The organism is Gemmiger qucibialis, assembly GCF_027689445.1.
GTDB lineage: Bacteria > Bacillota > Clostridia > Oscillospirales > Ruminococcaceae > Gemmiger > Gemmiger qucibialis.
Genome location: NZ_JAQFEN010000007.1, coordinates 1 through 115,343, shown reverse-complemented (window position 1 = coordinate 115,343; position 115,343 = coordinate 1). Strand labels below are relative to the sequence as shown.

General features: G+C 53.6%; 96 protein-coding genes and 1 pseudogene (1 of these 97 running past the window's edge). 42 read left to right on the top strand and 55 right to left on the bottom strand.

The window, feature by feature from the left end:
• The 6 genes from PG062_RS11295 to PG062_RS11270 form a co-directional block, all read right to left on the bottom strand.
• Positions 1-1,011, bottom strand: partial view of a sulfatase gene (locus PG062_RS11295; protein WP_270752363.1) — the 5' portion only. Its footprint begins 498 nt before the window's first position; only the first 1,011 of its 1,509 coding nucleotides appear in the window; its start codon is at positions 1,009-1,011; its stop codon lies off the left edge, out of view.
• A 24-nt stretch (positions 1,012-1,035) separates the two neighbouring features.
• Positions 1,036-2,412: a sulfatase family protein gene (locus PG062_RS11290; RefSeq protein WP_270752362.1), complete on the bottom strand. Its 1,377-nt coding sequence runs from the start codon at positions 2,410-2,412 to the stop codon at positions 1,036-1,038.
• A gap of 197 nt (positions 2,413-2,609) precedes the next feature.
• The gene (locus tag PG062_RS11285; protein WP_270752361.1) at positions 2,610-3,659 is read right to left on the bottom strand and encodes an ABC transporter permease; all 1,050 of its coding nucleotides are present in this window, start codon (positions 3,657-3,659) and stop codon (positions 2,610-2,612) included.
• A 53-nt stretch (positions 3,660-3,712) separates the two neighbouring features.
• Positions 3,713-5,026 (bottom strand): type 1 periplasmic-binding domain-containing protein, encoded by a 1,314-nt coding sequence (locus PG062_RS11280; RefSeq protein ID WP_270752360.1) that lies wholly within the window; start codon positions 5,024-5,026, stop codon positions 3,713-3,715.
• Between the two features lie 79 nt (positions 5,027-5,105).
• Positions 5,106-6,122, bottom strand: a complete 1,017-nt coding sequence (locus PG062_RS11275; RefSeq protein WP_270752359.1) for an ABC transporter permease — start codon at positions 6,120-6,122, stop codon at positions 5,106-5,108.
• An 18-nt stretch (positions 6,123-6,140) separates the two neighbouring features.
• The gene (locus PG062_RS11270; protein WP_270752358.1) at positions 6,141-7,646 is read right to left on the bottom strand and encodes a sugar ABC transporter ATP-binding protein; all 1,506 of its coding nucleotides are present in this window, start codon (positions 7,644-7,646) and stop codon (positions 6,141-6,143) included.
• A 536-nt stretch (positions 7,647-8,182) separates the two neighbouring features.
• Between PG062_RS11270 and PG062_RS11265 the strand changes: the two genes are divergently transcribed.
• Both PG062_RS11265 and PG062_RS11260 read left to right on the top strand, forming a co-directional pair.
• Positions 8,183-10,237, top strand: a complete 2,055-nt coding sequence (locus PG062_RS11265) for a glycoside hydrolase family 31 protein (RefSeq protein ID WP_270752357.1) — start codon at positions 8,183-8,185, stop codon at positions 10,235-10,237.
• 313 nt (positions 10,238-10,550) lie between these two features.
• Entirely contained in the window at positions 10,551-11,942 is a 1,392-nt protein-coding gene (locus PG062_RS11260; RefSeq protein ID WP_270752356.1) for a family 4 glycosyl hydrolase, read from the top strand.
• A gap of 307 nt (positions 11,943-12,249) precedes the next feature.
• On the opposite strand, the gene PG062_RS11255 is transcribed toward PG062_RS11260, so the two are convergent.
• The 11 genes from PG062_RS11255 to PG062_RS11205 form a co-directional block, all read right to left on the bottom strand.
• The gene (locus PG062_RS11255; RefSeq protein ID WP_113999932.1) at positions 12,250-12,693 is read right to left on the bottom strand and encodes a MarR family winged helix-turn-helix transcriptional regulator; all 444 of its coding nucleotides are present in this window, start codon (positions 12,691-12,693) and stop codon (positions 12,250-12,252) included.
• A 64-nt stretch (positions 12,694-12,757) separates the two neighbouring features.
• The gene (gene fabZ, locus PG062_RS11250) at positions 12,758-13,216 is read right to left on the bottom strand and encodes a 3-hydroxyacyl-ACP dehydratase FabZ (protein WP_113999931.1); all 459 of its coding nucleotides are present in this window, start codon (positions 13,214-13,216) and stop codon (positions 12,758-12,760) included.
• A gap of 2 nt (positions 13,217-13,218) precedes the next feature.
• Complete coding sequence (gene fabF / locus PG062_RS11245; protein ID WP_270752355.1) at positions 13,219-14,469, bottom strand: beta-ketoacyl-ACP synthase II; 1,251 nt, start codon at positions 14,467-14,469, stop codon at positions 13,219-13,221.
• Between the two features lie 9 nt (positions 14,470-14,478).
• Positions 14,479-15,231 (bottom strand): 3-oxoacyl-[acyl-carrier-protein] reductase, encoded by a 753-nt coding sequence (gene fabG, locus PG062_RS11240; protein WP_270752354.1) that lies wholly within the window; start codon positions 15,229-15,231, stop codon positions 14,479-14,481.
• 2 nt (positions 15,232-15,233) lie between these two features.
• Entirely contained in the window at positions 15,234-16,172 is a 939-nt protein-coding gene (gene fabD / locus PG062_RS11235; RefSeq protein WP_270752353.1) for an ACP S-malonyltransferase, read from the bottom strand.
• Positions 16,172-17,110, bottom strand: coding sequence for a nitronate monooxygenase (locus tag PG062_RS11230; RefSeq protein ID WP_270752352.1), 939 nt, complete (start codon positions 17,108-17,110; stop codon positions 16,172-16,174). The genes fabD and PG062_RS11230 overlap by 1 nt, the downstream gene beginning before the upstream one ends.
• Complete coding sequence (locus PG062_RS11225) at positions 17,107-18,060, bottom strand: beta-ketoacyl-ACP synthase 3 (protein WP_270752351.1); 954 nt, start codon at positions 18,058-18,060, stop codon at positions 17,107-17,109. The genes PG062_RS11230 and PG062_RS11225 overlap by 4 nt, the downstream gene beginning before the upstream one ends.
• A complete protein-coding gene (locus PG062_RS11220; protein WP_270752350.1) occupies positions 18,057-19,016 on the bottom strand; it encodes an acetyl-CoA carboxylase carboxyltransferase subunit alpha in 960 nt (319 codons plus the stop codon). The genes PG062_RS11225 and PG062_RS11220 overlap by 4 nt, the downstream gene beginning before the upstream one ends.
• Positions 19,013-19,897 carry an acetyl-CoA carboxylase, carboxyltransferase subunit beta gene (gene accD / locus PG062_RS11215; protein WP_270752349.1) on the bottom strand — a complete coding sequence of 295 codons (885 nt, stop codon included), beginning with the start codon at positions 19,895-19,897 and terminating at the stop codon, positions 19,013-19,015. The genes PG062_RS11220 and accD overlap by 4 nt, the downstream gene beginning before the upstream one ends.
• A gap of 12 nt (positions 19,898-19,909) precedes the next feature.
• On the bottom strand, positions 19,910-20,140 hold the full coding sequence (gene acpP / locus PG062_RS11210) for an acyl carrier protein (RefSeq protein ID WP_113999923.1): 231 nt from the start codon (positions 20,138-20,140) through the stop codon (positions 19,910-19,912).
• A 133-nt stretch (positions 20,141-20,273) separates the two neighbouring features.
• The gene (locus tag PG062_RS11205; RefSeq protein ID WP_270752348.1) at positions 20,274-20,576 is read right to left on the bottom strand and encodes a hypothetical protein; all 303 of its coding nucleotides are present in this window, start codon (positions 20,574-20,576) and stop codon (positions 20,274-20,276) included.
• A gap of 355 nt (positions 20,577-20,931) precedes the next feature.
• Here PG062_RS11205 and PG062_RS11200 point away from each other — a divergent pair, with 355 nt between their 5' ends.
• Positions 20,932-22,053 carry an SLC13 family permease gene (locus PG062_RS11200; RefSeq protein WP_270752388.1) on the top strand — a complete coding sequence of 374 codons (1,122 nt, stop codon included), beginning with the start codon at positions 20,932-20,934 and terminating at the stop codon, positions 22,051-22,053.
• Positions 22,054-22,263: 210 nt separating this feature from the next.
• On the opposite strand, the gene PG062_RS11195 is transcribed toward PG062_RS11200, so the two are convergent.
• The 6 genes from PG062_RS11195 to PG062_RS11170 all read right to left on the bottom strand — a co-directional run bounded on the left by PG062_RS11195 (position 22,264) and on the right by PG062_RS11170 (position 31,183).
• Positions 22,264-22,950, bottom strand: a complete 687-nt coding sequence (locus PG062_RS11195; RefSeq protein WP_270752347.1) for an alpha/beta hydrolase — start codon at positions 22,948-22,950, stop codon at positions 22,264-22,266.
• A gap of 661 nt (positions 22,951-23,611) precedes the next feature.
• The gene (locus PG062_RS11190; RefSeq protein ID WP_113999921.1) at positions 23,612-24,157 is read right to left on the bottom strand and encodes a hypothetical protein; all 546 of its coding nucleotides are present in this window, start codon (positions 24,155-24,157) and stop codon (positions 23,612-23,614) included.
• An 8-nt stretch (positions 24,158-24,165) separates the two neighbouring features.
• On the bottom strand, positions 24,166-27,186 hold the full coding sequence (locus PG062_RS11185; RefSeq protein ID WP_270752346.1) for a glycoside hydrolase family 3 protein: 3,021 nt from the start codon (positions 27,184-27,186) through the stop codon (positions 24,166-24,168).
• A gap of 46 nt (positions 27,187-27,232) precedes the next feature.
• Complete coding sequence (locus PG062_RS11180) at positions 27,233-28,672, bottom strand: family 43 glycosylhydrolase (RefSeq protein WP_270752345.1); 1,440 nt, start codon at positions 28,670-28,672, stop codon at positions 27,233-27,235.
• Between the two features lie 496 nt (positions 28,673-29,168).
• Entirely contained in the window at positions 29,169-30,473 is a 1,305-nt protein-coding gene (locus PG062_RS11175) for an ATP-binding protein (RefSeq protein ID WP_270752344.1), read from the bottom strand.
• A 5-nt stretch (positions 30,474-30,478) separates the two neighbouring features.
• Positions 30,479-31,183: a LytR/AlgR family response regulator transcription factor gene (locus PG062_RS11170; protein ID WP_270752343.1), complete on the bottom strand. Its 705-nt coding sequence runs from the start codon at positions 31,181-31,183 to the stop codon at positions 30,479-30,481.
• A 333-nt stretch (positions 31,184-31,516) separates the two neighbouring features.
• Here PG062_RS11170 and PG062_RS11165 point away from each other — a divergent pair, with 333 nt between their 5' ends.
• Positions 31,517-31,645 carry a hypothetical protein gene (locus PG062_RS11165; RefSeq protein WP_270752342.1) on the top strand — a complete coding sequence of 43 codons (129 nt, stop codon included), beginning with the start codon at positions 31,517-31,519 and terminating at the stop codon, positions 31,643-31,645.
• 346 nt (positions 31,646-31,991) lie between these two features.
• Here PG062_RS11165 and PG062_RS11160 read toward each other — a convergent pair whose 3' ends face one another.
• Together PG062_RS11160 and PG062_RS11155 are read right to left on the bottom strand one after the other, a co-directional pair.
• The gene (locus PG062_RS11160) at positions 31,992-33,191 is read right to left on the bottom strand and encodes a helix-turn-helix domain-containing protein (RefSeq protein WP_270752341.1); all 1,200 of its coding nucleotides are present in this window, start codon (positions 33,189-33,191) and stop codon (positions 31,992-31,994) included.
• 68 nt (positions 33,192-33,259) lie between these two features.
• Entirely contained in the window at positions 33,260-34,561 is a 1,302-nt protein-coding gene (locus PG062_RS11155) for a glycoside hydrolase family 1 protein (RefSeq protein ID WP_270752340.1), read from the bottom strand.
• A 243-nt stretch (positions 34,562-34,804) separates the two neighbouring features.
• Here PG062_RS11155 and PG062_RS11150 point away from each other — a divergent pair, with 243 nt between their 5' ends.
• The 5 genes from PG062_RS11150 (at position 34,805) to PG062_RS11130 (ending at position 41,960) form a co-directional block, all read left to right on the top strand.
• Complete coding sequence (locus PG062_RS11150) at positions 34,805-36,292, top strand: MFS transporter (RefSeq protein WP_270752339.1); 1,488 nt, start codon at positions 34,805-34,807, stop codon at positions 36,290-36,292.
• A gap of 77 nt (positions 36,293-36,369) precedes the next feature.
• Positions 36,370-38,559, top strand: coding sequence for a glycoside hydrolase family 2 protein (locus PG062_RS11145; RefSeq protein ID WP_270752338.1), 2,190 nt, complete (start codon positions 36,370-36,372; stop codon positions 38,557-38,559).
• A 4-nt stretch (positions 38,560-38,563) separates the two neighbouring features.
• A complete protein-coding gene (locus PG062_RS11140; protein ID WP_270752337.1) occupies positions 38,564-40,375 on the top strand; it encodes a family 43 glycosylhydrolase in 1,812 nt (603 codons plus the stop codon).
• Positions 40,376-40,378: 3 nt separating this feature from the next.
• Complete coding sequence (locus PG062_RS11135) at positions 40,379-41,227, top strand: sugar phosphate isomerase/epimerase family protein (RefSeq protein ID WP_270752336.1); 849 nt, start codon at positions 40,379-40,381, stop codon at positions 41,225-41,227.
• A gap of 109 nt (positions 41,228-41,336) precedes the next feature.
• Positions 41,337-41,960: an alpha/beta fold hydrolase gene (locus tag PG062_RS11130; RefSeq protein WP_270752335.1), complete on the top strand. Its 624-nt coding sequence runs from the start codon at positions 41,337-41,339 to the stop codon at positions 41,958-41,960.
• Between the two features lie 69 nt (positions 41,961-42,029).
• On the opposite strand, the gene PG062_RS11125 is transcribed toward PG062_RS11130, so the two are convergent.
• On the bottom strand, positions 42,030-44,642 hold the full coding sequence (locus tag PG062_RS11125; protein WP_270752334.1) for a family 78 glycoside hydrolase catalytic domain: 2,613 nt from the start codon (positions 44,640-44,642) through the stop codon (positions 42,030-42,032).
• Positions 44,643-44,847: 205 nt separating this feature from the next.
• Here PG062_RS11125 and PG062_RS11120 point away from each other — a divergent pair, with 205 nt between their 5' ends.
• The gene (locus tag PG062_RS11120; RefSeq protein WP_270752333.1) at positions 44,848-45,345 is read left to right on the top strand and encodes a sensor histidine kinase; all 498 of its coding nucleotides are present in this window, start codon (positions 44,848-44,850) and stop codon (positions 45,343-45,345) included.
• 314 nt (positions 45,346-45,659) lie between these two features.
• Here PG062_RS11120 and PG062_RS11115 read toward each other — a convergent pair whose 3' ends face one another.
• From PG062_RS11115 to PG062_RS11100, 4 genes are all read right to left on the bottom strand, one after another.
• Positions 45,660-46,127, bottom strand: coding sequence for a hypothetical protein (locus PG062_RS11115; protein ID WP_147237879.1), 468 nt, complete (start codon positions 46,125-46,127; stop codon positions 45,660-45,662).
• Positions 46,128-46,141: 14 nt separating this feature from the next.
• Complete coding sequence (locus PG062_RS11110) at positions 46,142-47,404, bottom strand: ParB N-terminal domain-containing protein (RefSeq protein ID WP_270752332.1); 1,263 nt, start codon at positions 47,402-47,404, stop codon at positions 46,142-46,144.
• Between the two features lies 1 nt (position 47,405).
• Entirely contained in the window at positions 47,406-48,260 is an 855-nt protein-coding gene (locus PG062_RS11105; protein WP_178298292.1) for a ParA family protein, read from the bottom strand.
• Positions 48,261-48,646: 386 nt separating this feature from the next.
• Positions 48,647-50,206, bottom strand: coding sequence for a replication initiation protein (locus PG062_RS11100; RefSeq protein WP_114000505.1), 1,560 nt, complete (start codon positions 50,204-50,206; stop codon positions 48,647-48,649).
• Between the two features lie 494 nt (positions 50,207-50,700).
• Between PG062_RS11100 and PG062_RS11095 the strand changes: the two genes are divergently transcribed.
• Positions 50,701-51,018: a hypothetical protein gene (locus tag PG062_RS11095; RefSeq protein ID WP_270752331.1), complete on the top strand. Its 318-nt coding sequence runs from the start codon at positions 50,701-50,703 to the stop codon at positions 51,016-51,018.
• 1,228 nt (positions 51,019-52,246) lie between these two features.
• Here the strand turns inward: PG062_RS11095 and PG062_RS11090 are convergent.
• Positions 52,247-52,894, bottom strand: a complete 648-nt coding sequence (locus tag PG062_RS11090; protein ID WP_270752330.1) for a hypothetical protein — start codon at positions 52,892-52,894, stop codon at positions 52,247-52,249.
• A gap of 473 nt (positions 52,895-53,367) precedes the next feature.
• Between PG062_RS11090 and PG062_RS11085 the strand changes: the two genes are divergently transcribed.
• The 4 genes from PG062_RS11085 to PG062_RS11070 all read left to right on the top strand — a co-directional run bounded on the left by PG062_RS11085 (position 53,368) and on the right by PG062_RS11070 (position 57,880).
• Positions 53,368-56,127: a glycoside hydrolase family 3 C-terminal domain-containing protein gene (locus tag PG062_RS11085; protein ID WP_270752329.1), complete on the top strand. Its 2,760-nt coding sequence runs from the start codon at positions 53,368-53,370 to the stop codon at positions 56,125-56,127.
• A 68-nt stretch (positions 56,128-56,195) separates the two neighbouring features.
• The gene (locus PG062_RS11080; protein ID WP_114000877.1) at positions 56,196-57,290 is read left to right on the top strand and encodes a glycoside hydrolase family 88/105 protein; all 1,095 of its coding nucleotides are present in this window, start codon (positions 56,196-56,198) and stop codon (positions 57,288-57,290) included.
• Positions 57,291-57,384: 94 nt separating this feature from the next.
• Positions 57,385-57,669 carry a hypothetical protein gene (locus PG062_RS11075; RefSeq protein WP_270752328.1) on the top strand — a complete coding sequence of 95 codons (285 nt, stop codon included), beginning with the start codon at positions 57,385-57,387 and terminating at the stop codon, positions 57,667-57,669.
• Positions 57,670-57,724: 55 nt separating this feature from the next.
• On the top strand, positions 57,725-57,880 hold the full coding sequence (locus tag PG062_RS11070; protein ID WP_158538908.1) for a hypothetical protein: 156 nt from the start codon (positions 57,725-57,727) through the stop codon (positions 57,878-57,880).
• Between the two features lie 63 nt (positions 57,881-57,943).
• Here the strand turns inward: PG062_RS11070 and PG062_RS11065 are convergent, their stop codons facing one another.
• Genes PG062_RS11065 through PG062_RS11055 form a run of 3 tightly spaced genes read right to left on the bottom strand, consistent with a single transcriptional unit; the run spans position 57,944 to position 60,477 of the window.
• Complete coding sequence (locus PG062_RS11065; protein ID WP_114000876.1) at positions 57,944-58,993, bottom strand: glycoside hydrolase family 88/105 protein; 1,050 nt, start codon at positions 58,991-58,993, stop codon at positions 57,944-57,946.
• A gap of 14 nt (positions 58,994-59,007) precedes the next feature.
• The gene (locus PG062_RS11060) at positions 59,008-59,862 is read right to left on the bottom strand and encodes a sugar phosphate isomerase/epimerase family protein (RefSeq protein WP_270752327.1); all 855 of its coding nucleotides are present in this window, start codon (positions 59,860-59,862) and stop codon (positions 59,008-59,010) included.
• Between the two features lie 12 nt (positions 59,863-59,874).
• Positions 59,875-60,477: a hypothetical protein gene (locus PG062_RS11055; protein WP_270752326.1), complete on the bottom strand. Its 603-nt coding sequence runs from the start codon at positions 60,475-60,477 to the stop codon at positions 59,875-59,877.
• 270 nt (positions 60,478-60,747) lie between these two features.
• Between PG062_RS11055 and PG062_RS11050 the strand changes: the two genes are divergently transcribed.
• Together PG062_RS11050 and PG062_RS11045 are read left to right on the top strand one after the other, a co-directional pair.
• Positions 60,748-62,100 (top strand): glycoside hydrolase family 28 protein, encoded by a 1,353-nt coding sequence (locus PG062_RS11050; RefSeq protein ID WP_270752325.1) that lies wholly within the window; start codon positions 60,748-60,750, stop codon positions 62,098-62,100.
• A gap of 23 nt (positions 62,101-62,123) precedes the next feature.
• Positions 62,124-63,113 carry an aldo/keto reductase gene (locus PG062_RS11045; RefSeq protein ID WP_114000872.1) on the top strand — a complete coding sequence of 330 codons (990 nt, stop codon included), beginning with the start codon at positions 62,124-62,126 and terminating at the stop codon, positions 63,111-63,113.
• 43 nt (positions 63,114-63,156) lie between these two features.
• Here PG062_RS11045 and PG062_RS11040 read toward each other — a convergent pair whose 3' ends face one another.
• Complete coding sequence (locus PG062_RS11040) at positions 63,157-63,657, bottom strand: helix-turn-helix domain-containing protein (RefSeq protein WP_270752324.1); 501 nt, start codon at positions 63,655-63,657, stop codon at positions 63,157-63,159.
• A gap of 152 nt (positions 63,658-63,809) precedes the next feature.
• Here PG062_RS11040 and PG062_RS11035 point away from each other — a divergent pair, with 152 nt between their 5' ends.
• Positions 63,810-64,280: an MATE family efflux transporter gene (locus PG062_RS11035; protein WP_270752387.1), complete on the top strand. Its 471-nt coding sequence runs from the start codon at positions 63,810-63,812 to the stop codon at positions 64,278-64,280.
• A gap of 57 nt (positions 64,281-64,337) precedes the next feature.
• Here the strand turns inward: PG062_RS11035 and PG062_RS11030 are convergent, their stop codons facing one another.
• Positions 64,338-65,213, bottom strand: a complete 876-nt coding sequence (locus PG062_RS11030) for an AraC family transcriptional regulator (protein ID WP_114000663.1) — start codon at positions 65,211-65,213, stop codon at positions 64,338-64,340.
• Positions 65,214-65,418: 205 nt separating this feature from the next.
• On the opposite strand from PG062_RS11030, the gene PG062_RS11025 reads away from it, so the two are divergent.
• The 3 genes and pseudogenes from PG062_RS11025 (at position 65,419) to PG062_RS11015 (ending at position 66,995) form a co-directional block, all read left to right on the top strand.
• Entirely contained in the window at positions 65,419-65,736 is a 318-nt protein-coding gene (locus tag PG062_RS11025) for an L-rhamnose mutarotase (protein ID WP_114000662.1), read from the top strand.
• Between the two features lie 37 nt (positions 65,737-65,773).
• A pseudogene (locus PG062_RS11020) lies at positions 65,774-66,269 on the top strand (ASCH domain-containing protein).
• Positions 66,270-66,785: 516 nt separating this feature from the next.
• Positions 66,786-66,995, top strand: a complete 210-nt coding sequence (locus PG062_RS11015; protein ID WP_270752322.1) for a hypothetical protein — start codon at positions 66,786-66,788, stop codon at positions 66,993-66,995.
• Positions 66,996-67,017: 22 nt separating this feature from the next.
• On the opposite strand, the gene PG062_RS11010 is transcribed toward PG062_RS11015, so the two are convergent.
• From PG062_RS11010 to PG062_RS10975, 8 genes are all read right to left on the bottom strand, one after another.
• Entirely contained in the window at positions 67,018-67,629 is a 612-nt protein-coding gene (locus PG062_RS11010; RefSeq protein WP_114000659.1) for a sortase, read from the bottom strand.
• Positions 67,619-68,293, bottom strand: coding sequence for a pilin N-terminal domain-containing protein (locus PG062_RS11005; protein WP_114000658.1), 675 nt, complete (start codon positions 68,291-68,293; stop codon positions 67,619-67,621). Before PG062_RS11005 ends, PG062_RS11010 begins: the two co-directional genes overlap by 11 nt.
• Before the next feature lie 4 nt (positions 68,294-68,297).
• Positions 68,298-69,134, bottom strand: coding sequence for a class C sortase (locus PG062_RS11000; RefSeq protein WP_114000657.1), 837 nt, complete (start codon positions 69,132-69,134; stop codon positions 68,298-68,300).
• A gap of 50 nt (positions 69,135-69,184) precedes the next feature.
• Positions 69,185-70,693: a SpaH/EbpB family LPXTG-anchored major pilin gene (locus tag PG062_RS10995; protein WP_270752321.1), complete on the bottom strand. Its 1,509-nt coding sequence runs from the start codon at positions 70,691-70,693 to the stop codon at positions 69,185-69,187.
• Positions 70,694-70,758: 65 nt separating this feature from the next.
• The gene (locus tag PG062_RS10990) at positions 70,759-75,495 is read right to left on the bottom strand and encodes an Ig-like domain-containing protein (RefSeq protein WP_270752320.1); all 4,737 of its coding nucleotides are present in this window, start codon (positions 75,493-75,495) and stop codon (positions 70,759-70,761) included.
• 13 nt (positions 75,496-75,508) lie between these two features.
• Positions 75,509-76,099, bottom strand: a complete 591-nt coding sequence (gene lepB / locus PG062_RS10985) for a signal peptidase I (protein WP_270752319.1) — start codon at positions 76,097-76,099, stop codon at positions 75,509-75,511.
• Positions 76,096-76,398, bottom strand: coding sequence for a DNA repair protein (locus PG062_RS10980; protein WP_270752318.1), 303 nt, complete (start codon positions 76,396-76,398; stop codon positions 76,096-76,098). The genes lepB and PG062_RS10980 overlap by 4 nt, the downstream gene beginning before the upstream one ends.
• A gap of 162 nt (positions 76,399-76,560) precedes the next feature.
• Positions 76,561-78,018, bottom strand: a complete 1,458-nt coding sequence (locus tag PG062_RS10975) for a hypothetical protein (protein WP_270752317.1) — start codon at positions 78,016-78,018, stop codon at positions 76,561-76,563.
• An 82-nt stretch (positions 78,019-78,100) separates the two neighbouring features.
• On the opposite strand from PG062_RS10975, the gene PG062_RS10970 reads away from it, so the two are divergent.
• Positions 78,101-78,337 carry a hypothetical protein gene (locus PG062_RS10970; RefSeq protein WP_270752316.1) on the top strand — a complete coding sequence of 79 codons (237 nt, stop codon included), beginning with the start codon at positions 78,101-78,103 and terminating at the stop codon, positions 78,335-78,337.
• Positions 78,338-78,825: 488 nt separating this feature from the next.
• Positions 78,826-79,971 (top strand): HipA domain-containing protein, encoded by a 1,146-nt coding sequence (locus PG062_RS10965; RefSeq protein ID WP_270752315.1) that lies wholly within the window; start codon positions 78,826-78,828, stop codon positions 79,969-79,971.
• 259 nt (positions 79,972-80,230) lie between these two features.
• On the opposite strand, the gene PG062_RS10960 is transcribed toward PG062_RS10965, so the two are convergent.
• The 6 genes from PG062_RS10960 to PG062_RS10935 all read right to left on the bottom strand — a co-directional run bounded on the left by PG062_RS10960 (position 80,231) and on the right by PG062_RS10935 (position 86,510).
• Entirely contained in the window at positions 80,231-80,440 is a 210-nt protein-coding gene (locus PG062_RS10960) for a helix-turn-helix domain-containing protein (protein ID WP_270752314.1), read from the bottom strand.
• 155 nt (positions 80,441-80,595) lie between these two features.
• The gene (locus tag PG062_RS10955; RefSeq protein WP_270752313.1) at positions 80,596-81,246 is read right to left on the bottom strand and encodes a hypothetical protein; all 651 of its coding nucleotides are present in this window, start codon (positions 81,244-81,246) and stop codon (positions 80,596-80,598) included.
• A gap of 650 nt (positions 81,247-81,896) precedes the next feature.
• Complete coding sequence (locus PG062_RS10950) at positions 81,897-82,394, bottom strand: GNAT family N-acetyltransferase (RefSeq protein ID WP_270752312.1); 498 nt, start codon at positions 82,392-82,394, stop codon at positions 81,897-81,899.
• A 357-nt stretch (positions 82,395-82,751) separates the two neighbouring features.
• A complete protein-coding gene (locus tag PG062_RS10945; RefSeq protein WP_270752311.1) occupies positions 82,752-83,657 on the bottom strand; it encodes a BadF/BadG/BcrA/BcrD ATPase family protein in 906 nt (301 codons plus the stop codon).
• Complete coding sequence (locus tag PG062_RS10940) at positions 83,654-85,213, bottom strand: glycoside hydrolase family 3 protein (RefSeq protein WP_270752310.1); 1,560 nt, start codon at positions 85,211-85,213, stop codon at positions 83,654-83,656. The genes PG062_RS10945 and PG062_RS10940 overlap by 4 nt, the downstream gene beginning before the upstream one ends.
• 154 nt (positions 85,214-85,367) lie before the next feature.
• The gene (locus tag PG062_RS10935; protein ID WP_270752309.1) at positions 85,368-86,510 is read right to left on the bottom strand and encodes an exo-beta-N-acetylmuramidase NamZ family protein; all 1,143 of its coding nucleotides are present in this window, start codon (positions 86,508-86,510) and stop codon (positions 85,368-85,370) included.
• Positions 86,511-87,064: 554 nt separating this feature from the next.
• On the opposite strand from PG062_RS10935, the gene PG062_RS10930 reads away from it, so the two are divergent.
• Both PG062_RS10930 and PG062_RS10925 read left to right on the top strand, forming a co-directional pair.
• Complete coding sequence (locus PG062_RS10930; RefSeq protein ID WP_270752308.1) at positions 87,065-88,240, top strand: anhydro-N-acetylmuramic acid kinase; 1,176 nt, start codon at positions 87,065-87,067, stop codon at positions 88,238-88,240.
• A 19-nt stretch (positions 88,241-88,259) separates the two neighbouring features.
• On the top strand, positions 88,260-89,138 hold the full coding sequence (locus tag PG062_RS10925; RefSeq protein WP_114000364.1) for a MurR/RpiR family transcriptional regulator: 879 nt from the start codon (positions 88,260-88,262) through the stop codon (positions 89,136-89,138).
• A gap of 150 nt (positions 89,139-89,288) precedes the next feature.
• On the opposite strand, the gene PG062_RS10920 is transcribed toward PG062_RS10925, so the two are convergent.
• Positions 89,289-89,609, bottom strand: a complete 321-nt coding sequence (locus PG062_RS10920) for a hypothetical protein (RefSeq protein ID WP_270752307.1) — start codon at positions 89,607-89,609, stop codon at positions 89,289-89,291.
• Between the two features lie 351 nt (positions 89,610-89,960).
• Here PG062_RS10920 and PG062_RS10915 point away from each other — a divergent pair, with 351 nt between their 5' ends.
• The 5 genes from PG062_RS10915 to PG062_RS10895 all read left to right on the top strand — a co-directional run bounded on the left by PG062_RS10915 (position 89,961) and on the right by PG062_RS10895 (position 92,426).
• Positions 89,961-90,272: a transcriptional regulator gene (locus tag PG062_RS10915; RefSeq protein ID WP_270752306.1), complete on the top strand. Its 312-nt coding sequence runs from the start codon at positions 89,961-89,963 to the stop codon at positions 90,270-90,272.
• Complete coding sequence (locus PG062_RS10910; protein ID WP_270752305.1) at positions 90,217-90,780, top strand: IS630 family transposase; 564 nt, start codon at positions 90,217-90,219, stop codon at positions 90,778-90,780. Before PG062_RS10915 ends, PG062_RS10910 begins: the two co-directional genes overlap by 56 nt.
• A 124-nt stretch (positions 90,781-90,904) precedes the next feature.
• Positions 90,905-91,231, top strand: coding sequence for a hypothetical protein (locus PG062_RS10905; protein WP_270752304.1), 327 nt, complete (start codon positions 90,905-90,907; stop codon positions 91,229-91,231).
• Positions 91,232-91,290: 59 nt separating this feature from the next.
• Positions 91,291-92,130: an alpha-L-rhamnosidase-related protein gene (locus tag PG062_RS10900; RefSeq protein ID WP_270752303.1), complete on the top strand. Its 840-nt coding sequence runs from the start codon at positions 91,291-91,293 to the stop codon at positions 92,128-92,130.
• Positions 92,124-92,426, top strand: a complete 303-nt coding sequence (locus tag PG062_RS10895; protein WP_270752302.1) for an alpha-L-rhamnosidase C-terminal domain-containing protein — start codon at positions 92,124-92,126, stop codon at positions 92,424-92,426. The genes PG062_RS10900 and PG062_RS10895 overlap by 7 nt, the downstream gene beginning before the upstream one ends.
• Before the next feature lie 371 nt (positions 92,427-92,797).
• On the opposite strand, the gene PG062_RS10890 is transcribed toward PG062_RS10895, so the two are convergent.
• Positions 92,798-93,589: a sulfite exporter TauE/SafE family protein gene (locus tag PG062_RS10890; protein WP_270752301.1), complete on the bottom strand. Its 792-nt coding sequence runs from the start codon at positions 93,587-93,589 to the stop codon at positions 92,798-92,800.
• A gap of 186 nt (positions 93,590-93,775) precedes the next feature.
• Here PG062_RS10890 and PG062_RS10885 point away from each other — a divergent pair, with 186 nt between their 5' ends.
• The gene (locus PG062_RS10885; RefSeq protein ID WP_270752300.1) at positions 93,776-94,903 is read left to right on the top strand and encodes an anaerobic sulfatase maturase; all 1,128 of its coding nucleotides are present in this window, start codon (positions 93,776-93,778) and stop codon (positions 94,901-94,903) included.
• A 179-nt stretch (positions 94,904-95,082) separates the two neighbouring features.
• On the opposite strand, the gene PG062_RS10880 is transcribed toward PG062_RS10885, so the two are convergent.
• Together PG062_RS10880 and PG062_RS10875 are read right to left on the bottom strand one after the other, a co-directional pair.
• Positions 95,083-96,249 (bottom strand): HipA domain-containing protein, encoded by a 1,167-nt coding sequence (locus tag PG062_RS10880; RefSeq protein WP_270752299.1) that lies wholly within the window; start codon positions 96,247-96,249, stop codon positions 95,083-95,085.
• A 139-nt stretch (positions 96,250-96,388) separates the two neighbouring features.
• Complete coding sequence (locus tag PG062_RS10875; RefSeq protein ID WP_270752298.1) at positions 96,389-97,384, bottom strand: LacI family DNA-binding transcriptional regulator; 996 nt, start codon at positions 97,382-97,384, stop codon at positions 96,389-96,391.
• A 232-nt stretch (positions 97,385-97,616) separates the two neighbouring features.
• Between PG062_RS10875 and PG062_RS10870 the strand changes: the two genes are divergently transcribed.
• The 11 genes from PG062_RS10870 to PG062_RS10820 all read left to right on the top strand — a co-directional run bounded on the left by PG062_RS10870 (position 97,617) and on the right by PG062_RS10820 (position 112,343).
• Complete coding sequence (locus PG062_RS10870; RefSeq protein ID WP_270752297.1) at positions 97,617-98,732, top strand: Gfo/Idh/MocA family protein; 1,116 nt, start codon at positions 97,617-97,619, stop codon at positions 98,730-98,732.
• Positions 98,733-98,750: 18 nt separating this feature from the next.
• Complete coding sequence (locus PG062_RS10865; protein WP_270752296.1) at positions 98,751-100,211, top strand: sulfatase family protein; 1,461 nt, start codon at positions 98,751-98,753, stop codon at positions 100,209-100,211.
• A gap of 91 nt (positions 100,212-100,302) precedes the next feature.
• Positions 100,303-100,722 (top strand): helix-turn-helix domain-containing protein, encoded by a 420-nt coding sequence (locus PG062_RS10860; RefSeq protein ID WP_270752295.1) that lies wholly within the window; start codon positions 100,303-100,305, stop codon positions 100,720-100,722.
• Positions 100,667-101,236, top strand: coding sequence for a transposase (locus PG062_RS10855; protein ID WP_270752294.1), 570 nt, complete (start codon positions 100,667-100,669; stop codon positions 101,234-101,236). The genes PG062_RS10860 and PG062_RS10855 overlap by 56 nt, the downstream gene beginning before the upstream one ends.
• Positions 101,237-101,293: 57 nt before the next feature.
• Positions 101,294-102,259 (top strand): zinc-dependent alcohol dehydrogenase, encoded by a 966-nt coding sequence (locus PG062_RS10850; protein ID WP_270752293.1) that lies wholly within the window; start codon positions 101,294-101,296, stop codon positions 102,257-102,259.
• Between the two features lie 296 nt (positions 102,260-102,555).
• Complete coding sequence (locus PG062_RS10845; RefSeq protein ID WP_270752292.1) at positions 102,556-103,827, top strand: S-layer protein; 1,272 nt, start codon at positions 102,556-102,558, stop codon at positions 103,825-103,827.
• 137 nt (positions 103,828-103,964) lie between these two features.
• On the top strand, positions 103,965-105,476 hold the full coding sequence (locus PG062_RS10840; protein ID WP_270752291.1) for a sulfatase family protein: 1,512 nt from the start codon (positions 103,965-103,967) through the stop codon (positions 105,474-105,476).
• A 41-nt stretch (positions 105,477-105,517) separates the two neighbouring features.
• Complete coding sequence (locus PG062_RS10835) at positions 105,518-107,125, top strand: sulfatase family protein (protein ID WP_270752290.1); 1,608 nt, start codon at positions 105,518-105,520, stop codon at positions 107,123-107,125.
• A gap of 520 nt (positions 107,126-107,645) precedes the next feature.
• Positions 107,646-109,343 (top strand): histidine kinase, encoded by a 1,698-nt coding sequence (locus PG062_RS10830; protein ID WP_270752289.1) that lies wholly within the window; start codon positions 107,646-107,648, stop codon positions 109,341-109,343.
• Positions 109,321-110,901: a response regulator transcription factor gene (locus PG062_RS10825; RefSeq protein WP_270752288.1), complete on the top strand. Its 1,581-nt coding sequence runs from the start codon at positions 109,321-109,323 to the stop codon at positions 110,899-110,901. The genes PG062_RS10830 and PG062_RS10825 overlap by 23 nt, the downstream gene beginning before the upstream one ends.
• Positions 110,898-112,343, top strand: a complete 1,446-nt coding sequence (locus PG062_RS10820; RefSeq protein WP_270752287.1) for an ABC transporter substrate-binding protein — start codon at positions 110,898-110,900, stop codon at positions 112,341-112,343. Before PG062_RS10825 ends, PG062_RS10820 begins: the two co-directional genes overlap by 4 nt.
• Before the next feature lie 474 nt (positions 112,344-112,817).
• Here PG062_RS10820 and PG062_RS10815 read toward each other — a convergent pair whose 3' ends face one another.
• Positions 112,818-115,073 (bottom strand): glycoside hydrolase family 3 protein, encoded by a 2,256-nt coding sequence (locus PG062_RS10815; protein ID WP_270752286.1) that lies wholly within the window; start codon positions 115,071-115,073, stop codon positions 112,818-112,820.
• Between the last annotated feature and the right edge of the window lie 270 nt (positions 115,074-115,343).

Below are 115,343 nucleotides of genomic sequence, written 5' to 3'. Positions count from 1 at the left end.
ACCAAAGTAATCCAGCACGGTGGGGGCCAAATCAATGGTCTGCACCAGCGCGGGGCTGTGTACGCCCTTGCGGCCGGAGCGCGGATCCCAGATGAACAGCGGCGTGTGGACCAGTTCCTCATAGTTGGGGCTGCCGCCCTTGCCCCAGTAGCCGTGCTCGCTGAGGAAGAAGCCGTGGTCAGTGTTGACGATGAGCATGGTATCTTTCCATAGATCCAGCTCATCCATCAGATCCAGCACGCGGCCCAGCTGGCGGTCGCAGAAGCGAACGGAGGCTTCATACTTGGTGCGTATTGCTTCAATCTCTTCGGGGCCTTCGGTCACATCTGCATACGGCGGCCAATCGGGCTGGGTAGCACAGTCAGGGTCAAAGTGGGAGGTTGGAGAAGTAAACGGTTCGTGCGGGTCAAACGTTTCGATCTGCAGGAACCAGTTATCGTACCGGCCATTGCGGTTGAGAAAGTCGATGCCGTCCTCAAACGTCTTGCTCATCGGGAAGTCCTCTTCACTATGCAGGCGCTCGCGGTTGTGCATGTTCTGCCAGCCGCCATGGCGGCGCATTTCACGCAGCGTGCCGGTTGCTCCTTCAGGGCTGAGCTGGTTGGGTGCAAACTCGGTGGGGGTGGGGGCCAGATCGGCCACCCAGTTATCACTTTCCTGGCCACGGTAGCAGCTCCAGCTGGAATAACGGCTGTGATAGGTGCAGCCGCCATCCTCGACATAATGGTAATGGTCGGTAGCAAGGCGGCTGTGGATGCCGTGCTTTTTCAGGATTTCCGGCATGGAATCATCATACGGTTCCATGGGGCCCCAGCTGCGGTGCAGGAAGTTATAGCGGCCGGTGTGCAGCTCTCTGCGGGCAGGCATGCAGGGCAGACTTCCCACATAACTTTTGTCAAAGCAGACGGTATGGGCTGCCAAACGCTCAAAGTTGGGGGCCGGGATGGGGCCGCCGTATACGCTCAACAGGTCCCGGCGCAGGGAGTCATACATGACCATCAATGCTTTCATGGGTGTTCTCCTTATCTTAAAAACTCAATGGCGGAAGCTGTAGGGACGCATGCGGTCCAGCACTTTCGGATGTTCGTCAATCACGTTGTGCAGTTCCTGGGGGTCGGTTTCCAGGTCATACAGTTCATCGGTGTCGTTATAGTTGCGGATCCACTTGTAGCGGCCGTCAAACAGCATGGTGCAATTGTGCAGTTCGCTGCGCTGCACGGGGCGCAGGGGTTCGGTGCTGCCGTTCAGCACCGGCACCAGGGAAACCGCATCCATCTCGCGGCGGTTCCAATCCGCACCGGCCAGTTCCAGACAGGTGGGAGCCAGGTCCATCAATTCAGCCAGGGCATCACTGTCCCGCCGCTGGGTCATACCCGGCAGGTGAACCAACAGGGGGATGCGCAGGCAGCCTTCGTACATGCAGCTCTTTTCCAACAGGCCGTGGTCGCCCAGCAGCTCGCCGTGGTCGGCGCAGAAGATGACGACCGTATCATCCTTATGGCCGGAGGTTTCCAGCCAGTCCAGCAGTTTGCCGATCCACCGGTCGATGACCCGCACGCTGCCGGCGTAGCAACGTTTGACCTGCTGCAGATCAGCCTGGGTCATGCCGCCGGTCTGCTGGGCCACGCGCCGGCGGATCCAGGCGGGCTTGCCTTCCATATCATTGGGGATGGGATCCGGCCACAGGGTATCGCCCACAGCGTCATAATCCTCCTTCGGGGGATCCCAGGGGTTGTGCGGCCCGGCAAAGCTGACGGTCAGGTGCCAAGGAGCACCGGTGTTATCGTGTTCGTTCAGCCATTCCAGGGATTTTTCACCAATGAAGGTATCCAGGAACACCTCATCTGGCAGCACGCTGGGCTGGGCGTGATAGCGGGGCTTCTGGCGCATATAGCTGCGGTAATCTTTTTCCAGGGTGCGCATCAGTTCCGGGTCTTTATCCATCAGGTATTTCTGATAGGGACCCATGGGATAGATGCTGCCGTCCGGGTTGGTACCGTACCAGGCGCTGTTCATTTTGCCCTCGGTTTCCACCGGGTCGGTAAAGCCGTAATGGTACATGCTGGGCAGATCGCCCTTTACGCCGCAGTATGTATCGCGCTTATGCAGGTCAGTCTTGCCCACAATGCCAACGCGGTAGCCGCTGTCCCGCAGGGCCTGATAGAAAGTAGGCTGCTCCGGCGGCAGCACCGCATCATGGATGGGCACGCCGCAGCGGCTTGGGTACCGCCCCGTTGCCAGGGATGCCCGGCTTGGGGTGCAGAGCGGGCAGGTGCAGGATGCACGGGTAAACAGCACGCTTTCGTCCATCAGGCGGCGCAGGTTAGGGGTCTGGATGCCATCCCCCATCCCCTCCAGCGTTGCCGTGCGGATCTGGTCGGCCATCAGAAATAAAAAATTGTAATGTTTCATAAAGCACCTCTGGGGGTAGGCAGGAGTTTGTTTCAATGAGAAATTAGAAATTGGAGGTTGTTTTGGAGGTTGTCTTGTCCCGCCTTAAATTACTCATTGCTAATTTCTAATTCCTAATTTTCTTCCCCTCCTACTTCCTCCCTCCTAACTAAAAAATGAGGCGCGGGCCTTTTTTGACCCGCGCCGCTGATGTTTGGTTATGCCGCAACGGCGCGCTGTGCGCGGGTCTTACGAGCCAATGCGATGCGTGCATGCTTTGCTTTGATGTGGTCGAACTTGTCTTCGTTCATACGGTAGATCATAAAAATCAGCCATACGCTGTACTTGATGCAGGTCTGCATATAATCGCTGACGCCGATGGCGGTGAACTTTGCCAGGCCAAGGATCAGGAACTGTACGCTCAGGGAGCCAGCCAGGATGCCAACCACCGGGTTGGATTTTTTAGCCAGCCAAACACCGACTGCCATGGGGAACATGTTGGCGAACACAGTGCTGTTGGAGTTCATGCCCAGCACAGGGACCAGGCTGCTTTTGTAGGCGGTGTCAAACACACCGGCGATGGCAACCAGCGCACCGGCTGCAACGTAGCACAGGAAAGCGTTCTTGTAGATGTTGATGCCTGCATCGTGGGCCAGCTTCTGGTTGCCCTGGATGGCGCGGCGATTGTAACCAAAGCCGCTGTACTGGAACAGGTAGGTCATAACCAGCATGACCAGCAGGGTAACAACGATGATGAAGCCCCAGTTGGACAGGATGGAAACGCCCGGCTTACCAAACAGGTTCAGGCCCTGCTGGTTGTACATACTGAAAGAGATGCACTCGTAAACCAGCGAGATGCCAAGGCCGAGAACCATGGGCAAGATGCGCATGTTGATGAACAGGAAGCCAACGAAACCGCCGGCCAGCATACCGAACAGCATGCTGAAAACCAGAACGCCAACACCGCCAAGGTTCAGGGACAGCGCGATGTTACCGCCGATGATACAGGCCAGGTACATCTGGGAGCCGGTGGAGGTATCCATACGGCCAACGGGAAGGTTGCAGTTCAGGCCCAGCGCAAAGCAGAAGGACGTGACCAGGTTGCGCATCAGGGTGGTGTAGTCTACCGTGGAATTCAGGGTGTGCACGCCGCAGAAGGCGAGGTTCAGCAGCTCCATGATAAGCCACACCGCTGCCGGAATTGCCACAGTAAATGCAGCGTTCATGAGCAGAACGTGTTTTTTCTTAAAGGATTGCCAGTTGCTCATTGTTTTTCTCTCCTTATCCGTTCAGGCGTGCCGCCGCAGACCTTTTGCGGGGATCAGCCCATCATCTCTTTAATCTTTTCATAGCTCAGGCTCTGCATGATGACATTGATGTCATCAGAAGTAACGTCAGGGTTGACGGTAACAAGCATCTGATCAACGAAGTCCTTGTTGGCAATCCAGTTGCCGGTTTCTTTTGCATCCCAGCCGGACATTTCAGTCAGCTGCTCAGCGCTGGTGATGGGGATGAAGTTGAAGGTGAAGTAAACGGGCAGGCCGTCTTCGCCGCGGCAGGCGCGGCACTCAGCACCGGAAACCAGTGCGTTGTAGGTAGCGGCAAACATAGCTGCGGTCTGGGTAGACACGGTCTTGATAGCAACCAGGTCAACGCTGGAGTTGCCGGAAGAGTCTTTGGTGTTGAATGCGGTTTCCAGGGTGGTGCCCAGGGCGCCAACGCTGGCAACCTTGATGTTGATGCCGAAGCTCTTTTCCACTTCGTCAACCACGGTAGCGCTCTGGTTGTAGGTCTGGCCGGAGCTCAGGAACATCTTGTAGTTGCCGGTCTGCAGCAGGGTGGAGATGCCGGGCAGCCAGGTATCCTTGTTGGGAGAACCAGGGTACAGGGTGATCAGGATGTTTTTATCGTTCTCAACATTGGTGGTTTCGCTGGAAGCGATCAGGTCATCGATGCTCTTGGTATAGGTGATGCCGTACTTCTGCTGCAGACCTTCCAGGATAGCGCGGGTGATCTCAACGTGCTGGGTGTTGCCTTGGGCAGCCAGGCTGGTGGAGATCAGGAAGCCTTCGCTGCCGTCCTCGCTGGCATTCTCCTCCAGCCAGTCTCCAAACAGGGAACCGACCTGAGCGTTGTTAGCGCCGATGCAACCTGCAAAGTTGGTATAATCAGTTGTGAGCAGCTCCGGATGCTGGGTGTAGTTGCCGTTGATGGTGTAAACCAGGCCGTTATCCATGCAGAGCTGAGCCATCTGACCGGAGGCAGACTTCATATCGATGATGGCGTCTGCGCCGGAGTCGATGCAGTTTTCAATAAAGGTCTTGGTGGCTGCATCGTCCTTCAGGGTCTCGGAGAAGATGAACTTGACGTTGTAAGTGGGGGCGATGAAATCTTCCAGGTAAGCGCGGCGGGTGGTAACTTCGTCGTTGGCCTGGGCTTCGGCAATGCCGATGACATACTGCTTGGTAGCAGCCGGTGCAGCGGAGTCGGAAGCAGTGGAGGCTGCAGTGCTGTTACTGCCGGTAGAGGCAGCGGTGGAAGCTGCCGTAGAGGAAGCAGAGCTGCCGCAGGCGGTCAGCATGCCGCCTACCAGCATCAGCGAAAGCGCGGACTGGAACAGTTTGCTCTTTTTCATGGTGTTTTCTCCTTTGAATTTGTTTTTCATGTGTGTTCAAGGGTGCCAGGCACCCGATATACAATTTTGCAGTGGGGAATCAGAACTGCACGCGGGAAGGCAGCAGATTCTGGCGTTCGCTGTTCATCCAGACCAGCAGCAGGAAGATCACGCCGCGGATGCCCTGGATGAATGCGCTGGAAACACCGACCATCAGCAGGCCCTTGTTCAGGGCTGCAACGGTCAAAGCGCCCAGCAGGCCAGCGTAAGCATTGGAGCGGGAACCGCCAAAGATGGACATGCCGCCCAGAACGGTTGCCAGCATAACATCCATGCCAAGGCCACTGCCAGTCTCAACGCTGACTGCGGAAACATCGATCACACTGAACACGGCGGCCAAGCCAACGCCAACGCCGGTCATCAAGAAACTGATGTAGGTTGCGCGAGAATTGGAGATGCCGGTCTGTGCGGCGCAGTTTTCGTTGCCGCCAAGGAACCGCAACTCACGGCCAACGCGGGTAAAGTGGTAAATGACCACGCAGAAGATAAAGTACCCGAAGAATGCAACGTAACGGAAGCCGCCGTCTTCCAGCATAGCGGCAACGCTCATATCAAGGTCGATCTTGCCGCTGCCGCCGATCAGCAGGGTGCTGATTGCGCCGTAAATCTGGGTAACCACGATGGCAACGGTGATGGTTTTGATGTTGCACACAACGGACATCGTGCAGTTGAACGCCATCAGGCCTAGGGCCACGGCCACCGTTGCCAAAATCATGACAACAACGGACTGTGTTACGTTATAAGCCTTAACGCCCAGTGTGGCGGCAAGGCCAAGCACCGCACCGATGGAGATATCCAGGTTGCCGTTGGAGTAGATAAAGGCAACGCCCGTTGCGCAGGTACCAATGATGATGGCCTGGCTCAGGATGCCTTTCATGACGGAGAGTTTGAAGAACCGTCCCGCCGTTGCAACGCCGAAGATCAGGATTATGACCGCCAGCATTACAATGGGGAACAGCATGAGGAAGTAGCGGTTATCCCGGATGATGTTGAGTTTGTCTTTCCAGGAAAGGTGCAGATCCTCTTTGGTCATTTTGGTCTGTTTTGTTGCTTCCATGGCTGCTGCCTCCTTCCGTTAAATCATCCGTTCGATCAGTTCGCGGTCATTGTAGCCGTCCTTGCGGTAAAACTCGCCGGAAACGGCACCGTCGCGCATGATCAGCAGGCGGTCGCACATGCCCATCAGTTCGGGCAGCTCTTCAGAAATCATGATGATAGATTTGCCCTGCTTCTTCATATCGTAAATCAGCTGGTACATAGCGGCTTTAACGCCGATATCAACGCCGCGGGTGGGGCAGTCCAGAATCAGAACGTCTGCATCGTCAGCGCACCATTTGCCGAAGACGACTTTCTGCTTGTTGCCGCCGGAAAGTGCGCGCACCGGCTGGTAAGCATTCTGGCACTTGATCTGCAGCGCCTTGATCTGCTTGTCCACGTAGGCTTTTTCTTTCCAGGGCAGGATGAAGGGGCCGATGTTGTTTTTGTCATAACCGGTAGAGGCGATATTGGCAAAAATCGAAGCGTTCAGTTCCAAGCTTTCGGTGTCGCGGTTCTTAGAAACGTAACCCATGCTGTTGCGGAAAGCAACCTGTGCGTTCTTGATCTTCACGCCGGTCTTGGGCAGCACCACTTCGCCGTCTACGATCTCGTCCAGGCCGTACAGTGCCCGGCCCAGGGTGTGCATGCCACAGTCAGACAGACCACCGATGCCCAAGATCTCCTGTTTGTGCAGCTCCAAATCGAAGCAGAGCAGACTTTCCATGGTGGTGATGCAGTCGGCTTTCAGCACAACTTCATCACTGTAGCCATCATTGTCCACGCGGTAGTAGTGGCCTTTGATCTCACGGCCGACCATCTTCTGTTTGATATCGTCGGGATCAAAGTTTTCTTTTTCAATGTTGTCAATAATCACGCCGTCGCGCAGAACCGTCAGGGTGCTGCATTGTTCCATCATTTCGTTCAGGTCGTGGCTGATGATCATAACCGCCTTGCCGGCATCGGCCATCTCGTGCATGATGCGGTAGATGATGTCACGGCCGCTCTGGGAAAGTGCGGTGGTGGTTTCGTCCACGATCAGCAGTTCGGGGTCGTTGTACATGCACTTGGCGATCTCGATGAGTTTGCGTTCCTGCATGTCATAGTGGCGGGCGGGCAGCGCAGGGTTGATGTTGGTTACGCCGATCTTTTCCAGTGCCTTGCGGGCTTCAGAGATCATGGCCACCTTGTTGATGATGGGGCCCTTTTTGAACTTATCATAGTTGCCAAGGAAAATATTCTCAGCTACTGAGATGTTTGCAATCGTGCCTGCCTCCTGCACGATCATGCCGATACCGGCTTTCTGCGCTTCCAGCATGGTAGCGGGTTTCCACAGTTTGCCCTTGTAGAACATCTCGCCGCTGCTGGCCGGCTGCATACCTGCAATGATGGAAGATACTGTTGATTTACCAGAACCGTTCTCACCGATCAGGCCGCGAATTTCACCGGTTTTGACAACAAAATCCACATGGGACAGTGCGATCGTCACGCCGAAGTTTTTGCAAAGGTCTTTTACTTCGACCAAGGTCTCGCCTTTCTGTGTCATACCGTCCTCCTCCTTTTTCAGAGCTTCCTTTTATCCGGCGTCCCTTACGCCGTTCTTTGTATATATTATAAAAAAATCCCGATACCCCCTCCACCAATTTTGCGAGCGGTAATATCGAAAATGCGACATGATACGTTATCGGTTTTTTGATATAGCGAAAAGAGAAAACAGTTAGGAGGGAGGAGTTGGACGTGTAGAAGTATACGCGGCAGAATTTGAGCATAAGGATATATAATATATAAAATAGGTAGGCACTGGGTTTTAGCTCTTGTTATAAGTGGGCACCGTTTTCCCTTTCTACTACCCGTGTATTGAATCGTAACAAACCTAATATCTCCGAGCGGCGCTCCGCGTCGCGATCCACCGCTTAATTGCTCATTGCTAATTCCTAATTCGTCCAGCACCAACCTTGTGGTGCCGCAAAACTCCTAACTTCTCCCTCCTAACTCCTAACTAAACTTCCCTCTTCCCTTTCTGCCCGCAATTTGCTATAGTTAAATCAGCCCCAAAGCAAATTTATTCGGGAGGGAACTGCCTTGATTTACAAAAAGCAATACGGCCACCCATTTGATACCGAAAGCGTGGTGGGTTCTTTTGTACCCGCGATGGAAACGATTCCATATCTCACCAGGGAACCGGACGGCTTCTCTTATGCCATGGACCCGCAGGATATCCTGTATGGCCTGGGTGAAAACATCCGCGGCATCAACAAGCGCGGCTGGGTGTATGAGAGCAAATGCAGCGATGACCCCAACCATACCGAAAACAAATCCTCACTGTACGGCGCTTACAACTTCATGATCGTGTCCGGCAAAGCCACTTTTGGCTTTTTTATCGACTATCCCGGCAAGGTCACCTTTGACTGCGGCTACACCGATCTGGACACCCTGCGGGTGACAGTGGCCGAAGAAAATTACGATCTTTACATCATTGAGGGTGAAAGCCCGACCGATATTGTGCACCAGTTCCGCCAGCTGGTAGGGCGCAGCTACATCCCGCCCAAATGGGCCTTTGGTGCCACCCAGAGCCGCTGGAGCTACATGAACGAGGACGAAGTGCGCGAGGTTGTGGCCAACTACCGCACCAACAACATGCCGCTGGACGCCGTGGTGCTGGATATTGACTACATGGAGCGCTACAAGGACTTTACGGTGGACGAGCAGCGCTTCCCCAATTTTGCAGATTTTGCCGCCGAGATGAAAGCCCAGGGCATCCGCCTTGTGCCCATCATTGATGCGGGTGTTAAAATTGAGGACGGGTACGATGTATACGAAGAGGGCGTGAAGAACGGTTACTTCTGCACCAATCAGGATGGCACCCCCTTTGTGGCCGGTGTGTGGCCGGGCCGGGTGCATTTCCCTGATATGCTCAACCCCGAAGCCCGCGCCTGGTTTGGCAGCAAGTACAAGTTCCTGCTGAACCAGGGCATTGAGGGGTTCTGGAACGATATGAACGAGCCTGCCATCTTCTACTCTGAAGAAACGCTGAAAAAGACCTTTGCCAAAATTGACGAGTACCGCACCCAGAACTTGGATATTTCCAGCTTTTTTGCGTTCAAGAATCTTGTGGCCGGGCTTTCCAACAACGAAAATGACTACAAGCTGTTCTATCACAACACCAAACAGGGCCGCATGCGGCACGATAAAGTGCATAATATCTTCGGCTACAACATGACCCGTGCTGCGGGTGAAGCCTTTGAGCAGCTGGAGCCGGATAAGCGCATTTTAATGTACTCCCGCTCGGCCTGCATCGGTATGCACCGGTATGGCGGTATCTGGACCGGCGATAACCAGTCCTGGTGGAGCCACATTCTGCTCAGCCTGCACATGATGCCCTCCCTGAATTTGTGCGGTTTCCTGTACGAAGGCCCCGACATTGGCGGCTTTGGCAGCAACACCACCGAGGACCTTGTGCTGCGCTGGTACGGCGTGGGCATCTTCTCTCCCCTGCTGCGCAACCACTCCGCCGCCGGCACCCGCAAACAGGAACCTTACCGCTTTAAGAACAAGGCTGCCTTTGCCGGTATTCTGCAGCTGCGCTACCTGCTGCTGCCTTACATTTATAGTGAGTACATGAAAGCTGCCCTGCGCGATGGCATGTACTGCATGCCGCTGGCCTTTGCTTTCCCGGACGATGACTTCGCCCGCCAGGTGGAGGATGAAGTGATGATCGGTGAAAGCCTGCTGATTGCCCCCGTCTATGAGCAGAACGCCCGCGGCCGGTATGTCTATCTGCCGGAAGAGATGCTGCAGGTACTCGTAAAGTGCAGTGAGAACGACCGCATGGAAACCACCGTTCTGCCCGCTGGTCATCATTACATCCCGGTGGAGCTGGACGAAGTGGTGTTCTTTGTGCGCAAGGGGCATATCCTGCCCATCGCCAAGGGCGGCGATAGTATTCAAAATGTGGCAAGCGTGAATTTTGCGGATCTTCGCCTGTTCGCCCATGCCCCCGATGGTGCCGCCTATGAGTATTACACTGATGACGGCGAAACGAAAGATTACGATAAGCCGGAGCATTTTGTACATATCACGCTGGACGCGGATGGAAACGCGGAGAGCGATTGCGAGAATGTGAAAGTGGAAGGATAAGTTAGGAGTTAGGAGGGAGGAGTTAGGAGTTATCTCAATTAGAAATGAGAAATTAGCAATTAGGAATTGATATAGAGACAGGGCCCGGTGCGATTGTACCGGGCTCTGCCTTTCTGTTAATTTCTAATTGCTCATTACTAATTCCTAATTTTCTTTTCACTTTTTGTCCATTTTTCTTCAATTTTTTTCACTTTTTTCGTGACATTTTCCTTTGTTTGGTGTATACTGATAGCAAGAATACGGCAAAAAAAGCAAATTTTGCGGTTTTGCACGCATCAATGTTACGGACCAAAACAAACGGAGGTTTCAATCCATGTATTATGAAGACAGCCGCGTAAAAGACTTGAAAGTTGCCTACATCGGCGGTGGTTCCCGTGGGTGGGCGTGGGGGTTCATGATGGACCTTGCCGCGGATGCCCAGATGGAAGGCACCGTGGCGCTGTATGATATCGACCACGAAGCAGCCGAGCACAACGAAATCATCGGCAACAAGATCTCTGCCCACCCGGATGCGGTTTCACACTGGAAGTATACTGTGGCGGATACGCTGCAGCAGGCCCTGACCGGCGCGGATTTTGTCGTCATCTCCATCCTGCCCGGCACCTTTGACGAGATGGAAAGCGACGTCCACGCGCCGGAAGCTTACGGCATCTATCAGTCGGTGGGCGATACCGTAGGTGCGGGCGGTTTCATGCGCGCCATGCGCACCATCCCCATGTATGTCACCATCGCTGAAGCAATCCGCGATTACAGTCCCAATGCCTGGGTCATCAACTACACCAACCCGATGACCCTCTGCGTGCGTACCCTGTACCATGTGTTCCCCAAGATCAAGGCGTTCGGCTGCTGCCACGAGGTGTTCGGCACCCAGACGCTGCTGACCCACATTCTAGATGAGGAACTTGGCCTGAAAGATGTTGCCCGCCAGGATATCAAGGTCAACGTCAAGGGCATCAACCACTTTACTTGGTTCGATAAGGCTACTTACAAAGGCATGGACCTCTTCCCCATTTACCGCAAATTTGCCGAAGAGCACTATGAATCCGGTTATGAGTACGGCGACACGAATTGGATGAACAGTTCCTTTGCCTGCGCCAACCGCGTTAAATTTGATTTGTTCCTGCGCTATGGCTGCATTGCCGCCGCGGGCGACCGCCATCTGGCAGAGTTTATGCCGGGCAAGACTTATCTGGAAAGCCCCGAAGCCGTGCGCGAATGGAAGTTTGGCCTGACCACCGTTGCGTGGCGCAAAAATGAGCTGCAGGAGCGCCTGGCCCGCAGCCGCCGCCTGCGCACCGGTGAAGAGCCGATCGAGATCAAGCCCGATGGCGAGGAAGGCCACCTGCTGATGAAAGCCCTGCTCGGCCTGGGCGACCTGGTCAGCAACGTGAACATTCCCAACCACGGTGCCATTGCCAACCTGCCGTGGGATGCCGTGGTGGAAGTGAACGCGCTGTTCAGCCGCCAGGGCGTGCAGTCCGTGAACGCCGGCCCGCTGCCCGCCAATATTCTGCCGCTGGTAGCCCGCCACGTTTACAATCAGGAGAACACCCTAACCGCTGCCCTGACCTGCGACCGCACCCTTGGCCTGACCACCTTTATGAACGACCCGCAGGTGACCCTGAACTGGAACCAGGGCAAAGAACTGTTTGACACCATGCTGCACAATACCCGCGCATACCTTCCGAAAGAATGGAACGCGTGATGTAGTTAGGAGTTTTGCGGCGGGGCGAAGTCACAGCGCGGAAAAATTAGGAATTAGCGATTAGTAATTAGAAATTGATAGTAGGCAGGGCCTGATGCAGTTGCATCGGGCCCTGCTTTTTTAGGTAAAGCATTCAAAAAGAAGCGAATTACCGTTGTTGTCCGTAGTGCATTGCGAAGTGGAACCTGTACGGCTGGCATCAATCTGTTCAAAAGGTCCAAGAGTTACCAACAGAATAATCATATAAACACAAAATGCGAACCACGTTGTACGAAGTGGTTCGCATTTTGTTATCGTAATGTATATTTTATTTCGGCAGCTGAATTTCCGGCATCAGTTCATCGGATACGATCTGCAGCATTTCTTCCAGCTTGGCCAGGTCATCGGGGCTGAACCGCTGTTTGGCACGCTCCATGACCAGATGCAGGTAAGAATAGCTGATGTTATAGTAATCAATGTACTTTTGGGTCGGCCGCAGGCGGTATTCCCGCTTATCGGTGGTGGATTGGATGCGCTCCACATAGCCTTTTTTGACCAGGGAGTTGATCTTATAAGCTGCGTTGGGGGTGGAAAGATTCATCATGTGGCTGAACTGCGCAATCGTGGGTTCCCCCAGTGCCATGATGACTTCCATGCAGAAAGATTCTACCGTCGTCAGCGTGGCTTCACGGTCTTCAAAACGGTTGAAGATCTGTTTATAAAAATGCAGCTTGAATTTTGTGTATACCTGCCCAAATGTTTGATCCAGCATGGCGAGAATCCCCCTGTAGGTTAATGAATTTATTATAGCACAATCCACCATGCAAAACCAGCCCTCAGGCATCCGTGATAACAAATGTCAGCTCGGCGTTGGCCGCGCGCACACCATCCACCCAGGCGGTGGCTTTGCCGATGCCCACCGGGCCATGCTGCTCTACCAGCTCACATTCCAAAGTCAGCACATCGCCGGGCACAACCTGGCGGCGGAAACGGGCATTTTTTACCCCGCCAAACAGGGCAATCTTTCCACGGTTTTCCGGCAGGCTCAACGCGGCCACCGCGCCGGTTTGGGCAAGGGCTTCCAGAATCAATACCCCCGGCATAACCGGATGGCCGGGGAAATGTCCCTGGAAAAACGACTCTGTGCGGGTCACGCACTTGATTCCGCGCGCCCACTGGCCGGGGGTATAGTCAAGAATCTTATCCACCAGAGCAAACGGGTAACGGTGCGGCAGGATCTTTTCGATTTCCGCCGCCGTCAGGGTCCGGGGCGGTTCATTGGGTGTATAGTTCATCCTCATCCCTCCCAACGCTTGAACACCACACAGGCGTTGTGGCCGCCGAAGCCCAGGCTGTCGCTCATGGCATAATCCACCTGTAACGCGCGGCCCTGGTTGGGAATATAGTCGAGATCCAGTTCCGGGTCCGGCTCCTGCAGGTTGACGGTAGCGGGCAAAAAGGCATCGTGCAGGGCCAGCACGGTAAACACGCCCTCTACCCCGCCGGCGCCGCCTAGCAGGTGGCCGGTCATCGACTTGGTCGAGGATACGGCCAGCTCATACGCGTGGCTGCCAAAAACCGACTTGATAGCCGCGGTCTCACAGCTGTCGTTCAGATGCGTGGAAGTTCCATGGGCATTGATGTAGCCAATCTGTTCCGGCTCCACTCCGCCATCAGCCAATGCCAGCCGCATACAGGACGCGCCACCTGCACCGCCCGGTGCCGGGGCGGTAAAATGGTAAGCATCGCAGTTAGCGCCATAGCCCACAACCTCGGCGTAAATCTTAGCGCCACGCTCTTTAGCGGTCTCCAGTTCTTCCAACAGCAGCACACCGCTGCCCTCGCCCATCACAAAACCGCTGCGCCGGGCATCAAAGGGGATCGAGGCCCGGGCCGGGTCGTCTGCGGTGCAGAGGGCTTTCATGCTGGCGAAGCCGCCCACCCCCAACGGGCTGATGCAGCTTTCGCTGCCGCCGCAGAGCATACGGTCCTCGTATCCATCGCGGATACGGTGGAACGCATCCCCAATCGCATTGGTACCGCCTGCGCAGGCAGTGGTGGGGCAGCTGCACATACCCTGCAGGCCAAAGCGGATAGCCACCTGCCCCGCCGCCATATTGCCGATGGACATGGGGACAAAGTAGGGGCTGACCTTTTCAAAGCCCCGCTGCTGGCCGCGAGTGTGTTCTTCCTCGATCGTGGGCAGACCACCGATCCCGCTGGACAGGATCACGCCGAACCGTGTGTGATCGATATTTTCCAGTGCAATGCCGCTGTCGTGGATGGCTTCGTCAGCGGCGGCCACGGCAAACTGGGTAAACCGCGCCATTTTGCGGGCTTCGCGCCGGTCAATACGTTCGGCAGGGTCAAAATCTTTGACTTCTGCGGCCAGTTTCACCTTAAAATCCGTTGTATCAAAAGCTGTGATCGGCCCAACGGCGCAGCGGCCAGCTTTCACGGCGGCCCAGCTTTCCGCCACGGTATTGCCGGTTGGGTTTACCGTGCCAAGGCCGGTGATAACGACCCGGCGTTTCTTTTCTATCTTCATAGCTGCACCTCACATTCCCATTCCGCCGTCAACACAAAGAACCTGCCCGGTGATGTAACCGGCCTGTTCCCCGGCCAGGAAAGCCACCGCCGCGGCAACATCTTCAGCACGGCCAATTCTGCCTGCCGGGATGGCCGCTGCGGCTGCGGCGCGGGTAGATTCCGGCATAGCGGCGGTCATATCGGTTTCAATAAATCCAGGTGCCACCGCATTGGCGGTAATATTGCGTGCGGCGTACTCTTTGGCAACACTTTTCGTTAGGCCGATCAGCCCCGCCTTGCTGGCGGCATAGTTGGCCTGGCCCGCGTTCCCGTGCAGGCCGACCACACTGCTGATATTGATGATACGCCCATACCGCTGGCGCATCATCAAGCGGGAAGCTGCTTTGGTGCAGAAAAACGTCCCCTTCAGGTTGGTAAAAAGCACATTGTCAAAGTCGGATTCGGTCATGCGCATCAGCAGTTTATCCGCGGTGATGCCCGCATTGTTGACCAGCACATCGATCCGCCCAAAAGCGGCAGCGGTATCTTCCACCAGATTTTGGCAGGCTTCGGGGCTGCGCACATCCGCTTGCAGCGTGATGGCCTGCACACCAAAGGCGCGGCAGGCAGCCGCTGTTTCCTCGGCCGCGGCTGCGCTGCCTGCGTAGTTGACTGCAATGTTCATGCCGTTTTCGGCCAATGCAAGGCAGACGGCACGACCAATGCCCTTGGCGCCGCCCGTAACCAGAGCGGCACGGCGCATGCTTTCGGTTTGCGGCATGGTCAGGCTCCTTTCATGGTGCAAAGCAACTGCTGCAGCTGTGCAGCAGTTTCCACCGGATAGCACGAGATAGCATTTCCCACCGTCTTTTTCACAAATCCGGTCAACACCCTGCCGGGGCCGATCTCAATGGCGGTATCCACCCCCAGTTCCGCCAAACGGCGGACGGTGGCTTCCCAACGTACGCCGGACTGCACCTGTTTTTCCAGCAGCGTGGCGACCGTGTCATTCTGTGCCATTTCATGCCCAAGGCAGTTGAACAGCACCGGGAACTGCATCGGCGCAAAATGGATGGATTGGAACTTTTCCCGCAGCGCATCTCCGGCGGGGTGCATCAGCAGCGTATGGAACGCACCGCTGACGTTCAGCGGCAGGCAGCGCCGCGCCCCAGCGGCAAGCGCCAGGTCAGCAGCTTTGTCTACAGCAGCTTTCTCGCCGCCGATAACCAGCTGGCCGGGACAGTTGTAATTGCAGATCTGTACAACGCCCTCTTCGGCGGCTGCGCTGCAACATGCCTGCAAGGATGTTTCATCCAATCCCAAAACGGCTGTCATCCCACAGGTGCGCCCGGCAGCGGCAGCAGCCATCGCTTTGCCACGGAAAGCCGTTAAAGCGACCGCTGTCTGCAGATCGAACACCCCCGCACAGGCCAAAGCGGAATACTCCCCCAGGGACAGGCCCGCCGCATAGTCCGGCATAATGCCCTGCTCCCGCAGCACAGCGGTAAGACCGGCGGCAAAAGCTGTCATACAAGGCTGGGTGTATTGCGTTTCCTTCAGTACGCCCGCCGCGTCGGTAAAGCAGACTTCTTTCAAATCAAAATCCACCGCTGCGGCAGCTTCGTCAAAGGCGGCGCGGAAGGCAGGAAAGGTTTCATAAAGGTCCTGGCCCATACCGGCATGCTGACTGCCCTGCCCAGCGTATAAAAATGCTAGTTTCATCAGATGGTCTCCTTGTACAACCCCGTGATGCAGATCTTTGCCTCGCTTACCATTGCGGCAAAAATCTCTTCTACCGGGCGGACTTCATGCAGCAGCCCCGCGGCCTGTCCGGCCATCAGGCTTCCGTTTTCTGTGTCGCCGTCAAACACAGCCTTGCGCAGACTGCCAAGCGTAAAGCGTTCCAGCGCCATTTTGTCGGCCCCGGCTTTTTCCTGCCGGACATACTCGCGGCTCATTCGGTTTTTCAACACACGCACCGGGGTGCCGCCGATCCGCCCGGTCACAATGGTATCGCTGTCGCGGGCTTTCAGCAGCGCTGCCTTGTAGTTTTCGTGGATGGGACACTCGGTGCTGGCCAGCAGACAGGTGCCGACCTGCACGCCGCAGGCCCCCAGCGCCAGCGCTGCGGCCAAACCGCGCCCGTCAGCAATGCCGCCCGCGGCAATGACCGGCACGTGGACGGCATCAACGACCTGCGGCACCAGCGCCATTGTGGTCATTTCCCCCACATGGCCGCCGCTCTCTGTCCCCTCAGCAATGACAGCGTCAATACCAAGCGGTTCCAGGTGTTTGGCTAAGATTGCGGCAGCTACCACCGGGATAACCGTGATGCCGGCTGCTTTCCACATTGCCATGTACTTTCCCGGATTTCCTGCCCCGGTGGTGACGATCTTTACGCCTTCTTCCACCACGATTTTGGCAAATTCATCTGCTTGCGGGTGCATCAGCATGATGTTGACACCAAAAGGCTGGTCGGTCAGCGCACGGCAGTGGCGGATGTTTTCCCTCAGGGCATCGGCATCCATACCGCCGGAACCGATCAGGCCCAGCGCCCCGGCGTTAGAGCAGGCAGCGGCAAATTCGCCCGTGGCGATATTGGCCATTCCACCTTGGATAATGGGATATTTCGTACCTAAAATTTCATTGAGCAGCTTCATTTTCTACCCTCATACGTCAGCAGCATTCCGCCCCAGGTCAGCCCGCCGCCAAAACCGATGCAGGCCAGGGTCTGGCCGGGGTGCAGTAAATCATTTTCCACCATTTCATGCAGGGCAATGGGAATGCTGGCAGCACTGGTATTTCCATGGCGGTCCATATTTTTATAAAATTTTGACGGTTCTGCGTGCAAGTGTTTGATACAATGGTCAATAATGCGGCTATTGGCCTGATGGCAGACGACCCAATCCAGGTCAGCCAAGGTCTTTTGGCTGCGCTCCAACACGGTTTGCAGGCAACGCGGCATGGTTTCCACCGCAAAACGAAAGACCGCCTTGCCATCCATCGTGATCGGGGCCGTATCGCAGGCTGCGGGGCCGCCGACACGGATGGCTTCGCTCCCCCGAGCGCCCAACGTGACGGCAAACGGCACATCTTCGGCCAGTTCCAGAATAGCCGCACCAGCGCCATCCCCAAACAGTACGCAGGTTGTGCGGTCGGCCGGGTCCACCATGCGGGACAGCGCTTCGCAGCCGATGACCAACGCATAGCGTCCGCCCAGGGTGTTCAACAGCCCGTGGGCCGCAGCAATAGCATAAATAAAACCGGAACAAGCTGCATTTACATCAAAAGCGGGCCGGTTCTCCGGCAGCCCCAAGGCCGCCTGCACACGGCAGGCAACACTGGGGGTAGCCGTTGGAGCCGAAAGCGTTGCCGCAACGCAGCAGGCAATCTCGCTTGCTGCCAGCCCGCTACGCGCCAGGGCCTGGCGGGCGGCGGCAATGGCCAGCGTGGCGGCATCCTCACTTTCGGTGCAGCAATACCGCTGGCGGATGCCGGTGCGGGTCGTGATCCATTCATCGCTGGTGTCCACCTGTCGGCTCAAATCCTCATTCGTCACTACACGGCCGGGCAGTGCCCCGCCGGTGGCCAGCAGCTGTAAGCCTTTCATGCTCCCCTCATTTCTCCGATACGGCGGTATTTTTTGTATCTCTGGTCGGCCAATGCCTTTCCACTCATCTTGCACAAGGCGGCAAGGTGCGCGGCAATGGCGGTATCCAACCGGCTGAAAAGCAGCTGCCGCCCGCGCTGTGCACCGCCCAGCGGTTCGGCGATGATCTCTTCCACAATTCCATCCGTATACAAGTCCTGCGCCGTCAGTTTCATCATGGTACAGGCTTCGCCGCTGCGGGAGGCATCTTTCCACAAAATGCTGGCAAATCCTTCGGGGCTCAACACCGAATACACGGCGTTTTCCAGCATCAGAATATGGTTGGCAACGCCAAGCCCCAGTGCGCCGCCGCTGGAGCCTTCGCCCGTAACGATGGCCAGTACCGGGACGGTCAGACCGCTCATCTCCATCAGGTTGCGGGCGATGGCCTCCCCCTGGCCGCGCTCCTCGGCATCCTTACCGGGGTAAGCACCGGGGGTATCAATAAATGTGATGATGGGCCGCCTGAATTTTTCCGCCTGCTTCATCACGCGCAGCGCCTTGCGGTAGCCTTCCGGTCCCGGCATGCCAAAGTTGCAGCGCAGGTTTTCTTCCAGCGTTGTTCCTTTGCGGTGCCCCAAAACCGTAACGGGCATCCCATGGAATCGCGCGATACCGCACAAAATGGCCGCGTCCTCCTTGCATTGCCGGTCACCGCACTGCTCAAAAAAGTCGGTAAACAGGTTGTCGATGATTTCGCCGATATGCGGGCGGTCAGGGCGGCGCGCCAGAAAAACTCTGTCCTCCGGCGTCAGTGATGTGCAGCGCTGCAAAAGCATGTTTTCCTGCGCGGAAAGCTCTGCCAGCTCAGCGGCATGGGTAGTCATATTCGCCATTTCGGCATCATCGGTGCTGCTACACAATGCATCAATCTGCGCGTCCAGCGGTTCCAGCTGCTGCAAAACCTCTTTGATCATCTGCATTTCCTCCCCTGTGTATGGAGCTGCAAAATCCGCGTCAAAACCTCTTTTAATTCAGTGCGCGGCACAACCTGATCCACAAAGCCGTGCTCCAGCTGGAACTCACTGCGCTGGAAACCATCGGGCAGCTTTTCTCCGATGGTCTGTTCAATCACACGCGGCCCGGCAAACCCGATCAGCGCACCCGGTTCGGCCAGCGTGATGTCTCCCAGGCTGGCAAAACTGGCTGTGACACCGCCGGTGGTGGGGTGGGTCAGCACACTGACATACAGCCCGCCGCTGCGGCTGAACCGTTCCAGCGCGGCACTGGTTTTTGCCATTTGCATCAGGCTGAAAATGCCCTCCTGCATCCGCGCTCCACCGCTGGCAGAAAAAATAACCAGCGGAAGCCGTTTATCAGCAGCATATTCGATTGCACGGGTGATTTTCTCCCCCACGACAGTGCTCATGCTGCCCATAAAAAATCGGCTGTCCAGCACAGCTGCCACCGCCTGCACGCCCCCGATCCTGCCGGTTGCGGTGACGGCAGCTTCTTTCAGGCCCGTTTTGACCGAAGCAGCGGCCAACTTTTCCTGATAATCGGGAAAATGCAGCACATCGTTGGGGGCAAGGTCTGGATTCAGTTCCTTAAAGGTTCCGTGGTCCAAAATCGTGCTGAGCCGGTAATAGGCTCCAATGGGCAGATGTACCCCGCAATTGGGGCATACATACAGGCTTTTGGTCCAGACCTGGCGGGTGGCGCGGCGGCCGCATTTTTTACATTCAACAAATTGCGGCTGTACCCAGCCGGGCGCAGCCGTACCAGCATCGCGGCGGACTTTCAGTTGGAAGCTGCGCTCCTGCTGGCTGACCGGGAACAGCTTTTCAATGGCATTCATCCCTAATACCCTTTAGGCTGCCCGCGCAACCAGATAGTTGAAGATATCACCCACGGTCTTGAGCGTTCCCAGGTCCTCATCGGCAATCGTGATGCCAAACTTGTCCTCAAATGCCATGTTCAGCTCCACCGCGTCCAGGCTATCCGCCTGCAGGTCCTCGGTCAGGCTGGCTTCCATCGTAACTTTGTCTGCATCGCAGTTCAGGGTATCAACAAATACTTCTTTCAGTTCTTCAAAGCTCATGATTTATACCTCGTAATTATTTATCTAAAAATATTGACTCAATTGCCAACAAGGCTATTATATCACATTTGTTTTGTATGTCAATATTGTTAGGTAAAAATATTTATCTAATTATGCTGATCTCTTATTCTCTCTACCAGAAGCGAACATCATGCAAAAATTCGCACAGCATCATCCCCTGCAGCGCTGCCATTGCTGCTGACAGGTAGACGCAATGCAATACTTTGGGTGCGGGCACTCCCCCGCTCCGTCTATTGACAATTCCGCCACCTATAGATAAAAACGCCTGCAAACTCAGGCGTAAATCCGCCTTTATTTGCAAGCGTTGAAAAAAGTATTTGGGGAATTTCCTCTTAGTGATTGGGATGATATTTAAAGTGTTGACTGCTCTTGTGCCGGATTGGCTTTTATTGTATAATAATGTGACTAATTTCAAGCATTGGTTTGCTGTCGTATGCGGCACAGCATTTGAAATTGAAATTTAGGCAATACCGCATAATTCTAAGTGCCGATACGGCGAGCGAGGTGCGGCAGCTGCTAAGCCAAAAGCGCAGATAATACTGGATGCTGCAAAGGTGAGCGCCGCCAGTGGCGGAAACAGCGAACCGAAGCAGGGGCAGCGGTCGCAGAGTGCGAGGGGCTTTTGCCCCCGAAGCACGATGCGGGTACCGCAACCCGACATTATCGAGCATTTTGACAACGCAGATGCCGTGCCGCAGCCGCCGGAGCGGTGCTTGAGCCGTCAGGCGGGAATTGTGCGGTATTGCCTTTACGGAAAAGAGCTTCCTGCCATGGCGATAAAACGCGTTTTTCAAAAAGAGCCTGTTCTAAGCATTGCTGCCTGTCTGGCTTTGGTTTCATCCTGCTTCGTTCTTCCGGATGCAGAATATCTTGGTTATATTGATTTTCGCACGCTTGCGATCCTGTTCTCACTCATGACCGTCATGGCCGGGCTGCGGGGGCAGGGCGTTTTCGATCGGCTTGGGCGTGCGCTGCTGTCCCATACCCGCACAACGCTTCAGCTGACCGCTGTTCTGGTGGGGCTGTGCTTTTTCTCAAGCATGGTGATCACTAATGATGTATCGCTGCTTACCTTTGTTCCGTTCACATTTGTTGTTGTAAACAGCTTGGATGCTGCCGTTCGGGATAAGCTGCTGCTCCCCATCGTCTGCATGCAGACGATAGCCGCAAACCTCGGCAGTATGCTAACACCTCTTGGTAATCCGCAAAACCTGTATCTGTATGGAAAAAGCGGAATGGATATGGGTTCTTTTGTTTTGCTGATGCTCCCCTACTCCATCCTGTCGCTGGCACTTCTTGCGCTATGGGCGGTGGGGCTGTGCCGCCGTGGCGCAAAGATCTCCATGGCTCATTCTGCGGCTGCTGCAAGCCCGAACAAGGCACTATTATCGCTGTACAGTATTTTATTCGTGCTCTGTCTGTTGGTGGTACTGCGTGTTCTGCCCTATGGTATCGCGTTTGCTGCGGTTCTGGCCTGTGTGCTTTTGGCAGACCGGAACACATTATGCCGTGTGGACTATTCGCTGATCCTTACCTTTGTTATGCTCTTTATCTTTATTGGCAATCTGGGGCGTTTTGCCGCCTTTTCCGGATGGCTGCAGCATATTCTTACCGGCCACGAGGTATGGGTTTCTGTGCTTGCCTCACAGGTAACCAGCAATGTGCCTGCGGCGATCCTGCTTTCGGGATTTACAGAGAATATCCGCTCCCTGATCATCGGCACAAATCTTGGCGGCCTTGGCACGCTGATTGCCTCAATGGCCAGCCTGATCTCGTATCGCGAAATTGCAAGGGAGTTGCCGTTACAAAAAGGCCGGTATTTTGCGTTGTTCACAGTTTCCAACATCCTGTTTGTGACGGTTCTTATGGGCGCGTGGGCGTTAGCTGGATAGAAAAATCACCGCACAATTCTAAACACAGCCGCAGCGGCTCTTAGAATTGTGTGGTGATTCTTTTATAAGCAATTTAGATTACGGAATAGCTGTTTGAGCTAACGAATCAGTGCACAAAACTTCGCAAATTTTCTACGATGTCTCTTGCGATACATATGTCATGTAGTATGCCGCGCCCACAAAACTTTATATCCCATTATGCTGTATCTTTCATGGGTCATATTCTCTGCTCAATAGCCACTGAAGTCCTGCCGCTGTTCGCTGTACCACATCTTTAAAGTGATTGCCGGGATTTAATTGGAAGGTCGTATCTATTCCCTGCTCGTGGTAATATCTTTCGATGGATTCGGTATTCTGCTGAACACATCTTAGAAGCGAATTCTGGGTGCGGCACTCCCGGTCGCCCAGCGAAAAGAAGATATCGGCAGGTTTTTTCACGGGTGTACGGGAAACGACATACTCTTTAATTCCCGGAAACCACAGCGAGCCGGAGACACTCGCAACTCGCGAAAAGGCGTCCGTCTGATAAATAGAATACAGTGCAAACAGTCCGGCCAGTGAATATCCCGCAATTCCCCGCCAGACGGGGGTCCCCTTCAACAGACTTTCTGCTTTCGGTATAATTTGGTTTATCAGAAGGCGCAGGTACTCATCGGCTCCGCTGGTATATGATGCACCATTTTTGAATATGGGCGGAATATCCCATGGCACCATATCATGATTCCATTCCAGCTTACTGACTGCCACCAGCGAAAAATCCTGACAGCCGATGTCTGTCAAATACTGAACGATCTGCGCTCCCTCGCGCCCATAGGTATTCAGATAAATCACCGGCTTGTTTGGCGCGGCACTTTCGAATACATCTACTCTTTTTTGCTCCACCGAAAAAGAATTCATTCTGCCGCCTCCCCACCATTGGCGAATGCTCCGCAAGCTGCGCGGGTCAGAATCTCCTGCACCTGTGCCGAGCTACTTATATTCACCACTGGTACCACCATACTTTTGTGCCTATATCGTATTCGAAATCAGCACAAAAGTCAACTTTTGCTTTATCAATTTTGACGCAAGCAGCCTCCCTGCATTTTCTCCGATTTTCCGTCTTTTTATCTGGGATATTTTGGCGGATAGTGCTATAATGGTAAAAAGTGTGCGTCTGTGCAGGACAGAGCCAGCCATTTTCAAGGAGGACATCATCATGTCAAAGATCGTCAACGAGGCAAAGATTGGCCACCTTCGTTCTGGGCTTCTTCCACTGCTTCCAGATATACACTACTTACACAGGAGGAGATTTTCCGCTTGGTCGTCTCGCTTGTCATGTTCAAAAGGCGCGGTTGGATGATCAGCCTGTGACCGGCACAACAGCACACACAGTGCCTTCCTCACACAAGCAGTATTGCACAGTTTCAGCCGCTTGCTTTTGGCGGTCTTGCAAAAAACAACAACACGCCCGGACAGCTGCACAAGTGCAAACTGTCCGGGCGTGTTTTACGCTTTCTGAGCGGGCAAACGCATCATCACTGCGCTCAGGTGATTCCTGTAGAAGATAAGAGACGTCGTCTTAATCGCTGGTTGGGAAAATGACCTTGTTGACGAAAAAGAAGATTACCATGGAAACACCGCCGTTCAATACCGTTGTACCAATATTGTAAATAAAATCCGGCACATATCGCGCAGCTGTTGCGACCCAAATGCAGTTTATAGAATTTACAATACAGGTTATTACGCAAAATGCAACCGCATACCAAACGATCTGCCAGGTAAGATTCCCCTTGCTGCGGAAAACGACATTTCTTTGTATTGGGAAATTGATTACCTCACCCAGTATCATGGCTATCATATAAGCGCAAAAATAAGGCAAACCACCATGTTCTGCGTCATAGCCCAAAATGTTCCATTTGAAGGTTGCTCCCAGCATGGTCACTTCGATTCCCGGCCAGCCAAAATCTACCTTGGGCATATTTGCAAAAGCAGCAGGCAGGAACTGCAGCAATATGTACTTAAACACCGTAATGAGGTTGCATACAATTACAAACAAGCCTCCCTCACGGATCCACTGCATTATATCCTGATTGGCTGTTTTTGCTGTATTCCTTTTATCTTTCATAAGACATCTTATTGCTCAGTATCCTCGTCCTCTTTTTTTGCCTTGCGATATTTGCGGATTGCGCAGATTTCCCAAGCGACAAGGATGATTGCAACAACTGCATCCACTGCGTAGGTCGTCTTTACCCACTTCGGCACAGATACTGCACGCGTCACAGCGAAGGAGTTTGCCAATGCATACAGCGTGCCGTGCGCCGCATTGCGCATAGCCGTTACCGTACCGACAGAGTTCAAATCACGGTAGAACTCATTCGTAATGTTAAACGCCAGCATCTTCGTGCCGCCGGTACGAATTGCCAAATTACCGTCCATATACCATGCGCTGACGACTGCGTCTGTAATGACAGCGCCATGGAAGCCCCATTCATCACGCAGAATGTTCGTCAAAAGAGCCTTACAGCCACCGGCCCAGACAGGACCGACCGCATTCATAGAGGTCATAACGCCCATGCCGCCTGCCTTGATCGGCTGTTCAAACGCCTTGAGGTAAATTTCGCGGGCAGACTGTTCATTCAGCCATGTGCAGATGTTATTCTGACGATAGTTGTCCTGATCGTTGAAGGCAAAATGCTTCACATAGCAAATCAGACCATTTTCGGTTGCGCCGGACACCTCTGCAGCTGCGGTCAGCCCGGAGAGAACGCCGCACTCGGAATAGTATTCAAAGTTACGCCCGCCGAATGCGCTGCGGTGGATATTCATTGCAGGTGCATACCAGCCTGTACAGTTGATTTCAGCACATTCCTTTGCAATCTGTTCACCACGCGCCTTGGCCAGCGGCTGGTTCCAGGTGCATGCCAGCATCACAGTACCAGGATAGCTCGGACCTGCGGCAGGATTGTAGTTGCTGTGCACACCTGTCGGGCCGTCACAGTCCTCCGTTGCGGACAGGCCGATGGATTCAACACCAACGGTATGGTAACCACCGTCTGCCGTAAGGCTGAACAAGTCATTGACCGTGAGTTCATCGAGAAGCTGCTCCCACTTGGGGTCATCGTAAGCAACGCCGGTCAGATCAGCAAGTTTCAACCCGTTATTCGCCCCGGTGGTCGGCATCACAGCATTGGGGTCATCGTATTTTGCCGCATCAAAGGTTGCTGCACTTGCATAGTCTGCCAGTGCCTGTGCACTCAGGCTATGGTTTGCAGGCGCAGCGGTAGCCTCTGCATAGTTGGCAAAGCCATCGGCACGGCTGAGATAGGTCACATCTCCCTGCGCAAAGGTGAGCTGGTTTGTAGCAGCCACCTGATCTGTGGAGCGAGCGCCATCATGTGCATCGTCATAGATGATGTCCTTGTCCACCTTGGCAACATAGGTATCCAGGATCGTATGAGAATCCGAGCAGAGATTGATCTTATAGTCGCCTGCCTCGAGTACATACGCACCATTCGCACTCTTGATGCCGTTCGAATCATAGGAGGCCATATCCTCATAACGGAAGGTGATCTTCAGGGTCTGTGCTTCGCCGGGCTTCAGGATTTCCGTCTTGGCGTACTGCACAAGATTTGCTGCTGCCTTTTCGATGCCACCGTTATAATACGGCGGCTCATAGAAAATTTCTGCAACATATTTTCCTGCTGTATCGCCGGTATTTTTAACTGCTACATCCAGCGTGATTTTCTCGCCATCATCCTCGACAGCTGCAATTGACGAATCAAAGGTAGTGTAGCTCAAGCCATAGCCGAACGGATACTGAACCACCTTATCATAATCAATAAGGCCCTCTGCAGCAGCCGTTTCATAGAATTTGTAGCCAACATAGATGCCCTCGCAGTAGTTGACAAACATGGCACGGTTGTCCTGGCTCCCCGTAACCTCTGCATAGTTATCATACGCAAAGCCGCCGAAGTTGTTGACCGTGGGCGTTGCGAGCAGATCGTAAACATAGGTATCCGCCAGATGTCCGGACGGATTCACTTCACCGCTCAGGATCTTTCCGAGGGAATCAAAGCCAAGCTCGCCGGGCGCACCGCACAGAACGGCTGCCTTAATGCTGTCATACTGATCCAGCCAGCCAAGCTCCATAGCATTGGAGGAGTTGACCACAACGATAACATTCTTGAACTCTTTACAAACGCGATCTACCATTGCAATCTCGCGGTTACTTAATTCCAAGTAACTCTTGCCGGCATCGAGGTCTTCTGCCTGCGTTGTAAAATCATAGAACTGTGCGAGCCCGCCGTACTGTGCATTGTATTCATCCGGGCCGGTGATGCTCTGCGGGACATCAAAGCCCTCGCCGCCGGTACGGCTGACAACAACCACCGCTGTATCCGAGTAAGCGACCGCATCCTCAAAAATGTTAGCGTTCTCGTACTCTGCAATGGTAGGCTCCGGAACGGTGAAATCGCCGCGCTTGCTGCCGATCTCACGCAGACGGATCGTACCGACAGGACGCTCTGTACGGAAATTCTCATAGAATTTCACAAGCTCCTCATTGACTTCAAAGCCCGCATGCTTAAGGCCGTCAATCAGAGAAACCGCATTGCTTGTATCACTGTCACCGGAGCCGGTGCCGCCATACAATGGGCGAACGCTCGACCAGCCAAACAAGTTGAGCTTTGTACCGGCGCTCAACGGCAGCGCCTTGTCATCATTCTTCAGCAGAACGATGCCCTCGGATGCAATCTGGTCTGCAATCGCACGGCCGGATGCCATTGTTTCGTCCGAGACCTTGACATCCTCAGCAAAAACACTGTTCACCACCGAGTATTCTACGCCGAGAATAACCCAGTTGACGGAAAGCGTGATAGCCAGCAAAATTGCAATCGGGGCCTGTGCACGCACCAGCGCGCGCTTCGGCTGTTTCAGCTTTCCGGCTGCAACCACTACGATGAGCGCCGCGATCAGTACAACAACAATAAAGATAATAGCCGGGCTACAAGCAATAATGCCGTTCTTCAAATCCTCGGTCGTAACTGCCAGGGAGCCGCCAAACATCAAATCGTACAGCTTTTTCCCTATTACCGCAAATGCTGCAATGATAACTGCAGCAATCAGCCACGGCACAAACCTCTTCTTATTTTTCATTTCTTTTCTCCTTCAAAAGTAAATGGGTATGCGGTTTAAAGCGTATTTATTGCAATTCAAACCAGTGGAAATTCATTTTCCCACTACCCGTAAAACGGAAATACAGTGGATAGGTTCCGTCAGGGATCGTAAGGGACACCTTTTCCCCCACCTGGCTGCCGTTTTTTATGAAAATATCGGCACACAGCGTGGAAAAATCCGGTGCGGTCGACACCTGAAGGCGTCCGTTTGCAGAGCCGGTACAATGTACCTTTATCTCAGCAGCATCTTTAAAGGCAAAGTACTTGAATCCTGCCACTGCACCATCGCGCATATTGGCAATGTACTGATTGCCGCTGTCCTCTCTGTCCGGCCCGTCCTGCGTGAAATAGGGGTGATTGCGCAGCCGCCATTTCGGAAAAGGTCCGTCATAGCGTCCGGTACCATCCTTTCCCCAGAGGTTGCAGGCAATACGCGCCTCATAACGGCCTTTTCCCTTTAAGGGACCATCGTTTAGGCCGCAGCTTGTGACCTCTGCCTGCAGAAACGCTCCGTTTTCGTTACGCCGAAGCTTCTCGGCACAAGCCTGCCGGGAATACGAATGACGGTTGGTTTGCCTATGATAGAAAACATACCATTTGTCCTCTAGCTTGAGCAGCCCGCCATGTGTATTGCCCAAATAGTTAGCTGCGTGCTTTTCGGACAGGTTGCTGTCCAGGAAGATATCACCCTGACTAACCAGAGTGCCGCCGTAAGAGAAATCTCTGTCAGGGCTTTGGCTGGTAGCGTAGCATAGCTCATGGTTATGACGAGAGGAGTATACGAAGATATAGGTTTTTCCTTCCTTGCGTATCGAGCTTGCTTCAAAAAACTCATGTCCTTGAAAGGCTCCCGGCCCTTTTTTAGGGAAAATCACGCGCGGCTCCGTTTTTATCGTCACCATATCTTTTTCAAGTTCCAGAACTGTACCGCCGTCACATCTAAGCTTGTGTCCACCTGTCAGAATAGCAGGCACTGCATTATAAAAGCCGGAATACAGCCACACGCGCCCGTCATCATCTGCCAAAACGCCGGGATCAAATGGAAGCTGATCTCCCCTTCTTCGTCCCCAGAGTGTGCCGTCCGCATAGTGAATATGACCCAAAAATTTATATTCTCCCGCAGGTGTATCGCAGACCGCCACGCTCATAATGCCTAAAAAGTCAAACGCATAGTAGAGGTAGTACCGGCCGTCCGGGCCTTGGCAGACATCCGGTGCAAAAAGCAGATGGTATCCCAATGGATTTTTGGGGTCCTGCTTTTTGCGGTAGATCACTCCCTCGTACCGCCATTCGGAAAGATCTTCCACCGGCGCCGACCAGCAAACGTAGTCATTCACACAGAAGATCGGTGCGTTGAAGCGGTCATGTGAGCCATAGACATACACTCTACCATTGAACACATGCGGTTCCCCATCCGGAATATATTCCCACGATGGCAAATATGGGTTCACTGCTTGTCTGTTCACAGTTTTCACCTCCTTCCTTTCTGCTGTTATGTTTTAAGTGTAGCACAACTCCTTCTTTTTTCGGGTGATTTTGGCATAACCCGTCTCCACAGTGGCACAACTTGCATTCTTGAACACTTTTTTCGGGCATATATGTTTCCTTTTGTGCATTCCACAAAAAAGCGGTGCAGATTAACTCTGCACCGCTCCCACATGCTTAAAACTGTTTTTGTCTGCGCGCTGGCCGGCTGTATTTCCAAGGCAACACCGCACAATTCCCGCCTTACGACTTAAGCACCGCTTCGGCGGCTGCGGCACGGCATCTGCGTTGCCAAAATGCTCGATAAGACATCCAGTATTATCTGCGCTTTTGGCTTAGCAGCTGCCGCACCTCGCTCGCCGTATCGGCACTTAGAATTATGCGGTATTGCCCTAAGACAAGCACATATCATGCTTCGTCTCTGCCGCGCGGCAGAAATTTTTATACCATGTAACCGCACAGCCGTTCTGTATAGGATCAGGCTTTTTCCGGCAATGGAAGGAGAACGCTCAGATGGAACCAATTATCTGAACAATCTGCCGAAACCGATCCGCCATACTTCTCTGCTGTATATCGGATGCTTTTTATCCCGTAGCCATGCATATCCTTATCATGCTTCGTTGTGCGATACTCTCCGTCCACAACAGAAAGTTGCGCTGTACAGTAGTTTTCAACCCGGATGATCAAAAACACATTCTGCGTATAGACAGCCACCCGGATAAGGCGCTGCTGCGGGTCAGCCAGCTTTTCCACACCCTCTATTGCATTGTCGAGCGCATTGCCGAATATGCTGCAGATGTCCATCGTTTCAATAAAATCCAACCTTGCACCGTCCGCAACGATCGTCAGCGTGATCTGATGCTGACTGCAATACAGCTGCTTATCTGACAGGATCGTATCCAGCACATCATTTCCGGTATGCTGATTCACACCCAGGCTCTGCATTCCTTTTTCCAGTTGCGAAAGGTATTCCTCTCTTCTGGCCGCATCTGACTCCATCCGAATGACCTGTATCTGATGCTTTAAGTCGTGGTATTTGCGGTTGATTGCTTCACTGTTATCACGACTGATGCGGTATTGCTCATACTGCCGCTTTAAAAGTGTCTGGATTGCCGTTAATTCGTGTTGGGTCTGCATGTCCTGCCACCTATCCTGCATGGAAAGCAGCACAGCCACGCCCGCGAAATCCACCAGCGTTCGTATCCAGAATATTTCCGTGGTCATACGCCCGCTGAACGGCGTATTGGTCGTCACATAGCTGATATTGCTGATTAAAAATGTGCAGATCGCTATAACGGCCGCCGATATGCTTTCACGCCTTGTCATATGCAGTGGCGCTTTATCTCTCAGCCTTTTCTGCTCAAGTCGCAGAAAAACGCCAAATCCGCCGCCATAAAAAGCCAGCAAGAACAGTCCCTGTATCCACCAACGACCCGGCATCTTTGATGCTCCGAATGAATAGAGCTGCCACTCCAGCGACGCAACAAACTCTGCCAGCGTGAACGCCAGCGCCCACCAAAAACCCGTATCACAAAAGTTCAAGCGACAGCACAACCAGATTGTAGCGTACATCAAAACCAAAGCCACGATCATGCCGGGAATCCAAAGGCTTAGCGGAACAATGCCGATCAACCACTGCACCAAACCGAATAAAGGCAGCGCTGCTGCCAGGATCCCGGCCGTTTTTGCTGCATTATAACGCTGGGGCAGCAGCCTTACAAACAGCACACATGCCAACCACTCCGCCAGCGCAGTATACAATTTCGGAATATCCTGTATCACGCCTGTTATTCGCCTCCCATATATGCAGCAAGGGCTTCCATAAAACTTTTCTTCCGTGCGCGGCTGATTTGCAGAGCCTGCCCTTTTACGGTTACGACCAGCTGATTCACACGCTCCACATGCGCCAGATTTACCAAATAGCAGTTGTTACACTTATAGTAATGCCTCTGCGCGAGCTTTTCCTCGGCGCTTTTCAGTGATCCTCTCTCTGCATACTCACCGATCTCGGTATGGTAGATAATTGTATGCCCGCGGCTTTCAATATACAGTATCTGGTCTGCATCCAGCCGGATCATCTTGCTCTCCTGCATCAGATGAATATAGAACTTGGATTTTCCATGTACTTTTTTAACCGCATTATGCAGCACCTGGGAGAAGGCAAAGTATTGAATGGGCTTCAATACATAGTCTAATGCCTCGACCTTATATCCCTGCACAGCAAATTGCGCAGAATTTGTAATAAATATAATGATGACATTTTTATCCATATCCCGTATGCGCATGGCCGCCTGCATACCGTCCATATGCTTCATTTGGATATCCATCAGGATTATGTCATACTCGGATTTATATTTTTCGACAATTTCCAATCCGTCTGAAAATTCAGATACACTGACCGTTTCCGAAAAATCGCTTTGATACTGGTCAATGTACTTTCCGAGTTGACTGCGATACCCTGTATCATCCTCTACGATTGCGATGCGTATCATGGTAAATCCCCGTTTCGTGATCCGATGCAGCTTACCCGCCAAATATGGCAATCGCCTTGCATCAACTGATATTGTGCGTTTCTGTCTTGCCTTACCGTATATTTCCTATGCCGATTGTTCAGATTATACTCTTTTTCCCTTCCTTTTGTAAAGCTACAGAACGGTGCAGACATATTGCTCTTTTTTCCTGCAGGCAGGTTTATTTGCCTTATTGCAGCCCACCCCGCCAATACCTTTTCTGAATTAACACTCAAGTTGTTTGGGGTCGTTCCACCACAAAACGGGGGCCTTCCTCCCCTGTTTTCCCGTTTGGCACAAAGCCGCATTTTTCCAATGCCCGGCAACAAGGGTGATTATGACAACCTGCTGCAGGGCATCGACAGCGGCGCAGTGACGCTGGAGCAGGTAAAAATCAATGCCTCCCACGTGGTCAGGACGGTCCGGGCGCTGACACAAGAATAAAACACAAAAACCTCTGCCAGACTGGATGTTTGCCTGGCAGAGGTTTTTTAATAAGTATTTAGGCAACACCGCACAATTCCCGCCTTACGGCTTAAGCACCGCTTCGGCGGCTGCGGCACGGCATCTGCGTTGCCAAAATGCTCGATAATGTCGGGTTGCGGTACCCGCATCGTGCTTCGGGGGCAAAAGCCCCTCACACTCTGCGACCGCTGCCCCTGCTTCGGTTCGCTGTTTCCGCCACTGGCGGCGCTCACCTTTGCAGCATCCAGTATTATCTGCGCTTTTGGCTTAGCAGCTGCCGCACCTCGCTCGCCGTATCGGCACTTAGAATTATGCGGTATTGCCTTTACTTTTCACGGTACTCCATCGGGGTTTGGCCAGTGACCTCCTGAAAAATCCGGCTGAAATAGTTACGCGTGCTAAAAGAAAGTGCAGCGGCAATGTCCTGCACGGTCTGGTTGGTGCTTTTCAGCAAAACCTTGGCGCGCTCAATCTTGGCAAATTTTATGTAATCTGTCACGCTCAAGCCCGTTTCTTCTTTGAATTTGTGGGTCATATAATATTCCGTATAGCCCACCAGCGCTGCAATATCTGCAGCGCGTATTTTTTTATCGAGATTCATCTCAATATAGTCCACGCACTTTTGTACCTGCTGGCTGAGATGCGGGTTGGTGCGGCATTTATGCACGCGCCGGACAAAGTCGTCATACATCATAAGGCCGAGCGGTTCAAGATCTTCCAATGTTTTTGCATTTTCAGCGGATTGGATGTAGCTGTCCCCCAGCGCGTAGGCTTCCTCCGGCGAAAGCCCGCCCTCGATGGCGGCACGGCATACCAGCGAGGTAAACACGATGATGCTGGTCTTGCTCTGGCGCAAAGCGTCATCGCTGCGCACCGGCACACCCGCGCTGATTCCCATACTGGCGGAAAGGGCCTGCCTGTAGTTCAAGTCACCGGTGCGCACCATCTGCAGAAGTCCCTGCTCTGCCATCCAGACCTTGTGGCGATCGTGAGCGGGCTGCTGCACTGCATTGCGCACCTGCGCCAAAAACTCGCTGTTGATGTCGCTGATCGCAAGGTGGTTGCCGGTCAGACAATAGTGCATCATCAGCGCGTAGCGGTGCAAGACCGTGCATTGCAGCACAGGGACGGTTTTCAACGCCTCGTACAGCTGCATGGTCCATGCCACGCTCGTTTCCAGACGGTTATAGTATTGCAGCCCCTGCTCAATCCCGCGCAGCGAAACATCCTGATAAAACACCGGCCCGATGACCCAGGCGCGTTTCAGCACACTGCCGTCCTTTTCAAAGGCAGCTGCCCATGTCATGCCAATGGCCGTGCCGAGCGTGACCGGCGTTGTGTGCCGGCTGCCGTAGTCCAGCATTTTTTTCTTGCAGCCGAATATCTCAAATGCGCCGGAGAGGAACCCCGCCTCCGGGCAGTTGCTCTGCAGCAGACTGCCATCGGCATTATAGCACCATGTATAAATGTTGCCGCCGCACTGGATCAGCTCAGAAAACAGCTCCATATTTTGAAAAACATCCATCGAACCACCCTCATTTTATGCCAGTATACCAAAAAAAGTGGCTGCCGTACAGACAACCACTGATATTTTTATGCGTTGGCGTATCCGCCCAGCGCCGCAAGGCTGGGCTTCGGGGTGCGCCCCATCGTTTCGCGGTTTACGGCAATCAGGCCAAAGTTCATAGCATAGCCCTTCTGCCACTCAAAGTTATCCATCAGGCTCCAGTGGAAGTATCCCTTGACCGGAATACCATCAGCGATGCAGTTTTGCACACCAGCCAATGCGGCCTCGATAAACGCCACGCGGCGGGTATCATCGGCGGTGGCAATGCCGTTTTCGGTCACGATCAGATCACCATGGAAATCCTGCGCCACCTTGCGGATTACATTTTCCAGTGCCTGCGGATAAAACTCGTAGTCCATCTGGGTCAGCTCGGCCCCCTGCGGTGCGGGCAACTGCCCATGCGCACCGTACAGCGTGCGAGTGTAGTTCTGCACGCCGAGGAAGTCATCCTCCTTAATATAAGGAAGATAGTGGGTGAACTCTTCCTCCCACGCAGCGGCGGCAAAGGCTTCACCGCCCGGCTGGGCCTGCAGGTCATGCAGCGAGAGGGTCAGACCGACCTTAACCTCAGGACAGATTGTCTTGATGGCCTCCCGCGCGGCGGCGTGAGCGCGTAGAACCAGCAGATCGCCCTCCGGCGTGCGCTCGCTGACGAAAATTTTCGGCTGCGGCGTACCGAACACGGCGGCGTTTTCAGCGGCAGCGTACTTCATATTCTCCATCATCTTCTGGAAGTTCATGCCCACCTGCACGCTGCCTTCGGCGGATTTGCCTGCATTGGCAGCAGCCTTGGCGGCCTGCTCTGCCATCAGGCGGAACCGCTTGGAGATAGCCGCCAGCTGCAGACCCATATTCGCCTCATTGATGGTGCAGACGATGTGAAGCTCACTGCCCAACTGCTCCATCACATAGCTGACATAGCGCTTGAAATATTCGACCGTGCTTTCAGCCTCCCAGCCGCCCTTGGCAATCAGCCATTTGGGGCTGGTGAAATGCAGCAGCGTCACAACGGGTTCCACACCGTGCGCCTTGCAGCAGGCAATGACCTTGCGGTAATGCTCGATCTCGGCAGGGTCAAACTTGCCCTCCTCCGGCTCGATGCGCGCCCACTCGATGGAGAAGCGGTAGGCGTTCAGGCCCGCATCGGCCAGCAGTTTAATGTCCTCCTCATACTTATTATAATGGTCGCAGGCAATGCCGCTCGGCTCGGTAAAGCTGGTGTGGGGCAGCTGCTCCTGCGCCCAGTAGTCGGAATGGATATTGTTACCCTCGACCTGATGGGCGGCAGTAGCCGCGCCGACAAAGAAACCTTTTTCAAATTTCTGCATAATTTTCTCCTTACCTGTGCTGTCTAAAGCAAATCAAGAAACTTCTGTACCTGTATCATAACATAACAAGCGCAAGCCACGAGGGCATTATTTAGCAAAGCAGGACAATATTCCGTGTTATTTGAAATAATGCGTGAATTTTTGTTCCTCATCTGCTGATTTTTATCCCCTGCTGCCGTTTTGCTTCTGGTATAGTGGTGTCAGTGAGAAAAATCACTGCGGAATTTTTAGGAGGAAAACAAAATGTTCAAAAAGAAACCCACTGCTTCAGAAGTTGACGGCGTACAATACCGCCGCGCCAAGCTTTGGCAAATCATCTGCTATGCCTGCAACGGTCTTGTCGGTATGAGCGTCTATTCCCTCATCGGCATGGCGAGTTATTCCGCCAGCATCGGCTACGGCATCACGACCGCTGCCGTCGGCATTATCCTGACCTGCTCCCGTATTCTGGACGGCATCACCGATCCCCTGCTTGCCTTTGTCTATGACCGCGTCAACACCAAGTTCGGCAAGCTGCGCATTTTGCTGGTTGCGGGCTATCTGATTGAGGCGCTCGCCCTCTACGGAATGTTCACCGGCTTCTCGTCCAAGGGTCTGGGCCTGCCGGTGTTTGCCCTGCTGTACATTGTCTACATCATCGGCTACACCATCACCAACATGACTGCGCAGACCATTCCCGCCATCATGACGAATGATCCGCGCCAGCGCCCGACCATCGGCGTATGGACAACCGCTTTCAACTATCTGGTGCCGATGGCAATGTCGATGATTTTCAATGTTGTGCTGCTGCCCAAATGCGGCGGCACCTACAACCAGGCCTTCCTGTCCGCTGCCTGCAATATGACGCTGCTTGCCGCGGGTATCGGCACCGCTTTGGTCTGTCTGGGCGTTTCTGCCTACGATAAGCCGGAAACCTTTGTCGGCACCAAAAAGTCCGAACCGCTGAAAATGTCCGACATTGTCGAGGTTCTCAAGCACAACAAACCCTTGCAGTGCTACATTGCCTCCAACGCTTCTGACAAGCTGGCACAGCAGGTGGCCAGCCAAGCCATCATCAACACGCTGTTCAACGGTATTTTGATCGGCAATATGGGTCTGGCCACCATTCTGACCGTCATCAGCATGGTGCCCTCCATCTTCTTTGCGGCGTTCGGTGCCAAGTATGTCGGCAAGCACGGCAGCAAAAACGGCATCGTCACTTGGACCTATGTCAGCATGACCATCACCGCCGTGCTGGTTCTGTTCTTCATCTTCGGCGACCCCACCCAGATCGGCGTTATGGGCAGCCCGTCCATGATCCTCTATGTGGTGCTGACCCTTTTGCAGAACGGCTCCAATATGTGCATCACCACCTCCAACACCTCTTACATGGCGGACGCCATCGACTACGAGCTGGATCGCAGCGGACGTTATATCCCCGCCGTTGTCTCCGGCACCTACAGCTTGGTCGATAAGCTCATTACCTCTTTTGCCGCCGTCATCGCCACCGGCGCCGTGGCGCTGCTGGGCTACACCACCACGATGCCCCAGCCCACCGACCCTTGCACAAGCGCGATTTTCTGGATGACGCTGAGCCTAAAGTTCGGTCTGCCGCTCATCGGCTGGGTCATTACGCTGGTTGCCATGCGCGAATGCCCGCTGACCAAGGAGGAAATGGTCAACGTCCAAAAGCGCATTGCCGAGAAAAAGGCTGCTGCGCAGTCTGAGTTCTATAAAAAACAGCTTCAGTAAGCCCATTAACCAAAGCCGAAAGGGTTTGCAGCCTTTTCGGTTCTTTGAAGTTAAAACCACCCATAAGGAGTCATTCTATGAGCAAAGCAATTCTGTTGAACACCGGTTGGACTTTTACCAAGGAAGGTCATGACGAGCCGGTCACCCTTCCCCACACTTGGAACGCTGTAGACGGTCAGGACGGCGGCAACGACTACTACCGCGGCACCTGCAGCTACACCCGTAACCTGGAGAAACCGGAGCTGTCCGATGGCGACCGCGCGGTTTTGCAGTTTGACGGCGTTGCTATGACTGCAGTTGTCAGCCTGAACGGGGAGAAAGTGGCCGAGCACAAAGGCGGCTACTCCACCTTCCGTGTGGACATCACCGATGCCCTACACGATGGTGCAAATGAGTTGATTGTTTCTGTTGACAACAGCGACAACGACACCGTCTACCCTCAGAAGGCCGACTTCACCTTCTACGGCGGCATTTACCGCGATGTAACGCTGCATGTTGTGCCCGCTGCACACTTTGCCCTTGCCGAAAACGGCGCTGTGCCCGTCAAGGTCACGCCTGCTGTGACGGACCTTGACGAGCGCCGCTGTGAGGTGACTGTTGAGGCGTTCGTTGTCGGCGCGCAGAGCGTCAACTTCACGCTTGACGGCCAGCAGACGAGCGCCACCGTCAAGGACGGCACCGCCAGAGCCGTGTTCACGCTGGAGCACGCCCGCCTGTGGGACGGTCTTGATGACCCGTATCTCTACACCGTAACTGCGCGGCTGGACAATGGTGAGACCGAGACCGCCCGCTTCGGCTGCCGCAAGTTTGAGATTGACCCGCAGAAGGGCTTCATTTTGAACGGCCACCCCTATCCCCTGCGCGGTGTCTCCCGCCATCAGGACCGCAAGGGTGCGGGTGTAGCCATCACCAAAGAGATGATGGAAGAGGATATGGCGCTGATTCTGGAGATGGGCGCCAACACCATCCGCCTTGCCCACTACCAGCACGCGCAGGCATTCTATGACCTGTGCGACGAAAAGGGTCTTGTCATCTGGGCCGAGATCCCCTACATCACGATGCATATGCACAACGGGCGCGCCAACACGCTGACCCAGATGGAAGAACTGATTGTTCAGAACTACAACCATCCCTGTATTGCCGTTTGGGGGCTGTCCAACGAAATTACTGCCGCATCGGCTGTCAATGAGGAGCTGTTGGAAAACCACCGCGCCCTGAATGATTTGGCGCACAAGCTCGACCCGACCCGCCCGACCACGATGGCGAATGTCTTTATGCTGGAGATTACCAGCCCGATTCTGGAAATCCCCGATGTGAACAGCTACAACCTGTATTTTGGCTGGTATCTGGGTGAACTGGACCAGAACGACGACTTTTTCGATACCTACCACGCCAAATATCCCGACCGCTGCATCGGTTTTTCGGAGTACGGCGCGGACGCAAACCCCGCCTACCAGAGCGCCCACCCCGAAAAGGGCGACTATACCGAAACCTACCAGTGCGTCTACCACGAGCACATGGCAAAAATGATTGCCGACCGCCCGTGGCTGTGGGCGACCCATGTCTGGAATATGTTCGACTTTGCTGCCGATGGCCGCGATGAGGGCGGCAAAAACGGCGAGAACCAGAAAGGACTTGTCACCTTTGACCGCAAAATCAAGAAGGACGCCTTCTACCTGTACAAGGCCTACTGGAGCAAGCAACCCTTTGTACATACCTGCGGCAGCCGCTATGTGGACCGCACGGAGGATGTGACCGAGGTCAGAGTATACTCCAACCTGCCGGAGGTTTCTCTGTACAAGGACGGGCACCTTGTCGAAGCAAAAAAAGGCGACAAAGTGTTTGTTTTCAATGTGCCCATCACCGGCAAGCACAGCATTGAGGCCCGCGCGGGGGCGTATTCCAGCGTGATTCTGGTCAACAAGGCTACAGAGCCGAATCCCGCCTACGCGATGTCCAACCGTCAGGTCGTGAACAACTGGTTTGACGGCGAGCTGGACGAAACCTGCTGGAGCGTCAAGGACAATATGGCCGCTGCCATGGCGGACGCCAAGGTGGGGCCTGTTTTGAAGGCCATCACCGACAAGGCGGCTGCCGCCCGCGGTGATGTAGCTGCCGCCGTCAAGGATAACCCGGCGCTGGTTGCCATGATGGAGCGCGCCATGCAGCGCATGACCGTGGAGGGAATGCTCAAGCAGGCCGGCGCAGATGCCGAGAGCATCAAGCAGCTGAACCGCGTTTTGCAGGGTATCAAAAAGGATGTGTAATACGGTGAAAACTTACTGCAACCCCTTGGATCTGGGCTACCGCTACCAGCACATGAAGGAGGGTGAGCGCGCCGCGGGCTTCCGCGAAGGCGCCGACCCGACGCTGGTGTACTTCAAGGGCAAATACTACCTGTTTGTTTCTATGTCGGCAGGGTTCTGGTACTCGGACGATCTGCTGCACTGGGACTTCCACGCCGACCCCGATCTGCTGATTTACGACTACGCACCCGATGTGCGCCAGGTCGGCGAGTATCTCTATTTTTCTGCCAGCCGCAAGGGGCGTAACTGCCCGATTCTGCGCACTGCCGACCCTCTGACCGAGCCGTTCACCGAGGTCAGCGCCCCGTTCGCCTTTTGGGATCCCGATATGTTCTGCGATGATGACGGGCGTGTATATTTTTACTGGGGCTGCTCCAACACCTCGCCCATCTGGGGCGTGGAGCTTGACCCCGATACCATGACGCCCATCGGAGAAAAGAAAGAACTGATTTTCGGGCGCGAAGAAGAACTGGGCTATGAGCGCCCCGGTAACAACGGGATTGTGGATAAAGAGGCAAGCGTGCTTTACAAAGCCATGAAGCCTTTCTATAACGAGGCAACCGGCAAGCTGGAGCTGCCGCCCCAGATGACGCAGATGCCGGGGCTGAACGCCGAGGCGCTGACCGCTATGTTCAACGCCGTCGGCAAGCCCTACATTGAGGGCGCGTTTATGACAAAGCACAACGGTACGTATTATCTGCAATACGCCTGCCCCGGCACCCAGTACAACACCTACGCCGATGGTGTGTACACCTCCAAGTCCCCGCTGGGACCGTTCACGCTGCAAGCGTCCAACCCGTTTTCCTCCAAGCCGGGCGGGTTTATGACCGGCGCAGGCCACGGCAGCACGATTGCCGACAAATACGGCAACTACTGGCACGCGTCCACGATGCGCATTTCGGTCAACCACGACTTTGAGCGTCGCGTGGGACTGTTTCCTGCCGGGTTTGACAAGGACGGCGTGCTGTTCTGCAACCAGAATTTTGCCGACTACCCGCACGAAATTCCGGCAGGTAAATTCGACGCCGCCAGCCAGCAGCCCAAGTGGATGCTGTTAAGCTACCGCAAGGCCGTGACGGCATCCTCCACCGCTGAGGGCAGCGACCCGGTGAATGCCGTGGACGAGGACTGCCGCCGATGGTGGAGCGCGGGCAGCGACCAGCCCGGCGAATGGCTGTGTGTGGATTTAGGCCGTGATTATGATGTCCGCGCGATTCAGGTCAACATGGCCGATGAAAAACTCGTCGTGGACTTCCCTGCCGGCAGCTACGGCGATGACCGCAAAACGCGGCATATCGAGACGCGCCTGCAGATTTCTTGCTATACCGTGGAAACCAGTCTTGACGGCGAGACCTGGACGCTGCGCGAGGATGTCGCCCGCGAATGCTCCAGCGGCTATTATGAGTATGCCAGCGGTATCCGTGCGCGGTATATTCGCGTGACGGGCGGTGCCCTCCCCTACGGCCAGACGCTGCGTGTAAGCGGGCTGCGGGTGTTCGGCGACGTCGAGGGCGACCGCCCTGCCCAAGCCGACGCCAAAGCCGTGCGCGTGGATGCGCTGGACGGCAAAATCAGCTGGCAGCACATCGAGAACGCGCAGGGCTGCAATGTGCGCTACGGCATTGCACCGGATAAGCTGTACCAGAGCTGGCTTGTCTATGATGCCGATGAGGTCACGCTTTCCACGCTGATGGCCGGGCAGACCTATTATGTCTGCGTGGACAGCTTCAACGAAAACGGCATCACAACGGGAAAAATCATCAAGATGGAGGGCTGAACCATGCCCACAAAGGCAGTCCAGCAATTTATGCTGGGAACCGTTTTAAGCAACGAAAACGAGGCACGGCAGACGCTTGCCGCCATGAAAGCCGCAGGCTATGACGGCATTGAGCTGTGCGGGTTTATGATCCACCCCATCGGCTTTATGGTGCGGCTGCTGACCAAGGCGGCGGGTATGCCCGTGGGCAAGGGCGGCAATCTCGACTGGCACGCTTTGGTCAAAGAAGCGGGGCTGCAGGTCGTCAGCCTGCACACCGATTTGGGCAGTCTGGAGCGCGATGCCAAAGCGGTGGCGGACGAAGCCAAAAGCTTTGGCACTAAGTATGTCGTTATTACCGGAATGTATCGCTTTGATTACGGCGATGAAGCCACGATGCACGACCTTGCCGCACGGCTGAACAAGGCGGGTGAGGCGCTGAAGGCCGATGGCGTGGAGCTTTTGTACCACAACCACAACTGTGAGCTGCGTCATGTCAACGCCGAAAAGCGTGCCTACGACATTTTGCTGGAGGAAACCGACCCGCAGTTCGTCAACTTTGAGTTTGACAGCTACTGGTTTACCGAGGGCGGCGCCAACGCCCTTGCGTGGATGCAGCGTCTGGGGACCCGCATGAAGCTGTGGCATATCAACGACCGCGGCACCCGCATTTCGGGCAGCGCCGTGACGCCGATTCTGAAAACCGACAGCATGGAGCTGGGTACCGGCAATATGGATCTCGACAGCCTGATGGCACAGGCGCTTACTATCGGCGTAGATGCCGTGATTTTGGAAAGCCACCGCAACTGGGTTGATAACTCCCCCATAAAGAGTTTGCAACTCAGCGCCGAATATCTCAAACAGCATGGCTAAACCGCAATCCCCTGCTCGAAAGGACAGGGGATTTGCTTTTCCTGCGTTGAAACTCGGTTTTTTGTGTGATATACTTAGGGCAGAAAATTGGAATTTGTGAAGGAAACGTATGAAATACTTATATTTGCATGGATTGGGGCAAAATGCCGACAGTTGGAACAAGGTGACAAGCGCAACAGAAGTGTCGGAAAATAGCGCATGCTTGGATTTAGCAGAAATGGTCAAAGGAAAAGTAGCAACATATTCCGCTCTCTACTCTGCTTTTTCAGAAATGTGTAACGCGGAAAATGAAGATATCATATTATGTGGTCTCTCTTTGGGCAGTGTATTGGCACTAAACTATGCGATAGACTATCCCCAAAAAGTAAAGGCACTGGTTTTGATTGCAGCGCAGTATAAGATGCCTGCGAGATTATTAAAGCTGCAAAATGCGCTGTTTCATTTTATGCCGCAGTCAATGTTTCAACAAACTGGATTTGGAAAACTCGATTTTATAAGTTTGTGTAGTACCATGGCAGAACTTGATTTTAGCGATTCGTTGAACCAAATCTCCTGCCCTGCATTGGTCGTTTGTGGAGAAAAAGACAAAGCTAACAAAAAAGCGTCAATCGAACTTACAGATATTCTGAAGTGTTCCCAATTCAAGGAAATTTCGGAAACAGGTCATGAAGTAAATTTGGAGTCCCCAGAAAAATTAGCATCCTTATTGCGGGAGTTTTATAAAAGTATCTGACAACTTCCAGTTTATCAAAAACAGCGCCTGCCCTGCCGTAAGTTTTACGGCAGGGCAGGCGCTTTCTTCTTATACTGTGTGCTTTCCGGGGGCAAGGGTAAACTTACGCCCATCGGGCAGGGTGACATCGGCGGTCAGATTGGCAGGGATCTCAAACTCATAGGTTACCACATCGCCGTCATACCGCCAGCCGCTTACAATGCGCCCGGCTGGGGAATCGTAGGTGGCTTTTGCCCAGTCCAGCGATTTGTCGGGCGTAGGTGCAATCGTCAGTGCGCCGTCCGTGTACCGGATGCCGCACACACCGCCGAACAGCCAGCCGCAGATGGCTCCGTAGCTGTAATGGTTCAGGGATTCGTGCGGCTTGCCGTTTTCGTCAATGCCCGTCCAGGTTTCCCAAACGGTCGTGGCGCCCTTGCCAACCTCATACAGCCAGCCGGGGGCGTCGGGCTGCAAAAGCAACTTGTAGGCAGTGTCCGCATAGCCGTATTTTGCCAGCACATCGCACAAAAATGGCGTGGACAAAAAGCCTGTGTTCAGGTGGTAGTCGTTCTCGGCAACCATCCGGTTCAGCGTTTCGGCGGCGGCTTTGCTTTCTTCCTCACCCAGCAGGGCAAAGGCAATGGCGCGGACATACTCACACTGGCGGTCAGAGTGGATCACGCCGTTCCCGGTAAACGCTGCACGGTAGGCTTTCACTGCGTTGGCGGCAGTATCGCGGTAGTTGGCAGCATCGTCCGCCTTGCCCAGTTCATCAGCTACTTCTGCCAGCAAGCGCCCAGAGTAGGCCAGATATGCCGTTCCCACGCTCTTGCGCGGGTTCATCATTGCCTGCATGGGAGTGATGCCCGGCTCGCACCATTCGCCGTAGTCCATGCCGTTTAAAACAGTGAACTTGGCGTAGTCACCGCCCTGCTGCTCATCGGTCGTCTGCTGTGCGCGCCCCAGCAAAAAAGCGTACCAGCGCTGCATCATCTCATAGTTGTCCGCCAGAATTTTGCGGTCACCCGTGCGCTTGTACATCGCATACGGCACCAAAATCGCCGCATCGCCCCACCCTGCCGACATGCAGAGCATCGGGGTCATATAGCCGGGACGGGCGTTCGGCGGGGCAATGTTTGCCATGCGACCGTCCGGGTACTGGTTCAGGCGGCACTCCGCCAGCCATTTTTCCGCCACGGGGTAGCAGTCCATCAGGGTCAAGCCGGTTTCAATAAACACGCCCATATCCCCTGTCCAGCCGGCACGTTCGCGGGTCGGGCAGTCGGTGGGGACATCGCAGAAGTTGCCCTTCTGGCTCCAGACGCTGTTCTTGACAAGCCGGTTCACCGCGTCATTTCCGCAGGTAAACGCGCCCGTCACCGCCATATCGGAGTAGACGGCGTAGGCAGTAAACACGGCATCGGTCAAATCGGCGTCGGTTTCGACCTTGGCGTAGCGGAAGCCCATAATGGTGAAGCTGGGCTTAAAGTGGTTTTTCCCCTCTTTACAGACAAGCTCCAGCATCTGGGCGGTGCCGCCCTCCTTGTGGCGGTTGCGGTCCTGAAAGTTTTCTTGGGTAAAGTTTCCGTTTTCGTCCAACGCTTCGCCGCAAGTCAGCTTGACCTTCTGTCCGGTGTGGGCGATCAGCGTTATCTCCACATAACCGGCGATATTCTGCCCAAAGTCCAGCACCGTCTCGCCGTTGGGCGTTTGCAGCAGCTTGCCGGGGAATGCTTCGTGTTCCAGAATCGGCACGGTATTCATACCGGTAATGGGCAGATCATCATGGTAGGTGCGCACACCGTGCCAGCCGGTCAGTTCGCCCTCAAGTTGTGCATTGTAGACCTCGCCCTGCTGCATATCGTTCTGACGAATAGGCCCGCATTGCGTTACCTGCATCGTGTCATCGGAAACGCAGACCGGTTTGCCGTCCACCTCCAGCTGAAACAGCACGCCCAGGGTATCACCGAACAAATCACGGTCGCCATCCACACCGCCCGTGCTGCGGTGCCAGCCATCACCGAGAGCGATTAAAAGCTCATTCTCGCCCTCGTGCAGCAGCGCGGTCACATCGTAGGTCTGCGCACCAAGATGCTTGTTCCCGGTAAAGCTGCCGGGGGCCAAAACCATATCACCAATGTGCTTTCCGTCCAGCCATGCCGCGTACAATCCCTTGGCCGTGATATACAGCCGTGCCTCGCCCTTGGACGCCGTGAAGCTTTTGCGCAGGTACGATGCCGGACGATGGGGCTTGTACGACTCGGCTGCACCCTTGCCCGCGGCTTCTTTTTCTGCCTGCTTGCGCTCCCAATTGGGGCGGGCAAAGGCGTTGATGGCATCGTCACCGGGGATGTCGATTGGCTCGGTCTCGGGGTCCACCCACTCCCCTACCCAGTCGCACTGTGCAAGGCCGGTCTCAAAGCGTGCCTCACTCCACGCGCCGGGGACATCGTTTTCATCCCACAGACGCACGCGCCAGCACCCGCTCACGCGGGAGCCGCCCACCGCCGGAACGTCAGCGTGCATGGCGGCGCCTTCCGTCTTGCCGCTGTGCCAAAGCATTTCACCGTTCGCGGTCAGTTGAATTTCATAGGCGGTCTGGCGCACGCCGTCAGCGCACTGCCAAGACAAAAACAGCGGCCCGGCATCAATACCGACAGGCGCTGTCAGATGGTTGGTTTTAAGGTTTATTGCTCGCATCGTCAAGGGACTCCTTTATATTGTATTACCTATATTATAAAGGAACCGTGCGAAGATGCGAACACAAAAATTGCAGAACAAGGATAATTATTCACAAATTAGCACCTTAATATGCGATGTATATCTTTTGTAGCGCAGACAGAACAAAACCCGGAGCCATTTCTTTGCTTACATCAGCTTGGAAACGGCTCCTGATCATTTTATCATGCTCAAGCTGAACAAGCTGGAAAAGCAAACCATCCGCCCAGCAGCAGAAGTCTATGACGTCTGCGCCCAACTGTGCAACGTGGCCGTGCAGTTTGAGGATGCGTGGGAGCGCAAGGACATTGAATTTGACGCTGACCTAGAGGATGCCGCCTACACACAGGCCGACCCCGGCTTGCTGGAACTGGTGTGGACGAACTTGCTTTCCAACGCGGTGAAGTTCACACCGCAGGGCGGCAGCATTACCCTGCGCCAAACGCGGGCGAACGGCAAAATTTATGTTTCCGTGACCGATACCGGCTGCGGCATGGATGAAAAGACGATAAAACACATCTACGATAAATTCTACCAAGGCGACACGAGCCACTCCACCGAGGGCAATGGCCTTGGCATGGCGCTGGTCAAGCGGATTCTGGAATTGACCGGCGCAGAGATGCAGATAGAAAGCACCCCCGGCAAAGGCTCGACTTTTACGGTCGTGCTGGCCGAGAGAAAATAAGTAAAACCGACATTGTGCAGGCAGATACGCCGCGCAATGTCGGTCTTTTTTTAATTTTTTCAGAATTAAGGCAATACCGCATAATTCTAAGTGCCGATACCGATATAAAAACTTTTTCACCATTCTCCGACTCAAGTACCTGTTGTCAATTCTAATATTATTGTATGATATATAAAATAAAGAAGCCACAGGCACAATACCTGCAGCTTCTTTCGTGCTTCTTTCTACGGCAACACCGCACAATTCCCGCCTGACGGCTTAAGCACCGCTCCGGCGGCTGCGGCACTTAGAATTATGCGGTATTGCCCTACCTCTTAATGTATAACCGGAGGTTTTCTATCCAGCGCTTCATTGTTCAGCAGCAGCCCCAACACGGCAAAGCGATAGGTTACAATTTGCCCATGGTCCATTGATTTGCGAATATCCTGAATCCGGACAATTTTTTTCAACGTTTCAAGCTGATCTTCCATCAGATAAAATGTAACCTGCTTATTGATCGGCTTTGCGCCCCGCTTTCCGGTTTGCTCCGGCAGATATTCTATAATATCTTTGCTTTCTGGCAACACATAATAGCTGCTTCGCTTGCCCTCCGGAATCGCAGCGTAGTCTTCCGATCCAAATACAACGCAGTGTTCTGGTTTCACGCTTGCTGCTTTGTTGAGCTCACTGATCAATAATTGATTGGCAATCGTTCCCACGCGAAGCCCCTGATAAGCGGCTTCCAATTCAAAGCATTCATATATTTCCGGCCGGAAACGAATCAGAACTCTTTCTTTTTTCATTGTGTCCACCGGCATCAATCGATTGATTCTATGATGTTTTTAAGCTTCATCGAAATCTCGATGATTTCATTCAGCGCCGCAACATCTGCATCACGGGATTCTTTGGATACACCTTTCAGCGCTTTTGCAAATGCCTTACTGCTGTATGCCTTATTCAATTTTTTGACCATTTGGGGAACACTTTTCTGGATCATGCTGCTCTTGGTTTCTGTAACCTCGTGTTCCTTTCGCGCACGGTCCCTGGCGGCTTCTTTTTTGCCCTCATAATCGATGGCGGAAATTTCTTTCGGTTGGCTGCTTACCTTAGCTTTGCCGTATTCATCCGCTTTCCCTTTCAGTTCAGCGAGACCATCATCAAAATAAAGAATCGCCTTTTTATAAGCAGCTTCGTATTCTTTGGTCGTTCCCTGCCGCTGTGCATCGTATAGCAGCTCTCTGAATGCGTCATGCAGATTGTCTCGAAGAACCTCTACATAGTTCTTTCCCGCATCTTCTGTATCGCTGCTATGGCAATCTACTTCCTGCAATTTGGCAAACCGCTCCGCGATTTCATCCTGTATGTCCTCTTCAAACCGCAGATAAGTCTCACATTCGCTTCTCGTTAAAAATTTATCATTTAGAAGTTCTTTTAGTTTGCCCTCCAGCTTCTCTTCGATCCGCGCATCCCGCTCAATCGTGCGTGGATTTACGGTACTGACGCTTTTTGTCGCGCCAAGGGCTTCTTCTCTGCTCATATTATAAGGTTCTTTTTGCAGGCAGGTGATAAATTCCGCAATCGCCTGGCGGCGAATTGCTTCATCACTGAATCCGCCGCGGACCTGCAGGTTTGCGCTGTACAGTAGCACTTTTCTTTCATTTTTAGACAAAGGTGTTATCACAACATTGCAATTTACAATATTCCATGTTGCATCGCCTTTTTCTTGCAGGTAATTCAATGCACGAAACCGCCGTTCGCCGGAAAGCAAAACATATACCATTCCTTCTTCGCGCTGTTCAGGGAATACAACAAGGTTATGCATCAACCCATTGCGCTTAATATCTTCCGCCAAAATGCGGATGTCATCATCATCATCCATTACACGGAAAATCTGGTTATCCGGGTTGGTTCGGATATTAACCAACGCAATATATTTATTATCGTATTCAACTTTTCTGTTTTTAGCGAACAAACTATTATAGATGTTGCCCGCCTCGTTATTGTTTACCTCTGCAAGAATACTTTTGCCGGGGAGAGCAGGGGACGTTATGTTCCCCTTCATCTTCTTTTTCATTGCCATTTCAGTTCACCCCCATCTTTGCAAGCTGAGCCTTTAGTTCTTCGTAAGCCTTGCCATAGGCCACCGCAACCGGCTGTGTTTTTGCCATATAGCATACGGGAAGATGCTTCGTAACCGACATATTCACACTAAGGCCGCTGGGAATCTCCGTTTTATAAAGAGAAGCCCCTAAAACCTGTTTGCACTGGTCGCGGATAATTTTTGTAGTAGCTGCCTTTTTCACTACCATCGTAAGAATTACGCCAACGCCTTTCAGATGGCTGCCGGGGGTATTCCGCAGCTCATTGCAGAGCGCATAAGTACGGAACGCCGATTCCTGCGAATTTGCCTCACAAAGAGAGGGAATCAGCACATAATCCGCCGCATTGATTGCATTCGTCAGCAAGAGTGAATCACGGGTCGGCTGGGTATCAATAATGATGTAATCATAGTCCTCCCGGACCTGATTTAAAAAGTAATAGAGGAATTCTCCCATATTCGTCAGGCACTTCGGGTTGCCCGGCTTGAAGTAGGTTTGTGCATCCTCAAAAATTCCCGGAATACGCTGGTTGATCCGCGGCGTCTGCGCGCTGCAGGGGATCATATCTACATTTTCGTATTCCGTTTCGGTGATATAGTCCTTCGTCTTGGTATAACGGAAGCCATCAAACATATCAAAAAGAGCTCTTCCATTATAAACGCCGCTGGTAATTCCATTGCCGCCGCTCAAAGCGCTCGTCAGGTTTCCCTGCGGGTCTGTATCGATGCAAAGAACTTTTTTACCCTCATCGCCCATCAGATAGGCGAGGTTAGAAGCAGTGACCGTTTTTCCTGCTCCGCCTTTCTCGATGGCGATCGTAATGATCTGTGCTGCCATTGGCGTTCCCTCATTTCGTTGGTTGATTATAAAGTGGAAGGACTTAGGTACATGTTGTCATAAAGTAAAGTTTCCTCTTTTGTTGTAACTATTATGCGGCGACTTGCGTACCTGTTGCTATTTGATATCGATGGCAATCTTTTCTTCTTTACCTTCTGTTCTTTCCTGTAAAGTGTTTATCTTAATAAGCTAATTATAGCATACCCGCTCGTCATGTCAACACGAATCCTGGGGATAATGCCTTCTTTTCCTCTTGATTTACCTGTCACGACTCAAGTACTTGTTGTCAATTTTTCAATTCGTTTGTTTTCGCGCTTTTTCTGAAACAAAAAAGAGGTCTGCTTTTTGCAAACCTCTTTTTTATTCTTATACTTCCTTACGTTCTATTACTCATCAAACTGCGACCAATCGAACTTGAAAAGATCCGTTCTGTCGCCATCCAGTAATGCTGCGCGTTTTGTGCCGTCAGCGATGATTGCGGCAGAATTTTCTATAATGTCATTATAAACCACCGTGCGGTAATACTGCGCAGATTTTCTTTCCTTTGCGCGTTCAAGCATCGCTTTATATTTAACGCTCATTCCCAATGCCCAAGTTTTTAGCCCATTATTATCTTTGATAATCCGGTTCAACGCTTCCAGCGTTTCCTCTGCCTGATCCCGCTTTTTTGTGTTGGTCAATATTTTTGACGTATATGTGAAAATATCGATGAAGATGTTTCGCTCTTCCGGTGTCAGCTTTTTTTCATAGGTCTGATATTGCGCCTTTACCGCCAGTTCATTGCGTGCCAGGCGATAGGTTGTCGTCAAAATGGCTTCCTTCAGCGGCTGATTGTACTGTTCCAGTGCTTCTTTGCTGACCGAGCTGCGGCGCTTTCTTGGTTTTCTGCTTACTTCTGTATCAGCGCCTTTATGCTCCTGATGGAACGCTCTGACGCTCTTCATTTCTTCCCGGTTTTTGTACTTGATGAAGATATAAAGGAACTCGTATTTCCGAACCCCGCGGCGGCGCACCGGCTCATAGTCAAACCACAGGTCTGTCATCTCATTGATCTCGCTTTTGACCATTGCTAGAACGTTCTTTTCAAAGTCGGAAAATACTTTGTATTTTTCCGTCAGCGGTTTATCGCGGCTGAACTTTTGCGCGGAACTGTCTCTGCTTTTGCCCTTGCTTCTATTGATTTCATCACGGGTAGGCATGGAAAGCATACCCTTGAATTCTTCCATATCAAACCGCTTATATTTGAACCCTTTCAGTTCTTCCCGCTTATTGGGGAACTTTTGCAGAACTTCTTCTGTTACAGGTTCAAAAATCAACCCATTGTTATAGGAATAATCTCTGTTTCCGTTGTCATATGACAAAATGATCTCATACACACGCATAGAATAGGTGCTCTGCATCATCAGCAGGTATTCAATGCTATAGGATGTATAATTGCTTGTCAGCTGTGCAATGTCTTTCCAGATATCTGGGTTAAAGCGCATGCTGATCGTCTTTTTCTTCATATCGACGATAGAACCACGGTTCACCCACGACATCGTTTTGTACTGATCATTCCCAAGGGGAACCCAGAACATCCGGTTTTCCAGGTTTTCAATGGTTTTGCGCAGATAATTTGCATAACCGCTGTCCAACGCATTGACCCCGGTAAGCTTTGCAAAATCGTCAAACGAAATGGTATAGTACTTCGATGCATCCATATCATGGCGCTGATCGATCTTGGACAGCATCATAAAAAGGATTTTCTGTTCGTTGCGGGGCAGGGAATACTTTGTCCTTTGAATTAAATCGTTGCTTTTCGTGATGAAAGAGCCAAACGCCACATTGTCACTTTTCCTGGGCACAAGCTGCTTTTTCTTGCCGTCCGCCTTTTCATCCGGCAGAACTTCACCAATGATAACATCCGGTGATTCTGTCATTGTATTCTTTTCATCTTTATTTTTCATACGCTATGATTGGACATTGGATGCCGTGCTCCGTTTTGTCCACGCCTTTCTTTAGGAACTAATCGCCCGCCTGTAATAAAACCATACATCACAGAACTGCTAGAATATTTAGAAGAAGGTACACTTACTCATGATAGTATCATACTACAGTATCTTCCTGCAAAAGTCAATCCTATGGCTGCGCTGCATGTATTACAGTGATGAATCCTCGCGCGTAAAGCAGGGGAGGGGAGAGGGCTGGCTGCACAAAATATGCCTTGAAGCAAACCTGCGTTAAAGCACTTTCAAACAGTCTAAAACCAAAAACAGCACGCACCACATTTCCATTCGCCACCGCAAGAAATAGCATCACCGGGAAATCTGTTTCACAATTCACTTTTACAAGATATTGCACGAATTTTTTTGCCCTTGATTCTTGTTTTTTGCATCTCTCTTTTGTGTCCTTTCCGATATAACGATAAACAAGATACTATCGGAAAAGGAGCACCACTGCAATGCAAGTAACCAAACTTCAAACCAATCATCTTACGGCCCCCATCGGCATGGGTACCGGGCCGCTGTTTTTATCCTGGCAGTACACCGATGACATGCGCCAGACAGAACGGCGCATTTTTCGTATGACTTTTCTTCTTATGGCCCGCATTCGTGTTCGCTCCGCTATGCGGGCATCAATTCCGTTATTTTATGGGCAATCACCCTTTTGTTCTTCTTTTTCTTTAGAATTATATATTTATAAATTTATATCTTATACTTTATTATATATAGAAGAAACAGAGGTTCTTTCCCTCCACAACAGAGGTTTCTTCTGGTGATAACGGAGGTTCTTTCATAGAATGGCGGAGATTTTTTCTTTTGGAGGCAGAGGTTGTTTCCTCTATTTTGCATGGAAAGAATCTCTGTTATACAATGAAAAAATCTCTGTTACCATGTTGCGTGAACGGGCATAAGGAACAGGCTGGCAACCTGTAAGAAGCAATTGAAACGACAAGATCATCCCGATGGCACCTGAAAACGGCGGGAAAAGGGCTGTGGGCGAAACATGAAGAGGCAGACAGAAGGACTTTTTTTGCGGTAAAAACCTCTGGTTAGCTTTTATAGCAGGTAATTCCTTTAAGGCAACACCGCACAATTCCCGCCTTGCGGCTTAAGCACCGCTCCGGCAGCTGCGGCACGGCATCTGCGTTGCCAAAATGATCGATAAGATATCCAGTATTATCTGCGCTTTTGGCTTGGCATCTGCCGCACCTCGCTCGCCGTATCGGCACTTAGAATTATGCGGTATTGCCTTAACTTAAGCAGCAGGGGAGAGGCGCAAAGGCCGTTTTTTGCGGTAAGAATCTCCGTTTGCAAAAGAATTTGACTGGAAATTGGTACGGTAGAAATCTCTGGATGGAAGGAAATGCCCTCTGCAAGCAGAAAAATAGAAAAAATAGATAAAATTTTCTCGGTAAGAACCTCTGCTTGACGAAGCGTGAGAAAGCAGAAAAGAAAAAGAGCAGAGGTTACCGTTTTGTATGGGATCGTAGAAAAGTACGTTAAAAACCTCTGTATTAGGAGAAGGTGGGTGACGAGGGAGTACGAGAGAAGAAAGATGAGGGCACTATTTTTTACGGCGTAAGAACCTCAGGATAAAAGAAGTCTTGGATAAGAACATTTGGTAATGCACAAAGCAGCACGGTACTTCCTTGGGAGGCTGCAAAAAAATCGCCGTAAAAACCTCGGCTTTGGGGGCAACAATCAGGCTTTATAAAATAGGGGCGGAGAAAAATCACTTTTTATGTTCAGAAAAGTCAAAAAGCACAGTTTTTGACCTTGATAGGGAGACAAAAAAGAGAAAATACGCGAAAGAAACATGCCGAATATACATTGAGAAAGACTAAAATATGCAAGAGGAGAAAAAAGAAAAATATATAAACGGAGAAATTTACGGAGAAAAAAATCAGATAATAGTTGCAAATAAATCGGCGATGATACGAGACAAATCGCGGAGCAAATAGTGAGATCAACGATACTTAAAAGAGATTATTAACGCGAAAAAAATTAAAAATCACGGAAGAAATGGCCGAAAAAGTGTTGGACAGAACGGGATGATGGAGGGAAAGGAAGCGGCAAAGAAAAGGTGGCTAAAAACCAACCTATTATAAAGCAGAATGTGAAGAAAAAGGATGATAGGGTGGAGTAGATGGACTTTACGACACCAAAATTTTCTCGGTAAAAATCTCTGCTTAATTCCAGAGAAGCGGGCAGACAGGCAGCGCGAGAAAGCGCTTCCTGAAAAAATGTGCGGTAAAAATCTCCGGTATGGGATGCTGCTTTATGAGGAAGCAAGAAAAAAAGACAAATGAAACGTTTTGAAATAGGCGAAAACAGAACAGCTGCAATAGAACTTTTAGCAACAGCGACAATGCTGGAGTTATAGGTATAGCAACAGGTACCGAAGTCTACAAAACTGTTGCCGTAAAATTGGGAAGCAAATAAAAAGATGTTTGTAGATAAGAAAAGGAAAAGCAGAGGAAAAAAGAATGAACTATACAAAGAAGGAGCCACCGAATTAGTCTTTTTAATAAATGATATGTTGTGGCAACACCGCACAATTCCCGCCTTACGGCTTAAGCACCGCTCCGGCGGCTGCGGCACGGCATCTGCGTTGCCAAAATGCTCGATAATGTCGGGTTGCGGTACCCGCATCGTACTTCGGGGGCAAAAGCCCCTCGCACTCTGCGACCGCTGCCCCTGCTTCGGTTCGCTGTATCCGCCACTGGCGGCGCTCACCTTTGCAGCATCCAGTATTATCTGCGCTTTTGGCTTAGCATCTGCCGTACCGCAGCCGCCGAAGCGGTGCTTAAGCCGCTAGGCGGGAATTGTGCGGTGTTGCCTTAGTCTTTTTAATAAATGATATGTTGGAAATTTTCTGAACCCTGTTCCAAGAAAAAACTCTGATCCCGATTTGTTTTGCCCCGCATACAAACTCGGCCGCAAAAAGAAAACAGTTCAAAGAATGGCGAATAGAAACTTTCTGGCTTCATAAAACTTTTTACTTTTTTCAAAGACAAATAAAACTTTCTTTCTCGCGTAGGAACTTCTTGCTAAATCCTGAAAATAGTGTATTATAACTAAGTGTGGCGCTGGAATTTACAATCCATCAGTATCGGAGTTTCAGTATGATGAAAAATACAATGTTGGAAATGTCCCGTTATGCAGCGCTGGCTCGCCAGGCTGTGGCAGAGGGTATTGTTCTGCTGAAAAATGAGGCTGTCTTACCACTGGCTTCCGGCGGCAGAGCGGCTTTATTTGGGTACGCGCAATTTCACTACTACCAAAGCGGCACAGGGTCAGGCGGGCTGGTGAACACCGCCCATGTGCCGAACCTGCCCGAAGTGCTGGGCGGTCCGGACGGTTACCAGCTGGATGCCGAGGTGCAGGCCCGCTATGAAGCATGGCTGGCGGAACACCCTTACGAGATGGGAACCGGCTGGGCACAGGAACCGTGGTTTCAGCCGGAAATGCCGCTGGATGAAGACTTTGTCCGCGCTGCGGCCCAGCGTGCCGAAACGGCGTTTATTGTCATCGGTCGCACGGCAGGGGAAGACCAGGACAATAGCAATACTCCCGGCAGCTTTCTGCTGACCGAGGGCGAGGAAAATATGCTGGCGCTGGTTTGCCGTCATTTCAAAAAATCTGTGGTGCTGCTGAATGTTGGCAATATCATTGATATGCAGTGGGTCATGCGATACAACCCCGGCGCGGTGGCGTACATCTGGCAGGGCGGGCAGGAAGGCTGCCGCGGTGTGCTGGATGTGCTGAACGGTACCGTCAACCCCTGCGGCAAACTGCCCGATACCATCGCCTGCACCCCGGCAGATTATCCGGCGGCTGACCATTACGGGGCGGATAACCGCAACATCTATGCCGAAGATATTTACGTCGGCTACCGCTATTTTGAAACGTTTGCACCGGAAAAGGTGCTTTATCCCTTTGGCTTTGGCCTTTCCTATACAAAATTTGAAGTTCGGTTGTTGAGCGCAGATGAAACAGCCGATGGCATTACCGCCTTTGCTGCCGTCCAAAATACCGGCAGCTGCCCCGGCAAGGAAGTTGTGCAGCTCTACTGCACCGCGCCGCAGGGGCGGCTGGGGAAACCGTCCAAAGTGCTGTGCGCCTTTGCAAAAACCAGAATGCTGGCCCATGGGGAGAGCCAGACCCTGACACTGAAAGCCCCGTGGCGTAACTTTGCCAGCTATGATGACAGCGGTGTGACTGGGCACAAGTCTGCCTTTGTGCTGGAAGCAGGTGAGTATCGCTTCAGCCTTGGCACCGATGTGCGAAGTGCGGAAGAAGCTTTTACGGTCACACTACCGTTGATGGTGGTGGAACAGTTGGAATCTGCAGCTGCTCCGGCTGTAGCCTTTGAACGCCTGCGCCCTGGTGCGGATGGAACCCCAGCATGGGAACCCGTGCCCACCGAGGAAGAACGGCCCGAGCCCCGCCGCGCCGCCCGCCTGCCGCGGGAATGGCTCCAGACCGGCGACAAAGGCATCCGCCTGCGGGATGTGGCCGATGGTACCACTGCGATGGCAGACTTTGTGGCACAGTTCAGCGATGAGGAGCTTTGCACCATTGTCCGGGGCGAGGGGATGAACTCTCCGCGCGTTACGCCGGGGACAGCTGGGGCAATCGGAGGCGTCAGCGATGCTTTGCAGCGCTATGGGCTGCCTGCCGCCTGCTGTTCGGACGGGCCGAGCGGTATTCGTATGGACTGCGGCACCGTTGCTTTTGCCATGCCTAATGGCACCTGCCTGGCCGCGACTTTCAACGAGGGATTAAGCGAAGAACTCTACTCGATGGAAGGGTTGGAGCTGCGCAAAAACCATGTGGATACGCTGCTTGGCCCTGGCATCAACATTCACCGCCATCCGCTGAACGGCCGCAACTTCGAGTATTTCTCGGAAGATCCGCTGCTGACCGGCAAAATGGCCTGTGCTCAGCTGCGCGGGATGCACCGCTGGGGTGTAACCGGAACCATCAAACATTTTGCAACGAACAATCAGGAGCACCGGCGTCACTTCGTTGAATCGGTTGTATCGGAACGTGCTTTGCGGGAAATCTATCTGCGCGGCTTTGAAATTGCCGTCAAAGAGGGGCATGCCCGCTCCATTATGACATCCTATAACCCGCTGAACGGTTACTGGACGGCCAGCAATTATGACCTTGTTACAACAATTTTGCGCGGCCAATGGTGTTACACAGGCATTGTGATGAGTGACTGGTGGGCCGATGGCAATGACCGCGACGGCGCAGGCAGCACCAAGCATGTGGCTGCGATGGTTCGCGCCCAGAATGATGTGTTCATGGTTGTGACGGACCCGGAGCATAACTCCGGCAGCGATGATCTGGCCGTTGCTTTGACAGAGGGACGGCTGTTCCGGGGCGAGCTGCAGCGCAGCGCGGCGAATATCTGCCGCTTTTTGCTGCAAACACCTGCGTTCCGCCGCAGCATTGGCCGCACCACGGCGTTGGATGCCCAGTTGGAAGCGATGGCCGAGCAGGATATGCAGCAGGCGGCGCAGAACGGGCAACCCCTGACATTACATGGAGGCGTAAGCATTGACCCGGCCGCGATTGATAATGGTTACCGCCGCACCACTGCGTTTTGTGTGATGGTTGAGCAGGGCGGCGCATACACGCTGCATCTGCGCTGCCGCGCAATGCCGGGCAACAGCCCACTGGCCCAGATCCCGGTTTCGATTTTTGCGGGACGGGTGTTTGTGAAAACCATTACCATCACGGGCGCACAGACCGACTGGTGCGAGTTTACGGCGGCGCTGCCTGCCGTTGACGCGGGGAAAACTTTCTACCTGCGTTTCTACTTCGGTCAAAGCGGTATGGAGTTGGACGCCGTGTCGCTGGATCTGCTGTCATGACATTGACAAACAATCTCGAATATATCAGGTATACGGAGTAATTGTACGTACATCAAAAAGGACAAAAAATGGAAACAACACTGTTTTATGCCCGCGCCGCCTGCGATACAATGATGCGCAAGTTTGCTGCTGCCGACCTGCCGCCGAAAGGCCATTTCTATTATCACCAGGGCGTTTTTCTTTCCGGGGTGCTGAAAACCTGGCAGCTGACCGGGGAACAGAAGTACCTGGACTATGCCGCAAGCTGGGTCCACGCCGTTTTTGACGAAAGCGGAAAAGTTAAACAGTACAAGCGCGCTGACCTTGACGATATCCAGGCCGGCATTTTGCTGTACACCCTGTACGATGCAACTGGGGATGAATTCTACCGCCGCTGTATCGAAAGCGTTGCCGCCCAGGTGCAGGATATTCCACGCTGCCAGTGCGGCGGTTTCTGGCACACCTGCGGCTCGTCGAACCAGATGTGGCTGGACGGCTTGTATATGGCCTGCCCGTTCATTGCGGAGTATGCCCGCCGCTTTGACCGTCCGGAATGGACGGATTTGGTTGTCAACGAGATTCGCCTGATGCGGGAGCACACTCGCGATGCCAAGACCGGGCTGTGGTATCACGCCTGGGACGAGAGCCGCAAAGCGGATTGGTGCAACCCCGAAACCGGGCTTGCACCGGAATTCTGGGGCCGCAGCATTGGCTGGGTGCCGGTGGCCATTCAGGATGTGCTGGAACAGATGGACCCGGATGATGAACGCCGCGCCGCTTTGGAACTGTATGTGCGCGACCTGCTGACCAGCCTCTTGCGCTATCAGAGTGCGGATGGCCGCTGGTATCAGGTTGTGAACAAAGGCGATCAGCCCGGTAACTGGTTGGAAAATTCCTGCTCTTGCCTATATGCCGCGGCGCTGGCTCGCGCTGCCCGCACCGGACTGATGAGCGCTGAGGCGATTGATGCTGCAAAACGTGCCTTTGACGGCGTTGTGAACAGCCTGGAATGGCAGGGTGAGGATATCCAGATCGGTCATGTCTGCATCGGAACTGGTGTTGGCAACTATCAGTTCTACTGTGACCGTCCCTGCGTCACAAATGACCTGCACGGTGTTGGTGCTTTCCTGCTGATGTGTACCGAACTGCAGGTGGCAGAGAATGTTTGTGCGCAAAACAGATGAGATGTGCCCAAATGTAAGGGCAACACCGCACAATTCCCGCCTAACGGCTTAAGCACCGCTCCGGCGGCTGCGGCACGGCATCTGCGTTGCCAAAATGCTCGATAAGACATCCAGTATTATCTGCGCTTTTGGCTTAGCATCTGCCGCACCTCGCTCGCCGTATCGGCACTTAGAATTATGCGGTATTGCCCAAGAACTTTATTTTGCGGCGCAGACAATAGCAGATACCGCTGAATTGTATTGGGATAAGCCCGATACCGCGGGGGCAGAGGCTGAATATCATCTCTTCGTGGATGATGAACGGATGGCTGTGATGAACCCACTGGATGCTGGCCGGTTTGCAGCCGGAGCATTCCTATTACGCCAAGCTCTGAGATAACCAAAAAAGAAATTGTGTCCTGCACTCTCAGGGTATCTGGAACGGCGATGCGATCATGGTGAATCCCATCGAAATTGAAGGGTTCCGTACACCAGGGCATACCATTCATGATGTGACCTTGAGGGATTGCACTTTACCGCAGGATGCGAGCATCCGTCTGGCCTTGTATGATGAGCTGACCTTGCAGAATATCCACAGCGCAGCTGAATAAGCAGAAATCCCGGTATGGTACGAACTGTGTACCATACCGGGATTTCATTATAGGAACAAGTTTTTACAGCGCACCGTCAGAACGGACATTGTCATAGTTCAGCACACCCGCGAAGAACGCAAGCGCCAATCCCTGGCCCCAGCCCTGAATCCAGTCGCGGCTGATGCTGCGGTAACCGTCGGCATCTTTCATAACCGCGGTGCCGCCGGAAACATTCAGCACGCGGCCATCCGGGCTGACGTTTGCCAGCATACCGGGGATAGATTTATTGATGTACTTGATGTGCAGCGGGTTGCCCTTGGCGATCATGGCGGCAGCGATGCCGGCGCTGGCGCTGACTTCCTCATAAGAAGTTTCATCGTCCACAATGGTGCGCCACAGGCCGTTTTCGGTCTGGTAAAGCTTAAGTGCGGCAAGCTGGTCGTTCAGGCTGCCGACAACATCCAAAAACTTGGGGTACAGGTAGCACTGCGGCAGGCGAATGCCCACCTGAGACATGGTATACGCGGCCCAGGCATTGGCGCGGCCCCACTTGATGCCGGACATGTGGTCCCCGGTAATATTGTTATAGCCGTGGTAGTACAGCCCGCTTTCAGGGTCCTGCAAATATTTGATATGCCAGTAATACTGGTTCAGCGCGTCATCAATCAGCTGTTCATCTTTCAGCAGCACACCCATGCGCAGAAGGAAAAAGCCTGCCATAAACAGGGTATCGGCCCATGCCTGCTCCGGAAAATCATTGTTGACGGAGACCGTGTGCTGTAAAACATGGTCGCCAAAGCGCAGGGCTTCTTTTTCCAGATACTCCACCTTGCTCTTGGCAATGTTCAGATACTTCTCGTCGCCGGTGTGCTGGTACAGCGTGATCAGACAATGTCCCATCGAACAGGTATTGACCGTCCAGCGGGGCAGGCCCAGCTCAATATATTCATCCACGCGGTCCTTGACCAGCTGCAAATAACGTTCATTTTTCGTAACTTCGTAAGCCTCACAGATGCCGTAATACGCCACGCCGCAGGGCCAATCCCAGGTCATATCCATGCGCATGGTGCGGTCAACGATCTTATCAATTGTTGCTTCGATCTGCACCTTATCAAAAATCAGGTTTGCCATTTTCGTTGCTCCTTTTATTTCATGCGTTTCTCTTCAATGCTTTGCTGCATCTGATGCAAAATTTTTATATCTGCGGGGGCGCATTCCAGGATAACTTCATCCCGGATCAGCGGTGTTTCGGGTGCGTATTGGGCCAGCCAGTCCAGAATGGGGGCATAGTCCATCTGCCCCTTGCCAAGGCCGACCAGCGTTTTGGTGCCATCGGGTTCAATGCGGCAATCTTTACAGTGCATCGCGCCCAGCTGCTTGCCAATGACCGCCAGCCAGCTTTTCCAATGCTCTGCCTGGAAGGCTGCATTCTGGGCATCCTTTGTGGTAAACAGATTTACCGGGTCAAAAATGACCTTTATATTATTCGGGGCATCCAAGGCCTGCAATAGCTCGGCCAAAATTTCCGGGCTGCACAAGGGGTGGATCGCCACCGGCTCCACGCCAAAAACTGCGTCCAGCCGCACAGCTTCTTCAGCAATGCGCTGCAGGCTGTCCAGCATCAGCGGGCGGCGCAGGGCTTTTTCTTCATCGGACAAGGCGGTCCAGGAAGTCTCGCTGCCAACCATTCTGGCACCCACCTGCTTTGCGTACCTCAGGCAGCGCTTCACATTTTCTACCCCGGCAAGACGGGCGGGCTCATCGGGCGCGCTCAAATCCATGTAGCAGCTTAATACGGTGATTTCGATATCCTCGGCATCAAATGCCTGAAAAATTGCGGAAAGCTGTGCATCTGTGACCGATGCAAAATCTTCAATGCCTTCAATCGCCCGCGGCATTGCCAGCTGCGCACCAGTATACCCGGCAGTGTGCAGAATGTGCGCTAGTTGGACGGGGGTATGTTTGCCGTAGTCATGGGCACGGCAGCTGATACGGATCATTGTGCAAACCTCCTATTCGTGGGTACCTGCACAGCGGGGGAGATAAACAAAATTTGGAGCATCCGGCCCCTGCTGTTCTTTGGCAAAATGCTCAAAGTGACTTTCTGGGTCAACAGCAAGCCATTCTTGCAGCTCGGCGCTTGGTACACCGGGTTGGTGGCGGATATTTACATGGGTACGCGGTTCTTCCAGATAAGAAAACAGCAGGTTTTCCTGTACACTGATCAGATGCCAGCGATCCCCCTCCAGCAAGCCCTCGCTCACCAGCTTTAGATGGTACTCCATGTAGCTGCACCATTTGTCCGGTTTCAAAACGGCAATGCGCCCATGCTGTGCACCGGAATGGCGCTCACGCAGCCAATCGCCGGCAGTGGTGGGGATATCGTGGTAAAAATACGGCTGCATTGCTATCCAGCGGCGGGGCAGGGCTTCGCCCATGGCAGCGGGCCATGGGCAAAGCAGTGCATCCAGCAGGGGCGACAACCCATCCGGCGCAAGCGCTGTGCCGACAGATTCAAGGTACAGGAACAAGTGCGCCTGATACCGAAACAGCGAAGCTGTCAGCAGCTGGTGTGCTTGGCGCAGCCCCTCAACGGTTTGGGAAAATTCCTGCATGGCAGCAGCAAGAGATACCGCATCGATTCCACTGTGCAGCACAGCATGGAATGATGCGCGAACCACGGGACAAAGCTGCCATGTAAGGCTTTCTGACGGCATTTGCCTACCCCCAATACGACTTATTTATTTTATTGTAAGCCGCCCAGCCGGAAAAATGCAACTTGTATAATGCACGGATTCTTTGTGATAATTGAAGTTTACAGACAATAAAAACTGTGTTATGATGGGCACAAGTTAGGCAGAGTTCCTGCCGGAAGGAGCAGAACAATGGAATACAACATTCTTTCCTGCGGTGCGGTGGCGGACGGAAGGACAAACTGCGCAACTGCTATCCAAAACGCTGTGGATACGGCCTCGGCGGCAGGCGGCGGGCGTGTCATCATCCCGGCCGGGCAGTATCTGAGTGGGTCGGTATTGCTGAAAGATAATGTGGAACTTTACCTGGAAGGCGGCGCGGTCCTTATCAGCAGCCTGGACCCTGTAGATATCAAACCGTTCCCCCAAGGGGGAAACGGCGTGAACCCTGACGATACGGCCGATGGCTGGCAGAGCGGCTTCTTTTTGGGTGCATCCCACGCCAAAAATGTGACCATCAGCGGTATGGGTACGATTTACGGCCAGGGCGACCAGGTGTTTTTGGACAAAAACGAAGATAACGGTTTCCATGAATGCCCCAAAACCTGCGAAGCGTTCCGCCCGCGCATGATGCTGTTTGAAGATGTGGAAAACTTTACCGTGCGCGATGTAACGCTGAAAGATGCCGCTTTTTGGACACTGCATATGGCAGGCTGCCAGAATGTGCGCATTGACGGAATAAAAATCCTGAACGATGACCGCGGAGCCAATAACGACGGCATTGACCCGGACTGCTGCCGCAATGTGGTAATTGTCAACTGCATTGTCTCAACGGGTGATGACGCCATTGTGGTAAAATCCACCGGCCCCATGTCGCGCCGGTATGGTGTGTGTGAGAATATCACCATCACGAACTGCGTGCTGCATTCCCGCGATTCCGCCTTGAAAATTGGCACCGAGACCCACGGAACGATCCGCAACGTAACTTTAAGCGACTGCATTATTGACCGCTGCTCCCGTGCGGTGGGTATCTGGGTACGCGATGGAGGAACGGTGGAGGATATCCATATTCACCACCTGACCGGATCCACCCTGCGCTATGCAGACCGCTATGCCGAGCCGGGTGCACCGGGCTGGTGGGGAAAGGGCGAACCGATTTTCATTAGTGCGACCCCCAGGAAAAACAGCCGGACAAAGACAGGAACCATCCGGAACGTTACATTCGATAACCTGTCCATTACCTGCGAAAGCTGTGCGTTCCTGGCCGGTGAGCCGGAAAGCTGCCTGCGGGATATCCGCATCCGGAACCTGCACATGACTTTTAAGCGACAGGGAACCCAGCCGGGAGGCTTGTTTGATGAACAGCCATCGGTGCGGCATGTGTACTCCCATGCGATCCCCGCATTGTATGCCCGCAGTGTGAAACAGCTGACCGTGCAGGACAGCACCGTGCGCTATGCGGATAAAAGCGAAGCGTGGGCGAGCGAAGTTACAACACTGGAGGACTGTACGGAAAGTGCAGTTGACCTTAAAAAAATTCAATAATCCTTGTAAGGAGGCAGATATTTATGTACCAGGCGGCACAAAACCGTTACAACACCCTGCCAACCCGCCGCTGCGGAAACAGCGGCCTGCTGCTGCCCGCTGTTTCGCTGGGGCTGTGGCATAATTTTGGCGATACCTCCCCGTATGAGAACATGCGTGCGCTCTGCCGTACGGCGTTTGATAACGGCATTACCCACTTTGACCTTGCCAATAACTATGGCCCAGAACCGGGTGCTGCCGAGCGCAATTTTGGCCGGATCCTACACGATGACCTTGGCGTTTACCGCGATGAGCTGATTATTTCCACCAAAGCAGGCTATGAAATGTGGGACGGCCCTTACGGCAACTGGGGCAGCCGCAAATACCTGCTGGCCAGCCTGGATCAGAGCCTGCGCCGCATGGGGCTGGACTATGTGGATATTTTTTACCACCACCGCATGGATCCTAACACCCCGTTGGAAGAAACAATGGGTGCGCTGGCCCAGGCGGTGCGCAGCGGCAAGGCGCTGTATGTCGGCCTATCCAACTATGACGGCCCCACGCTGGAAAAAGCCACTGCGATTTTGGACGAACTGCATGTGCCGTTTATCATCAATCAGAACCGCTACTCGATTTTTGACCGCACGATTGAAAATAACGGCCTGAAAGCGATGGCTGCTCGGTTGCATAAGGGAATTATCACCTTCAGTCCGCTGGCACAAGGACTGTTGACCAACCGATATCTGCAGGGGATTCCGGCTGACAGCCGGGTACGCACAGACGGGCGATTTTTGAAAGAAAAGGATATTACGCCGGAAAAAATCGCTCAGATCAATGCCCTGAACGATATTGCCCAGGCCCGCGGACAGACGCTGGCTGAAATGGCCCTGGCCTGGCTGCTGAGCCATGATGAGATTACGACCGTGCTGATCGGTGCATCGAAAACCAGCCAGATCCTGGATAACATCAAAGCAGTGCAGAACACGAGCTTTACGGCAGAGGAACTGGAAGCGATCGACAGAATCAGCAAATAAGCCGCAATCGATAATTTGAAAGGGTCCCTTTTTGTTTCGGGAGTTATGGGGTTGGCGGGCACAGCCAGCCGCTGTATTTCAAGATAGAAGTACCAATGCCGGTGCCTGTGGCCCGCCGCCAGTCCGATGGGGCGGTGCCCATCACCTCATAAAAATGGCGGTTGAAGCTGGACATGGAGCCAAAGCCGACTTTTTCACTGATGGTCAGGATCGAATCATCGGTCATGCGCAAAAGGCTGCAAGCTTTTGCAATGCGCGTCCGGTTCAGGTAGTCCAGCGGCCCCATGCCGACAAGCTCCCGGAACACCCTGCGAAAATGGGATTCGCTCATGCTGCACGCATCGGCAAGGTCGCGGATGCTGAAATTCTCCATATAGAATTCATCAATATAGGTCAATGCAGGTGCAATGACCATGCGGTTTGCTGCGGCAGAATCATTTTGCTCGGTGGAAAGCCGCATGACTTCGGTAATCAGGGCAACAAACAGCCCGCGCACGCTGATCTCATAGTTCAGGGAACGTGTTTGCATTTCCTGCAGGATCATCTTGACATAATTTGCCAGCGCGGGGTGGTCGGCAGAGGAAAAAATGCCGCTCCAGCCATGCAGTACCTGGGTCAGCAGGCGGCTGTTTGGCAGGGCTGCGGGGTCAAAGAAGGGGCGCAGCAGCTCCTCTGCATTGGTAAAAATATAGCTCCATTTACACGGGGCAGAATATGGGAAAACACGATATAGACCGCGTGTGCCAGGGCCTGCGTGATTCGCTGAAAGCGCTTTGCGTGAGCTGCCTGGTGGTGGCCGTCGCGGTGTTTGCATCGCGCCGGCTGCTGCTGTCGATTTTCCTTGACCCAGCCACCGATGCTGCCAGCATTGCACAAGGGGCGGATTTTCTCAGTGTAATGGGGTTTGCCTATATTATTGCCGCGGTAATGAACAGTTATCTGAACGTGCTGCGCGGTGCAGGGGATGTAAATGTCAGCCTGGTTGCAGGCCTGTTTGAGATGGGGGCCAGGCTGGCGTTTGCCTCTTTGCTGGCGCCGCACCTGGGTGTGTGGGGCATCTGGCTTGCCACCCCGTTAAGCTGGGCTTCCGGCTGTATCATCCCGGTGGTGCGGTATTACAACAAAGAATGGATGAAGCGAACGCTGATCGGAACCGGTGAGAAATAAAAGAAAACACGGCTCTGCGATAGAAAAATCATCATGAGACCGTGCTTTGTCTTGTATTTATGAATTTTGGGCAAAAGGCTTCAGTGCGCTTTTGCGGTATTGCTGCGGGCTTTGGCCTGTCATGGAAGAAAAGCGGGTGGAAAAATTGCTTTCATCCTCAAAACCAACCTGGCGGGCAACCTCGCCGACAGGGAAATCTGTCAGAACCAGCAGTTCTTTTGCGCGGGTAATACGGGTGGATAACAAAAAATTGTACGGTGTTGTGCCCATATATTGCCGGAAAAGCCGCAAAAACCAGCTTTTGCTGACAGGGATCTGCGCCAGCAGCATATCCAGATTGATGGGCTCCGCATAATGTGCACGGATATAATCTGCAATCTGCTTGATCATGGTCCGGTTGGAACGGCTTTCGTCCCCGGAAAGCTGCTGGTGGGCAAGCAGTGCCAGCATTTTGTGCAGTGTCAACCCAATTTCGATCTGGGCGGTGGTGGTTTCCTTTTTCCACTCGGCAAACAGTGTTTCAAACAAAGGCTGCATCTCCATGCGGCTGACATGCGCAGCGGTAAGCCGCCCCTGCGACTGTACGGAATCGGCTAACGTTTTAACCCCAACACCGTCAAGGTGTACCCAGTAGTGTTCCCATACATCATAGCCGGGGGCCGTGCAGTAACTTTGCGGTGTGCGGCAGTTCATCAGCAGTGCGGCACCTTGCGGCAGCTCAATGTGCTGTTCGTTCTGCTCAATCAAGCCAGCCCCGGCCAGGGTATAAAAAAGGATATAACTTTCCTTGTCTGTACGGGCTGTGGCAAAGTGGGAACGCCCATAAAACAGTCCGGCTTCCGTTGCATAAAACGGCTGTGCCAACACGGCGTTATTTGGCGTTGCGCGCAGCCACACACTGCGCTCTTCCACGTCCATATTATAGGTCAACATAAGGGATCACCTCAGTAGAATTATCACAAAATAACCAGTGCTTTGTGGTATGAAATAGATCAGAAAAAAGCAATATAATGTAAATGAAAAGAATGGTAACACTACAGTAATTTTACCAAAAATAAGGTGCGGATGCAACCTTGTTTTTTGACTTTGGTTTTAACGTAATACAAAATAAAAATGTTTGTACGGAAAGGAAATCAACATGGAACATATGGCATGGAAAGGCCGCATCAAACCCGGTTGCAAGGCAGAATATCAGCGCCGCCACGCAGAGATCTGGCCGGAGATGGTCAAGGTTTTGAAAGAGGCAGGCATCTGCAATTACAGCATTTTTTATTGCAAAGATGAACTTTTTGGCTACTATGAATGCGAAAAAGGCGTTGCCTATGCTGAAAAAGTGCAGGCAGAAAGCCCCATTGTGGACCGCTGGAATGAGTATATGAAAGATATTCTGGAGCTGGAAATGGACCCCGTGACCGGTGCCCAGCCCAAGCTGGAGCAGGTGTTCCGGCTGGATTAACAAACAAAGCAGAGAAGCGAGCCTTGCCAGAGAAAAAATGGTAAAGCTCGTTTTTTATTTGCCTTATTGTTGTGCGGCAATCAAGTCCTGCGGTTTATCGGGCATCCTGTTCAAGGCCATGGATCAAATCGAGAAATTTGTAAAGGATTCGGGGCTGACGATTTCTGCCTACAATGTCTGTTTTTATGACAGCAACGGCACCGACGAGATTCTGGACAACATTCTTTGCGGCAAAAAACGCGCCAACACAGGGTTGTTCAGCCTGTTTGAAGCCCAGATGCAGCTACTGCCGCGCATGGGTGATTACACGGTCGTGCTGGACAGCGATATGCAGCCGCGCTGCATTACCCGCACCACAAAGGTGGAAGTTGTCCCGTTTGAGGATGTGACGGCAGAGCACCCTTGCCGCGTGGAAGAAAGCCCACCGCAAGGCGTTTGCCGCAGCGTGTGAGGAAATCGGCAGGAACTTTGACGAAAGCATGAAGTGCGTCTGCGAGTATTTTGATGTGGTTTACCGGGCAGATGGGCAGTGAGATAAATCGGAATTTTTTCAAAAAAAAATACCGCCCCATCTCACGATAAGGCGGTAGATTGCGTTATTCTATGCTGCTCCTAAGTTTTTAGATAACAAATCACCATCGGCGGCGTTCTCAAATACTTCAAAAGCATCTTGTAGTTCTTCCAATCACAGCTGGTGTGTCTCTTTCCAGAGTATTTGTTTTCCGCAACATCATTCAGCATCATCAGAATAAAACCCGATGGCCTTTTGCAAAGCCAAGAAATGCTTTCCTGTGTATTTGATTGCCCTGTGCTCTCCTTGCATTTCTATCCTACAGGTAATCAAATTCTCGTCATTTTCTTTTACATGGTAATCTTGTATCATCGAAATAAGCTCAGACAGGTTCTTCTTTCCGTACTTAAATTCAGCAGCACAGTTCGGACATGGACAAAGAGGATTCCAACATTCTGAAATGCTATGTTTGTATCTATCCGGAATAGCATTGGTTGGGAGAATATTACAAGCTTCAAAATATGGCTTTCCATTAAAAATGGAATTAGCCGAAGCGAAAGTGGCAAAAACAAGAGCTGCTCACGAAAAGGCTGTTGGCGAATTGAAAAAACTCTACGACATTCGCAAGGAACAACAGCAGGAGCAGCTTTTAAAGGCAATGATGTCCGGCAAACGGTCTTTTGAGGAAATTTTGAAATTCATTTCTGACGATACCGCTTTCCAATGCGGAAGTATTTTTGCTTTTTGAAAGTGATGACTATGAATCATGCTCACTCGTCTGTGCGGACGCAGCGCAGCGCATATCGTGCCTGACCGGTCGTGGTACAGGTAAACAATGTCAGATCCCAATTGCTCTCGGACGTTTTGACCGCCATCTCCTCGATTTGGGTTGGCTGCAGAACCTCTGTATCCGAGACCGCATAATGCCATGTGTTGTCATTCATGTCAACAAAAAGCACTTCTGTCCCCACCGTAAGATGCGTCAGAGGGCTGAAGTGACGCGCATAGTTATGTCCCGCGATTACCAAGTCATCTGTATATAGCGAGCCGGAATACCGCCCCGGCGCGATCTTTAGCCCCGGATAGCTCCACTGCTGCATCACGGGCAGTGCCAGCCCGATGGACGGAATAGAGAGGTACCCAATATAGTCGTAGCCGTCAATGGTGCTAACAGGCATCTCCGTGTCCGCTGTGGGTTCTGCTGCATCACCGGGATAGATGGTGCGTGGCTCTGCGATCGATTCCTCCAGCTGGGTCAGCACACTGTCGGCTGCTTTTTCTGCGCGGGTACTGTCCCACTGGTTGTAGCCCATAAGCAGCACAGCTGCCAGCAATGCCAGAACCCCAAGCGCAATCAGGGCGTTCCCCAGCTTATTTCTCATTCTGACCACTTCGCTTTTTGAGTACGACACCTGCCGCCACCAGTACAGCGCCAGTCACCGCCAGCACGGGGACTGGCCAATTCAACTGTCCGGTCTGCGGCAGTGCAGAAAGCACTTCCTGCGTGGGCGGCGTCTGCGTTGTTTTCCGGCTTGCAGTACCCACTTTGGGGTGGGCGTCCACATCGTAGACATACTGCCCGTTTTCCATGATTGGAACCGTCACAAGAAAAGGCTGTATGGCGTCATACCCTTCGGCTGCCTGCTTCTGTACAATAAGGTAAAGCCCGGCCTTCAGATCACCAAACACGGCGATTCCGCTGTCGTTGACGGTCTTGGTGACTGCCTGTGCATTTTGTGTCACCTTTTCTGCCAATCGGCTCGCCAGTGCGCTTTCGGATACGTTGTCCAGCGCGATTCCGCAATTCTCGAAACCGTTTGTATAGGTAAAGCTCATATCTGCGCCGTTTTTAGATACACTCGCCACACGGTACAGCGTCAGCTCACCGCCCTGCAGCGGTGCTGCGGTTTCGGTATCACAGAGCAATACCTTGATGGAGCCGATGCGCGTTTCATCAACCGTTTCTGCGGCAAGAGCCGGAACAGCGCCCCACACCAGCAGGCACAGCATAAGCAGCACTGCCAACCGATCACGGATGCTTTTCATAATGTTATTTCCTCCTTCTCTTGCTGCGCTTGCGCAGATGTGGGGCAACCAGCACACCGACCAGTGCCGCAAGTAGCATCGGGATGGCCAAAATCGGGGCCACGATGATGGGTTCAATGCGGAATGCATCTGCCGCCACACGGATATGCTTTTGGCTTTCCGTAGTTTCGACCCGCTTGCCGCGCACCAATAGGCGGTGCGTGTTGATGCCGTAAGGGGTGCAGGTCATCAGGGTGACATAATCCATCCCCTCGGTGGGAAGCAACTGGTCGATCTCAGTAGGCAGCACAATGGAGATTTGATCGACCTCATAGGTCAGCACCCGATTCAACACCGTGATGGTAAAGCGGTCGCCCACCTCCAGCTCGTCCAGATTGGTGAACAGCTTTGCGCTGGGCAGGCCGCGGTGCGCTGATATGACCGCATGGGTCCCGGCACCGCCCACGGGCAGGCTGCTGCCTTCCAGATGGCCTGCTGCCACCTGCAGCACGCCCTCATCGGTGCCGTGGTATATGGGCAGCTCAACGCTGATTTTGGGGATCGTGATATACCCCATAATGCCCGTGCCGGAGATGTCGAGCGTCTGCGCATAGCCGCTGACCAGATCCGGTTTATAAAAGGCATTGGGGGTGGTGTTCAGCTGCCGGTTGTACGCATCGGCAGCATCGAAATAGGTCTGATAATCCGCATCTGACAGCTGTTCTACCTCCTCGGCATAGCCAGCCACTGCGCGGGACTGATGCTTCCGGTTGACAGCGTCGCTGACGGAGGGATATAACATCACGGATAGACCCACGAGGAAGATCAATATTAAAATAATTGTGCTGAGGTTCTTTCTCATGGGTTACTCCCTAATGTTATAAGGATTGGTATATGACGGCAAATGCGCCTTTACTTGTTATTCATCCGCTTTTTGGTGACCAGCAGAACGGCAGCCACGGCCATCAGCCCGCCGCCGATCACATAGAAAATGGTAGTGCCGATGCCGCCGGTGGAGGGCAGGGTAGAACCTTTATTGTTTCTTACGTTAACGCTTACACTCGATTGTACGTCATTGTTTACCGTTGCGGTTACACTTGTGCAATTATCACCGGCATCACTATAAGTGGCGGTGATTTCGAACCTTACCGCAGCAGTCAGGCGGTTATAGCCCGCGGGTGCTTTTGTTTCATAAAGATAATACACTGTGGCGTCATCCAGACCATTAATGGTGATATCGCCCGCCGTCATAACATTCACCACAGAACCGTTGTAACCAGCCGGAGCAACTGTGTAGGAACCGTCGCTGTTTTCGATGAGGTTGATTAAGTCTGTAGTGGTGGAGGGCGTCCCGTCATCTCCGATTGTGCCTAAAGAACAATTTCCGTTCTTACTAAGGACAAATTTCGCATCGGTCAATGGAGTGCCATCTGCACCATCGACTTTCTTGACTCCCATCTTAAAGGTCCAGTCATAAACGACCTTCTCCGGGGTCTTATTTGTGGTCTTATTATCATGCGGGTTGTTGCTGTACTCCAGATATGCTTTATTGTCCTGTTTACCGTCATTATAGACCTTGGCCTTTTCGTTGAGAATACCTGTATAGTATGTATACAGTGTATTTCCCTCAACCATTTTGCCATCCTTAATGGCGTTCAGTACATCGACTGTAACTGTGAACTTGTTCGTATTTACTTCGTCAACCGTCACAGTATAATAGTTCTTATCCAATACTGTTTCATCATTTACCTTGATTGTCACATCCTCGTTGCTGCGGACATTCGATGTCAGCCCTGCGGACATTTCATCGTGGATTGCATACGTGTATTGGGTATACCCGCTCACAATCGGAACAGTCGTGAGCGTGCGGAACTCAACGGTGTCACCGATCTGGTTATCGCCGACAACACCCCATAAACCTGTTTCATTGTGTCTGATCTGTTTATCCAGCGTTGGCTTGCCGCTCTTTGGATTGACTGTGACATCCCCAACGACCCGCAGGATATAGTCAGTAAAAACTTCGCCTTCTCCTACGGAAGTGTTCTTGATCAGATAATAACCGGGGCCAGAAACTGTAATTGAATCCGTGCCTGTACCTGCAGCAGGGTCGGTCAAATACTTTGCAACTTCAACCGCAAAAGCTTTGGCATCTGCTTCTGTTGTGATTGTCTTCGCCTTGTCGGCTGCATTACCAAACTTCGTCCGACCCTCATCTGTAACATTATCGCCCCACTCAATGTTGGACAGCGTTTTCTCATGCAGGTCACCCTTGAAAATCTGATATGCTGCATAGTTGCCGGTGCCATTATTGATTGTGATTGTATAAGTTGTTGTTGTCGTTTCTGCAAACGCTGGGACGGCCATGGCCAGTGCAAGCGTCAGCACGGCAAGCAGTGCCATGAATTTTTTCATGTACTTCATTGGTTTTATGTCTCCTTGCTCAAATAGGTTGGTCTGTTTTGTCCACATCGGTGGAGGGGTTATTTCTAATTATCACCCCCCCTCAAATGGCTGCGTTTGTTGATAAGATATCCTAACATCAGCGCGATGCCCATGATCAGGGCGCCTGCTGCTGTATACGGGGGTGTGCCGGCCGCGCCGGTGGCGGGCAGCTCATAGCTGGGCTTTTGCTTGTTCGTGATGGTAATGGTGCCGCCGCCGGTGACACCGGTGGCGTTGCTTTCACTGTACTTTACTTCATAGAAGACAAGCGCACCACTGTCTGTTCCTAGCTCTTCTACATAGTAGTGATAACCGCTCTCCAAGGAAGAAATTTTCTTGGTCCAGCCGTCAGCTTTTGTCAAGGTGACCGGCTTTCCGACCGCCACTGCGTCCGCCTTGTCTTTTCCATCCTCGTAACGGTACAGCTGCACCTGGATCTTTTCCACCGGTGCTTCTATCGTGTCGTTCCCGATGCCATACCAGATTTTGCGCAGGGTCAGGCAGTTTTGCTTGTTGGGGATGGCCATTGTGGCGCGGTCTCCGTTCACGCCCAAAAAGCTGATGTTTGCAGTGGTAACCCCCTCCGGGACAGTAGCTCCGGTTGCAGCTGTAAGCGCAGCTGCTTTTTTGTCATCATTCGTTGCGTTGTTGTTCCAGATAAAATAGCGCGGGGTTTCATCCAGTGCATAGTCTGCCGGGGCCGCTGTTTCCACAAGCTTATACAGGTCCCCGGTGACCAGCTGCGGGCTGCCTGCTGCAGGGGATTGCGCAAATGTCAGGTCAAAGCTGCCGTTCGAACCTGTATTCTCCGGCCTAATAAAATCCCACCCTGTGCTGATTTTATTATAGTGGTATATCGCAAAGGTTGCCGGGCTTGCCGTGATGGCTAAGTTTGTAGCAGAATCCGTCTTGGCAACAGTCAGAACGGCATTGTGTACAGTTGCCGATGCACTGTCGCTTTTCGCCGAAACCTGATTGCCTACAGTTTTTCCCGCCAGCGTAGCCGTATTTTTTACCGACATGTCGGTTGCGAGATTACCCGGATTCATTTTATAAGAGTACTCCAGTACCAGGGCTTTCTCGTCCGGCAGAACGAACTTGTACTTCCGTGTCGATGCGGTTTCTTCAACCTTTTCAACGCGGACACCGTCCTTGACTTCTTCGCCCTTTACCCAGTCGCCGTCCTGCAGGATGTATTCATATACCTTGATAGAATCCAGCATCAGCTCCATGCCGGTTTTGCCGAAGTATTCGCTTTCCATCGTGTCCGTAAGCTCGAGCGTGTCACTGCCCGGTGCGAGATCCTCTGCGCGGGGGTTGATGCAAAGGGTGTAATTGGCTTGATGGGTTTTTGCATCATAATTGCCGGTCTTTTCCAGAAGCTCCTTTTTCGGGCGCGTGATGGTCATGCCGGACGATGTCGATGCACCGTTCCATGTGGCAGTATTCGTATAGGTTTTTTCCTCGAGAGTACGCTCGTTCCAGGCTGTCGCATCATCCAACCGGAGCGCATAGCGGATCTCCACAGTATGATCCGTTGTTTTCTTTGAGTCGATCAGACTTTGCAGCGTAATAGGAAGCACCTTAATAGTCAGCTGCCCCGAAACAGAAGTGTCAATCGACCAATAGGTAACCCCGTTAAACACAAGGCTGTATATGTTTTCGCTCGGACTTTTTTTGATTTTTCCCGTATATTTATTGCCCGGCGCTGTATCCAGATCCGCCGCAATCATATAGTTGCTAAGAGAATTATTGTCCGTAGCCAGCTTCATGCCGTCCGGGATCTTATCTACCACCGTCAGCGTATGGGTCTTGTCTACATCACCGCTACCCAGATTCAGTTTGATGCGATACCAGATGACCTTGTTTTTGGCATAGGTAGTGCTGTTGTTCTGCTTGTACCCATTGTTGCTCTTGTCAGATGTTTCCTTGGTGATCGAGCCCATCTTTGTATACTCGTAAGTTCCCCTCCAGCCTTCGCGCCCGGCGCTATCCGAGTAAATTTCCACGCGGTTCAAAAACTGCCTTTTGGTATTGTTCGCCATATCAGACGTTTTTGCCACCGTTGGAATGTCGCTGATGGTGCATCTCAAAATGCGCAGCTTCTTGCCGTCCGTCCGGCTAAACTGTAATCGGATGCGATGCACCGCGGTTGCATCATCGGAAACCGAAATGCCGTTGTCGGGATCGTCCCAGTCATTCGAACCGTTGGAAAAAAAGGAAAGCTGAATCTGTATGCCTTCATCTACCGCTTGCGCCCATGTCAGCGTTGTGCCGCCTTCCATCGTCAAGCGCAGATTGTTTCGAATGGCGGTTTCCAGCTGGGTTTTGACGCCGTACAGCGGTTCGCGGATGTTATCCACGATTTTGAAACTGTTAACGCCCGCGGGAACCGTTCCGGTTATATTCCACATGACCTTTTGGTCACCGTTTTCCAGCGGCGTGACAGTGCCCGGATACTTTCGAATATCCACTTTGCCTACACCGGTGGAAACATTGGCTGTCGCGGTATAGGAACGTGAACCTTTTTCCAGCGTTGTCTGATTGGTTGCAGAAACTGTACCATTCACCGGATCCGGTGCAACCGTTTGATAGGTAAATGTGTAGGAGCTCGCATTGGAACCTGCCGGGAAGGTATAGCCGTTGGTCAGAAAATCGTTGCCAGTGATGGTTGTTACAACTGTTTCGTCAGCCCTCTTCAGCGTTACATCACCAACAATGTCCAGCTGTGTGACCTGTGTATCAGTCACCGTATAGCCTGCCAAATCACCGCCCGGATTTTTGACCTTGATGACCCAGTTGATGCGGTGGGTCGCAGCGTCATAGGTGCCTGTTTTGGCAATGCTGCTCTCCTTCACGGTGACGGTATCCTTGGCCTCGTTGCTCTGCAGCGTACTGGTTGTGCCCTTGGCCGTGTTGACAATCGTACCGGAACCGTCTGCGCCTGTCACGGCAGCCACAGTTACATCATAGGTCAGCTCATACGACTGGTTATATCCGAGAGGCGGCAGCCCTGTGATCGTAAAGCCCTTGCCGTCTGTGTTGTAGGTGATGGCGGCATCTGCATACTCGGAGAGCGGCTTCCCGTCGATTTTGATGCTGCTCGTATCATAGCTGCCGTTTGCGGTATTCTCTGCGGCCAGCCGGTCCGTAATGGTGACCGTCTGGTCATGCGTACCATTTGGGGCATTGACTGTAACGGTGTAGCTTACCTTACTTTTGTCTTCCGAAAGGGTGTGCTCTTTCTTCGTGTTCAGCGAATACTCCGGCTCAACGGTGTAGGTTTTCTCGCCCAGATGTATCTTGCCGTCGCCACCGGTCTCAGCGTAATTGATCGTGGTATTAAACTTGAAGGTGCCGGTGAACGTCCGACTTGTGTCGTTATTAAATGTAAATGTGACCGTAGGGGATTTTTTCGAAAGCGCAAAAGTACCAATTATCGTTCCGGTTGAATCGGTGATGTTTCCTGACAAATCTCCTTTGGGATAGACACCCGCCGGCAGGGTATAGGTCGCTGTATTGCCGCCGTCTAGGAATGCGTTCGCCGGTACACTGTAGACGATTTCCACCTGAACCTGGGTGCCGTCCTTGATAGATGCAAAATTATCCAGCGGTTCCCAAGTGCCGCCTTGATTGATGGAAATAGCTGTACTTGTCAGCAGCTTATCCAGCTTTAGGTTGCCCTCGCTGTCATACTGAGGGGTTGCTGTCGCTGCGGTCAGTGTATCATCGTCTTCCGCAGCCGGCATTATGGGATCCGGCCATTGCCAAACAATATACGCCACCGCGCCGTCTCTTGCCAAAATGGCGTCCGCATCAAAGGAGAGTTCTTCGGATCCGTCTGATGCGCCGGTCTGCGCATACACGCCATACGCATCCAACACACGGATGGTATTGGTGACATCGGCCTCTGCGACCGTCACAGCCGCTACCGCACCGTCCACAGCGCCGGAAACAACGGTCAGGTTCGCGCCATCATACGCGGTTACAATGCCGATCGTTTCCTCACCGGCGGCATTTGTATAGAGTACGATGTCGCCCGGTGTGGCCTCACTGCCACCCGGGGTGATGTATTCAGGGTGTGCGTTTTCCAATTCCGTGCGCAGCTGAAGCAGGCTTGCGCATTGCGGGATGACATCCTCCGGTATGCCTGCATAATGCTGGCAGAAGGCGACAAACATCACATCCCAGCTCCCGTAAGGGTTGCCGTACCAATCACCGTAGCGTGTGTAGTGATGGGCCTGCGCCAAGGTCTCACCCAGCGCCTTGTCCACCGTAAAGTTTTTGGCGCTCTCGGTGTAGCCAAGCTGTCTCTGTGCGATTTCCGTCATGGCATCGCTCCAGAAGCTGCTCACGCCCTCGCTCTGCTCGTCCCAGTCTGCCGGGGTCTCAACATCTGCGGTTATATCCGCCAGACATTCCAGCGTGTGGGTATGCTCCGGGATGGTGCAGGTCAGCACCCTTTGGTAGCAGTCTGCGGTATGGGAGTGGGCTGCCGGCGCGGTCTCGCCGTCTTCCTCCGCTGAATCAGCAGGGGTTTCCGATGCTCCGTCTTCATAACCGCAGATCAAGACCTCGGTATAGCAGGCATCGCTGTGTACATGCTCCTCATATCCGCAGGAGTATTCATCGTCCGTCATCGCGGTGCCTACTTGGTGCAGACGCCAGCTGACGGAAAGTATCGTCAGCAGTGCCAGTATCACCAGCACGGCAGCACGGCGGTGCTCCGCATGGCGCGCTGCCATTACCCGCCGAATCGCCTTGTCCAATTGATTTCTCATGTGGACTCCTCCATCAGCCTATCCACGAAATGCGGGGCAAAGGCCATACCCTAAGAAACACCTTGCCCACAATTTGACTCTTTTCAACGCAGCCGACAACCGTACTCCGGCTGTCGATCGAGGTCGCGCGGTGGTCACCCATCACAAAGAAGCGATTTTCAGGCACCTGATACGGGAAGCTGAGGTCACATTCTCCCAGGGCCAGCTCATCGACATACGGTTCCTCCAGCACCTCGCCATTCACCGTGACAAGGCCGTTGCCGTCAATCGAAATCACATCCCCGGGGATACCGATGATTCGCTTGAGCAGCAGCTTGTTCTGCCAGTAGAAGCCGCACAGATCTCCTTTTTCCAGAGCATCTGTTTTCAGCAGAACCAGAATGTCCTGATCCTGCAAGGTTGGGTTCATGCTGTCACCCGACACCTGCAGCACCGGCAGCAGGTTCGTTGCCAGCAGCACCGCAATGGCTGCCACAACGACCAGCGCATAGGCGGTGCTTTTCAGCACACGCTTGTAACGCCTGCGGTAAGACAGGCGTTTGCGCTCCTGCGTGATCTCCTCCATAGAGGGAATCTCAACGCGCTTTCCGCTCAATCCCTTCATTTCCAATATGCCCCTTCGTTATTCGCGGTGGGCGAAAACTCGGTGCCCTGCACAGGGTACTGCGCCTTGACCGATTCCAAATATTGATCTGCCGCAGCCTGTGCGGCTTCAAATACCCGGTTTAGCGACAAAGCGGCCTCGGCGATGGAACCAACCTGCTCCAGCCGCAGCGTGCGGTCTGCAAGCTGTTGGCGAAGATTGGCATTCTGCTGTTCCAGTTCCTCCTCGTGCTGTTTGAGCGCGTAGATGATCTCTATCAATTCCATGCGGTTCATCCGCCGCAGTTCGCGTTCTGCCATGGTATATCTCCTTGAGATTTGTTCGGGTCAGTTCAGTGTCTTTAAGCATTGCAGATTGTTACATTGTAAGTGCTTTACCCTTTATTAAAGCATATTATAATTGGAGCTGTCAATCATTTTTCTTTGCTATGCAATAGATTCAGGATGCTTACAAAGATTCCCTCACTGTGAAGCAGCGCTGCCACCGGCTTTTACGAATGGGACGCCGCCAAGCACAAATATTTTTTTCAAATGCCGGGACAGCCGATTTACTTGGCGGGCATTTATAATACTATAAGTGGTGTGAACTGCTTGATCATTCTGACCACTATTGACCTGCAGGCTCCATTCCGCGTTGCGCATCAGGTATTCGTTGTCGGAGTTGGCCGGCACGGTCAGTGTCTGGTAGCTGCCGTTGCTGCCCCAATACTTTTCAAAGCCGTAGGGTACGGAGATTTCTTCGTATCGGAACTGCAAACTGCCCAACTGAGTTTTTGCGCTGCCGACTGCCGCGTTTACGGCATTTTGCGCTTCTGCCTGCAATTCTGCAAGGGCAGCATCGCGGGCGCTGTTGGCGGCTTCGTCGGCAGCTTCCTGTGAGGTATACGGTCCGACTCGATCGTTGCGTGTGCCGGAGGTCTTAGTCACCGCGTAGTGCAGGCTCCAGCTTGCGGCTGCGTCGCCGCCGTTCTTCTGGTAGTTGTCATCGGCGGTATGCCCGCTGGTGGTTACGGTCTGTTTGCTTGCCGGGCTGACAGACCAGCTGCCGCCGTCAATGCTGCCGGATTTGGTGATGGGCTCGATCTCGATGGTCGCGCCGTCCACCTTTTCCTGCGTTTTCAGCTGGATCTTATCCGTGCGGATTCCATAGGAAAAATCAAAACTTCCGCTGGCGGTCTGGGCCGGTGCCTCCCAGCTGGCGTAGTATTCCTGCACAACAGGTTCCGGCTCAGGTTCCTCCTCACCGGGGTCAGGTCCGATCAGGGCAACGGTCTGCCACCCTGCGCGACCGGGATTGTAGATGTAGGTGTAGTACCCACGGGCGGAGGCGTAGGTTTCCACACCGTTCGCCAGCTCATCGGCAGAGGCAAGATAAATTTCCGCCGCGGTGCTTTCGGGAAAGTTTTCGATAATATACATCTGTACATCGTCATAAATTGATGAACAGAAATCCAAAAGAGAGATTTCTTCACCCTCATCAGCGGAAAAAACTGCGGGCAGATCGTCCGCATCGCCCAAAGAAAGCTGGTTCAATCCGCCCCAGATGCGAATCTGGTTACCGTAGTGGTCACCGGGGACGCACTGGTCAGCGCTGACGGTGGAAGTGTTCACATAGGTGTACGGTGGGCAGCCGGCAGGCTGACCGTTGGCACCGTGGGTGCAGCAATAGGCTTCCTCACTGTTGAACCAGATCAGCCATGTGCCGTTGACTTTGGCAACCTTGGTGATCTTGCCGCTGGTCACCGCAGGGGTGGGGCGCTCGGCAAAGGTGGCAATTTCGCTGTCGGGGAAAGGATATTCGGTAGTCGCATTGCGGTCGATGGCTACCTGTAGGGTTTTGGTCAGTGTGCTGCCATCGGGCGCAGTATAAACCAACTGTGCGGTAAAATCCGCATCCGCCTGTACATAAACGCCCAGCACCGCAGCGGAGGTTTCGCTGTATGCCCTCCACCTTGGTCAGATAATCAATGGCGTTGTTGCCGCCTACATGACGCGAAAACCAGTGGAAGAATCCATTGGCAGGCGTGATGATCAGGCTATCGTGCGTCCGGGTGCAGTACTCGCGATCCGTTTTGCGCACAAGTTCGCCGGGGTGATAGGTTTCCAAATACTGCATCACGGTAATTCGGCGGGCAGCTTCGATGTTCTTTTGGGCAACACCGCACAATTCCCGCCTTGCGGCTTAAGCACCGCTCCGGCGGCTGCGGCACGGCATCTGCGTTGCCAAAATGCTCGATAATGTCGGGTTGCGTTACCCGCATCGTGCTTCGGGGGCAAAAGCCCCTCGCACTCTGCGACCGCTGCCCCTGCTTCGGTTCGCTGTTTCCGCCACTGGCGGCGCTCACCTTTGCAGCATCCAGTATTATCTGCGCTTTTGGCCTAGCAGCTGCCGCACCTCGCTCGCCGTATCGGCACTTAGAATTATGCGGTATTGCCTTTGGTATTTTCCCATGGGGGTGACCTCCGTTTCTGTATGAAAAAAAGCACCTTGCCTACAAAATAGGTAAGGTGCCAAGGATACGATTATTTGTTTTTAGCTGGCTTTTTGTCACTTCAGCCGGCTGAAAGGGGGTATGGGGGGAAACACAGACGGAACCCCATTTCCCGAAAAAAGATATACTTCCCCCTTGGTGTACAGAAAAGGATTGACGCTGCGACAAAAACGCAGATTGCAAAGCCCCGCCGGATAGAGTATAATCGTTCTATAAGGTAAGGCAGGTGAGCAGAATGCGATTTTTCCTGATGCAGCGCAATCATCCAGTGGCTGTTATTGAAATAGCTGAAAAGACCGGCGACATTATTGATGTGGCGGAGGTTCTTTCGGCGCAGAGGATTCCCCTCGGCGCAAGGCACATTGATGGTAGTTTTGACGTTCTCTCCCTGCGCAAATGGTGGGCTGGACGTGGTATCCCGGCAAGCCGTTCCGGGCTGGAGCACGCCTTGGAAACGCTGCATATTCCTTACGCCGAACTTCTGCTTGTCAAATGCAGCGGGCTGAGCCTCTCAGACCAGTATTGGGTCACGCCCTGCGATGCCCCACAGAACTGGCGCGATGTAAATTTCTACGAGAACGACTTTTCTGACGATGTGGGACGCGCTTTGTTTGGCGAGGGGGTTCTCTCGGCACAGCCGGATTTGTGTTCCCCCTGCAATACCTCAGACGGCTTTTTACAAAAGCGCTGGCGCATTGCGGACGGAAAACGAATTCTCTTAAAAGCAGGATCGGGCATTTACAAGCAGGAGCCTTACAACGAAATCGTTGCCACGGCTCTGTATGATGCGCTTGGTATGCCGCACGTTCCCTACTGGCTCATAGAGCAGGGCGGACAGGTCATGTCCGCCTGCGCGTGTTTTACCAATGACCACACCGAGCTTGTCACCGCCGCCCAATTTATGCGGCTGCTGCCGCAAGCGCAGGGCGTTTCCAATTGGGAACACTTCAACGCCTGCTGCCGGACCGTCGGAATTTCTGATGCAAAGAAAGCGGTCTGCAATATGCTGGCTGCCGATTTCATCTTAGCCAACACGGATCGCCATCTTGGCAATTTCGGTTTCCTGCGTGATTCCGAAACGCTGGAATGGAAAGGAACAGCGCCCATCTATGACAGCGGCACAAGCCTTTGGCAGATGACCCTCACTCGCGCGATCAATGCGGAAGCCATGGTTCCCGCAAAACCGTTTGAAACCTCACAGCAATCTCAACTAAAGCTGATTGCGCCTTATGTGGATCTGCCGCTGGAGCGCCTTGATGGATTTTCCAATAAAGTAGAAGAAATCTTCCGAACAGCCGCCCAGTTTGATGATGGACGAGCCGCGAAAATTGCCGCCGCTGTTAGTGGCCGAATTCAAATGCTTCGACTTAATAGGGCATAATCTGAAATAGCTCCAAAGCATACGGTTTGCGAAATGACTACAAATTGTAGGCAGTTGAAAATAACAGAAGCTATATGTCGCTGCCTAATGCCGATGACAGTCATGCGCCAACTGGTGACAAATTGTCAGCAGTTGAAATAGGGCTATAAAAACAGCGTCCTCCGTTTGACATTCGGGGGACGCTGCTTTTCTCTATGGCACTCATTTGGCGGTGGGCTTTTTTGTCGATTTGCCCTGTCGGCTGAATTCTTTCGCAAGGTCAACCAGCTTTTTTAGAAGGTCGATAGCTGTCCAGAATATGAGGACTAAGCAGAAAATTCAGCAGACATGATTTGGGAATCATATACCCACCACTGATTTCAAAGTATCGGATGTAACCGTTATGGCACCAATTCGTCAGGGTGTTGTGGTGATAGCCGGTAAACCGGCTTGCTTCGGCAACACTCAGCACATCGCTGTAGGGCTGCATTTTCAGGGTAAGAAAGTCCTGAAACTTCTTTCTGCTTTTGGCGGTATCCAGATTTGCCCATTCTCGTAAGGTCAGCGTTTTGGGCTTGCCGCCTTTGTTCCAGCTCGCTGAGTAATACCCGGTCGGTGCCGAGAATTTTTCCGGTTGGGATTGCCTTAAATCTTCCCCTTCATCACTCTCTCCACCATGACGCGCTGTGCGTGCTCGGCTTCCAGGTTGGCGGGATGCTTGGGGAAGGCGCGCATGACTTTCTGGTAAAGCTTCAAGCCCTGGTCGGTGGTGCACATGCTGGCAACATACACCATATAATCCGGTACCTGGCCAAACACGCAGCGCTCGGTGTTTGGTACATCCCAGCGCTTTGACTGCTTTTCAATAAAGGCGGCGCGCATCTCGTCAGGGGTGGTGTACTGGGCCATTTCCTGTTCCCACTGGGGCCAGATCGGGTCCACCGAAAGGTCAATAATGGCCGGGCCGCCGTGGTCACCCTTGACCAGAGCAAAGGACTGGTACATGGGGGCAGAATCCGACATAAACACCCAGCCCACATACTGCACAGCCGGAATACCGTACACGTTCAGGGTGCGTACTACCTGTTCGGCATTCTGGTAGGTGTTGTTCATGCGGCCGTCAATGCAGTTCACAATCTCCTGCACATGGGCATCGCTGATGGTATCGGTAGTTTCGGTGGTAAACAGCTGTGCTTCGCGGTTGAGCGGGTACATGTTGGACGGTACCTTAATATCCTTGCCGTCGGTGCGGCCTACCATGCGGAATGTGTGATTTTCAAATGTATAAGAAGCCATGTTTCTTCCCCATTTCCTTATCTTTCGTTTATCCAACAGTATACCAAAAACGGCCTGCTGATTCAATGCCGGGCAAACAGAATCCCCGCCGCCAGAGCATAGTAGCTTTGGCGGCGGGGATTCCTGTATCAAAACCCACCCCTCAAAAAAGAAGAAGGAAACGGCAGATGAGGTACCCGCAGGGCGGGCAAGGAAGAAATGTGCGCGAGGTGTTGCCAACCTAAAGCCCATATAAATTGGAATGGACATCGGGCTGATATTTTGTTCGACGATAGGACGATACGTCTGCGTGCGCCCCTACGGGAGGATACTCCCAAAATGACGTGCCGTGAAATGTTTTATAAAGGCAATACCGCATAATTCTAAGTGCCGATACGGCGAGCGAGGTGCGGCAGATGCCAAGCCAAAAGCGCAGATAATACTGGATGCTGCAAAGGTGAGCGCCGCCAGTGGCGGAAACAGCGAACCGAAGCAGGGGCAGCGGTCGCAGAGTGCGAGGGGCTTTTGCCCCCGAAGCACGATGCGGGTACCGCAACCCGACATTATCGAGCATTTTGGCAACGCAGATGCCGTGCCGCAGCTGCCGGAGCGGTGCTTAAGCCGCAAGGCGGGAATTGTGCGGTGTTGCCCTAATTACTCATTGCTAATTATCAATGCTTTTCCGCTCTTTTTTCCATTCCGCGCAAAAAATCTTTATAAATTCCGGGGTCGGAATCTGGAATAACGGTGGCATTGCAGGTTTTCTGATAGAATTCCACCGGGCCAACGCTGCCAATGATGGCATAGCCGTACCCGTATTCCCGCATGGCGGTCAGACAGCGCAGCAGCAGGGCAGTGCCCACACCGTGGCCCTGCTCACTGTCCAGCACACGGGTGGGACCGAAAAAGTCCGGCGCGGTGGCATCGTAACAGGCGTAACCCACGATCTCGCTGCCGCGGGTGGCGATCCAGCAGCCAATGGGCGTATGGGCAAAACTGACAGCGCATTCACCGGCAGCGCAGTCGCCAGAGTGGGTGCGCACCCAATCCAGCACGCGCTGGCGGTCCGGCGCCATGGCACGGCGGATCTCGACCCCAAACGCGTGGCTCCGCGCCAGGGCCGGGGCTTCATCAGGCAGGTCATACAGTTTAACAAGCATATCAGGCATGGGAAAACCTCCAATTTGGGTGTGTGGATATTAGTAGCAAGAAGTAAGTTAGGGCAATACCGCATAATTCTAAGTGCAGATACGGCGAGCGAGGTGCGGTAGCTGCTAAGCCAAAAGCGCAGATAATACTGGATGCTGCAAAGGTGAGCGCCGCCAGTGGCGGAAACAGCGAACCGAAGCAGGGGCAGCGGTCGCAGAGTGCGAGGGGCTTTTGCCCCCGAAGCACGATGCGGGTACCGCAACCCGACATTATCGAGCATTTTGGCAACGCAGATGCCGTGCCGCAGCTGCCGGAGTGGTGCTTAAGCCGTAAGGCGGGAATTGTGCGGTGTTGCCCTAACACCTCACTCCTACTTCCTAACTATTTTCCGCCATAACCGCTGCCCCATCCGCGGCATCGCCAACGGGTTCGGGGAAGGTGAGGGTGGGGAACTGGGCAGTCAGACGAGTGATAACAGCGGCACGCAGGGTTTCATTTTTTTGCAGCACACTGCCAAGCAGGGCCATACTGCCGGTCTGCAAACCAAGGGGCTGCATGGCGGCGGCAGCCATCTGGGTCAGTTCATCAGCGGCATGGGCAATAATGGCCTGCGCCGCGGCATCGCCCTGCTGCAAGGCAGGGTCCAGCAGGGGGGCCAGGGCGGCAATTTCCTTTTTGGTTGTGGTGGGGGCATAGGTGAAGCGGATAACCGGCTGCACGCCTGGCGCACCCAGGCGCTGGGCGACCAGCTCCGTCAGAGCTGTGGCGGGGGCACGGCCATCGGCAGCGCGCACCACGGCGCGCAGAATATCCCGTCCGAGTGCATAGGCACTGCCCTCGTCGTCAATCAGATGTCCCCAGCCGCCGCTGCGGGCTTCGCGGCCATCGGCCGTGCGGGCGTAACAGATGGAACCGGTGCCTGCAATCAGCACAGTGCCCACCGGCTGGCCCAAGGCACCGGCCAGCGCCGTGACCTGGTCGCCAACGATTTGCAGCGGGCCAGTGTAGCCGCCTGCGCGGATGATATCCTGAATAAAGTTGTAAGCATCCGGGTTGCTGATACCTGCGCTGCCGATGCAAAGCCCATCGCACCCGGCCAGCCCTTCCGGTTGGGCAGCTAGCCAGGCCAGCGTATCGGTCAGGGTTTTGGCGGCAGCGGTGCGGTCGCTGTTGCAGTTCAGGGGGCCAAACACAGCGCGGCTGTGGGCTGCGGAACCGCGGGTGCGCAGCTCCACGGCGGTTTTGGTTCCGCCGCCGTCAATGCCAACATAGTAGGGCATCATTGGGCCTCCTGTTCCGGCGTGGCAATGGGCAGGCGGCCTGTTGCGGCATGGCGGCCCAGCAGAACATCCGCCACGGCGGCAGTGCTGCGGGCGGTGTATTCATACGCGGCAAGGGTGTAGACACTTTCCGGCAGGGGGAAGAGGTCATACGGGTTGCGCAGCGCCACCACAATAACGGGCTTGCCGCTGTGCTCAGCCAAGGCCTTGGTCAGTTCCAGCTGCTGTGGATGCAGGTGGCCGTTATAGGTGCCGATCACGATACTGGTGTAGCTTTCGGCGCGGCGCACCCACTCGTAAATTTCATCCTCGCTGGGATCAATGGGGGTGGTAAAGCCGTCCCCACCCAGCGCTTTAGCCATCATAACGGGAAAGCTTTGCTGTACATCATCCACCACATTGCCCACAAGGCCGGTGCGGTAGACCTGGCAGCCCAGGCACAGTGGGTGCCCGCCCACGTTAGGGCGGCCTGCTTTGGGTACATGCACTTCGGTAATGGTGGCGCGCAGCAGCTTGTTATTCAGCGCAGCGGCCTGGTCAGCGTCAAACGCGGCGGCGGGCACGGCGGCCAGCTTGGCCTTAGCGGCCAGAATGCGGTCCACACTTTCTTCCATCTCTTTGCGGTCCAGTTTGCCGGACTGCAAAGCTTCGGCGGCAGCCTTGGCGGCTTCGCCGGAAAGCAGGGTGGTGTGGGAAAGCAGCACTAGATCCACCCCGGCGTTCATGGCGGCCAGCACGCCGTTGACCGAACCAAAGAACTTCTGCACAGCCTGCATCTCCATGCAGTCGCTGGTGACAAGGCCGGTAAAGCCCATTTCGCCGCGCAGCAGGCCGGTGACGATGCGGCGGGACATGGTGGCGGGCACACCGCTGTCATCCAGCGCGGGGAACAGGATGTGCGCCGTCATGATGGCGGGTACGCCGTCGGCAATGGCAGCGCGGAAGGGAGCCAGCTCCATCCGTTCCAGTTCATCGCGGGGCTTGTCTACACAGGGCAGGGTGAGGTGGCTGTCCAGCGAAGTATCGCCGTGGCCGGGGAAATGTTTGGCCAGGCAGAGCACGCCGCCATCCTGCAGGCCGCGGATCATACCGGCGGCATACTTGGCCACGGTGGCGGGGGTATCGCCATAACTGCGCACCCCGATGATGGGGTTGGCAGGGTTGCAGTTGACATCCACGCTGGGGGCCAGGTTAAAGTTGACGCCCAGACTGCGCAGCTCTTCGCCGGTCAGCTTGCCGGCCAGATAGGTGGTTTCGGGGTCACCGGTGGCGGCCAGCGCCATGGAGCCTGGTACATTGATGCAGCTTTCCGGCAGGCGGGTCACAGCGCCGCCCTCTTGATCAATCATGATAAAAGCGTCGTGGCCGGTTTCGCTGCGGATGAGGGTTTGCAGGTCAGCGCACAGGGTCCGCAGCTGGTCCGCGCTGGCAATGTTTTCGCGGAAAAGGATGATGTTGCCGATCTTATATTCTTTGACCACCTGCACCAGCTCCGGTGTGATGGCGGTTCCGGGAAAGCCAGTGACAAGGCGCTGGCCGATACGTTCAAGGTCTGTCATGTTTAGGCTCCTTCTGATTATGAGGAAAATTTTTAGTTAGGAGGGAGGAGTTAGAAGTTAGGGCAATACCGCATAATTCTAAGTGCCCATTGCTAATTCCTAATTCGTCCAGCTCCAACCTTGTGATGCCGCAAAACTCCTAACTCCTAACTTATCATTCGTACATTCTCGCAAACGCTGCCCTTTCATCAAACGCTTTTGCCTCGTTCTCCCAGCGTTCCATCAGCGCGTCAAAGTCCGGCCAATCGTGGGCAAGTACATCGCTGCCGGTTAGGCGGTTGATGGGCAGCAGGGCTTTTTTGTCTTCGGGCTGGCGCAGGGCAAAATCGTTGGGGTATATCTCGCGGATGGCATACAGCAGGGCGGTGCCGGTGCGGATGGTGTCATACGCTTTGGTGTCGGTCAGGTGGATGTGTACACCCTCGCAGCGCCTGCCTGCATGTTTGGAAGCACTGGGCGTAAAGTAAGCCGCGGTAAAAATTACGCCCGGCAGCTTTTTAGCGTTCATCCGGTCAGCCAATGCCGCACCGTTGATGAACGGTGCGCCGATCAATTCGAACGGGGCCGAGGTTCCGCGCCCTTCCGAAATGTTGGTGGCCTCGGTCAGGCAGGTGCCGGGGTAGAGCAGCGCGGTTTCAAAGTTGGGAATGGCCGGGCTGGGCATCATCCAGTATAGCCCTGTTTCGGGAAAGAGCATCTCCCGTTTCCAGCCCAGCACCGGCAGCACATGCAGCTGGCAGCCAATGTGCTGTTCCTCGTTGGCAAGGCGGGCAAATTCACCGGGGGTCAGGCCGTACCGGGTTGTAAGGGGATAGGCCCCCACAAAGCTTTCAAAACCGGGCTGCAGCAAACCGCCCTCCACCTTGCCGCCCAGGGGATTGATGCGGTCCAGCACTACCAGTTCTTTGCCCGCGGCGGCGCAGTCCCGCATCACATACAGCAGGGTGGAAATGTAAGTATAAAACCGCGCGCCGATATCCTGGATATCATAGATCACGGTATCTACCAGGTCCAGCATCTCCGGCGTCATGTGCTGGGAATCCTTGCGGTACAGGCTGTACACCGGCAGTCTGGTGGCGGGATCGGTGTAGGTTTCCACGGTAGCACCGGCGTCATGGTCGCCGCGTACGCCGTGCTCCGGGCCGAACAGCGCTGTCAGCGGGAACTGCGCGTGGATGGCATCAATGCCGGATGTCAGCATCCGAGTTACGCCGGATGTCGAGGTGATCAGGCCGAGCCGCCGCCCTTTCAGCCAGGGCGCGGCGTCAGCCAGGTGGTCAAGACCATTCAGAACCATGGGGAAACCTCCTGTTGCGGTAAACGCTGTGAAATTTTATATCAGAAAAGCTTACCAAATTGCACGATGCAAAGAATAAACGAGAGAAAAAGATTTTTTGCCCCGCGATATGGCAAAATAATGACTTGATATGTTCATTATATTCGCGTTATAATAAAAAGAAAAGGGGGCTTTAGAAATTTTGTTTCAAAAAAGTTGAGGGTATTTTTGTACAAAATTTCTCAGGCAATACCGCATAATTCTAAGTGCCGATACGGCGAGCGAGGTGCGGCAGCTGCTAAGCCAAAAGCGCAGATAATACTGGATGCTGCAAAGGTGAGCGCCGCCAGTGGCGGAAACAGCGAACCGAAGCAGGGGCAGCGGTCGCAGAGTGCGAGGGGCTTTTGCCCCCGAAGCACGATGCGGGTACCGCAACCCGACATTATCGAGCATTTTGGCAACGCAGATGCTGTGCCGCAGCCGCCGAAGCGGTGCTTAAGCCGTAAGGCGGGAATTGTGCGGTGTTGCCCTAAGGTTTTGCAGTACCCCTCTGAACGAAAGGGTGGAGCATGACAATGTTGTGCAAAGATGCAGAGGCAAAAAAACTGGCAATCGGCCTGATGAGCGGTACTTCGGCTGATGGCATTGACGCTGTGCTGGTGGAAATCAGCGGGTGCAGCACCAACACCCACGTGCGCCAGATGGCGTTTGTCACGCTGCCGTTCACCGATGCTGTGCGCAGCCGCATTTTACAGGTGGCGGCAGGGAACTTTGGCGGCAGCGAGGAACTTTGCCTAATGAACTTTTTGCTGGGCAAGCTCAGCGCAGACGCCTGCCTGGCAGTCTGCGCGCAGGCGGGCGTGGACCCGCGGAATGTTGCCTTTGTGGGTAGCCATGGGCAGACGGTGTTCCATGCCCCGGTGGAGCAGGACTACCTGGGCTACAAAGTGCGCGGCACCCTGCAAATCGGCGAAGCTTCAATGATCGTGGAAGCGCTGGGCTGCCCCGTGGTGAGCGATTTCCGCGTACGGGATATGGCTGCAGGCGGCCTTGGTGCGCCGCTGGTGCCGTATACCGAGTATCTGCTTTACCAGGACCCGCAGCGCAATGTGGCATTGCAGAACATTGGCGGTATTGGCAACATCACGCTTTTGCCCCGCGGTGCGGGCTTGAACGGTGTGCTGGCCTTTGATACCGGGCCGGGCAACATGGTGATCGATGCCCTTGCCGCCCGCATGACGAATGGAAAAGCCCGCTATGATGACGGCGGCAAAATGGCTGCTGCCGCTCAGGTCAACCCCGCCCTGTTAGCCTGGATGATGCAGGACGAATACCTGAAGCACACCCCGCCCAAAACTACCGGCCGCGAAATGTACGGTGATGCCTATGTGGAACAGCTGCTGAAGAAAGCCAACGAGCTGGATGTGCCGCTGGGGGATGTGCTGGCCACCGCCACCCGCTTTACGGCGGAGTGCATCAGCGCGGGCGTGCGGAATTACTGCCCCGTCAAGCCGGACCGGATGATCGTGGGCGGGGGCGGCAGCATGAACCCCACGTTGCTGGCCCATATTGCCGACTGTCTGCCCGGCTGCGAGGTGATGACCAACGAGCAGCTTGGTTTGGACAGCAACGCGAAGGAGGCCGTGGCCTTTGCCGTGCTGGCGAACGAAGCCATGTACGGCCAGCCCAACAACGCCCCCGGAGCAACCGGTGCTGCACACCCCGTTGTGATGGGTAAAATCAGCCAATAACCGGAAAGGGGGACCATCCATGACCAGCATCGAAATCCGTGTGCGGGACTTGTATGATGATTTGAATGATTCCGAAAAAAAGGCCGCGTCCTTCTTTTTAAGCCATGTGGACAGCGTGTTTGTGCTGCCCATTGCCAAGCTGGCCAAACAAGCCGATACCACTCAGGTGGCCTGGGTGCGGCTGTGCAAGCACATCGGCTTTGACGGCTTGAAGGATATGAAAAAAGCCCTGTTCAACGAGCTGAACGAGACCAACGCTCCCACTGCCCAGCGGGAGAGCAGCGGATTCTTTACTGATATCCGGGACTATAACACCATCACTGAGATGGCGGACGCGGTGAAAACCAGCAGCATCTGCGCTATTGAGGACACAATGAAGCTGCTGGATCCCGCCATTGTGGAGCGTGCCGCGGGGAAAATCATCCAGGCGGACAGTGTGCGGCTGTTCGGAGTGAATGCATCGTCGCTGGTAGCGCAGGACCTGTATTATAAGTTGATCCGCATTGGCAAGTCCGCCTGTTATGCGCAGGATCTGCACATTCAGCTTACTTATGCTGCAACTATGGGGCCAAAGGATGTGGGCATTTTTGTATCCAACTCCGGTACCACCCGCGAGGTGATGGAGTGCCTGCACTTGGCCGCCGCCCGGGGAGGCACCACCATTGCGCTGACCCGGTTCGACAACAGCCCCCTGGCCCAGGCTGCAGACCTGTGTTTGTACACATCATCGCCGGAAATCAGCCACCGCAGCGGTGCAATGAGCAGCCGCATTGCCCAGATGTGCATGGTGGATGTTCTGTTCACCGCTGTTGCCCGCCGCAACTACCGCAAAGTGGAAACCGCCCTGGAAAACAGTTATAAGAGCTGTATGACGCACAGGGTGGAAGCGGAAAACTAAGTTAGGGGCTTTTTCAATTAGGAATTAGCAATGAGAAATTAGGAATTGGAAATAGAGCAGGGCCCGGTGCGGAAATGGCACCGAGCCCTGCTTTTTGAGTGAATAATGTAAAAAATAAAGAATAATGTTGGTGGACCGTGGTGCGGTGTGTCACTCAGAAAATATTGGGTTTGCTGCATTATAAAAAATATGTAAGAAGCAAGGAGATGCTCTGCAGGTAATGTTGACCACTGCGCCGGGGTGCTGCGCCAGGTAGGTAGAAACCAGCTTGTCCAGCACCAGAGCGCGGGCAATCACGCCGTTGTGCATGGCGGCATCCTTGCTGGAAAAGTCAAAGTTATAGTCCAGTTGCTGCACCAGCCGCACGGCGGTGTCATCGTGGATTGCGCCGTGGGTTTGGCTTTCCTTGGCGCGGGCATACAGGGGTTGCAGCATGGGTTCCGGCATACCGGACAGGATGATTTTTTCCATTTATGATATGAGTTAGAGCATATTAGCTTAAAGGTTGATAAAACGCCCCTTTGCAGGCGGCGGGACTTCTTACAAAAGCGTTATACCATAAAGGAAAGAAGGAGAAAAGTAAACGTTAAAAGAGAATGTTTCTTCATGATTCTTTATATAGCAATTTTCAATAATACAGCAGAGAGTACTTTAACTTTTGAGAAAAAGTGATATAACAGAGTCAAAGAATGTGAGTGCTATGCTGCACAACGAAGCTCGAAAGTTGATTTTGGAAGGATACGATAAGGGCATCAGCGTAAAGGAACTGGCAAAGTGCTTTTCTGTAAACACCTGTTTGATATATCGTTTTCGATATATCGTTTGCTGAAGCGTCGGAACGAAACAGGCAGCTACGAAACTCAAACGAATCTCCGTGGAAAGAAGCCAAAATTGTCCGATGCAGATCATCAGCACATCCTTTCGCTTCTGGAAAAACAGCCGGATATCACATGTCTGGAGATCATTGAAACGTTGAAATTGCCTGTCAGCATTGATACTGTCTGGCGCTTTCTTCAACAGGCAGGATATCGCCGCAAGAAGAAGTCTCTTCATGCCAGTGAACAGGAGCATCCCCGATGTGGCGCAGAAGAGAAAAGACTGGAACGGCCTTATATCTGGATTCAAGGCAAGTGACCTTGTGTTTCTGGATGAAAGCGGATGCAATACGGATATGACAAGGCGGTATGCCTATTCGCTTGGAGGAAGCAGAGCTGTTGATTCCGCACCACTTTCCAAGCCCAAGAACACGACCATTCTGTCATCGATTCAGTTGGATGGGACACTACGCTATACGACTTTCTCAGGTGGAACGACTGTAGAGAGGTTTAAGCGGTATCTGGAAATTGACTTGCTTCCTCATCTGAACGATAATTCTGTTCTCATAATGGATAATATGAAGTTGCACCATGCAAAGGCAGTGAGAAATCTGCTGGACAGCTCCGGTGTTCGATACATTTATCTTCCACCATATAGTCCTGATCTGAATCCTATTGAAAAGCTCTGGTCGAAGGTGAAGTCTTTCCTTCGTAAATTCAAGGCGAGGACGCTGGATGCTCTTCCAAATGCGATTCAGAATGCTTTTCACTCTGTGACTATCTCTGATTGTTCCGGCTGGTTCCGCTTCTGCGGATATGCGCTTTAATTTTGAAAATTGCTATAAACAGAGCCTGACGGCAGCGCTGTAACCCAAAAAGGAGAACCGCTGGCTGCCAAATTGGATACCGGAAGATGACAGCGATGCCCGCATTGTATATTTCCGCAAGGAAATGATGGTGGACGATGCATTGCCCGCCAAAAAAGAAATCAAGATCACCGCGGATTCCCGCTATAAGCTGTATATAAACGGGAAGTTTGTTCAGGAGGGGCCACAGAAGCCCCTGGATCAGAAAGAATGGTTTGTTGATACTGCCAACGCTGCGCCCTACCTTGTGCCGGGGGCAAACGTTGTGACGGTTGAGGTGCTGCGCTTTGCGGCAAGCCAGAATGATTCCCTGTACCGCACCAATACCCCCTGCCTGTACATTGAGGACTGCATGGCTGATAACCCTTCCTTTGCCGGGAAAAAACGGTTGGAAATGCACCATAAACCGTGAAATTGCCATTATAGGGGAAACGGGCGGCCCTGCGCCGATCCACGCGCAGGAAAATGTCTATGCCACAGAATTTTTTGCGGGGTGGAAACTGCCCGGATGCAGCACCTAAGCTGATTTTTAACATTGCAATGGCAGATGCCATCAGCGCAGATGACCGTTTGGCACGGCAGGCAATGGAAGCATTCCGCCGCTCACAGCGGCCAGATGGCTTAATCAACGCAGATGCCCCCACCGTCAAGAGTAATGTGATCCCGGCTTTTTCCATTTATTATTTGCTGATGGTCCACGACCATATGATGTATTTTGGCGATAAAGCGCTAGCTAAGCGCCATCTGCCAGCCATTGACGGTATCCTTGGATTTTTTGACAGGAATCTTTCGGAACAGGGCCCTGTGGGGAAAAGTGGCGGCCCGATCATGCGTCACCGCTATTGGTCGTTTATTGACTGGGCTGGTGTGTGGGATTCCGGTGTACCGGCTGCAACCGGAAAGGGTAGCGGTTCGGTTACAATGGAAAGCCTACTTTACCTGGATGGCCTGCAAAAAACTGCTGAGCTGGCTGAATTTGCAGGCAGAACCGATACCGCTGCGGAGTACCGGCAGCGGGCAGGAGCACTTTCGGATGCAATCCGTACCCATTGCTTGGGGCAGTATCAGGGCACAACACTGGTTCAGGATGGGCCCGGCATTGAAGGATATTCGGTACACTGCCAGGTATTTGCCGTTCTGACTGGTATTGTTGAACCGGCAGAGGGAAAGCAGATGCTGGAAACCGTTGTGGGGAACCCGGAAGTTCCGCAGGCTTCTGTTGCGTTCATTTTTACCTGTTCCGCGCGCTGGAACGATGCGGCTGGTACGAAAAGACAGATGACCTGTGGGAAATATGGCGCCAGATGGTAGAGAATCACCTGACGACCTGCGTGGAGAATGACACAGATACCCGTTCGGACTGCCATGCGTGGGGGGCATTGCTCTGTTATGAACTGCCTGCAGTGATCCTTGGCGTTCGCCCAGCGGCTCCCGGCTTCCCAAAAGTGCGCATCGAACCCCAGGTGGGTACGCTCCGTGAAGCAAGCGGCGATGTCATCACGCCGCGCGGCATGATCCATGTGGAGTGGAAGAGAGATGAAGAGAATGCTTTGCACCTGCACTATACCCTGCCAGATGGGGTTGCCTATGAGAACGAAGAGGTGTGAAAAAAGGCTATAGTATAAGAACAGCAAAAAGCATATGCTGAACGGCATATGCTTTTTGTGTTTTTAACAGATTGGGCCGCCGAAATGGTTGGTGATGTCATAGACATCAGCATAAAAGTCAGCAACAGGCAGAGCCTTGTTTATAACGCAAAAAATTGCGCCCCTGCACGGCGGCAGCAGAACCGTACCCCCTGGCCATGACAGCTGTTTTACTGTCTGCCTGACATAAAAAGCAAAGAACCCGATATTGAAAATAACGAACACAGGGCCCAGTACAACCACGCACCGGGCCCTGCCGTATCTCAAATTCCTAATTACTCATTCCTAATTTCTAATTGAGATAACTCCTCCATCCTGTCTTCCAACGAACCTCAAACGCCCATATAATGCACTGCATTGTAAATGCTGATCAAAATAATAATGCCCATCAATACCAGGAACAGCTTGTCCACGGCACGGCTGCTCATCCGCTTGTTCAGCGTGCGGCCGGCAATGCCGCCGCCGATGCCGCCGGCAATCATCAAAACCAGGGCGGGCAGGGTGAATTCCGGCACGCTGTGGGTGATAAGGGTGGTCAGCAGGCTGGTGATCTGGCTGAACAGAATGATGTACAGACTGTTCTGCGCTGCGGTCTTGGTTTCCATGCTGAAAAAGTAGAACAGCACAACCAGATTGATGGGGCCGCCGCCAATGCCCAAAAAGCTGGACATCAGCCCCAGCACCAGGCCAATGATAACGCAGAATGTCGGGTTGGTAATATGCTTGCCCTGGATGCGCGCCTTGAACAAGGTGTACACAAAAGTGCCAATGGTGATAATGGCCAGGCAGATCGACTGTACCACGCCAACCGTGTTGGGGTTGGGGAACATGCCCGCAATGGTGCTGAACAGCTGTTTGCCCACAACGCCGCCCACTGCGGCGCCAATGGCCAGCGGGGTGCCGGTGCGGAAATCCACCCGGTTATCGCCAGCGGCAATGTTTTTGCCCACGGTGTAGCAGCTCATGGAAAGCACGGTGCACCCCGAAAGAAAACTGATGGTTGCCACGCTGGCAAGGCCCAGCATATCCAGCACCGGCTTGATGATAACACCGCCGCCAATGCCGCAGATCGCCCCCGCAATGGACGCAAAAAAACTGACACAGAAAAACAAGATTGAACTCATGCGTCTTTTCCTCCTCCGGTACGTTGATTTTGATAAGTTCATCATACCGTTTTGGAAGAAAGCCAAACTACCATAAATAAGAGCATTAGTGTCGAAAAATCGACAAGCATGCTCCGCAGCCTTGAGGAAAAACAGTATTTTGTGGTATAGTTTATCTGTAAAAATCCACCGGGGGGGGGGTACACAATGCAAAACCTGAACTTTTTGATCAAGCCTGCATCCAGCCAGTGCAACATGCGCTGCCGCTACTGCTTTTATGCTGACGAAGCCGCCGTGCGCTGCGGCCAGAGCGCCGCAGGCATGACCCGCCCCGAAGCCGAAACATTGATTCGCTCTGCCTTTGCCGCCGCGGAACCCGGCGCACAGGTCAGTTTTTCGTTCCAGGGCGGTGAGCCAACGTTGGCCGGACTGGACTTTTTCCGCTTTTTTATGGCCAAAGCCGCCGAGCTGCGCCCGGCCAGGGTGCACATCAATTATGCGCTGCAAACCAACGGCCTTGTGCTGAATGATGAATGGGCTGAGTTTCTGGCTGCCAACCAGGTTCTGGTGGGCATCTCACTGGATGGAACCAAGGAGCTGCACGATAATACCCGCCTGGACGCCAAGGGGAAGGGCACCTGGAACCGTGTAACCGCGGCATTGCATGTTTTGCAAAAGCATGACGTAGAAGTAAACCTGCTGTGCGTGGTCAACCGCGCGGTGGCCCGCAGCCCGCAAAAAGTCTATGCTTCGCTGAAAAAACTGGGCGTCCGGCATTTGCAGTTCATTGCCTGCCTGGATCCCATTGAGGGCGAGCGTGGTGCGCAGCCCTGGGCACTGACGCCGGAAGCATACGGTAAGTTCCTGTGCGGCCTGTTTGACGTTTACTACCGTGACTGGGTCAACGGCGACTACACCAGTGTGCGTCTGTTTGACGATTACATCCACATGGCGATGGGTATGCCTGCAGGCACCTGTGCCACCTCTGGCAGCTGCGGCGCTTATTTTGTGGTGGAGGGCGACGGCACGGTGTACCCCTGTGACTTTTACTGCCTGGACGAATGGGAGATGGGCCGCATTGGAGAGCAGAGCATCCCGGAGCTGGCCAACAGCGAAAAAGCCCGCCTGTTTTTGCAGCAGGGCGAGCGCAAACCCGATGCCTGCGCCGACTGTCGCTGGTACAGCCTGTGCCACGGCGGCTGCAAGCGCGACTGGGTGGAGAACGATGGCAAGCTGGAAAACTACTCCTGCCTTGCGTTCAAGGAATTTTTTGCCTATGCCGAAAGCCGGATTTTGGAGATCGCACGGGCGGAAGCGGAATACTATCGGAGGTAGGAAGTAGGAGCTTTGGCGGCGAGTGAAAGCACGGCGAGAAAAAATTAAGAATGAGTAATTAGAAATTTGAAATAGAGCAGGGCCTGATGCGTAATGGCATCGGGCCCTGTTTTTATTATAGATAAACAACAACCGCCTTTCCTTATGCTTTACCTAAAGCACAGGAAAGGCGGTCGTTGTTAAATAAGCGTATCTTCTTTCAGAAATTTACAGCGCGCGGCCAGAGCATCGGCCAAAACCTGTGCGCGGTTCGGTTCGCCAAAATGGGCCTGTTCAAAAATAGCAAGCACATCGTCTTTGCATCCATCCAGCGCCGTGAGATCCAGCGTTTGCAGGCTTTTTTTTGCAAGCGCAAGCTGTTCCTGCTGTGTGGCAGCGAATGGTTTGGCTGGGGCATCGGCCAGGGCGTTGATTTTGGTGGCAAATTGGTCAAACCACAAGCTGGTGCCGCTGTCAAAAATTGGTGCAAAGCCCATCCATTCCAGCGTTACCGCGTCACGAATCGCTCCAAAATTGCCGAAATGCCGATCTTGATTGCAGATCAGATAGTCCAGAATCATCATCTGCTGCAGCTGTTCCGTAACATCCGGGATACCCAGTTTTTCGCAGCAGTTAAGGAAATGCGCATAGGCACTTACGCCGTCCCCGCGGGGAAAAGCAGAAAAAATATAATAACCACTGACAAAATCCTGACGGTCGGTCGTCATATTAGTGCAGACGGAATAAGGCTGGCTACCCTCAAACAGCAAGCTATACTCCACATGTGGGATTCCCAACTTGCGGCAGAGCAAGGATGCTGCTGCCTCATTGAACGGTTCCTGTTGCGCCATGCCGCTGCCGCCTTTTACCAGTACGCGCTGGCCGTTCAGTATCTTCCATTTTTTCTTCAACCAGCCGTCGGAGGTGTTGCAGGGGGAAACGAGATCAATGCTGTCCCGCTCCGGAATCTGCCCAAACAGGATATTGCCGACATCCTCCGAAAAATCGTTATGGTAGAAATTGACCTTGCGCCATTCCAAGGGCTGCTCTGCGGGATTGAGCCAGTATTGATCAGACAGACTTAGTGCAAAACACTTCATCATCAAGGTACTGGCGGATAGTTGTAGTTTTTTCTGGATCTGCAGGGCCTCCAGCGCATGGTGAAAGCCTGAACGGCTGGCCGGAATGGTACGCCCGGCCAGCCAAAGGTTCAGATTCTTTGCAAACTCCCTGCGGTCAGCAGAAAACAAACCTATTGGCAGATGGGCGGGCTGAACAACATCCTCAACGCGGTATACTGTGCCGCTGGTATCGTTAATGCTCAGCACAGCAACCGGCAATTCGCGGTGCATCAAAATATACTTCAACGATCCAGCCCACCTTTCCCTTCGATGATATCCATATTATACAAGGAACGGAATGTTTTCGCAACATTTTGGTGATTCAGTATCGCATACACAAAGATGGTAGAGCAGTAATGGCAGCACAGCGCACCCACACCTGATTTCAAACCCCTCTGCGTGTAAACAGCGGTTCCAGGGTCACGGTTTTGACAAAATCTTTCTGTCCATCGGCCAGCTGGTCGTTGATGATGGCAACAGCGGTGCGGGCCATTTCGCGCAGGGGCACTTCAACACTGCTGATGGCCGGGGCCAAGTAGGGCATCAAGGTATCGCCGCAGGTAACAACCTCCACATCCTGCGGTACACGCAGGTTTTGCTGGTACAGGTATTGCAGTGCACCGGCGGCGTAAATATCACCCCAGGTCAGCACAGCGGTAATACCAGGGTGAGCCTGCTTGAGCTGCTCAAGTGCCGTAAAGGCAGTGCGCGGGCTGGAGGTTTTGCCGTTGTTCACCCAATATTTTACATCCGGGGCCGCCTGCATGGCGCGCAAAAAGCCATGCAGACGGTCTTTTTCTACATCGGAGTCCAGATCACGGTTCAGGTAAACGATTTCCTTGTGCCCCTGATCCAACAGGTAGCGGGCAGCGGTGTACATGCCGCTTTCGTTGTCGATCAGCACGCGGTTTACGCCGCGGCACTCCGGTGAGCGTTCCAACAGTACCACTGGCACGTTGGCGGCGCGCAGGTACATGCACACGTCGTCCCGCAGGGCGTTGGGTCCAAAGCCGCCCACCACAAGCCCGCTGATGTTGTAATTCTGGAAGGTTTCCAGCCGTTTGAGCAGGGTATCGTTATCCACACTGTCGCAGTAGAACAGCATGGTGTTAAACCCTTTGGCCGATGCCTCGGACATGAGTGCTTCGGATAGCTGGGAGAAATACGGCAGGCCATTGGCACTGCGCAAAATCAGCCCAATGAGCGGGGTCTGGGGGCCGGGCGGCACCCGCTGGGCGCGGTAGCCCACCGTGGAAATGGCCTGCAGGATCGCTTCGCGCTTGTCCGGCGCAACATACCCACTGCCGTTCATCACGCGGGAGACCGCCGCTACCGATACTCCCGCCGCCGCGGCGACGTCTTTCATGGTTACTTTTTTCATGGCTCTACCTCATCAGCGAAAGATTCTTTATAAGCAGTATAACACAAGAAAGAATGTGAAAAAAGATGTAAACTAAAAAATGCTTATATGAAAAGTTTCACATTGAATTTGATAAAAAGCGCCATTTTACTTCATGGAATCTGCGAATTGATTGGCACGCCACACCACGGTATAATACAGACAGAACGACAAATAAACCGTGAAACGCAAAATAGAACGGAGGCTGTGCAAGATGAAACAGAGTAAAATTGGCATGATCGGCTGCGGCATGATCAGTGAGGTGTATGCAAAAAATATCACGGAACGGTTTGGTGATTTGCAGCTTGTTGCCTGCGCAGACCTGCGTATGGAGGCAGCGCAGGCCCGCGCCGAACAGTTTGGTGCCAAAGCCATGACAGTGGACGAACTGCTGGCTGACCCCGACATTGACATTGTGCTGAACCTGACCATCCCCGACCAGCACGCCGCCGTAAGCATGGCGGCGCTGAAAGCCGGCAAAAACGTGTACAGCGAAAAGCCGCTGGCCATTCACATGCAGGATGCTAAAGAGCTGGTGGAGTACGCCAAGGCCCACAACCTGCTGCTGGGCACCGCGCCGGATACCTTTATGGGTGGTGGTTTGCAGACCTGCCGTCAACTGCTGGACGCAGACACGATCGGCACGCCGATCGCCGCACAGGCGTTCATGATGAGCCGTGGGCCGGAAGCCTTCCACCCCAACCCGAAGTTCTTTTATGAAGAGGGCGCAGGCCCGGTTTTGGACTGGGGACCCTACTACATCACGGCGCTGGTCAGCCTGCTTGGCTCTGTCAAAAGTGTGGTGGGCCGCGGCAAAATCACCTATCCCGAACGCACAGCCAAAAGCCCCCGCTGCCCCTACCAGGGCCAGCAGTTCCCGGTGGAAGTTCCCACCTATGTAACCGGTATCCTGACAATGGAAAGCGGCGCGCTGGTAAACCTGACGATCAGCTTTGACATGCAGTTTGCCTATTGGGACAGCGACATGCCTTACCTGACGATTTACGGCAGCAAGGGCAGCCTGAATGTGCCCGATATGAACAAATTTGAAGGCCCCGTAACGGTGCGCAGAGGCGATGCCCCGGCTGAGGAAGTGCCGGTCAACTCCCCCTACACCGAAAACTGCCGCGGCCTTGGTCTGGCCGATATGGCCCATGCCCTGCAGACCGGCAAAGCTTACCGCCCGTCCGCTGAACTTTCGCTGCATGTGACCGAAGTAATGCTGGGGCTACTGGAATCTGTGGAAAGCGGCAAGGAATACCAGTTGACCACCACCTGCGCCCGTCCGGCTCCGCTGGATGCCGCCGCGGCTCAGGCATTGCAGCAATAACAGGGGAGGGAACCACCCATGATCGCCCCCAACTACCCGCCGGAAAAACAAAAATCTGCCATGCCAAAGCGCCCCAACGTGATCTGGGTGCTGGCGGACCAGCTGCGCGCCCAGGCGCTGAGCTGCAACGGCGAAACCAACATCTGCACCCCCAATATTGACCAGCTGGCCATGCGTGGGGTCAACTTTACGGCGGCGGTATCCGGCTACCCGCTGTGCTGCCCCTACCGCGGCAGCATGCTGACCGGGCTTTACCCCAACCACTGCACGCCGGGGCATGATAAAGGCCTGCCGCCGGAGCAAAAGACTATCGCCCATGTGCTGCATGATGCCGGTTACCACACCGCCTATTTTGGCAAATGGCACCTGGATGCCGAGGGCGCGGCTGCGGCCATCCGCCCCAACCGTGAAGTATTCCACATTGTCAAGCCGGAGCACCGCGGAGGCTTTGACTATTGGCTGGGGTACGAGAACAATAACGAACCCTGGGACTGTTACGTGCATGGTACCAACAGCGACTGCACCCGCCTGCCCGGCTTTGAAACTGACGCATTGACGGATAAATTGATCCGGTACCTGGAACAGCCGAAGGACCAGCCGTTCTTTGCGGTACTCAGCGTGTTCCCGCCGCACAACCCTTATTTGGCACCGGAACAGTTTGCCGAAGGATTGTGTGCAGAAAATATTAAACTGCGGTCCAATGTGCCAAATGTGCCCTGGGTCAAGCAGCAGGCCCAGCGGGAGCTGGCCGGGTATTACGCCATGGTGCGCAACCTGGACTGGAATGTGGGCCGCTTGGTGCAGGCGCTGGATAAACTGAACCTTGCAGATGATACCTACATCGTGTTTTTCAGCGACCACGGCGATATGCACGGCAGCCACGGGTGGTTCCGCAAAACCAACCCATACGGGGAATCCTGCCGGGTGCCGTTCATCATCTCCACCGGGCACGGCTGCATGTACAGCGTGGCACCGGGGCTTTTGTACGGTGCCAACAACGCCTGCCTGTGCGATGCCCCGCTGAACCATGTGGATGTTGCCCCCACCACCCTGGGCTTGTGCGGCGTGGCCGTGCCGGATTGGATGCAGGGGTACGATTATTCCGGCTATGTAACCGGCAAACCGCTGCCTCCGCAGGAACCGGATTCCGCTTACCTGCAATGCAACGAGGTAACCGGCCACCTGAACAGCACCGCCGAACCATGGCGCGGTATCGTGACCCGCGAAGGCTGGAAGTACGTTGCCCTGCCGGGCGAACCGTGGATGCTGTTCAACCTGAAAGATGACCCCTATGAACAGATGAACATGGCACAAATCACCAACTACCGGGAGATATTGGCCGATTTGAACGAGAGGCTGCAAGCCTGGATTGACAAAACGGGGGATGATTTTACCCTGCCCAAGATCGAAGTGCCGCACATCCGCAAAAGCCGCGGCAACGGTGTGTATTACGCACCGGATAAAAAACTGGAGTATTAACGAAGCAATTATAGCAATTTTCAATAATACAGCACAGTACTTTAGCTTTTGAGCAAAAAGAGGTATAACAGAGGCAAAGAAGGTGAGAACTATGCTGCACAATGAAGCTCGAAAATTGATTCTGGAAGCATACGACAAAGGCGTTAGCGTAAAAGAACTGGCAAAGTGCTTTTCTGTAAACACCTGTTCGATATATTGTTTGCTGAAGCGTCGGAACGAAACAGGCAGCTACGAAACTCAAACGAATCTCCGTGGAAAGAAGCCAAAATTGTCCGATGCAGATCATCAGCACATCCTTTCGCTTCTGGAAAAACAGCCGGATATCACATGTCTGGAGATCATTGAAACGTTGAAATTGCCTGTCAGCATTGATACTGTCTGGCGTTTTCTTCAGAAAGCAGGATACCGCCGCAAGAAGAAGTCTCTTCATGCCAGTGAACAGGAGCGTCCCCGATGTGGCGCAGAAGAGAAAAGACTGGAACGGCCTTATATCTGGATTCAAGGCAAGTGACCTTGTGTTTCTGGATGAAAGCGGATGCAATACGGATATGACAAGGCGGTATGCCTATTCGCTTGGAGGAAGCAGAGCTGTTGATTCCGCACCACTTTCCAAGCCCAAGAACACGACCATTCTGCCATCGATTCAGTTGGATGGGACACTACGCTATACGACTTTCTCAGCCGGAACGACTGTGGAGAGGTTTAAGCGGTATCTGGAAACTGATTTGCTGCCTCATCTGAACGGAAATTCTGTTCTCATAATGGATGATATGAAGTCGCACCATGCAAAGGCAGTGAGAAATCTGCTGGACAGCTCCGGTGTTCGATACATTTATCTTCCACCATATAGTCCTGATCTGAATCCGATTGAAAAGCTCTGGTCGAAGGTGAAGTCTTTCCTTCGCAAATTCAAGGCACGGACGCTGGATGCTCTTCCGAACGCGATACAATGTGCTTTTCAGATAGTTTCGCCTTCTGCCTGCTCAGGCTGGTTTCATTCCTGCGGCTATTCGCCTTATTTTTGAAAATTGTTATAAATTAAAGAACGATATGACACAACAAAACAGAAAGTGAGGAAAACAATGAAGTTCAAACGCGCATTTTTGATGGAGCCTCATCGCTTTGAGATCCACGAAGTAGAGGAAGAACCGGGGCCGGGCGAAGTAATGATGAAGGTTGCCAGCTGCGGCCTGTGCAACTGGGAACTGAATTTCTGGGACGGCAATCTGAACTTTATGGGCTACCCCCACAAGCTGGGACATGAGTTCGCCGGTACCGTGGTCAAGCTGGGTCCCGGCTGCACCAAATTCAAGGTAGGGGATAAAATCAGCGCCGTGGCCCGCGGCTTTGGCGGCTTTGCCGAGTACCGCGCCACCCCAGAAGCCTGCTGCGAAAAGCTGGCTGACAACATTGACCCTAAGTACGCTTTGGGCGAACCGCAGAAGTGCATCCTGACCGTGTTGCGCGCCACCGCCCCCCAGGCCGCCGATTACGGTGTGGTGCTGGGCTGCGGCCCCATGGGCATGTGGTGCATTCAGGCATTGGCCGGTAACTATCTGGCCGGGCTGATTGCCATTGACGTGGATGATGCCAAGCTGGAAATGGCCAAGGGCTTTGGCGCAACGGCCACCATCAACAGCAAAAATGAGAACGTGGTGGAGCGCATCCGGGAGATCACTGGCGGTCACATGGCAGACTTTGTGATTGAAGGTACCGGCATTCCCGCATTGCTGAACGCTGCGCAGGATTACCTGAAAGTTGGCCGCGACAGCCGCCTTGTGCTGATGAGCAGCCACCACGATGTTTGCAAGGAGTTCGACTTCCGCAAGGCCATTGACCGCGGCTTAAAGATTCTGGTTGCTCACCCGCCGATGTCCGAAAGCGAGCCGGAAGATTTCCGCCGCGCGGTGGTGTACATCAACAACGGCACCTTCCAGAACAAGCCCCTGATCACCCACGAGTTCAAATTGAGCGAGATCCAGACCGCATTCGAGACCCTGGAACATAAACCGGCAGGGTTTATGAAGGGGATTGTGGTACCGGATTGATAGTTAGGAGTTAGGAGCTGGCACAATCAATTAGGAATGAGAAATGAGGAATTAGGAATTGGAGGCGGAGCAGAGGTTTGCATTAAAAATGTAGGGTAAACGGTAATTTTATTTGTAGAGCGCGATGAGGGTCATCGCGCCGGAGAGAAACTTTTTCGTCATCTGTCTATCACACCCAATCATTCTTATAACTGCCCGTTCATCTAACCTCAAATTACTCATTGCTCATTGCTAATTTCTAATTCTAAAAATCGACTTTTATTTTGCAGAACACTATAAAGAAAGAAGGCATCTCCATGAAAAAGACCACCATCCGTTCGGCGCTTGCAGTTTTGCTGGCGGCATCCACCTTAACGGCCTGCGGCGGCAGCGCAGCTTCCAGTGCGCCTGCTTCTGCAGCGGCGTCCAGCACGGCAGTGGCCCCCGCCAAGCAGTACACCATCGGCATTGCGGAAGCTCAGGCCAACGATGAAACCACCGTGCGCCGCGCTTACCTGGAAAACTACATCGGACCCGCTTACAACGTCAAGTTCATCTTCTCCGAGGTGCTCAAGGATGATGCAGCGACGAAAACATTTATTGAAAACTGCGCTGATGCCGGTGCCGATGCTATCATCGACTTTAAATCCATGTCCGGCCAGATGTGCCAGATCTGCGCCGATAACGATATGGTGTATGCCATCAGCGGCAACTATATTGCGCACCCCGAATTTTTGGAAACCGATTACCCCAACTTTGCGGGCGCGGTCGGTTCCAACAATGCCGAGCTGGGCAGCCTGTTTGGTACCTGGCTGAAAGATAACGTGGAAGCAGATGGCACCGAGGGCTACCTGATTGCCACCGGCATTGCTTCCAGCGGCAACCAGCAGCACATTGAGATCGGTCAGGGCATCCTGAATGGCATTGCCGACAAATACGGCCTGACCTTTGAGCAGGACATTGCCGACCTTGTCACCGTGGCCGAAACCACCAACGCCGCCAACGATAAGGGCATTCTGGTCACCTTGTATCCCGGCTCCCCCAACAAGGAAACCTGGCTGCCCGGCGTTTCTGCCCTGATCCAGACCGGCCAGTACAATACTTTCCTGAGCGCAGGCCAGACCTATAACCAGAGCGCTACCGTGGTTGACGAAGTGGAAAAGAGCTTTGGCATTGACATCAAGGTTGCCAGTGTTGGCGCCCTGGGCCAGACTTTGACGACCGCGTTCAACACCAAGGACCCGTTCGGCAACCCCAGTATTGACCTGGCCACTGTCAAGTCTACCTCCGTTTTGACCAGCGCCCTATTTGCCATTACTTACAACGCTCTGAACGGTGATGTGCAGACCGCATGCCGCGGCACGGACGGCAAGCCGCTTTACTTTGAATTTGCCAATATGTCCGTTACCAGCGCCGAACAGCTGGCCCAGATGAATGGCTGGGACGATGCTTCCACCGGCAACTGGTGCGCTACCACAGATGTAGTAGACGGCATGCTGACCATCGTGAACCCCGATCTGACCGCAGAAGAGATCAACACCTATCTTGGCACACTGGACTTTGAGACCCTGAAATCCATGATGGGTTGATGAGCCGCAGCCAACCCCATTTTTGCTGAAAACGTAAAGTCGGATTTTCGATAATCACAACCGACTTTCTGGCGGCGGGAAAGCTTTCCCGCCGCTATACTTTATAATAGGTAATAAGAGTAGAAAGGGATATTGCCATGAGGATTTTGTATGTAGATATCGACACCCTGCGCCCAGACCACCTGGGCTGCTATGGTTATCCGCGTGCCACCAGCACCAATATTGATAAAGTGGCCGAAGATTCTGTGCGCTTTACCGATGTATATTGTTCCGATGCTCCCTGCCTGCCTAGCCGCGCCGCTTTGATGACCGGCCGGTTTGGTATCCACACCGGCTGCGTAGGCCACGGCGGAGTGAACGCTGAAATGCGTTGGGAGGGCCGCAACCGCGGCATGGCCGATTTCAATGGCCGCTACAACCTGCCCGCCGTACTGCGCCGCGCGGGCATGAAAACCGCCAGCATCAGCAGCTTCCCGGACCGCCACGCAGCGTGGTGGTTCAACGGCGGCTTTGACGAAACCTACAACATCGGCAAGCGCGGCCTGGAACCTGCCCACGAGGTGATCCCTGTAGCGCTGGACTGGCTGGACCGCAAGCGCGATACCAAAGACTGGTTCCTGCATGTGCATGTGTGGGACCCGCACATCCCGTACCGTACCCCGACCGAGTATGGCGAGCCGTTCAAGGATGCCCCGCTGCCTGACCCCTGGATGACCCAGGAGATTCTGGATAAGCACCGCGCCACCAAGCCGGGCGGACATTCTGCCTGCGAAGTGACCGGATATGACAACAAGCCCAACCCCGCTACCCCGCGCCAGCCGGTGGAGATCAAGAACACCGATGATTTCCGCCATATGATCGATGAATACGATACCGGCATCTGGTACGCGGACAAGCAGCTGGGCCTGCTGTTTGACAAGCTGCGCGAGCAGGGAATTTATGACGATATGGCCATCATTATCAGCTCTGACCACGGCGAGGATCTGGGCGAGATGGGCAGCTATTGCGAACACGGCGAGGCCGACTACATCACCACCCACATTCCCCTTATCATCAAGTGGCCCGGCTGCGCCAAGAACATCGTGTCCCATGGCTTCCATTACAATCTGGACCTGCTGCCAACCCTGGTAGACCTGCTGGGCGGCGTTCCGCCCTTCACCTGCAACCCGGTGGTTGGCAATCCCAACCCGGTGGTGTATGATGGTGAAAGCTACGCTGACTGTGTGCGCACCGGCCAGGACGGCGGCCGCGATCATCTGGTCGTCAGCCAGTGCGCTCATGTCTGCCAGCGCAGTGTGCGCTTTGGCGATTATATGTACATCCGCACCTATCACGATGGCTACCACCTGACCCCGGGCGAGGAGCTGTTCAACGTGAAGGAGGACCCGCATGAAATCCACGACCTGGCCGAAGAAAAGCCGGAGTTGTGTTGGCGTGCTGCATGGTATCTGGAACATTGGGTTGCAGACAACATGCTGAGCAACATTTATAACTACCATGAAGACCCGCTGTGGAACGTCATCGCCGAGGGCGGCCCCTTCCACTGCCGCGGCTACCTGAAAGATTACTGCAAGCGCCTGGAAGATACCGGCCGCGGCGATTGTGCCGAAGAGCTGCGCCGCCGCCACAAGGGCGAACTGGACGAGTAAATCCCACCCCGCGGGCCTGGCCCCGAAACAAGGAGGTTTGTATGGCAAAGCAACCACACATCATTATTTTTAACCCGGATGAAATGCGCGGCGATGCGCTGGCCCATCTGGGCAACCCGGCATCTATCACCCCAAATCTGGACGCTTTTGCTGCCAACGAGGCGGTATCCTTTGGGCAGGCATATTGCCAGAATCCCGTCTGCGTGCCCAGCCGGTGCAGCTTTTTTACCGGCCTGTATCCCCATGTGCGCGGCCACCGTACCATGAGCCACCTGCTGCGCCCCGGTGAGACCAGCATGCTGAAAGAGCTGAAAGAGGCCGGTTATTACGTTTGGATGAACGACCGCAACGACCTGACCGCAGGCCAGATCCCCGGCTGGACGGAAAGCCATGCGACCGAAATTTATTACAGCGGCCAGAAAAAGCAGGGCCCCGGTAATGTGAACCCCGACCAGCGCGGGGAGCCCGGCAACAAATATTATTACTCCCATTATGAGGGCCAGCTGAAATGCAACGCCGAGGGCAAGAACTATAACGGCGATGACGAAGTAGTGGATGCCGCTATCGAGCGCATCCATAACCGCCCGGCCGACCAGCCGCTCTGTATGTTTCTGGGCCTAGTTTATCCCCACACGCCGTACCGGGTGGAGGAACCGTATTTTTCCACCATTGACCGTGCCAAGCTGCCCAAGCGGGTCCATGCAGATGACTGCACCGGCAAGCCCCTGATGGAGGCGGAGATCCGCAAGTATGCCGGAATGCAGGACTTTACTGACGCCGACTGGGACGAATTGCGCGCCGTATATCTTGGCATGTGCATGAAGATCGATGTCCAGTTCGGCAAGTTGGTTGAAGCTTTGAAAGAAGAGGGCATTTACGATGACTGTGCAATCTTCTTCCTGAGCGACCACGGCGATTTTACCGGCGATTTTGACCTGCCGGAAAAGGCGCAGAACTGCTTTGAGGATTGCCTGACCCGCGTGCCACTGCTGATCAAGCCGCCGAAGAATATTCCGCTGGACCCCGGCATCAGCAACAGCATGGTGGAGTTGGTGGATTTTTACGCCACGGCGATGGATCTGGCGGGCGTGCAGCCCACCCACACCCACTTTGGCCACAGCCTGCGCCCCGTGTTGGCGGACCGCAGCGCCAAAGTGCGGGATTACGTTTTCTGCGAAGGCGGCCGCCAGCCGGGCGAAACCCACTGCGATGAATACCACCGCAACAGCAAGAACGGCAAAGGCGCCCCGACCACAACGGTCTACTGGCCCAAGATGAAAGCTCAAAGCGAGGACGATGCCCACGCCAAGGGCATTATGATGCGCGATGAGCGGTACAAGTACATCAGCCGTACGGTAGGCAAAGATGAGTTATATGATCTGCAGGCCGACCCGCAGGAGATGACAAACCGCATTGATGACGAGAGCCTAGCCCCTGTGGTGGTGGATATGCAGCGCAAGATGCTGAAATGGCTGGAAGCCACCGATGATATCGTGCCCTTTGAGCTGGACGAGCGCTTTACCCCTGAAATGCTGTGGGCGCGGGTGCGCGGCCTTGTGCCCCCGGAAAAGGAAGCCGAAGTGCGCAAGATGATTGCCGATGGCACTCCGTTCCCGGTTTTGATGGGCTACTGCCATTCGTTAAAGTAAATACATTCTCTCCAAGCGCTGCCGTACCGCTGTTTCCAGGCGGGTTTTGCGGGAGCGCTTGTTGTGCAGTTAAGAATTTTTGAAAGTAGGAATGAGAAATTAGCAATTAGGAATTTGAGGTCAGTTGAAGTTTGTGCTGTAGGGCGGGATACCCTCATCCCGCCGTGAAGGAACGTATTATATACCATTAAGTCTGTGGCAGGGAACCTAAAAATCATCTGTAGGGAACGGTCTTGCCCCCCTACAGCTATTTCTATGGTTCATCGTTTTTTCAAATACCAACCAGCCTAATATTTCCTGAGCGGCGCTTTTGTGCCGCGATCCACCAACATCATTCTTTTTTAATTATTCATTCCATTCCTAATTCCTCATTTCTAATTGCTAATGATCCAGCGTTTCTCGTTTTACTCCTAACTGTTATCGTTCCCATTATAAACACATCTTTCATACATTTGTGTTATAATGCACCCATTATACAATCTATACCCCAACCAACAATTACCCTTGCGGAGGAATTGCTGTGGAATTGGATAAAAAACGTTTTTCGATCCGCCGGCATATCACGCTGGTGCTGACCCTGCTCACGGTGCTGATCGTGCTGCTCATCGGCGTGTGCGTGGCGGTGGTGCGGGAACAAAGCCGCATCCGGCTGACCAGCGCGGCGGATTCTTATTTAAGCCTGCTGACCCGCACGCTGGAAAACCAGCTTGTCATCCAGGAATCCTATATCACCAGCCAGGTGCTGAACAGTGAGGAGCTGCACCGCCTTGGCTTTGGCGAGGGCCACACCCAGGCATACCTGGACAGCTATAAGCTGCACACTGGGTTTTCGTCCGCTATGGCTGCGGGCAATGATGTCACCGCCCTTTACCTGTACAGTGAGCCGAACTCCATTTTGATGAGCGAGTACGCCACCGCCCAGGTTGGCCGTCCCACCGAGACCCAGATCCAGAAAACCAACCTGGAAGAGACCCTGCGCAGCATGGTGGACGCCAAAACGTTGAATGATGAGCGCTGGACACCGTACGTGGTGTCCGGCCAGCAATACTGGGTGCGGGCTGTGCACTATTATGGTGCATGGCTGATTTCGGTGGTCAACCTGGACCGGCAGTGCAACCAAGCAACGGACGGTATGCTGGCGTTTGCCCAGCCGGACGGCGTGCTGCTGGCCGGTACCCGGCCCGAAGAGGGCGAGCTGTCGCATTACATCAGCCTGACAGCTGAAACGGAAGGCTTGGTACTGGAATATTATGTGCCCAGCACTGATATGGACCTGGATAATGCCATGAACCTTGCCCTTGCTGTGGGCATTACGGCAGTGCTGGCGGCGATTTGCTTTGTCATCTGGTACCTGCGCAGCAATGTGGTGCACCCGCTGGATGCTTTGGTCGACGCCATGCGCCGCATTTCGGCGGGCGACCTTTCGGTGCGTGCTGACTGGAACCCGGTCAACTTGGAGTTGCAGCAGGTGAAAGAAGCGTTCAACGTGATGCTGAACGAGATTGAAACCCTGAAAATTGAGCAGTACGAGCAGAAGCTGGATGCCGAGCGCCAGGAAATGGCCGTCCTGAAAATGCAGATCCGCCCGCACTTTTTCCTGAACAACTTAAAGCTGATCTATGCGTTGGCAGAAACCGGCCAGACCCAGCAGATCCAGCGGATGATTTTACTGCTGTCCAAACATCTGCGCTATGTGATGGATTACAAGCGGGAAACGACCTCGCTGCGGGACGAAACAAACTTCTGCCAGAACTATATGGAGATGACAGGCATTGGGCAAAAATTCCCGCCAATCTGCCGTGTTACCGTCAGCCTGGATCTGCAGGAAATGCAGCTGCCCGCCATGACGCTGCTGACCTTGGCAGAAAACAGTGTGAAGCACGCCACCCGCCCGGACCGCCCGCTGACGGTGCAGATTACCGCAAAAAGCCTGCCGATGGAAGGGGAAAAGCTGGTGAACATTACCGTGCGGGATAACGGCGATGGATTTCCCGAAGAAGTGATGAAAGAACTGAACTCCGGCAAACAGATGGCCACCGGCCACTATGGCCTGACCAACGTGCAGCGGCGCTGTGCCCTGTTGTTTGGCCCGGATTTTGCCATGACCTTTACCAACGCTGCAGCGGGCGGCGCGGTTGTGGAAATGTATATCCCGCTGCCGGATGCCGCCGAGGAAGCAAAAGAGGAGGAAAAGCATGAAACTGTTGATCGTGGATGATCAGCCCGGCGTAACCGAAGGGCTTTGCCACGGCGTAAACTGGGCCCAACTGGGGTTCAGCCAGGTACAGGCTGTCAACAGCGTAAGGGAAGCCCGCGCCGCCATGCTGAACACGGTGACCGATGTGATGCTGTGCGATATCGAAATGCCGGAAGAAACCGGCCTGGAGCTGTTCAAGTGGGTCAAGAAGCAGGGCTTTGCCACCCGGTGCATTTTTTTAACGGCCCACGCCAAGTTCAGCTATGCGCAGGAAGCCATGCACCTGGGCGCGTTCGATTATATCATCCAGCCCGCGCCCTATTCCGAGATCAGCCAGGTGACAGCCCGCGCAGTGAAAGATGTGCAGGCCAGCCGTGACCAGAACGAGCTGACCCAGATGGGCCGCGCGTTCAACGAGCAGGCACAGGCCATTACGGCCCAGGCGATCCGCGCGTTTTTGAGCCGCCAGCACAATGAACGGGACGTCAAAACCTTACAGGGGCTGGGGATTTTCCCCCGCAGTGACCGGGACGGCTACCTGGTGTTGATCCACATCCTGCGGTGGGAGCCGACCGCAGACCACTGGGAAAAGCAGCTGCTTGCCGTGGCGCTGAACAACATTGCCGCTGAAACTTTTGCGGTACACTCCGAACTTTCGCCCATTGCCTCGGTGGATGAACACTCTTACGCTATGCTGCTGCAAAATACTGCGGGCGAGGAGATGGATCTTGAGGGGATCATGCGCCAGCTGATGTATATCAGCAACGTAGCCCAGCAGTATCTGCGGTGCAGCATGGCGTTTTATCTGGATGATAAACTGCCTGTGCCCAAGATGCCTGATTTGTGGGAAAAGCTGCTGCACATGCAGGACGAAAATGTAACACTGCGCAGCGGGGTGTTCCGCCTGAAAGAAGCCCCGCGCCAGCCGCATATCTTCCGCGTGCCGCAGATCCGCACCTGGAACACCCTGCTTAAAGATGGCTACCCCGAAGCCGTAGAGCAGGAGGCCATGACCCTGCTGGATGAAATGTCTGCCCGCGGCGAGATGAACGCTGATTCACTGCGCAGCTTTTATCAGGACTTCATGCAGATGATTTACTTTACCGTGGGCGGCAGCGAGGAAAAGATTCACGAGCTGTTCTACCAGCCCGAAGCATTGGAGTTATACCGCAATGGCATGAAATCAGTGGACGAGATGAAAGCCCTGATCCGGTATGTGACATCCTCCTGGACAGAGCACAAGAGTGTGGATGAATCCAAAGAGCTACTGGACAAGCTGAAGCAATATATTGATGAGCACCTGGAAAGTGAGTTGCGCCGCGATGAGCTGGCCGAATATGTTCATCTGAACCCTGACTATCTGACCCGCCTGATGAAAAAGCAGACGGGCTACAGCCTGAAAGAATATGTGACCCGCCGCAAAATGGAAACCGCCCGCACCCTGCTGCGTACCACAACGCTGCCGGTCGGCTTTATTGCAGCCAAGCTGGGGTACAATAATTTTTCGCATTTTTCCTATACCTATAAAAAGATCATGGACGTTACCCCGCAGGAGGAACGCCACACGGAGGAAAAATGAAGCTGAAACTGTATCATGCGGCGGCAGCTGCCGCAATAGCACTTAGCGTTATGCTGCTGACCGCCTGTGGCAGTCCCAAGCAGGCGGACCCGCTGCCCATTATCAAGCTGCGCACGGTAGGGTCCTCTTCCGAAGCCGCGTGCCAGCGCATTGGCGAAGCATTGAGCGAACTGACCGCGGAAAAGTTTGGATTTACGGTAGAGATCTCCCAACAGTCCACCACCAACTATAATGCAGAACTGGAACGCGAACTGCTGCTTGGCAAAGAACCCGACGTTTTTTGCTATACGGACGCCGAAAATATGTTCAGCCTAGCCGCGGATGGCACTACCGAACCGCTGGATGATTGGCTGGAAGAGTTCCCAACGCTGAAAGAAGCTGTGAGCCAGGACCGCTGGAACTGCATGCGGTACGATGGCAAGCTGATTGCCGTGCCGGGCAATAATCCATCTGCGGTGGCCATCGGCTTTGAGGCACGCACCGATGTTCTGGACGAGTTGGGCATCGATGCGGCAAGCATCCAAACTATGGAAGATATGCACGCCCTGCTGCTGGCTGCCAAACAGCAAAACCCCAGCAGCGTACCGCTGGTACCACACTTTGGCCAGACCCTGATGATGCTGGACTGTGACCCTCTGAACAACGGCCTTGGCGTGCTGCTGCACAACACCGGCACCGAGGTGGTAAACCTGTACGATACCCCGGAGTATGAGGAACTGTGCAATCAGATGCACCAGTGGTATACCGAGGGTCTGATTTTGAGAGATGCCCCCCTGACCAATGCGCCCAACACCCGCCTGATGCAGATGTATGGCGGGGTTGCATTCTCCCACCGCGTTGCGGAGCAGAACGTTGTCAGCGTAACACGCAGCACCAAACAGCGTCTGACCAGCATTACGCTGGGTAGCAAGCTGCAGAACACCAGCGTTTTGAACATTGGGTGGTGCATTTCCTCCCGCAGTGAACACAAGCGCGAAGGGATGCAGCTGCTGCAATACCTGTACACCGACCGCGAGGCCGCAGACCTTTTGCTGTACGGCGTGGAGGGTGTGGACTACCGCCGCCTGGATGCTGACCATGTGACCAATATTGACGAGCTGCCCGCCAACGAGTGGAGCACCGTCCATTGGGGTCAGCCCAACTGCCAGGCCGCCAGCACCTGGGTGAATGCAGACGGAACCGAGGTGGGATACACCGGCCCGACGGACGTGATAACCTCCGAAGCATATGGCTTTACCTATACTCCAAAAATCGAGCTGCGCCCCACGGTGAACAGCTGCCTGGAAATTGTGCGCAAGTATAACAATGCGCTGCTCAGCGGCTACCTGGACCCCGAAGAAGCGCTGCCCCTCTTCCGTTCCGAACTCCACGCTGCCGGTATTGATAAGGTGATTGCGGATAAGCAATACCAGCTGGAGCGATGGAAAGCGAAAAATAGTTAGAAAGCTGTTAGGGTGTATCTGCAATTAGAAATGAGCAATTAGGAATTTGAGGTGGAGCAGGGGATGCTGCGGATTTGCAGTGTCCCCGCTGCCCCATCGCGCCGGGGAGAAACGTAAATGCTTTGCCGCAAACCTACAAACGATTTGTAGGGGACGATGCTTGTCATCGTCCTGCGGGCTTTGTGGCATTGCAAATCATAGCATTTGTAACGCAATCGCTTGTAGGGCATGCTTATCCGACCACGATGAACGCTTATTCTGGCGTATATTTTTAACGCATAACCCACCTAATATTTCTGAGCAGCGCACCGCAGTCCGTCACCATTATTCTTTATTCATTGTTATTTATTTTTTAAGCCAATCAGCAAAAAGCAGGGCCCGGTGCGGAAATGGCACCGGGTCCTGCCTTATTTCATTTACTCATTGCTAATTACTAATCGTTTTACGTCGTTTTGCCTTGCCGCACCAACAGGCTTATCCTTCCAACCCAAATCCATACTCATAATAATTTCCCGCAGCATCGCGGTAAGCATAGGCTTTGCCGTTCTCGTCTTTGAGGGAATCGGGCATATAGCGATCTTTGTCGTAACCGGGCACATCGTTGGGGCTGATGCAAACGCCGTCGGCGTTCACGGCCAGCACGGCATCCCCGCGGGGCAGGGTGAGGGGCAGCTTGCCGGTGGGGGCAAAACAGCCAAAAATAACATCCAGCGTAGCAGAACGGTAGGTGTCAAACCCGGCCAGCAGTACATCGCACAACGGCTCTACATTGCCCAGCTGCCAGGCCAGCGTTATGTTCACATTGGTGATGACCTTGCCGCCGTTTGCGTGTACCGATGCGGCAATCTCAGCCAGCCGTTTTCCCCCATGCAGCGTGGTTTCTGTGTGGGTGTCGGCCATCGGCTTGCCGTTCGCATCTACATTGCAGACCGTCTTGTCCTCACAGATATCCAGCTCCAGATAGCCGGGGGTGGCGTTAAAATATTCGCCGGAGGAGGGAGAGACAAACAGCAGGGCAAAATCCGCCTGGGCGGGGTCATCCACCAGGGTGCAGGTATCGGCCAGCTCTTTGCGCAGCGCGGCAGTGGAATCCGCGGCGTGCTTGGCGTTTTTCAAAAATGCTTCGGCATAGATTTTTTTGTTCGCGCGCTTGTCGGCGGTCAGGGGCAGGGTACCGTCATTTTTCAACAGCACCACGCTGCGGTGATGGGCATCCGCGGCGGCTTCCCAATCGCTGGGGGTGGCCACAATGCGTGCGGCTTCGTCCGGGTCGCGGTAGGGGTTCTCAAACATTCCCAGGGCAAACAGTTCCGTCAGGGTGTGGGCCACGGCACGGTCAAGTGCTTCATCCGTCAGGGTTAGTTCCTCTTTGGCAAAGCCTTCCGGAAGGGGGTGGGTTTCATAATAACCATTTTTGCCGCGGTTGTAGGCTTCCATGCCGGCTTCGTTATCAAACAGGCCGCTGATGATATCCACGCCTGCATTGGCCACGGCAAAGCCGATGCGCTCCGGCACATCCAGCATTTCAACGCCCCAGGCCATGTTGTGGGCAATGCCGGTATCGGAGTTGATGTAGCCGTCAAAACCCATCTGACCGCGCAGCATGGTATCGATAAAATACTTGTTGTAGGCGAAGCCATAAGGTTTCATTTCCACGGTATTGCCTGCTAGATCATGCTGCACCGCACTTTTTGCTGCTGCGGGCTTAGAATAATACGGCATAATGGAAGAAGTTCCCGCCTTGACGGCCGCGGCAAACGGCGGCAGGTGGTAGGTTTCCAGGCTGCCGGGGGTGGCGTACACGTTCCACTGGCCCGCAGCGTAATGGGGGTCAAAGCCATTTTCGCGCGCGCCGCCGCCCGGGAAGTGTTTGGTCGTTACCGCAACGCCATCCTCGGTCACACCATGGTCGCTGCCCTGAATACGGGGGATAATATGGGCCATAATCTCGCTGATCAGGGCCGGATCCTCGCCAAAAGTACCGTAGGTACGCTGCCAGCGCGGGTCGGTCACAGCGTCCGCCATGTACATATAGCCTTTGCGCAGGCCGCAGGCGTTCCATTCGCGGCGGATGGTATCGGCAAACTTGTCCACAAGATCAATTTTGCTGCCCTTAACGGCGGCGGCAATGCCCAAGGTACCGGGCCAGGTTGCCAGCACGCCGCCCGCATCGTTCATTCCGAACACCAGCTCGCCATTCTCGTTGCGGGAGTTGGACGCCGCTGCCACAGGGATAAAGTGCTCGCACTCCTCGCACACTGCATCCGCCTGGTTCATCCAATCAGCCAAATCGGCGGGGGTGGCGTTGGCACGCAGGATAACATGGCGGTTGAACCAGTCTTTGAGCAGGAGAGAGGTGCCGGGCAAGTACTGCTCGCCGAAAATTGTCTTGCCGCGGAATTCGCCCTCATCCAGAATGCCTGTCTCGTCAGTCTTTTTCTCAATATCTTTATATAGGTCCGCCATGGGGCCGGTGATGGGGTACTTGGCCATCCGCCAGTCCGAAATGAACAGCTGGGCGATCTTTTCCTTCACGCTCAACGTTTTAACATAAGCCGCTGCGCGCTCGGCCGGGCTGTTGCGCCAGTCGTTGACGGGGGACAGCGTTCCGGTGCCGTCAATATCCTTGAAGGTCAGGCCGTCCTGTTCCAACACCCTGCGGTTAACGGTGGACACTACCGGCCCATTGGGGTTGCGGTAAATCTTGATGTTGTCAGAGGCTTTTGGCATGGAGAGCTCCTTTCGGTATTGCCCTAATTTCCCATTTCGAATTGCTAATTTCCAATAGAATCCAAGATCGCGGGCACACCACAAAAGGATGTGCCCGCGTAGGAGAGGAGGTGTTGAACTGTTAAAGGCAGGAAATGTTATTTATCGCCCTTGGGCAACACCGCACAATTCCCGCCTGACGGCTTAAGCACCGCTCCGGCGGCTGAGGCACGATATCTGCTAAGCCAAAATGCTCGATAATACACAAAGTATTATCTGCGCTTTTGGCTT

Excerpts from the sequence above, each read along its gene's own strand:
- PG062_RS11290 (WP_270752362.1), bottom strand. The coding sequence starts at position 2,412 with ATGAAACATTACAATTTTTTATTTCTGATGGCCGACCAGATCCGCACG.
- PG062_RS11285 (WP_270752361.1), bottom strand. The coding sequence starts at position 3,659 with ATGAGCAACTGGCAATCCTTTAAGAAAAAACACGTTCTGCTCATGAAC.
- PG062_RS11280 (WP_270752360.1), bottom strand. The coding sequence starts at position 5,026 with ATGAAAAAGAGCAAACTGTTCCAGTCCGCGCTTTCGCTGATGCTGGTA.
- PG062_RS11275 (WP_270752359.1), bottom strand. The coding sequence starts at position 6,122 with ATGGAAGCAACAAAACAGACCAAAATGACCAAAGAGGATCTGCACCTT.
- PG062_RS11270 (WP_270752358.1), bottom strand. The coding sequence starts at position 7,646 with ATGACACAGAAAGGCGAGACCTTGGTCGAAGTAAAAGACCTTTGCAAA.
- PG062_RS11260 (WP_270752356.1), top strand. The coding sequence starts at position 10,551 with ATGTATTATGAAGACAGCCGCGTAAAAGACTTGAAAGTTGCCTACATC.
- PG062_RS11255 (WP_113999932.1), bottom strand. The coding sequence starts at position 12,693 with ATGCTGGATCAAACATTTGGGCAGGTATACACAAAATTCAAGCTGCAT.
- fabZ (WP_113999931.1), bottom strand. The coding sequence starts at position 13,216 with ATGAACTATACACCCAATGAACCGCCCCGGACCCTGACGGCGGCGGAA.
- fabF (WP_270752355.1), bottom strand. The coding sequence starts at position 14,469 with ATGAAGATAGAAAAGAAACGCCGGGTCGTTATCACCGGCCTTGGCACG.
- fabG (WP_270752354.1), bottom strand. The coding sequence starts at position 15,231 with ATGCCGCAAACCGAAAGCATGCGCCGTGCCGCTCTGGTTACGGGCGGC.
- fabD (WP_270752353.1), bottom strand. The coding sequence starts at position 16,172 with ATGAAACTAGCATTTTTATACGCTGGGCAGGGCAGTCAGCATGCCGGT.
- PG062_RS11230 (WP_270752352.1), bottom strand. The coding sequence starts at position 17,110 with ATGAAGCTGCTCAATGAAATTTTAGGTACGAAATATCCCATTATCCAA.
- PG062_RS11225 (WP_270752351.1), bottom strand. The coding sequence starts at position 18,060 with ATGAAAGGCTTACAGCTGCTGGCCACCGGCGGGGCACTGCCCGGCCGT.
- PG062_RS11220 (WP_270752350.1), bottom strand. The coding sequence starts at position 19,016 with ATGATCAAAGAGGTTTTGCAGCAGCTGGAACCGCTGGACGCGCAGATT.
- accD (WP_270752349.1), bottom strand. The coding sequence starts at position 19,897 with ATGAATGCCATTGAAAAGCTGTTCCCGGTCAGCCAGCAGGAGCGCAGC.
- acpP (WP_113999923.1), bottom strand. The coding sequence starts at position 20,140 with ATGAGCTTTGAAGAACTGAAAGAAGTATTTGTTGATACCCTGAACTGC.
- PG062_RS11200 (WP_270752388.1), top strand. The coding sequence starts at position 20,932 with ATGGCGATAAAACGCGTTTTTCAAAAAGAGCCTGTTCTAAGCATTGCT.
- PG062_RS11195 (WP_270752347.1), bottom strand. The coding sequence starts at position 22,950 with ATGAATTCTTTTTCGGTGGAGCAAAAAAGAGTAGATGTATTCGAAAGT.
- PG062_RS11190 (WP_113999921.1), bottom strand. The coding sequence starts at position 24,157 with ATGAAAGATAAAAGGAATACAGCAAAAACAGCCAATCAGGATATAATG.
- PG062_RS11185 (WP_270752346.1), bottom strand. The coding sequence starts at position 27,186 with ATGAAAAATAAGAAGAGGTTTGTGCCGTGGCTGATTGCTGCAGTTATC.
- PG062_RS11170 (WP_270752343.1), bottom strand. The coding sequence starts at position 31,183 with ATGATACGCATCGCAATCGTAGAGGATGATACAGGGTATCGCAGTCAA.
- PG062_RS11165 (WP_270752342.1), top strand. The coding sequence starts at position 31,517 with ATGCCCGGCAACAAGGGTGATTATGACAACCTGCTGCAGGGCATCGAC.
- PG062_RS11160 (WP_270752341.1), bottom strand. The coding sequence starts at position 33,191 with ATGGATGTTTTTCAAAATATGGAGCTGTTTTCTGAGCTGATCCAGTGC.
- PG062_RS11155 (WP_270752340.1), bottom strand. The coding sequence starts at position 34,561 with ATGCAGAAATTTGAAAAAGGTTTCTTTGTCGGCGCGGCTACTGCCGCC.
- PG062_RS11150 (WP_270752339.1), top strand. The coding sequence starts at position 34,805 with ATGTTCAAAAAGAAACCCACTGCTTCAGAAGTTGACGGCGTACAATAC.
- PG062_RS11145 (WP_270752338.1), top strand. The coding sequence starts at position 36,370 with ATGAGCAAAGCAATTCTGTTGAACACCGGTTGGACTTTTACCAAGGAA.
- PG062_RS11135 (WP_270752336.1), top strand. The coding sequence starts at position 40,379 with ATGCCCACAAAGGCAGTCCAGCAATTTATGCTGGGAACCGTTTTAAGC.
- PG062_RS11130 (WP_270752335.1), top strand. The coding sequence starts at position 41,337 with ATGAAATACTTATATTTGCATGGATTGGGGCAAAATGCCGACAGTTGG.
- PG062_RS11125 (WP_270752334.1), bottom strand. The coding sequence starts at position 44,642 with ATGCGAGCAATAAACCTTAAAACCAACCATCTGACAGCGCCTGTCGGT.
- PG062_RS11120 (WP_270752333.1), top strand. The coding sequence starts at position 44,848 with ATGCTCAAGCTGAACAAGCTGGAAAAGCAAACCATCCGCCCAGCAGCA.
- PG062_RS11115 (WP_147237879.1), bottom strand. The coding sequence starts at position 46,127 with ATGAAAAAAGAAAGAGTTCTGATTCGTTTCCGGCCGGAAATATATGAA.
- PG062_RS11110 (WP_270752332.1), bottom strand. The coding sequence starts at position 47,404 with ATGGCAATGAAAAAGAAGATGAAGGGGAACATAACGTCCCCTGCTCTC.
- PG062_RS11105 (WP_178298292.1), bottom strand. The coding sequence starts at position 48,260 with ATGGCAGCACAGATCATTACGATCGCCATCGAGAAAGGCGGAGCAGGA.
- PG062_RS11100 (WP_114000505.1), bottom strand. The coding sequence starts at position 50,206 with ATGAAAAATAAAGATGAAAAGAATACAATGACAGAATCACCGGATGTT.
- PG062_RS11095 (WP_270752331.1), top strand. The coding sequence starts at position 50,701 with ATGCAAGTAACCAAACTTCAAACCAATCATCTTACGGCCCCCATCGGC.
- PG062_RS11090 (WP_270752330.1), bottom strand. The coding sequence starts at position 52,894 with ATGCGGGTACCGCAACCCGACATTATCGAGCATTTTGGCAACGCAGAT.
- PG062_RS11085 (WP_270752329.1), top strand. The coding sequence starts at position 53,368 with ATGATGAAAAATACAATGTTGGAAATGTCCCGTTATGCAGCGCTGGCT.
- PG062_RS11080 (WP_114000877.1), top strand. The coding sequence starts at position 56,196 with ATGGAAACAACACTGTTTTATGCCCGCGCCGCCTGCGATACAATGATG.
- PG062_RS11075 (WP_270752328.1), top strand. The coding sequence starts at position 57,385 with ATGCTCGATAAGACATCCAGTATTATCTGCGCTTTTGGCTTAGCATCT.
- PG062_RS11070 (WP_158538908.1), top strand. The coding sequence starts at position 57,725 with ATGGTGAATCCCATCGAAATTGAAGGGTTCCGTACACCAGGGCATACC.
- PG062_RS11065 (WP_114000876.1), bottom strand. The coding sequence starts at position 58,993 with ATGGCAAACCTGATTTTTGATAAGGTGCAGATCGAAGCAACAATTGAT.
- PG062_RS11060 (WP_270752327.1), bottom strand. The coding sequence starts at position 59,862 with ATGATCCGTATCAGCTGCCGTGCCCATGACTACGGCAAACATACCCCC.
- PG062_RS11055 (WP_270752326.1), bottom strand. The coding sequence starts at position 60,477 with ATGCAGGAATTTTCCCAAACCGTTGAGGGGCTGCGCCAAGCACACCAG.
- PG062_RS11050 (WP_270752325.1), top strand. The coding sequence starts at position 60,748 with ATGGAATACAACATTCTTTCCTGCGGTGCGGTGGCGGACGGAAGGACA.
- PG062_RS11045 (WP_114000872.1), top strand. The coding sequence starts at position 62,124 with ATGTACCAGGCGGCACAAAACCGTTACAACACCCTGCCAACCCGCCGC.
- PG062_RS11040 (WP_270752324.1), bottom strand. The coding sequence starts at position 63,657 with ATGATCCTGCAGGAAATGCAAACACGTTCCCTGAACTATGAGATCAGC.
- PG062_RS11030 (WP_114000663.1), bottom strand. The coding sequence starts at position 65,213 with ATGTTGACCTATAATATGGACGTGGAAGAGCGCAGTGTGTGGCTGCGC.
- PG062_RS11025 (WP_114000662.1), top strand. The coding sequence starts at position 65,419 with ATGGAACATATGGCATGGAAAGGCCGCATCAAACCCGGTTGCAAGGCA.
- PG062_RS11015 (WP_270752322.1), top strand. The coding sequence starts at position 66,786 with ATGGAATTAGCCGAAGCGAAAGTGGCAAAAACAAGAGCTGCTCACGAA.
- PG062_RS11010 (WP_114000659.1), bottom strand. The coding sequence starts at position 67,629 with ATGAGAAATAAGCTGGGGAACGCCCTGATTGCGCTTGGGGTTCTGGCA.
- PG062_RS11005 (WP_114000658.1), bottom strand. The coding sequence starts at position 68,293 with ATGAAAAGCATCCGTGATCGGTTGGCAGTGCTGCTTATGCTGTGCCTG.
- PG062_RS11000 (WP_114000657.1), bottom strand. The coding sequence starts at position 69,134 with ATGAGAAAGAACCTCAGCACAATTATTTTAATATTGATCTTCCTCGTG.
- PG062_RS10995 (WP_270752321.1), bottom strand. The coding sequence starts at position 70,693 with ATGAAGTACATGAAAAAATTCATGGCACTGCTTGCCGTGCTGACGCTT.
- PG062_RS10990 (WP_270752320.1), bottom strand. The coding sequence starts at position 75,495 with ATGAGAAATCAATTGGACAAGGCGATTCGGCGGGTAATGGCAGCGCGC.
- lepB (WP_270752319.1), bottom strand. The coding sequence starts at position 76,099 with ATGAAGGGATTGAGCGGAAAGCGCGTTGAGATTCCCTCTATGGAGGAG.
- PG062_RS10980 (WP_270752318.1), bottom strand. The coding sequence starts at position 76,398 with ATGGCAGAACGCGAACTGCGGCGGATGAACCGCATGGAATTGATAGAG.
- PG062_RS10965 (WP_270752315.1), top strand. The coding sequence starts at position 78,826 with ATGCGATTTTTCCTGATGCAGCGCAATCATCCAGTGGCTGTTATTGAA.
- PG062_RS10960 (WP_270752314.1), bottom strand. The coding sequence starts at position 80,440 with ATGCAGCCCTACAGCGATGTGCTGAGTGTTGCCGAAGCAAGCCGGTTT.
- PG062_RS10955 (WP_270752313.1), bottom strand. The coding sequence starts at position 81,246 with ATGGCTTCTTATACATTTGAAAATCACACATTCCGCATGGTAGGCCGC.
- PG062_RS10950 (WP_270752312.1), bottom strand. The coding sequence starts at position 82,394 with ATGCCTGATATGCTTGTTAAACTGTATGACCTGCCTGATGAAGCCCCG.
- PG062_RS10945 (WP_270752311.1), bottom strand. The coding sequence starts at position 83,657 with ATGATGCCCTACTATGTTGGCATTGACGGCGGCGGAACCAAAACCGCC.
- PG062_RS10940 (WP_270752310.1), bottom strand. The coding sequence starts at position 85,213 with ATGACAGACCTTGAACGTATCGGCCAGCGCCTTGTCACTGGCTTTCCC.
- PG062_RS10935 (WP_270752309.1), bottom strand. The coding sequence starts at position 86,510 with ATGGTTCTGAATGGTCTTGACCACCTGGCTGACGCCGCGCCCTGGCTG.
- PG062_RS10930 (WP_270752308.1), top strand. The coding sequence starts at position 87,065 with ATGTTGTGCAAAGATGCAGAGGCAAAAAAACTGGCAATCGGCCTGATG.
- PG062_RS10925 (WP_114000364.1), top strand. The coding sequence starts at position 88,260 with ATGACCAGCATCGAAATCCGTGTGCGGGACTTGTATGATGATTTGAAT.
- PG062_RS10920 (WP_270752307.1), bottom strand. The coding sequence starts at position 89,609 with ATGGAAAAAATCATCCTGTCCGGTATGCCGGAACCCATGCTGCAACCC.
- PG062_RS10905 (WP_270752304.1), top strand. The coding sequence starts at position 90,905 with ATGATGGTGGACGATGCATTGCCCGCCAAAAAAGAAATCAAGATCACC.
- PG062_RS10900 (WP_270752303.1), top strand. The coding sequence starts at position 91,291 with ATGCCACAGAATTTTTTGCGGGGTGGAAACTGCCCGGATGCAGCACCT.
- PG062_RS10895 (WP_270752302.1), top strand. The coding sequence starts at position 92,124 with ATGGTAGAGAATCACCTGACGACCTGCGTGGAGAATGACACAGATACC.
- PG062_RS10890 (WP_270752301.1), bottom strand. The coding sequence starts at position 93,589 with ATGAGTTCAATCTTGTTTTTCTGTGTCAGTTTTTTTGCGTCCATTGCG.
- PG062_RS10885 (WP_270752300.1), top strand. The coding sequence starts at position 93,776 with ATGCAAAACCTGAACTTTTTGATCAAGCCTGCATCCAGCCAGTGCAAC.
- PG062_RS10875 (WP_270752298.1), bottom strand. The coding sequence starts at position 97,384 with ATGAAAAAAGTAACCATGAAAGACGTCGCCGCGGCGGCGGGAGTATCG.
- PG062_RS10870 (WP_270752297.1), top strand. The coding sequence starts at position 97,617 with ATGAAACAGAGTAAAATTGGCATGATCGGCTGCGGCATGATCAGTGAG.
- PG062_RS10865 (WP_270752296.1), top strand. The coding sequence starts at position 98,751 with ATGATCGCCCCCAACTACCCGCCGGAAAAACAAAAATCTGCCATGCCA.
- PG062_RS10860 (WP_270752295.1), top strand. The coding sequence starts at position 100,303 with ATGCTGCACAATGAAGCTCGAAAATTGATTCTGGAAGCATACGACAAA.
- PG062_RS10850 (WP_270752293.1), top strand. The coding sequence starts at position 101,294 with ATGAAGTTCAAACGCGCATTTTTGATGGAGCCTCATCGCTTTGAGATC.
- PG062_RS10845 (WP_270752292.1), top strand. The coding sequence starts at position 102,556 with ATGAAAAAGACCACCATCCGTTCGGCGCTTGCAGTTTTGCTGGCGGCA.
- PG062_RS10840 (WP_270752291.1), top strand. The coding sequence starts at position 103,965 with ATGAGGATTTTGTATGTAGATATCGACACCCTGCGCCCAGACCACCTG.
- PG062_RS10835 (WP_270752290.1), top strand. The coding sequence starts at position 105,518 with ATGGCAAAGCAACCACACATCATTATTTTTAACCCGGATGAAATGCGC.
- PG062_RS10825 (WP_270752288.1), top strand. The coding sequence starts at position 109,321 with ATGAAACTGTTGATCGTGGATGATCAGCCCGGCGTAACCGAAGGGCTT.
- PG062_RS10820 (WP_270752287.1), top strand. The coding sequence starts at position 110,898 with ATGAAGCTGAAACTGTATCATGCGGCGGCAGCTGCCGCAATAGCACTT.
- PG062_RS10815 (WP_270752286.1), bottom strand. The coding sequence starts at position 115,073 with ATGCCAAAAGCCTCTGACAACATCAAGATTTACCGCAACCCCAATGGG.